The following is a 106,800-nucleotide window of genomic DNA, read 5'->3' as shown; positions in this document are numbered from 1 at the left end:
GCTGCTCGGTAGTTTGTGCCACCCGGCGCCGGAGAGCGCGCTGTTTCTTGGGCTCGGTGCCGGTAACCTGACCCAGGCTTGCCTCAAATTTCTGCCGCTGGAGGATGTCGAAACCATTGAGCTGCGCCCCGAGGTGCCACGTCTGGCCATGCAGTACCTCGGCCTGGACGATGACCCGCGCCTGACCATCCGTATCGGCGATGCCCTCGATCTGCTGAAAACTGCAGAAAGCGCCGATCTGATCTTCGTCGACCTCTATACCGACCACGGTCCCGGCGTTGGTCACCTGGCCTGGAATTTTCTGGAGGACTGCCAGAAACAGTTGAATCCGGGCGGCTGGCTGATCATCAACCAGTGGGCCGGCAATGACGGTAAGCCGCTGGGTGCGCCGCTGCTGCGCGGCCTCTACCATCGGCATTATTGGGAATGCCCGGTAAAGGAGGGCAATGTCATCCTGCTGGTGCCCGCCGACCTTGAGCAGCAGCTCGATCTGGACGACCTGAAGATCAAGGCTGCAGCTCTGGGGCCGCAGCTGGGCTACTCCCTGCAGCCGTTGATCGAGGCGCTGCGTCCGGCCAGTTGACTGTACTCAGCGGCCCTTGAAGTCGCCGGGACGACGTTCGAGCATGGCGCGCACGCCTTCCTGGGCATCTTCGCTGGCCATCAGGCGGATCACGGTTGGATGCAGATTGGCCGCCGCCGCGGCTTCGCCTTCGCGCACTGCCTGGCGTGCCGAGGCGAGAGTGGCTTGCACGCCAAGCGGTGCCTGGGCGGCAATCCGTGCGGCCAGCTTGAGCGCGTGTGGCAGCAGTTCTTCACTGGCCAGCACTTCCTGCACCAGGCCCAAGCGGTAGGCTTCGTGAGCATCGAACTCATCACCAGTGAGCAGCCAGCGCATGGCATTGCCCCAGCCGGCGTTCTGGTGCATGCGCAGGGTGGCGCCGCCGAACGGGAAAATACCGCGCTGCACTTCCATCTGGGCGAAGCGGGTATTGCTGGCGCACAGGTTGATGTCCGAGGCGAGCATCAGTTCGATGCCGATGGTGTAGCAATAGCCCTGGGCCGCCACTATTACCGGTTTGCTCACCCGTGGGCCGCCAAACACGCCCCAGGGGTCGCAGCCGCCGGCAGGGATCTGCCAGCCAGCAGCAAAGCTGGCGGCGACATTGGCCAGGTCCAGTCCGGCGGTGAAGTGCTCGCCATGAGCGAAGAGCAAGGCTACGCGAGCCTCACCGTCGCGCTCGAACTCGCCATAGGCCAGGCACAGGTCATTGAGCATGTCCAGGTCGACGGCGTTGCGCTTGCTCGTTCGATCCAGGCCGATCAGCATGATCTGGCCGCGTTTCTCACGACTGACGCGACCGTTGGTGCTTTGAGTCATGGCAGAAATCCTTGCGCAGAGAATGTCGTGCAACAGGGTATAGCAGGGCTACTGCAAACCGCACGTGGTGGGTTGCATTGGCAGTTGCTGAATGAGTGTTGATGCGGCGTCGGCACATCAATGGCCTGCATATGGCCCTGTATCCCGAGCATTGAATGACCTGCGTTCAATCCCGCTCAGGGCGACCGTTTGGCGGTGTAGCTGATTTAATTGTGGGAAAACCATCACAACTTCCCGCTTTTCCGGTATAGTGCGCGCCGGTCAATTCATGGCCACGTTCAGGTTACACAACTCGCCCGGAGGTCACCTTCGGCAGTTAGTCTGCGTAGCGGACTATCCTTGACGATTCATTTACAACCACGTTTTCGCAAATCCCCGCCGACACGGCTGCCAGGGTGACTTTAGAGTCTTACACGGCATGCGCAGCTTTGGAGCATGGGTCTTTGCGGATGCACTAGAGGCAGACCCATGACCCAAGTACTCGAAGGCTTCGCCGCACTCGATCTTCACCCTAATATTCTCGCCGCAGTGATCGCGACTGGCTACGAAGAGCCTTCGGCGATTCAGTTGCAGGCCATTCCAGTGATTCTCGCTGGCCACGACATGATCGGTCAGGCGCAGACCGGCACCGGTAAAACCGCTGCCTTTGCCCTGCCAATCCTCAGCCGCATCGATCCGACCAAGCGCCAGCCGCAGGCGCTGATTCTCGCGCCGACCCGTGAGCTGGCCCTGCAGGTCGCGACCGCCTTCGAAACCTACGCCAAGCAAATGCCGGGGCTGAACGTCATCGCCGTATACGGCGGCGCGCCCATGGGCCCGCAACTGAAAGCCATTCGTAATGGCGCACAGGTTGTAGTCGCCACTCCGGGTCGTCTGGTCGATCACCTGCGTCGTGACGAGAAGGTGTTGTCGACCATTCAGCACCTGGTGCTCGATGAAGCGGACGAAATGCTCAAGCTGGGCTTCATGGACGACCTTGAAGTGATCTTCAAGGCCATGCCGGAAACTCGCCAGACCGTCCTGTTCTCGGCCACCTTGCCGCATTCGATTCGCACCATTGCCGAAAAGCACCTGCGTGATCCAAAGCACGTCAGGATCGAAACCAAGACCCAGACCGTGACCGCCATCGAGCAGGCTCACTTGCTGGTCCACGCCGACCAGAAGCACGCCGCCGTACTGCGTCTGCTGGAAGTCGAAGAGTTCGATGCGCTGATCGCCTTCGTGCGTACCAAGCAAGCCACTCTGGATCTGGCTGCCGTGCTTGAGGCGCGTGGCTACAAGGCCGCGGCCTTGAACGGCGACATCGCCCAGAACCAGCGTGAGCGGGTGATCGAGTCGCTTAAAGATGGTCGCCTGGATATCGTCGTCGCCACCGACGTCGCTGCCCGTGGCCTGGACGTGCCGCGCATCACCCACGTGATGAACGTCGACATGCCGTACGACCCGGAATCCTATGTCCACCGTATCGGTCGTACCGGCCGTGCCGGTCGTACCGGTCGCGCGCTGTTGCTGGTCACTCCGCGTGAGCGCCGCATGCTGCAGGTAATCGAGCGTGTCACCGGGCAAAAAGTCACGGAAGTACGCCTGCCCGACGGCCAGCAAGTACTGGACGCGCGGATCAAGAAGCTGACCTCGAGCCTGGCACCCCTGGTGGCCGACGCCGAAGCCAGCCATGGCGAACTGCTCGATCGTCTGACCGCGCAAATCGGTTGCACCCCGCGTGCCCTGGCTGCCGCGCTGCTGCGCAAGGCCACCAACGGTCAGGCCCTGACCCTGGCTGAAGTCGAGCGCGAGCAACCGCTGGTGCCGACCAGTGCGCCGCGTGAGCGCAGCAATGAGCGTTCGGATCGCGGTGACAGCCGTGAGCGTCGTGCGCCAGTGCCATTGGCTGAAGGTCGTGCCCGTTGCCGTACTGCGCTGGGCGCGCGTGACGGTATCGCCGCGAAGAACCTGCTGGGCGCCATCCTCAATGAGGGTGGTCTGATTCGCGAAGCCATCGGTCGCATCCAGGTGCGCGAGAGCTTCAGTCTGGTCGAGCTGCCGGAAGACGGTCTTGAGAGTTTGCTCAGCAAGCTGAAAGACACCCGCGTCGGTGGCAAGCCGTTGAAGCTGCGTCGCTATCGCGAAGATTGATTCGCGTTAAGCGCTAAACAAGAAGCCCCGCATTGTTGAGATGCGGGGCTTTTTTGTATCCGCCCACCCGGCAGGCAAGGCCTACAGCGGCGCTATGGCCGCTTGCTGCCAACTACGAGCATAAGGCCGCCGGCCACTATGGCGGCAATCCCAGCCCACATGGGGACGTTGACCGTTTCCTTCTCTTTCACGGAAAGCTCGAGCGGACCAAGTTTGACCGCGGTGGTGTCCTTGGTATAACTGAAACCACCGTAAATCAGCGCCAGGGTACCGGCGACCACAAGTGCTATGGCTGCAAGCCTGATTGAGTTCATATCGTCCACACCTTCTGCGTGACACCTGAGCCTCGTGGCCGACGGTTCCAAGGGCAGGGTCATGCAGATGATTGAAGCACAAATTGGTAGGGGGCCGTGATCGATACCTTGGCGTCTGAGACGCGCGCAGTTGGCGCATGCCGCAGTTTGGCAGCACCTTGGGTTGATCAGGCAAAGCTATAGATATCCATGCCCAGGGCGCCGAGCGTGAAACCGCTGTGCTCGACCTTGAACTGACCGCCAGCGCCGCGGGCGAAGAACAGGGGCAATAGATGTTCGTCGCTCGGGTGATTGCGTACGGCCGCCGGGGCGCGTTGGCGATAGTCGTGCAGTGCAGCCTCGTCGTCGGCGGCGAGTCGGGTCACTATCCAGTCGCGGAAGTCCTGGGCCCAGGGCTCAACTACCTCGGGGCCGGCGTGCCAGTCGAGTTCACCGAGGTTATGGGTAATGCTGCCGGAGCCGATCAGCAGTACGCCTTGCTCGCGCAGGCCGGCCAAGGCGCGCCCGATACGGGTCTGTACTTCAGGGCTCTGGCGACTGGGCAGCGAGAGCTGCACGAGCGGGATGTCGGCGGCCGGGTACATGAGTGACAGTGGCACCCAGGCGCCGTGATCGAATGGGCGTTCGGGGTCGAGTTGGGCGCGGAGACCGGCGACACCGAGTAATTGCACGATGTCTGCGGCGAGTTGCGGATTGCCGGGCGCCGGGTATTGCAGCTGATACAGCGCTGGAGGGAAGCCGCCAAAGTCATGCCAGGTTTCAGGTTGGGCGGCGCTGGTGACGCGCAGTGCAGAGCTTTCCCAGTGGGCGGACACCAGCAGGATGGCCCGTGGTCTCGGTAGCGCCGCAGCCAGGTGGGTCAAGGCCGGACCGCTGGCGCCGGGTTCCAGGGCGAGCATGGGTGAGCCGTGGGAGATAAATAGCGAAGGCAGCATGGGGTAGGTTCCTGCAGTAGGATATTGCTATCTTCGCGGCTGCTATTATCGAATTCCAGTATAAATACTTGAGCTATTTGATCGAATTTTTAGGGGGTAGAGTGGACGAGGCATTTTGGCAGACACGCTGGGCGCGCGATCAGATCGGTTTCCATCTGGATCAGGTCAATCCCTATCTGCAGCGCCACTGCTCGGCGCTCGAGCTGCAGCCGGGCGCACGGGTGCTGGTGCCGTTGTGCGGCAAGAGTCTGGATCTGGCCTGGCTGGCGGGGCAGGGCTATCGGGTGCTGGGCGTCGAGCTGGCGCAGAAGGCGGTCGAGGATTTCTTCGCGGAACATGACTTGAGCGCCGAGATCAGCCAGGAAGGCGCGTTCCAGGTCTATCGCGCCGGAGCGGTGGAGCTCTGGTGCGGCGATTTCTTCGCCCTGACGGCAGGGCAGCTCGGCGATTGCCAGGCGCTCTACGATCGCGCGGCATTGATCGCCTTGCCGGTCGAGCTGCGGAAACGCTACGTGGCGCATCTGCAGGCCATTTTGCCGGCGGCATGCCGGGGCCTGTTGGTTACCCTGGATTACCAGCAGAGTCAGATGGACGGCCCACCCTTCGCGGTGACGGATGGCGAAGTGCATGAGTTGTTCGGGGCGGGCTGGCAGATCGAGACGCTGGAGCGGCTGGATGTGCTGCAGGGCAACTGGAAGTTCATCAAGCACAATCTGCAAGCGCTGGACGAGGTGGTTTATCGCTTGATCAAGCGCTGATAATGCGGCGCGTCAGCCTGGTTGGTTTGCTGCCGCTCACCGAACGGAGCGTCGCCTGGTCCGGCCTATAGTTGGACTGGCGTGAACAGCATGAAAAAAGGGCGACCCGAGGGCCGCCCTTTTTCATGCTTGCTGGTTAGCGCAGCTGACGCAGGGCTTCGATGCGATCTTCCAGGGGCGGGTGGGTCATCAGCAGGCCGGCCAGGCCATGCTTCAGGCCGCCGTTGATGCCGAAGGCGGTCAGGCTGTCGGGCATGTTCACCGGCACGCCCTGTTCGGCGCGCAGGCGCTGCAGGGCGGCGATCATGGCGCCGGTTCCGGCCAGGCGGGCGCCGGCTTCGTCGGCCTTGAACTCGCGTTTGCGCGAGAACCACATGACGATGATGCTGGCCAGGATGCCCAGTACCAGTTCGGCGAAGATGGTCGCGACGAAGTAACCGATGCCGTGGCTGCCTTCGTTTTTCAGGATGGCCTTGTCGACGAAGTTGCCGAAGATCCGCGCAAAGAACATCACGAAGGTGTTCACCACGCCCTGAATCAGCGCCAGGGTGACCATGTCGCCGTTGGCTACGTGGCCAATTTCGTGGGCCAGCACAGCCTTCACTTCATCAGGCGAGAAACGTTCCAGTAGGCCCTGGCTGACCGCCACCAGGGCATCGTTCTTGTTCCAGCCGGTGGCGAAGGCGTTGGATTCGTAAGCCGGAAAGATTCCCACTTCCGGCATCTTGATGCCGGCTGCGCGGGACAGTTCTTCGACGGTTTGCATCAGCCACTGTTCGTGGCGGGTGCGTGGCTGGGTGATGATCTCGGTACCGGTGCTCATCTTCGCCATCCACTTGGACAGCAGCAGTGAAATCAATGAGCCGGCAAAGCCGAATACCGCGCAGAAGATCAGCAGGCTGCTGTAGTTCTGGCCGGTGAAGCGGTCTACCCCCAGTAGCTTGAGAGTGATACTGGCGATGATCAACACTGCCAGGTTAGTAGCCAGGAACAGCAAAATGCGCGTCATGGTGTGAAACGACTCCTCACGGGAAAGACCTGCTTGATATGCCGGCTATATAAGGGCGCGCCCCCCGTCTCTTCAACCGGGGGACTATTTCAAACTGTGTCGCCTGTAGCGGTCAGGCTGCTTTCGAAGAGCAAGCGGGTGAGGCGGGCGAGGCGTTCGCCATGTTTATGGCTCAGCGCGTCGCGCAGTTGAAAGGCCAGGGTGGCGTGCACTCGGCGCACGCTTGGGGGTAGTGCTTCGCCTTCGCGCAGGGCATGGGGCACGCTGCGACTCAGGCGCAGAAAGCCTTTTTCACTGAGCACCGCCTGATCGAGGGCGTCGTAGGCGATTGTCGAGTCGAAGCGCAGGTAGCCTTCCTCGGCCAGCCACAACAGCGTGCCCAGGCAGCTCTCATGGCGCTTGCTCGGCAGGCCGAATTCATCCGGTTCCTCGCGGCCGATCAGGTCCTCTACGTAGAGCGCCATTTTGCGCGGGAAAACCTGATAGAGCTGCAGCATGGCGGCGGCCGCATCCTTGTAGAAATCGTCGATTTGTAGATCCATCAGAATTTGGCAATCATCGAGGTGGGTAGTAGCGGCAACAGGCGACCGAGAATCGCCCAGGGCCAACCCGGTACGTAGGCACTGCTGTGGCGTTTGTCGATGTGCCGGGCGATCAGCGTGGCGCCGCGTTCTACATCGATCAGAAAGGGTCGTTTGGGCATATCGCTATTGAGGGGCGTATCGATAAAGCCGGGCAGCAGCAGGGTGGTGTCGATGCCCTTGCCCTGCAGTTCGGCGCGGGTGGCCTGCATGTAGCTGATCAAGCCGGCCTTGCTCGCCGAATAGGCCGCGGCATAGGGCAGGCCGCGCTTGCCGGCGACCGAGGCGACGGCGACCAGGTGGCCATGACCTTGCTGACTAAACAACGCGGCTGCTGCATCGAGGCAGGCGATGGCGCCGATCAGGTTGGTTTCCAGGGTCAGCCTGGCGCGCTCGAAGTGACCACCACCGACTTTGCCGGTCAGGGCGATGCCCGCGTTGGCGATGAGACCGTCCAGCCCGCCCAGGGCGTTGGCAGCCATGCCTACGGCATCTTGGCAGGCTGCGTAGTCGGTGACGTCCAGGGGCAGGACGATGGCCTTGCGGCCGAAGCGCGCCTGCAGTTCGGCCGCCAGCAGGTGCAGGCTGTCTTCGCGGCGCGCCGCCAGGGCCAGGTCGTAACCTTTGCTCGCCAGCTCACGGGCGAGTGCGGTGCCGATACCGGAACTGGCGCCTGTCAGCAGATAACGTTTGCCCTGGTTCATGGCGATCTCCGGTTATTGACGGTAGCTCTTGAGGAAGCTGCCGATGCGGCCAATGGCTTGTTCCAGATCATCGACCCGCGGCAGGGTGACCACGCGGAAGTGATCCGGCCACGGCCAGTTGAAGGCCGTGCCCTGGACGATCAACAGCTTCTCGGAGAGCAGCAGGTCGAGGACGAATTTCTCGTCGTTGTGAATCGGGCAGACCTTGGGGTCGATTTTGGGGAAGGCGTAGAGCGCACCCATGGGCTTGACGCAGCTGACCCCGGGAATGTCGTTGAGCAGCTCCCAGGTGCGGTTGCGCTGTTCCAGCAAGCGGCCTTGCGGCAACACCAGGTCGTTGATGCTCTGGTAGCCACCCAGCGCCGTCTGGATCGCGTGCTGGCTCGGCACGTTGGCGCACAGGCGCATGTTGGCCAGGATATCGATGCCTTCGATATAGCTCTGCGCGCGGTGCTTGGGCCCGGAAATCGCTACCCAGCCGGAGCGGAAACCCGCCACCCGGTAGGACTTGGACAGGCCGTTGAAGGTCAGGCAGAGCACATCCGGCGCCAGCGAGGCGGTGCAGATGTGCTGGGCTTCGTCGTAGAGGATCTTGTCGTAGATCTCGTCGGAGAACAGCACCAGGTTGTGCTGACGCGCCAGTTCGACGATGTCCATCAGTACTTCTTTGGAATACACCGCGCCGGTGGGGTTATTCGGGTTGATCAACACCAGTGCCTTGGTGTTGGGCGTGATCTTGGCGCGCATGTCGGCAATGTCGGGAAACCAGCCGGCCTGCTCGTCACATAGGTAATGCACCGGCTTGCCGCCGGACAGGGCTACGGCGGCAGTCCATAGCGGATAGTCGGGGGCCGGGATCAGCACCTCGTCGCCGTTATTGAGCAGCGCCTGCATGGCCATGACAATCAGCTCGGACACGCCGTTGCCCAGGTAGATGTCCTCAATGCCGACACCTTCGACCTGCTTCTGCTGGTAGTACTGCATCACCGCCTTGCGCGCACTGAACAGGCCCTTGGAGTCGCTGTAGCCCTGGGCCATCGGCAAATTGCGGATGACGTCCTGAAGGATTTCTTCCGGGGCTTCGAAACCGAACGACGCCGGGTTGCCGATGTTCAGCTTGAGGATGCGATGGCCTTCCTCTTCCAGGCGTTTGGCGTGCTTGAGCACGGGGCCGCGAATGTCGTAGCAGACATTGGCGAGCTTGTTCGATTTGCTGAACTGCATGTAAGGGATCCCGAGTGGTGAAACGCCGTTGAATTACCGTGTCAAAGTCTCGATCAGGCGAGCCTTGGCAGGTTGTAACGCCGGTGACAGACTGGGGGCGAATGATACGTTGCAGCCTGACCTTGGCAAAGCTACTGGTCGGGCTTTTTTCTGTTGAGGAGACCTGCCTGTGGACAAGCTCGAAAAACCCCTGGAAGACTGGCGCGAAGAACTGTCGGAGACGCAGTTCCATGTCTGCCGGTTGGGTGGCACGGAGCGAGCCTTTTCCGGTGAATACCATGACAGCAAGACGCCGGGCGTTTATCACTGCGCCTGCTGCGGTACTGCATTGTTCGACTCCGACGCCAAGTTCGACTCCGGGAGTGGCTGGCCCAGCTACTTTCAGCCGCTCAGCAAGGATGCGATTACCAGCCTGGATGACTTCAGCCACGGCATGCACCGCATCGAAGTGAAGTGTGGAAAATGCGATGCCCACCTGGGCCACGTCTTCCCCGATGGGCCGGCGCCGACCGGTTTACGCTACTGCATCAATTCGGCCTCGCTGAAGCTCGTGCCTAAAGCCGAAGCGTGAAGCTTGCGCGGCCATGCGCAACGCAGGACGGGGCGGTTCGAGTTACGCGGGCTGACCCGTCCTGCGACTGCGCGGTGGCTCATTGACGGCAGGCCTTATTTTCGCAATTAAATTGCATGCAATTTAATTGCTCGCTATGGTGTTTCCACTTTCTCCCGAGCAAAGGCGCTGCCATCCATGAGCAACGAACTCTTCGATATCCCTGTAACCACCATCAAGGGCGAACAGAAAACCCTCTCCGACTTCGGCGGCAAGGCCGTGTTGGTGGTCAATACTGCAAGCAAGTGCGGTTTCACTCCGCAGTACAAGGGTTTGGAAAGCCTCTGGCAGCAGTACAAAGACAAAGGTCTGGTGGTGTTGGGCTTTCCTTGTAACCAGTTCGGCAAGCAGGAGCCGGGCAATGAAGGGGCCATTTCCGAGTTTTGCGAGCTGAACTTCGGTGTCAGCTTTCCCTTGTTCAAGAAAGTCGATGTCAACGGCAGCGATGCCCATCCCTTGTTCGTCCAACTGAAGAAAAATGCCCCCGGTCTGCTCGGTAGTCAGGGTGTGAAGTGGAACTTCACCAAGTTTCTGATCAGTGCCGACGGCAAGCAGGTCAAGCGTTTCGCGCCGGCCACCAAGCCGGAAGATCTGACTGCCGAGATCGAAGCTCTGCTCAAATGAAGGCAGTGCCATTCGAGCGCGAAGACGCCCTGCAGTTGGACAACCAGCTGTGCTTCAAGCTGTATGCGGCTTCGCGGGCGGTGATTCGTGCCTACAAGCCGATGCTCGATCAATTAAACCTGACCTACCCGCAGTACCTGGCGATGCTGGTGCTCTGGGAGTGGCAGGTTGTCCCGCCGACACAGCCGACGGTCAAGGCCCTGGGCGAGCGCTTGCTGCTCGATTCGGGCACCTTGACCCCGCTGCTCAAGCGCTTGCAGCAATTTGGTTTGCTATTGCGCCAGCGTTCGGCTGTGGATGAGCGCGAGGTGCACCTGGCATTGACTGAAGCGGGTCGTGCCTTGCGCGAGCGGGTGCTGCCGTTGCGCCAGCAGCTGTTGTGCGAGCAGGGTGTCGAGGTGGATGAACTGACTGAGCTGCGTGGCCGCGTTGGTCAGTTGCTCGACCGCTTCATGACGCTGCGCTAGACGCCGGCAGCCAGCGCTCGAGCAGGGCGGCCAGCTCTTCGCGGCGGAAGGGTTTGGACAGGTAATCGCTCATGCCGGCGGCGCGACAACGCTCGCGTTCATCGGGCAGGGCGTTGGCGGTCAGGGCGATGATCGGCAGCTCGGGATGGTGTCCGCCTTGGCGGATTCTGCGGCTGGCCTCATAGCCATCCATGATCGGCATGTTGCAGTCCATCAGCACCAGGTCGATGTCGTGCTGAGCCAGTTGGCTCAGGGCTTCGGCGCCATGGTTGGCCAGCACAACCTCGCAGCCGAGTTTGCCGAGCATGCCTTTTGCCACCAGTTGGTTGACCGGATTGTCCTCCACCAGCAGCACCCGCGCTCGCCGTCCGCTTTGTTGCTCGATGGGGCTTGGCGCCGGTGCGCTTTCCATCTGCTGGCCAAGGCTGCGGCGCAATGCCTGGAGCAGGGTTTGCCGCGACAGCGGCCGGGCGATTTGTTCGAACGGCGCCAGGGTGTGCGTCTGTTCGCTGGGTAGGAAGCTGCCGTAGGCGGTGACCAGCAGGATCGGAATCGTGAACGTAGGCCGCGTGGCCGGGAGGCACTCGGGGCAGTCACTGATCAGCAGGTCGGCTGTGACACCGAGCAGATTTGTATCGGTGTCCAGGCGTTGATACACCAGTCCCCATGCGGGCAGCAGCTTGCCAAGTAGTTCGCTGAGGCCTGAATTGGCCGAGCTGAGGGCAACGACCGTTCCTGTCAGTGCTGGCAAGGTGGGCGCAGGAGTGTGGCTGGGCAATGGCAGTTCGGCGCAGAACTGGCTACCGAAGCCTTCCCTGGACTCCAGTTCGAGCCGACCCTGCATGGCTTCGCACAGGCGGCGGGTGAGCGCCAAGCCCAGGCCGGTGCCGCCGAACTGACGGGTAATGCCGACTCCTGCCTGGGCAAAGGGTTGATAGATGCGCGCGCGTGCCTCTTCGGCAATGCCGATGCCGGTGTCGCGCACCAGGATCCGTATGCCTGTCGGGCCACTGTCGACGTGGATGTCGACGCGGCCAAAGCGGGTGAATTTCAGGGCGTTTGACAGCAGGTTGCTGATGATCTGGCGCACCCGTGTCGGGTCGCCGAGCACTTGCGCGGGCAGTTGCGGGTCGATCAGGCAGGTCAATTCGACACTCGGTAAGGCGTTTTGCGACAGTAGGCTAGCGGTGTCTTCGACCATTGTGCCGAGGTCGAAAGGCATGCTTTCCAGCTCTAACTGACCGGCTTCGAACTTCGACAAGTCGAGGATGTTATTGAGTAGATTGACCAGAACCTTGCCGGAGTCGTGGGCAATCGATAGCTGCTGGCGTTGTTCGTTGCTCAGCTGGCCGTCGAGGGACAAGGCAAGCATGCCGAGCAGACCGTTGAGCGGGGTGCGGATCTCGTGGCTCATGTTGGCGAGAAACGCCGAACGGGCCTGGGCCATGTCCAGCGCGGTGCGTCTTGCCTGTTCCAGCTCCTGATTGGATTCGAGCAGGCGCGCGTTGCTGGCCTTCAATTCGGTCGTGCGCGCAGAGACGATGTTCTCCAGTTCACTCAGGTACTGGGTGAGGCGGTTCTCCGCTTCGCGACGTTGCTCGATCTCCATGGCTATGCTGGACAGTTGTTGGTTGGTGACGTCGACCAGGATGCCGATTTCATCGCGCTCATGTCCGCGCGGGCAGGGCAGTCTGTTGCGGTTCGGGGTGTGCAGGTCGCGACCGCTGAGCGCGCGAATCACCTCGATCAGCGGCTTGGTCAGCATGAAATAGAACAGCACCAGCAGGATCAACGAGAGCAGCAGGCTGCGGGCGAAGCCGGTTAGCAAGGTAAGCATGGCGCGCCGCAGAAAGTGACTGCCGAACGCATAGGTGTCGACTTCCAGGCGCAGCACGCCGAGGGCTTCCTGGGGCGCGTGACTGACGAACAACGGCGTTTCGAACTGGCGCCGTTCGTCGAAGAGGAAATCGCTGAGCAGCCGGTAGCGGCTTGGGTCGGGTGGGCGGGTGACGCTGGCCAGAGTCATATTGCTGTTGTCTATGATCTCGGCGCGAATCACCGCCGGCGAGCGCAGCAGGCCCAGCACCAGTTCCTGGGCCAGCTCAGCGTCGATGTTGTAGGCGATGCGTGCCGCGGGATTGTGGCTGATCTCCATCAGTGCGCTAATCTCGCGGTCGATGGAGGCGTCCTCGCTGGCATAATCGAAGCCCACTTGAATCAAGCTGAGCGCAGTGCCGAGGATAAACGCCACCAGTACGGTCAAACTGGCCTGTTTGAACGACAGGCGTTGGGTGAGCGATATATCCATGGGTGGCAATAATCTCGGGTCCGTTCGCCTGCCAATCATAGACCATCTGTTCTGCCTTTCGGCAGGAGCAGTTGGCAGGCAGGCTGTAACATCAAGGAGCACACCAAGGAGAAAATCGTGGATTCTCGTTTAAATACTTTTCTACAGCGCGCCGAGAGCGTGCTGGCGCGCCTTGAGCCGCTGTTGCCAGCCCAGCGTGGCGATATCGATTGGCAGCACAGTCTGGCCGCGCGCTGGCACCGTGAGGGCCGCAGTGGTTACTTGCAGCCGCTGAGCATCAACCTTGACCTGAATCTGAGTGACCTGATCGGGGTGGACACTCAGCGTGAACAGCTGGCGCGCAATACCCGGCAATTCATTCAGGGCCTGCCGGCCAACCACGCTTTGCTCTGGGGCGCACGGGGCACGGGGAAGTCATCGCTGGTGCGCGCGTTGCTGGCCGAACATGCCGTGGCCGGGCTGCGCCTGATCGAGATCGAGCGTGATCATCTGGCGGATCTGCCGCGCGTGGTCGAGCAGCTGATTCGCTTGCCCCAGCGCTTCGTGCTGTTTTGCGACGACCTGTCCTTCGAGGCGGGTGAGGGTGATTACCGGGTGCTGAAAAGCGTGCTGGATGGCTCGCTGGAGCGCTCGCCAGACAATGTGCTGCTCTACGCCACCTCCAATCGCCGCCATCTGATGCCGGAGAGTCACAGCGACAACGAGGCCTCGCAGATGGTCGACGGCGAACTGCATCCCAGTGAGGCGATTGAGGGCAAGATCGCCTTGTCCGATCGTTTCGGCCTGTGGTTGTCCTTCTACCCATTCACCCAGGATCACTTTCTCGATGTGGTGCGCCATTGGATCGAGGTGCAGGCGTCGCCGGCTGGCTTGAACTGGCAGTGGAACGAGGCGCTGGAAAAAGCGGCGATTCGCTGGGCCCTGGGTCGCGGTAATCGCAATGGTCGCTGTGCCTATCAATTTGCCCGGCACTGGGTCGGGCTGCAACTCCTGGAAAGCCAAGCATGATCGACCTTGCGCACACTGGCCCTGAGTCCGATGACTATTCACTGCTGGCCGCGCAACTGCAGGCACTGTTGGCAGATGAGCGGGATTTCATTGCCAACGCCGCGCAGTTCTGCGCCTTGTTGTTCCAGGAGCTGAGCGAGCTGAATTGGGCGGGTTTCTACTTGGCGCGGGGCGATGAGCTGGTGCTGGGGCCATTCCAGGGGCGGGTGGCGTGTGTGCGCATACCCCTGGGGCGCGGGGTGTGCGGGGTGGCTGCGGCTACCTGGCAGACGCAGCGGGTGGAGGATGTGCACGCCTTTGCCGGGCATATCGCCTGCGACAGTGCCTCGCGCAGCGAGCTGGTGGTGCCGCTGTTGAAGGCTGGGCAGCTGATCGGCGTGCTGGATCTGGATAGTCCGCAGTTGGCCCGCTTTACGGCCGCGGACCAGCTCGGGATCGAGCGGTTGGTCGAGATTTTCTTGCAGCTTAGCGACTGTTGACACCGCCGGGCGAGTTGGGCTTGGCGGCGCTGCGCTTCAGCCCAGCGCTGGATCAAGCTTTGGCGGCCATCTTGGCCAGCATCTTCTGCTCGCCGGGCAATAGGGCTTGCACCGAGGGACGCGCTTTCACCCGCTGATGCAGGGCGGCCAGGCTCGGCCAGCGCTGGGCATCCAGCTGCTCATCGCCATGTTCCATGTTGATTATCTGGCAGGCAAATGCCAGGTCGGCCAGGGTCAGGCTATCGCCGACGAAGTACTCGGCGGTGCCCAGGCTCTGCTCCAGGTAGTCGAAGTGCGCCGGTAGCTTTTCCGTCAGCGTGGTCTGTACTGCTGCCTCATCGCAGGGCTGACCCATGGACGGCTTCAGGGCGCGGTTGCGGAAGACGCTGAAGGTGCACAGTGGTGCCAACTCGTAGTCGCTGTATTTTTCCAGCCAGCGTACGCGGGCGCGCTGCTCGGCGCTCTGGCCCTGCAGGTGGGTGCGCTCGGGGTAGTTGTCTTCCAGGTACTGGCAGATCACGCTGGAGTCGGCCAGGCTGAAATCGCCATCCTTCAAGGCCGGGATGCGACCCAGTGGACTGAGTTGGCGATACCAGGCGGGCTGGCCAAAGGGCAGAACGATTTCCAGTTGATACTCGAGGTCTTTCTCCGCCAGGCACAGGCGTACTTTGCGTACGAAGGGCGAAAGCGGGGCGCCATACACGGTCAGGCTCATCGAATGTCCTTGTCTGCGGTGGATTAAGGCGTGTGGCTGTCGGACTCAGTCGTAAATATTCTTCTTCTTCCAATCTGCATCGCCATCCAGGCTTTTCAGGCCCTCGGTCAGCTCACTGGCGTCGTCGGCTGCAGGCGTGCCCATGTCCACCACCATGGCATTGGCCCGCGCGAGCTGGCTTTCGAATTTTTGCAGTGGAGCCTGGTAGCGCACGGCATCGGCCTGTTTGCGCAAGTACTGCACCCCGCGCTCGAACGCCAGGCGCGCTTGCCCGGGCTGGTTCTGTTGCAGGGCCTGATGGCCGAGGTTGCCGAACAGTTCGATATGCAGTTGCACCAGCATGTGGCGAATTTCATTGACCCAGTGCTTGGCTTCATTGGTCGGCAGGATGCCATCCTGGGCGCAGCGGGTGATTTGTCCGTGCAGGCTTTCCAGTTGAAAACGCGCTTCTTTGGCTTTGACTTCGCTGATGATCTGCTGTGGAGGATTCTGTACCGGGATCGCATCGCCCTGGGCAATCAACTGGCGCAGTGCTTCCAGTTGCGCTTTGCTGTCGGCATTGCCTGGCTGTAATTGCACCAGGCGCTGGGTAAAGTGCATTTGCAGGCGGCTGAGCATGAGCTTCAGCTGGGGCGTCATCAGCTGTCCGGGCAAGGTTTCGGATAGATTGGCGCAGCGGCGGATGCGGTCATTGAGCTCGGTCCGGAGGCGGGCCTTTTCCAGCTTGTTGTTCTCGACCATGTGATTGACGTAGGCAATGGCGATCAATAGAGCGATGCCGCCGACAATCAGCAGGGTAATTACCAGTGGGGACATCGGTACCGCCTCGCGAGTGCTGGTTTTCGTCGGAGTGTAGTGCCTTAGCTCCGGTGCTGATAGAGCCGCCTTATAATCTAGCCTGAAGTCGTTGATTTATAAAAAAAATTACAGAGAGGTTGACGACTCTGCGCAGGATCCATAGAATGCGCGCCACTTCCAGCGCAATGCTTTATTGCAGTGAGCAGGGAGCCGGAAAGTGTATTGCAGGTTCCGGGTTGCGTCCCCTTCGTCTAGTGGCCTAGGACACCGCCCTTTCACGGCGGTAACAGGGGTTCGAGTCCCCTAGGGGACGCCATTATTGTTGTAGATGTCGGTTGTATATGCGGGAATAGCTCAGTTGGTAGAGCACGACCTTGCCAAGGTCGGGGTCGCGAGTTCGAGTCTCGTTTCCCGCTCCAGATTTTCAAGTGGCACTCAACAGGTGCTGCTTGGGTCAGTCGGTGATTAGCCGGGTGATGTAATAAGTTCCAGGTCCCCTTCGTCTAGTGGCCTAGGACACCGCCCTTTCACGGCGGTAACAGGGGTTCGAGTCCCCTAGGGGACGCCATTTTTGTTGTAGATACACCGCGGGAATAGCTCAGTTGGTAGAGCACGACCTTGCCAAGGTCGGGGTCGCGAGTTCGAGTCTCGTTTCCCGCTCCAAATAAACGAAAACGCCGCTCACTGAGCGGCGTTTTTGTATCCGTAGTATGTGTGATGCAAGAAAAAGCCCGCCGGGAATGCCGTGCGGGCTTTTTCGTTTATCAGCTAGCGCTACTAGCAGCCTGTCGGACTTAATCACTGGATTCCAGGATAATCCCGACACCGCCCAGCCGATGCCTCCGCATGAGCCGCTTTCGTCCGATCGACCGCAAGACTGACTACCTGCTCCCGCCATCGATGGATGACTGGCTGCCAGAAGCCCACCTGGCCCGTTTCATTCTCGAAGCCATCGAACGGCTCGACTTGAGTGCGCTCACCCGGCGTTATGGCGGACGCGGCAGCGCCGCCTATCACCCCGAGGTGCTGCTTAGTCTGCTGGTCTATGGCTATGCCACCGGCACCTTTTCCAGCCGTATGATCGAACGCGCCACTTACGACTCGCTCGCCTTTCGCTACCTGGCCTCAGGCAGTCACCCCGATCACGACACCCTGGCCAGCTTCCGCCGCCGCTTCCTCGACGAGTTGGCCGGCATCTTCCTTCAGGTGCTGGAGCTGGCGGGCGAGATGAAGCTGCTCAAGCTCGGCACCATCAGCCTCGACGGCACCAAGCTGCATGCCAACGCCTCACGCCACAGTGCACTGTCCTATGGCCATATCCAGACACTCGAACGCCAGCTCAAGGCCGAAGTGCAGGAGCTCCTGGCGCTGGCTGAACGGGCCGACCAGGCAGAGCTCCCCGTCGGCATCGATCTGCCGGACGAGATCAAACGCCGGCAAGATCGCTTGCTCGCCATGGCCGCGGCGAAGGCCAAGATCGAGGTGCGCGCCCGTGCGCGTTTCGAGCAGGATCAGGCCGCCTACCAAGAGAAGCTTGCCAAGCGTGCGGCGCGCACGGCAGAAACGGGCAAGAAGCCCGGCGGCAAGCCGCCCAAAGCCCCAGTGGAAGGGCCTACCGAACACGACCAAATCAACCTCACCGACGAAGACTCGCGCATCATGCGGGTGGCTGGCGGCGGCTTCGAACAGTGCTACAACGCCCAGGCCGCAGTGGATACCGACACCCTGTTGGTGGTGGCGCCAGGCCTCACTCAGGCGGGCAACGACAAGCAACAAGTCGTCCCCATGCTGGCCGAGCTCAAGGCGCTACCGGAGTCATTGGGTCAGGTGAACGTGGTGCTCGGGGACTGTGGCTACAACAGCGAAAGCAACATCGCCGCCTGCGAGGCGGCGGGAATCGAGCCCTACCTGGCGGTGGCACGCGAAGATCATCACCCGCACTGGAAAGCGCGCTTCGAGGAGCTGGCAGCGCTCGACGCTGATGCCACAGTGCAACAACGCATGGCGCACAAACTCAAGAGCCAGCCGGGGCGCCGCCTCTATGCGCTGCGCAAACAGACGGTGGAACTGGTGTTCGGCATCATCAAGTCGGTCATGGGTTTTCGCCAGTTTCTGCTGCGAGGCAAGGACAAGGTGAGCGGCGAATGGCGCCTGGTATGTCTGGCCTGGAATTTGAAACGCATGGCCGTTTTGCGCCACAAATCCGTCCAGTGTGGGTAGAAATGAACTAAACCCGCTCGTTCTCAGGAAATTCGGGGCAAAAAAGCCTGGAAATACCTCAATAGTGGGGCGAATCGCTTCGCCTCACTATTGATATCCCCGTTCATGAACTCAAGTCCGACAGGCTGCTAGTGCTTGCTGCCTTGCACGGGCATGGTCAGCAGCTGTTTTTCCTGATTCCAGTCGAATGGCTCGTCGTTTTCCAGGGCTTCGAAGCGGTGCTCTTCCAGCGTCTGGTACATCTCGATTTCTTCGTCGGGCATGAAATGCAGGCAGTCGCCACCGAAGAACCACAACAGGTCGCGCGGGACCAGATGAGCGATTTGCGGGTAGCGCTGGAAGATCTGGCTGATCAGATCCTGGCCGAGGTAGAGGCTGGCTTCCGGATCGTTCGGCAGATCGGCCAGCAATTCGTCATAGCGTTCCAGGTACATGGCATGGCTGTCATCGAGAATCTGCTCGGCTTCGCCCAAGGCAACCAGAATGGTGCGCAGATGGGCGAGCAGGGCGAGGTGATGGTCGAGGTGGGCGTTGGCCATGACAAAAATCCTGTAGGTAAAACGGGCGCGCAAGTATAAGGCTCTGCGCGCCCACTGTCCCTGGCCGTGAACAACTACTGCGCTAGGCCGGGGTAGGATCCACCGTGCGCCAGCACCCTTGCTGCGCACGGCACAGTCTGCGGGAGCATGACGCTAAACAGTGACTCTAGCGCACCTTGCCGCGGCCGAGCTTCAGTTCTTCCTTGGCGAAGTCGTCGACGTCGATCACCACGCGTCTCGCTGCTTCGGCCTGGTGCAGGCTCTGTGCTTCTTCTGCGGTGAGGATACCGGCACTGGCTGCGGCGTCGATCAGGCTCTGTCCCGGCACCTCCTGCAGTTGGCCGTCCTTGAGTGCCTGGTGCAGTTTTTTCTGCAGGGGTTGCACGCTTTGCAACAGATCCATCGCCTGCTGCAGGGCGGCCACCGGGTCGTTCTCCGCCTGTGGGCGGTAGCAGCCGGCGAGCAACTCTTCCAGGGCCGGATCGCCGCTGTTGCGTCCGATGATCTCGGCGACCTGGGCATCCTGTGCATCGCTCGGGCCTTTGTGCCGACGGCCGAAGGGGAAGACCAGTACGCGCAAGGCGCAACCGAGCAGTTTGTTGGGGAAGTTGCTGAGCAGTTCATCCAGCGCCTGCTCGGCGTGGCCCAGGCTTTCTTCCATGGCCCAGCACAGCAGTGGGCGTGAATGCGCCGGGTAATCCAGGTCGTGGTAGCGCTTGAGCGCCGCCGAGGCCAGGTACAGGTGGCTGAGTACATCGCCCAGGCGTGCGGAAAGCCGTTCGCGGCGTTTCAGTTCGCCGCCCAATAGCATCATGCTCAAGTCGGCAATCAGGGCGAAGGCTGCCGCCAGGCGATTCAGTGCACGAAAGTAGGGACGGCTGAGGTTGTCGCCCGGCGCCTCGCTGAACCGGCCCAGGCCGAGGCTGAGGAGCAGGCTGCTGGCTGCGTTGCTCACGGCAAAGCCGATGTGTTGCAGCAGCAGTTCGTCGAATTCCAGCAGTGCCTGCTGTTGGTCTTCGCGGTCGGCCAGGGCCATTTCTTTGAGTACGTAGGGGTGGCAGCGAATCGCGCCCTGGCCGAAGATCATCAGATTGCGCGAGAGGATGTTGGCGCCTTCCACGGTGATGAAAATCGGCGCGCCTTGCCAGGAACGGGCCAGGTAGTTGTTAGGGCCCATGATGATGCCCTTGCCACCGTGCACGTCCATGGCGTGGCTGATGCATTCGCGGCCACGTTCGGTCAGGTGGTATTTGAGAATCGCCGAGAGCACCGACGGCTTTTCGCCCAGATCCACTGCGTTGGCGGTGAGTATGCGCGCGCTGTCCATCAGCCAGGCGTTGCCGCCGATGCGTGCCAGGGCCTCCTGAATACCTTCGAAGGCCGCCAGCGGTACATTGAATTGCTCGCGTATCTGGCTGTACTGGCCGGTAACCAGGCTGGTGAACTTGGCTGCTCCGGTACCTACCGCCGGGAGAGAGATGGAACGGCCCACCGACAGGCAGTTCATCAGCATCATCCAGCCTTTGCCGAGCATGTCCTGGCCGCCGATCAGGAAGTCCAGCGGGATGAACACGTCTTTCCCCGAGTTCGGTCCGTTCATGAAGGCGGCGCCGAGTGGCAGATGGCGGCGGCCGATTTCCACCCCAGGCGTGTCGGTGGGCACCAGGGCCAGGCTGATGCCGAGGTCTTCCTGTTCTCCGAGCAAGTGATCGGGGTCGTAGGCTTTGAATGCCAGGCCGAGCAGGGTCGCGACCGGGCCCAGGGTGATGTAACGCTTTTCCCAGGTCAGGCGCAAGCCGAGCACTTCCTCGCCCTGCCACTGACCTTTGCAGATAATCCCCGTGTCGGGCATGGCTCCAGCGTCCGAGCCGGCCAGTGGGCCGGTAAGGGCGAAGCAGGGGATGTCATCGCCACGCGCCAGGCGCGGCAGGTAGTGCTGGCGCTGCTCATCGGTGCCGTAGTGCAGCAGTAACTCCGCCGGCCCGAGTGAGTTGGGCACCATTACGGTGGATGCCAGGTCGCCGCTGCGGGTGGCCAGTTTCATCGCTACCTGGGAATGGGCGTAGGCGGAAAAGCCTTTGCCGCCGTATTCCTTGGGGATGATCAGGGCGAAAAAGCCATGCTGCTTGATGTGTTCCCAGGCCTTGGCCGGTAAGTCCATTTGCTGGCCGATTTCCCAGTCACTGACCATCGCGCAGAGTTGTTCGGTGGGGCCATCGATAAAGGCTTGTTCCTCCTCGCTCAATTGCGCCTTGGGGTAAGCCAGGAGTTTGTCCCAGTCCGGCCGGCCGCTGAAGAGTTCGCCATCCCACCAGACGCTACCGGCTTCGATGGCATCGCGTTCGGTGGCCGACATGGGCGGCAGTACCCGCTGAAACCAGGCGAACATCGGTGCGCTGAACAGTTTTCGCCGTTGTTCCGGCAGCGCCAGCGGTAGTGCCACTACCAGGAGCACGAGCCAGAAAACAGCCAAAAGCCAGGTTGGGGCGTGACTAAATAGGCCCATGAGAACCAGATACCCGGCAACCATGCCGAGAGCGGGCAGCGGTGCGGTGCGGCGGTGGGCCAGGTAGGCCGTAGCAACGACCAGAATGAGCAACCAGACTGCGAGCATGCAAAATCCTCCGTGACGACGAGTTGGAAAGAACCAGTGGTGAGTTTAGCCGCCATCCACACAAAGATGGCAACAAGGGCGGCAAGCTTGGCCGGATTGTCGTGACATGCGCTCGATCGGCGTCGTTAGACTGGGTTTTCCGTCAGGAGGAACAACGATGCATGAATATCTGCAACCCGGCCGCTGCATCGATAGTGACCACCCGGCGCTGATTGAGTTCGCTGAAGCGTCGCGCGGCGGCAGCCGCGATCCGGTTGAGCAGGCAGTCAGGCTGTATTACGCGGTTCGCGATGGCATTCGTTACAACCCCTATGTATTCAGTCGAGACCCGCAAACACTGAAAGGCAGTCATGCGCTACTCAGTGGCGAGAGCTACTGCGTGCCGAAGGCCACGCTGCTGGCAGCCTGTGCGCGGCATTGCGGGATCCCTGCGCGGATCGGTCTGGCCGATGTGCGCAACCACCTGGCCACCCCGCGGTTGCTGGAGTTGCTGCGCAGCGAGGTGTTTGCCATGCACGGCTATACCGAGTTGTATCTGCAGGGGCGTTGGGTCAAGGCTACCCCGGCGTTCAACCTGGAGCTGTGTCGGGTATTCAAGGTGGCGCCGCTGGAGTTCGATGGGCTTGGTGACAGCGTATTCCATCCGTTCAATCAGCAAGGTCAGCGTTACATGGAGTATCTGCTCGACCATGGGCGCTTCGCAGACGTGCCGGAAGAGCTGTTCTTCAGCCATTTGGCAGCGGTCTATCCACATTTGTTCGCCGAGGATGTGCCGCCGCTTATGGGGGATTTTCAGGGCGAAGCCGAGGGCTAGAGCCTGCGAGGGTGCAGGCTCTACGTGGCGGCTGGAGGCGTGCTGGCAACTCGATTGGCGATATCAGGCCGAAGGCTTTGTCTTGCCTGAGGGTAGCCTGATACATCGGCAAGGGCTGGAGGGGGGCGTCCTGAGGCAAAAGTGGCTCGCAGGCCTGGCCTGCAGCCCAAAAAGCATCGCGCCGGGACGGCCCTCCTACCAAAGCAGCTTGCCTGCGTCTGACTGATGAGTGTCGCTAGCCAGGTTTTCTCATGGCATGACGCTGATCAGTTTCTGATCAGGCTGAGAAATTCGCTGCGGGTGGCGGCGTTGTCACGGAATTCACCGAGCATCACCGAGGTGATCATCGAAGAGTTCTGCTTCTCCACCCCGCGCATCATCATGCACATGTGTTGGGCCTCGATCACCACGGCGACGCCAAGGGCGCCGGTAACTTGCTGGATGGCTTCGGCGATCTGTCGGCTGAGATTCTCCTGGATCTGCAAGCGACGCGCGTACATGTCGACGATCCGCGCAACCTTGGACAGGCCGAGCACCTTGCCGTTGGGAATGTAGGCGACGTGGGCCTTGCCGATGAAGGGCAGCAGGTGATGCTCGCACAGCGAATACAGCTCGATGTGCTTGACCAGCACCATTTCACTGTTGTCTGAGCTGAACAGCGCGTTGTTGGTGACTTCTTCCAGGGTTTGCTGATAACCGCGGCAAAGATACTGCATGGCTTTGGCTGCACGCTTGGGGGTATCGACCAGGCCTTCGCGGGATACATCCTCGCCTAATTGACCAAGAATCGCGGTGTAATTCTGTTCCAGGGACATGGATCTTCCTGTGGCATCCGGGGGTAATACGCTAGCGCGCAGGGTAGGGGTGAGGTTCAGGTTCGAGACGTCAGCTATCACTCGTCGCGGCCATCCATCATGGTGCGTTTGAGCATCACATAAACCGCACCAGTACCGCCATGCTTGGCCACACAGGAGGTGAAGCCGAGCACCTGTGGATGCTGGCGCAGCCAGGTGTTGACGTGGCTTTTGATCATCGGCTTACGGCCATCCATGCGCACGGCCTTGCCGTGGGTGATGCGCACGCAGCGCACTTCCAATTTGGTGGCTTCGGCGAGAAACTCCCACAGGGTGTCGCGGGCTTTTTCCACGGTCATGCCGTGCAGATCAAGGCTGCCATCGAAGCTGATCTGGCCGAGTTTGAGCTTGCGCATCTGGCCTTCCTGCACGCCATTGGCGGCCCAGTACAGCGGGTCTTCGGCGCCGACGTCGATGACGAACTGGTCGGACAGGCCATCGACTTTGACCGTATCCACGCGCACGGTCGCCGCCTGGCGTAGGCTGGCCAACTGTTTGCGGTCAGGCTTGGCTTTGCCGGTATCGGCGCGGTCGTGCTTGATCGGCTTGACGCCGCGCAACTCGGCTTTGAACAGGGCGCTGTCGTTGTCTTCTCTGGTGTTGTCTTGCATCTGGGCCTCCGCGAAGGCCGCTAGTGTAACCAAGGCTGAGAGCTTGTGAAAAAAACTCTCGCCTACTGCGACCGCCCCCAGGCGGCCGCAGCTGGCGTTGCGCTATGCCGCGAACACCTGGAGACGCTCTCGCTACGGCGCTCGATATTTTCACACGCTCTGAGCGCTTTCGTGCTGCCTCGATCGAAGCAAGGGTCAGTCGCGTTTCTTCAGCAGATGCGGGGCCATGCTCAAATCGCTGGGACGGCGCAGGCGGCGTCGGCACAGGCGCCACATCGCGATGCCGGCCCACAGCAGGAACAGGCCGACCACCAGCAAGACGGCCGCCGCACCGGTCGAATCGTTCAGTGCGCCAAGTGTCGGCGCCCGGCCGAGCAGGCTGGCTGCGCCGGCCATCGCCAACAGTACGCCAAAGGCGGCAAGCAATGCTGCCAGTATGGCGGCGAAGCGCATGCGCCAGCTGCTTGGCCCGCGTGGGCGCAGGCGGCGAGCATCGAAACCATCGGATAACTTCATTCCGATTTCCTTAGTGGGTATCGGCGGTATGACCGGCAGGTGGAGTGGTGGTTCCGGCGGCATGCCAGGCATGGCCGCAGGATGTGAGCTGGTCTGGGTTTGCTCGTCGTTCGCTTCAGATCAGGGAACTGGCTTGCGCTACCACCGCCGCGAAGTTGTCAGCCAGGGCAATGATCTCTGCGCGGTGCATATCGGCGGCGCTGATGACCTTGCCATCCAGTGTCGGTAGGTCGCGGGTGGCGCAGGCGGCATCGACCACCGTGCAGCGATAGCCATAGTCCTTGGCCGCGCGCACCGTGGTGCTGATGCTCGAGTGGGTCATGAAGCCGCAGACGATCAGGTCGAGGTGGCCAAGCGCTTGCAGCTGGTCATGTAACTCGGTCCCGGAGAAGGCGTTGGGCATGCGTTTCTCCACCACGATCTCACCAGGCAGCGGTGCCACCTCAGGCAGGTGGTGGCCGCGTGGGCCGCGTGGGTCGAGCAGGCCGTCGGGAATCCCCAGGTGCTTGACGTGGATGATAGAGGCGCCGCTGTTACGCGCGGCGGTCAGCAGTTTGGCGATCTCTGCGAGTGCCGGATCGAGCCCTGGCAGTTGCAGCACGCCGCTGCGGTACTCCTCTTGGGCGTCGATGATCAGCAGGGTCGCATTGCCCAAGGTGGCGGGGGCATGGCTGCGCCCTGTGAGCTGAAACAGTGATTGCGGATGAGACATGACCTAACTCCTCGCTGGCGCGGACGACAGTCTCCATTGTCCGCCTGTGCGAGGCTGCTGTGAACCTCTTCGGTGCGCAGCCCTGCGCGCTCACGCGGGGACGAACAGCATCGAACCAATCCAGAGGGTCTGGAGTCGTACGCAAAAGGAGTTGCTTATGGCTTTGTGGTCACTGTTTTCCGCACATTTCTGGTTGTTGTTCGCCTTGGCGGTTTCCATCGCGGTATTTCGTGAACTCAGGCGCGAGCCGAATGAGCCATCCTTGCGCGCGCCGCGGCGCAAGAAAACTGAGCGTTTGTGAAAAAACTCTCGCCTACTGCGACCGCCCCCTGGCGTCCGTTGCTGGTGTTGCGTTACGCGAACACCAGCAGACGTTCTCGCTACGGCGCTCGATATTTTCACAACCTCCGAGTGAGCGCCCGGCAGGTCACCGGGCACGGATCGGTCAATAGAGGCCGAATACCTGGAACTGCAGGTACCAGACGCCCAGTGAAGCGAAGAAATTGACCAGAATGGCCGGCAGGAACTTCAGGTGCACGCCAAAGCTGTAGCTCTTGTCCAGCGACATGGCCATGACCCCGGCGGCCGAGCCGACCACGGTCAACGAGCCGCCAATCCCGACCATCAAGGCGTTCAGTGCCCACTGATCGAGCCCCAGTTGCGGGTTGGACATCAGCGCTGCGGCTTCGACCGGCACGTTATCCATGACCCCCGAGGCGATGCCGAGAATCACGTTGACCCCGGTTGGGCTCATTACCTCGAACAGTTGCGAGATATAGGTCAGCCAGCCGACGTGGTTGAGGCAGGCAACCGAGGTGATGATGCCGATAAAGAACAGCAGGGCGTTCCATTCGACCTTCTGCAGTTGATCCTGCCAGGGCAGCTCGATGCCTCGGCGCATCAGTAGCCAAGCGTAGAGCGCGACCAGGCCCAGGCCGATACCGATGGCGAATTCGATGCTGACCTTGAACAGGATGTTGCACAGCACCGCGCCGACCACGGCGAAGAAACCAACGATGGCCAGCCCCGCGCCTCCGGGCTTGAGGCCGGTTTCCGACGGGTCGGCCAGGTGGATCAGGGCCTGGCCATCCAGCTTGCGCAAATAGAAGAAATGCAAGGTGGCGGCGAACAGCAGCCAACCGATCAGTGCCGAGGGAATCAACAGCAACAGCCCGGCGATGCTGATCTTGCCCGCCAACACCACCATCAGGCTGGTCGAGGTGCCGAGAAACCACACGCCACTATTGGACGCCACGACGATATTGCACAGCGCCACATGGGTGTAACGCTGGTTGGTGGAGATGCTTTTCACCGTCTTGCCAAAGATCATCGCAGTGGTGATGTTGTTGAGAAACGGCGAAAGCATCGCCGACAGTGCGCCGGTGGCCCAGAACATGCCTTTGGCTCCCAGGCCTTTGCGCATCAGGTAGCCGTTTAGGGCGGTGAACACGTTTCGCTCATTGAGTAATTCCACAATCATCCACATGAACGCCATGAAGGCGATCAGGCCGAACAGTTCTTCCTTGGCCTCGCTTTGCGCGTGGAGGAAGTACTGGAAGCCGTTGGGGTCATTGATGGCGTAGTGGGCACCGATTACGATCAAGCCGGACATCATGAACATGGCAGGCTTGAATTTATCCATCTCCAATTGAGCTTCAAAAACGATAAGCGTCATGCCAAACAGGAATATCGCCAGCACGAGCAAGCCCGTGAGCGAGAAGGGTTCTATGACCATTTGAGGTGGAACTCGGAAGGAAGAGGGAAGGGTTGAGAAATCGTTACAAATTATATCGGAGCCCCTGGTGCGCGGGCAGTGGCCAGGGCTCGACTTAGCCGATTTATTTTCGTCCCTGCGTGCAGGGCGAGTGGTTCGGCTAAACTGCCCGACTTTTGCCAGGAGAGACTCTTGTGACTGCTACTCGTTTACGTACCCTGCGTGACTACATCCGCTGGGCTGTCAGCTGTTTCAATCGCGAAGAGCTGTTCTTCGGTCATGGCAGCGACAATGCTTGGGACGAGGCCCGCCAGTTGGTGCTGGGTGCAGTGCATCTGCCTTGGGAGATCGCCGACAGCTACCTCGACTGCCGCCTGGAGGATGACGAGCATGCGCATCTGCAAGCCTTGCTCAAGCGTCGCATCGAGGAGCGCGTACCGACCGCCTACCTGTTGGGCGAGGCCTGGTTCTGTGGCCTGCCATTCATCGTCGATGAGCGCGTGCTGATTCCCCGCTCACCGATTGCCGAGCTGATCGAGCAACATTTCCAGCCCTGGCTGACCCAGGAACCTGCACGGATTCTCGATCTGTGCAGTGGCTCCGGCTGCATTGGTATTGCTTGCGCCTACGAATTTCCCGAGGCCGAGGTGGTATTGGCTGACCTGTCGTATGAGGCGTTGGAGGTGGCCAACCAGAATATCGAGCGCCACCAGCTGGATGAACGCGTCTACACCGTGCAGAGCGATGGCTTTGACGGTTTGCCGGGGCAGCGCTTCGATTTGATCGTGTCCAACCCGCCCTACGTCGATGCCGAAGATTTCGCCGACATGCCGGTCGAATACCAGCACGAGCCGGCCCTGGGCCTAGCGTGCGGTGAGGATGGTCTGAATCTGGTACGGCGCATGCTGGCCGAAGCGGCCGATCATTTGCATGACAAGGGCTTGCTGATCGTCGAAGTTGGCAACAGCCAGGTGCATGTCAGCGCCCTGTACCCGGAAGTGGACTTCACCTGGCTGGAGTTCGAGCGCGGTGGCCATGGTGTGTTCCTGCTGGCGGCTCAGCAATGCCGTGAGCATCAGGCGTTGTTTCGCCAGCGTCTTGCCGGCTGATGACGCAGCCTCGGCGCTAGCGTGGCTGACACCTGCAGCTTTGCTGGGGTTGCGCGGCGGTATTGACGGTGTGCCGCAGCCGCGCCTAAGTGCGTCGCTACACGCTTGGCAATCAGCGGCTCAGCAACGAAGCCGCGCCAGCACCGCCAAACAGGGCTGCGCTAACCCGGTTGAACCACACCTGACCTTTGCCCGAGCGCAGATAGCGCGCCGCGCCACGGGCGCTGAGGCCATAGAACAGCTTGCAGCTCAGATCGAGTACTGCCCAAGATGCAATCAACACCAGCAACTGGCTCAGCATCGGCCTTTCGCCGCTCATGAACTGCGGGAGGAAGGCGGCGAAGAACAGAATGTCCTTGGGGTTGCTCGCGCCCAGGCCGAAGGCCTTCCAGAACATGCTCTGAAAGCTCGGGTTGATCGCTTGCTCCTCGGTGCTTACCGGCTGGGCCGCTTGGCGCGAGGCCTGCCAGCTCTGCCAGGCGAGGTAGAACAGGTAGAGCGCGCCGACGATCTTCAGGGCGCTGAACAACTGCTCTGAGGCCAATAGCAAGGCGCCAAGGCCAAGCGCCGAGGCGCTGAGCAGGCAGATCGAGGCCGATACCCCGCCGAGAAACGCTGGCAGCGAGCGGCGCAGGCCATAATTCAGGCTGTTGCTGACCATCAGCAACGACAGCGGCCCGGGGATCAGAATCACGATCAGTGCGGCGCTGCTGAACAGCAGCCAGGTTTCCAGACTCATTGAGTACTCTCCAGATGCGCAGAAGCCCCGACGTTAGTGTCAGGGCTTTGGCTTTTCTTGAGTTCATGTCCCGTTGTTTTGAAAGCGTAGCGAGCGATGGCTAGGTAAGGCGAAGTCAGGCGCAAAAGCGGAGTGTACTTTTGTACATGAGCATTTTAAGCCTGACTTCAACGCAGCATAGGCGAGCGCAGTAGCTTTCAGTTACAGGAAGGCGAACTTGGCGATAAATATGATGCACAGCACATAGAGGCTGACGGAAACCTTGTCACGTTGACCAGTCAGCAGCTTCAGCGAGGCATAAGTCAGAAAGCCCAGGGCAATGCCGTTGGCGATGGAGAAGGTCAGCGGCATCATTACCACGGTAACGATCGCCGGAATGGTGTCGGTCTGATCTTTCCAGTCGATATGCGCCAGGCCGCTCATCATCAACATGGCGACATAGATCAGTGCGCCAGCAGTGGCATAGGCGGGAATCATACCGGCCAGTGGGGCGAAGAACATCGCAGCCAGGAACAAGACACCTACGGTTACCGCAGTCAGGCCGGTACGGCCGCCTGCGGCCACGCCAGAGGCGCTTTCTACGTAGCTGGTCACGGGCGGGCAACCGACCAGAGAGCCAATCACGCTGGAGGTGCTGTCAGCTTTCAGGGCTTGCGAGAGGTTCTGGATCTTGCCGTCTTCATCGACCAGGTTGGCACGATGGGCAACGCCCATCAGGGTGCCTGCGGTGTCGAACATGTTGACGAAGAGGAACGACAAAATCACGCTGATCATCGAGATCTGGAAGGCGCCGGCGATATCCATCGCCAGGAAGGTCGGCGCCAGGCTTGGTGGCATCGACACCACACCGTTGTACTCGACCAGGCCCATGGCCATGCCAATGCCCGTTACCGCAAGCATGCTGAACAGGATGGCGCCAAACACGTTGCGATGACTGAGCACGGCGATTAGCAAGAAGCAGATGGCGGCCAGCAGCGCGTTGGGATTGGCGAAGCTGCCCATAGTCAGCAGGGTAGCCGGACTGTCGACCACAATGCCGGCGGTTTTCAGGCCGATCAGGCCGAGAAACAGGCCGACACCGGCGCCCATGGCAAAGCGCAGGCTCATGGGGATGCTATTGAGCAGCCATTCGCGAATGCGTGACAGGCTCATGATCATGAACAGGATGCCCGAGAGGAATACCGCACCCAGTGCGATTTCCCATGTATAGCCCATGTCGCCGACTACGGTAAAAGTGAAAAAGGCGTTCAAGCCCATGCCGGGCGCAAGGCCGACTGGCCAGTTGGCATACAGGCCCATGAGGAAGCAACCCAGGGCCGCGCCCACACAGGTGGCGACAAAGGCTGCGCCCTGATCTACGCCTGCCATTGCCATGATGTTGGGGTTGACGAAGATGATGTAGACCATGGTGAAGAAGGTGGTGATGCCTGCAATCAGTTCGGTTTTGATGTTGGTGCGGTGTTCGGTCAGTTTGAAAAAGCGATCGAGCAGGCCAGGTTTGACCGACCCTAGGGCGTGAGTTGCATGTTGTTCTTGTTTAGCGCTTTCCACAGTGGGTACTCCTCATCTCTCTTGTTGTGTACCACCCAGAGTCGTTATTGCGCACGCTGCGGCTCTCTGAGGTAGGTGGTGTGTTTGGGTGTGCTAACTGGCCATTTGTTGACCATAAGGTCAGAAAACTACACTGGTGCGATTATGATGTTGTATACAAAAAAAGCAAATAATGTTTTATGTTTTCGAGCGGATGCGAGATCAATGTCATGCGAGTGTGCTGCACTGCTTTCAGCGCGAAAATTACCTCCATTTCGTATTAAAAAAACTATTAAAAACAGTTAGATAAAAATAATTATCAGAATTTTTACAGTGCTTGCGGCGAGCGTTTTTGCGTGACTATCAGTACGACCAATGGTGCCTTTAGCTGATTTTTTTGGCAGAAAAACCGTTTCTTATAAGAAATCAATTTAGTGGTATCCAGCTGCGCTGGAAGCCAGGCAACGGCCGAGAGGGCTGAGTAGCCATTGCGTGGTATCACGAGGGTTGTGCATATCGTGTACGAATTGATCGAATTGTGTACAATGCGGCGGTATTTTTTCTGTTTTTCGCCACGTACTGCTTGCCAGTCACTGGGTGAATAGCAGTAGAGTCTCGGAACAGGCCGAACCTCTTTAACGCGAGCCAGAATGAACGAGCAATTGCAGCCTCTCAAGAAACTGCCGGGTACCGGCAAAAGCAGCCATAGCGGGACTCAGGACGATATTGTCTACGCGCATATCTTCGACGCTATCCTCGAACAGCGTCTGGCGCCGGGCACCAAGCTGAGCGAAGAGGCTTTGGGCGAAATCTTCGGCGTCAGTCGCACCATCATCCGCCGCGCCTTGTCGCGCCTGGGCCACGAAAGCGTCGTGCTGCTACGACCCAATCGTGGTGCGGTGGTAGCCAGTCCTAGCGTGAATGAGGCCCGGCAGATTTTTTATGCACGGCGCATGGTCGAGCGCGCAATTACCGAATTGGCAGTCGTGCATGCCACGGCCGAGCAACTGGCCGAATTGCGCCAGATGGTCAAGGACGAGCAAACCTGTTTCTCCCGTGGTGATCGTGGTGCGGGTATCCGTCTGTCTGGCGAGTTCCACCTGAAGTTGGCCGTGGCGGCGAAGAACGCGCCGCTGGTCAGTTTCCAGCGCAGCCTGGTGTCGCAGACCTCCCTGATCATCGCCCAGTATGAAAGCGGTAACCGCTCGCACTGCTCCTACGACGAGCACAACCAGCTGATCGATGCCATCGAGGCCCGCGATGCGACCAAGGCAGTGAGCCTGATGATGCATCACATGGATCATATCGACAGCAAGCTCAACCTCGACGAGGAGAGCGCCTCGGATGACCTGCACGCGGTGTTCTCGCACCTGTTGCAGACCGCCAAGAAAAAGCCTGGACGCGGTACCGCCAACCGTTGATTGCAGTGGCAACAAAAAAGCCCCGATGCGTGAGCCTCGGGGCTTTTTTGTTGCCTATGGACGGCGATCCGTTCGGCGGTAGGGTAGCTTCGTGGGTTGGGCGTTGCGGTGCAGGGTTAGGCTCAGGGTCTCAGGCACCGCGTAACCCAACCGCGATGTATCTAACCCCGCGTCATGCCATGCAATCGCGGTCGGCAACGCAGCGCTCGAATACTCGGCCGGATTCAGCCGTTTTAGTCATGCGCCGCTAACCCACCCTTGAGATTGCGGCCCCTCAATCCCGACGATGCACCGACTGGCCGGCGGCGAAGGTTTCCTTGATTGCGCGGTCGTCGCCGAGCATGGTCAGGGCGAACAGCTTCTCGGCCAGGCTCGTGGCCTGCTGCATGCGATAGCTGATCAACGGTGTGGCGTTGTAGTCCAGCACCACGAAGTCGGCGTCTTTGCCGCTGGCGAAGTTGCCGATCTTGTCGTCCAGATACAGCGCGTTGGCACCGCCCAGGGTGGCTAGGTACAGCGATTTGAACGGGTCGAGCTTTTTGCCCTGCAACTGCATGACTTTGTACGCCTCGTTCAGCGACTGCAGCTGGCTGAAGCTGGTGCCAGCACCGACGTCGGTGCCCAAGCCGACGCGCACGCCGTGCTGTTCCAGCTTGGGCAAATCGAACAGGCCGCTGCCGAGGAACAGGTTGGAAGTGGGGCAGAAGGCTACCGCCGAACCGGTTTCGGCCAGGCGCTGGCATTCCGCATCGCACAGGTGCACGCCGTGGGCGAACACCGAACGCGCGCCGATCAGCTTGAAGTGGTCGTAGACGTCCAGGTAGCCGCTACGCTCGGGAAACAGCTCCTTGACCCATTCGATCTCCTGACGGTTCTCGGACAGGTGGGTGTGCATATACAGGTCGGGATATTCCTGGAAAAGCCTGCCGGCCAGCGTCAGTTGTTCCGGTGTGCTGGTCGGGGCGAAGCGCGGGGTCACGGCATAGTGCAGGCGGCCCTTGCCGTGCCAGCGCTCGATCAGTTCCTTGCTGTCGGCGTAGCCGGACTCAGCGGTGTCGGTCAGGTAGTCCGGGGCGTTGCGGTCCATCAGCACCTTGCCGGCGATCATCCGCAGGTTCAGCGCCTCGGCGGCCTCGAAGAAGGCGTCCACCGATTGCTTGTGCACGCTGCCGAACACCAGGGCGGTGGTGGTGCCGTTGCGCAGCAGTTCCTTGAGGAAAATGCCGGCCACATCAGCGGCGTGGGCTTTGTCTTCGAACTGGCGCTCGGTGGGGAAGGTGTAGGTATTGAGCCAGTCCAGCAACTGCTCGCCGTAGGAGGCGATCATCCCGGTCTGTGGATAATGGATATGGGTATCGATAAAGCCGGGGGTGATCAGCGCGTCCGGGTACTCGGTGATTTCAACGCCCTTGAGCGTGGGCAGCAGATCGGCTGCGTGGCCGACCTGGGCAATTTGACCGTCCTCGACCAGCAGCAGGCCGTCCTCGAAATACTCGTAGGACTGCTCGACGCCGACCACGGCTGGGTCGGCAAGGCTGTGCAGGATGGCGGCGCGGTAGGCTTTCATATTGCTGGTCATCTATTACGTCTCGATGTTGGGGCTGGCGCTGCGTCGGGTGCGCCATGCACACCACGGGCAATGCGGGGTTATTAGTGCGCGCGGCGCAGCCTAAGGTTGGGCGCGACGGGAGTGGGGCAGCAGCTTGGCGACGGAAGTCTCACCTTTTTTTACGTCCTGGCCGAAAGCCGCGTTGTAGGTGGCGATCACCTCACCGGCGATGGATACGGCGATTTCGATCGGCAACTTGCCTTTGACCTCGGGCAAACCCAGCGGGCAGCGCATACGCTGCACCACCTCCGGTTGGAAGCCGCGGTCGCGCAGGCGGTGTTCGAACTTGGCGCGTTTACTCTTCGAGCCAATCAGCCCGTAGTAGGCGAAATCGTTGCGCTTGAGGATGGCCGCGGTCAGCTCCAGGTCGAGCTGATGGTTGTGGGTCATGACGATAAAGTAACTGCCAGCCGGCATGGACTCGACCTCGTCGACCACTTCGTCATTGACCACTTTCTCCACGCCGCTGGGAATCTGCTCGGGAAACTCGTTTTCCCGCGAGTCGATCCAGCGCACCTTGCACGGCAGGCTGGCAAGCAGCGGCACCAGGGCGCGGCCGACATGGCCGGCGCCGAAGACGGCGATCTGCGCCTGCGGTTGGCCCATGGGTTCGAACAGCAGCACGGTGGCGCCGCCGCAGCACTGGCCGAGGCTGGCGCCGAGATTGAAGCGTTCCAGGCGGGTGTTCTGGCTGCGTGTGGTGAGCATCTCGCGGGCCAGCTCCATCGCCTTGTATTCCAGGTGACCGCCTCCGATGGTTTCGAAGATGCGGTCAGTGGTGACCACCATTTTCGAGCCGGCATTGCGCGGCGTCGAGCCGCGTTCTTCGATGATGGTCACCAGCACGCAAGGTTGACCTTGCTGCTGCAGGTCGGCGAGGGCACTGATCCAGCTCATTTGCTCAGCCTCCAGGTAGGTGGCAGTTGTCCGGGGCGCGGTAGGCGCCAGTTGCTCGGCGACGGATCCAAGATTGGAACCGGCGCTGGCGGTGTCGGTTGGGTTTTCGCGTCGGTGTGTTTTGTCATTGTTTTACACCTGTTGGATTCAGGCTCTAGCCCGGATGTACGCCGGGCTCGAGGATTGCGTTACGCCGGCTCAACCGCTGCTGCGTGAGCAGGCTTGGCGGTTTGCTGCAGTTTCTTCATCTGCTCCACACCCCAGAGCACACGCTCCGGCGTGGCGGGGGCGTCGATGTTCGGCTGCACGCGGTAGTCAGCCAGGCTGGCCACCGCATCCTTGATCGCACACCAGACTGCGATGCCGAGCATGAACGGTGGCTCGCCGACGGCCTTGGAGTGGAACACCGTGTCTTCCGGGTTCTTGCGGTTCTCCACCAGCTTGACCCGCAGATCCAGCGGCATGTCGGCAATCGCCGGGATCTTGTAGCTGGCCGGGCCGCTGGTCATCAGCTTGCCTTTGCCGTTCCACACCAGTTCTTCCATGGTCAGCCAGCCCATGCCCTGGACGAACGCGCCTTCCACCTGGCCGATATCGATAGCCGGGTTTAGCGAGGCGCCGACGTCATGCAGGATGTCGGTGCGCAGCATCTTGTACTCGCCGGTCAGGGTGTCGACGATCACTTCGGCGCAGGCGGCGCCATAGGCGAAGTAATAGAACGGCCGGCCGGCGGCTTTTTCACGGTCGTAGAAGATCTTCGGCGTGCGGTAGAAACCGGTGCTGGAGAGCGAGACCTGGGCGAAGTAGGCCTTCTGGATCAGTTCCTCGAAAGACAAGAACTGCCCGCGCACGCGCACCTGGCCGTTGCGGAACTCGACGTCTTCCGGGGTCACCTTGTACTCGCGTACGAGGAAGTCGACCAGGCGCTGCTTGATGGTTTCGGCGGCGTTCTGCGCGGCCTTGCCATTCAGGTCGGTGCCGCTGGAGGCGGCGGTCGGCGAGGTGTTCGGTACCTTGTCGGTGTTGGTCGCGGTGATCTGGATGCGCGAGGTTTCGACCTGGAACACTTCGGCGACTATCTGCGCCACCTTGGTATTGAGGCCCTGGCCCATCTCGGTGCCGCCGTGGTTGAGGTGGATGCTGCCGTCGGTGTAGATGTGGATCAGCGCGCCGGCCTGGTTGAGGAAGGTGGCGGTGAAGCTGATGCCGAACTTGACCGGGGTCAGCGCCAGGCCTTTCTTCAGCACCGGGCTTTTTTTGTTGAATTCAATAATTTCACGGCGGCGCTGGGCGTATTCGCTGCTGGCCTCCAGATCGGCGGTCATCTCGGCGAGCATGTTGTGCTCGACCGTCTGGTGGTAGTGGGTGACGTTGCGCTCGGTCTTGCCGTAGTAGTTGAGCTTGCGCACCTCAAGCGGGTCCTTGCCCAGACTGCGCGCGACCGCATCCATGACCTCCTCGATGGCGACCATACCCTGCGGGCCGCCGAAGCCGCGGTAGGCGGTGTTCGAGGCGGTGTTGGTCTTGCAACGGTGGCCATTGATGGTGGCGTTGCCGAGGAAGTAGGCGTTGTCCGAGTGGAACATCGCGCGGTCGACGATGGAACCGGACAGGTCCGGCGAATAGCCGCAGTTACCGGCCAGTTCCAGCTGGATGCCGTGCAGCAGACCGTTGTCGTCGAAGCCGACGTCATATTCCACATAGAACGGGTGGCGTTTGCCGGTGATGCTCATGTCCTCCATGCGCGGCAGGCGCATCTTGGTCGGCTGGCCGGTGAGGTGGGCGATCACCGCACACAGGCACGCTGGACCGGCGGCCTGGGTCTCCTTGCCGCCGAAGCCACCGCCCATGCGGCGCATGTCGATGACGATCTTGTGCATCGGTACGCCAAGCACTTCGGCGACCAGCTTCTGCACTTCGGTGGCGTTCTGGGTCGAGGTGTAAACGATCATGCCGCCGTCTTCGGTGGGCATCACCGAGGAGATCTGGGTCTCCAGGTAGAAGTGCTCCTGGCCGCCGATATGCAGCTTGCCTTGCAGGCGACGCGGGGCGCTGGCCAGCGCGGAGGCAGAATCGCCGATCTTGTGCTGGTGGCTGTCGAGGACGAAATGCTTCTTGCGCAGGGCATCCTCTACGTCCAGTACCGGCTCAAGGTCTTCGTATTCGATGATTGCCGCCATGGCGCCTTTGCGGGCGTTTTCCAGGCTGTCGGCGGCCACGGCGATGACCACCTGGCCGACGTATTCGACCTTGCCATCGGCCAGCAACGGATCGCCGGCGACCACCGGGCCGATATCCAGCTGGCCTGGCACGTCCTTGCTGGTGATGGCGATGGCCACCCCCGCAATTGCATAGCAGGGCGCGGTATCGATGCTGAGGATGCGGGCATGGGCGCGATCGCTCATGCGCGCATAGACGTGTAATTGGTTAGGGAATTCCAGGCGGTCGTCGACATACACGGCTTCGCCGGACACATGCTTGTCCGCGCTGTCATGCTTGACGCTGCGGCCGACGCCGGTGGTGATCTCGGCGCGGAACAACTCGGCCAGCTCTTCTTGAGTCTTGCTGGTTTTGTGATGGCTAGACATAGGCGGTCACCCGGGTTTCGACTTCAGGAGCTTGCAGCTCGAGAAAGAATTTACGCAGCAGGTTCTGCGCGATAAGCAGGCGGTATTCCTTGCTGGCACGGAAGTCGCTGAGCGGCGTGAAGTCTTCGGCCAGCGCCGTACAGGCGCGCTCGATTGCTTCTGAGCCGCAAGCGGCCCCCGTCAGCGCAGCCTCGCAGGCGGCGGCGCGCTTGGGCGTCGCGGCCATGCCGCCGAAGGCGATGCGCGCTTCTCGTACCACGCCGTCTTCGATACGCAGATTGAACGCGGCGCACACCGCGGAGATGTCATCGTCCAGGCGCTTGGAGACCTTATAGGCGCGAAACGCCTGGGTGCTCTGCGCGCGCGGCACCAGGATCTTCTCGATAAATTCGGCTTCCTGGCGGGCGGTCACCTTGTAATCGAGAAAGTAGTCTTCGATCGGCAGGCTGCGGCTGTCGCTGCCTTTGCGCAAAACGATCTGCGCACCGAGGGCGATCAGCAGCGGCGGGGCGTCGCCAATCGGTGAGGCGTTGCCAATGTTGCCCCCCAGGGTGCCCTGGTTGCGGATTTGCAGGGACGCGAAGCGGTGCAGCAGTTCGCCGAAGTCCGGGTAATCCTTGGCCAGCACGGCGTAGCAGTCGGACAGTGAAGTAGCGGCGCCGATCTCGATGCTCTCGGCCGTCACATCCACGCGCTTCATCGATTCGATATGGCCGACGTAGATCATCACCGGCAGTTCGCGATGGAACTGGGTGACTTCCAGGGCCAGGTCGGTGCCGCCGGCGAGCAGGCGTGCTTGCGGGTTGGCGGCATAGAGATCGGCCAGGTCGGCGACGGTCAGCGGCAGCAGGCAGCGTTTGTCGCCGCTGTTGAGCTCGGCGGTTTCGCGCGGGGCGATGGCCTTCAGCTGGGCGACAGTCTCGGCTTCGGCAGCGTCGAACTGGTCCGGCTGCTTCTGGCAGCAGGCCTGTGCGGCGGCGTCGATGATCGGCCGGTAGCCGGTGCAGCGACACAGATTGCCGGCTAGGGCTTCCAGAGTGTCGGCCTTGTCGAAGCCGTTACTGTTCTTTTGCAGGGCGAACAACGACATCACAAAGCCCGGCGTGCAGAAGCCGCACTGAGAGCCATGGCAGTCGACCATGGCCTGTTGCACGCTGTGCAGCTGGCCTTGATGCTTGAGGTCTTCGACGCTGATCAGTTGCTTGCCGTGCAGGCTGGAGACGAAGGTCAGGCAGGAGTTGAGGGTGCGATAACGCACGCGCTCGCCATCCAGTTCGCCGACCACCACGGTGCAGGCGCCGCAATCGCCTGAGGCGCAGCCTTCTTTGGTACCGGGTTTGCCGACATGCTCACGCAAGTACTGGAGCACGGTGACGTTAGGGTCGAGGGCATGCTCAGTACGCAGCTCCCGGTAGAGTAAAAACTGGATCAAGGGCGACCTCCAGGCACTTTATTGTTGTCGTATCAGACCTACTAGAACACCAGCGCAGCAGCGTGCGGCGTTTAGACACGGCTCGGCATGGGGCAAATCTAGAGTTTTCTGACTCTTGGGTCAACAAATATTTGGCTCTTTGGTCAAGCAGTTGTCATGCGATTCAGTTATGAGTGCGAAAAACCTGGCTGTTCGCTTAAGCACTAACCGCTTTTGTGCCAGCCCTGCATGCACTGCAAAGGCTAAAGCGCAGGCAGTAAAAAACACCAAGGGTGTGGCCTTGGTGTTTTTGCTGTGCAGCAGAGATTAGGTCAGTTGATGCTCTTCGCCGGCATAGTCGGCGCGTATCCGTGGGTTCATCACCGCACGCCATAGCGGCGGGAACAGTGCCAGAACAATCATCCTTGGCTGTTCAATGACCAGTAATCGCTCAGGGGGATGCCCAGTACGGGGATCAACCAGAACCAATAGCCGATGCTTTTGATGGTAAGCATCCAGTTGGAGGGCAGGCGTTCGAACATGGGGGCTCCGACTTGTATTGTTGAATCAGGCGGCTGGTAGGATTGTAGGACAACTATTGGTTGTGCTATCCCTTGGCAGCCCACCTTTTGCTTTGAAAGCCTGACTCAGTCAGCCTTGGCCCGGTAACACCCTGTGTTACACTCGCGCCCTGCGCTTAGCCGCCCATCGCCATGCTTGGCGGGGGCAGGCAGCTACGCCGCTTGCCCTAAATAGGTCAGATAGAGCCTAGGATTTCCATGACGTTCAAGGCACCGGATAGCCTCGCCGAACAGATCGCTCATCACCTCGCTGAACGCATCATTCGTGGTGAATTGAAGGCGCGTGAGCGTATTCAGGAACAGAAAGTTACCCAGTCGCTCAACGTCAGCCGTGGTTCGGTGCGTGAGGCGCTGCTGATCCTCGAGCGTCGCCACCTGATCGTCATTCTGCCGCGCCGCGGCGCTCAGGTCAGCGAGCTGACCCCGCACAACGTCAAGAGCCTCTACGACCTAGTCATCGAGCTGTACATCCTGCTGGCCCGAGCGGTGGCAGATGGTTGGCAGGTCGAGGCCGATCTAGCACCGTTTCGGGTTATCCAGCAGCGTCTGCTCGGCAGTCTGCAGCGCGAAGACATCAATGCTTTCGTCGAGGACAGTTTCAACATCATGCGCGCGGCGTATCCGTTCTCGAATAACCCCTATCTGCAGGAAACCGTGGAGAACCTGTTGCCGGCGATCAGTCGTACCTATTATCTGGCGTTGGAACGGCGCAAAAGCGAAATGGGGCAGTTCCTCAACACCTTCGGCGAGTTGCTCCAGGCGATCATCGCCCGCGATCACTCGCGCGCCCGTGAAGTGCTGCTGGCTTATGGCGAGCACAACTGCAAACTGGTCCTGGCAACCCTGGACGAGCGCCAAGGATGACTGCACATGCGGCTTAAATGCATCAAGCTGGCTGGCTTCAAGTCCTTCGTCGACCCGACCACGGTGAGCTTTCCGAGCAACATGGCGGCGGTGGTCGGGCCTAACGGTTGCGGCAAATCCAACATCATCGACGCCGTCCGCTGGGTAATGGGCGAGAGCTCGGCGAAGAACCTCCGCGGCGAGTCGATGACCGATGTCATCTTCAACGGCTCCAACACGCGCAAGCCGGTGACCCAGGCGTCCATCGAGCTGATTTTCGACAACTCCGACGGCACCCTGACCGGCGAGTACGCCAGCTATAACGAAATCTCCATCCGCCGCCGGGTGACCCGCGACAGCCAGAACACCTATTTTCTCAACGGCACCAAATGCCGCCGGCGCGACATCACCGACATCTTCCTCGGCACCGGCCTGGGCCCACGCAGCTACTCGATCATCGAGCAGGGCATGATCTCCAAGCTGATCGAGGCCAAGCCCGAAGATTTGCGCAATTTCATCGAGGAAGCCGCCGGTATCTCCAAGTACAAGGAGCGTCGCCGCGAGACCGAGAACCGTATCCGCCGCACCTACGAGAACCTGGCACGTCTGAGCGACCTGCGTGAAGAATTGGAGCGCCAGCTCGAGCGTCTGCACCGCCAGGCCCAGGCGGCGGAGAAGTACCAGGAATACAAGGCCGAAGAACGCCAGCTGAAAGCTCAGCTGACGGCCTTGCGCTGGCAGGAACTGAATGAACAGGTCGGTCAGCGTGAAGCAGTGATCGGCAATCAGGAAGTCGGCTTCGAGGCGCTGGTCGCCGAACAGCGCAACGCCGATGCCAGCATCGAGCGCCTGCGCGATGGCCATCATGAACTGAGCGAGCGCTTCAATCTGGTACAGGGGCGCTTCTATTCGGTCGGTGGCGATATCGCCCGGGTCGAACAGAGCATCCAGCATGGCCAGCAGCGTTTGCGCCAATTGCAGGACGATCTGCGCGAGTCAGAGCGCGCGCGACTGGAAACCGAATCGCACCTGGGCCACGACCGCACCCTGCTGGCCACCTTGGGCGAAGAACAGAGCATGCTCGAACCCGAGCAGGAGCTGACCGCCGCCGCTGCCGAAGAGGCCGCAGTCGTGCTGGAACAATGCGAAACCACCATGCAGGGTTGGCAGGAGCAGTGGGACGGCTTCAACCAGCGCAGTGCCGAACCGCGCCGCCAGGCCGAGGTGGAGCAATCACGTATCCAGCAGCTGGAACTCAGTCTGGAGCGTCTGGCCGAGCGTCAACGCCGCCTCGCGGATGAGCTGCAGCAATTGGCCGCCGACCCGGAAGACGCGGCCATTGTCGAGCTGAGCGAGCAGATTGCCGTTAGCGAACTGAGCCTGGAAGACCTGCAGCTTGCCGAAGAACAGCAAGCCGAGCGCCTGCAACACCTGCGCACCGAGCTGCAGCAAGCCGGCCAGGCCCAGCAACAGGCGCAAGGCGAACTACAGCGCCTAAATGGCCGGCTGGCTTCGTTGGAAGCCCTGCAGCAGGCGGCGCTCGATCCAGGCAAGGGCGCGGGCGACTGGTTGCGTGAACAGCACTTGAGCGAGCGCCCGCGCCTGGCCGAAGGGCTGCGCGTCGAGGCTGGTTGGGAGCTGGCGGTGGAAACCGTGCTTGGCGCCGACCTGCAAGCGGTGCTGCTGGACGATTTCAATGGCCTGGATTTCAGCAGCCTGGCCCTGGGCGACCTACGCCTGGCCAGCCCGAATCGCGGCGGCGTGCCGGTCGCCGGCAGTCTGCTGGACAAGGTCGAAGCCAGTATCGATCTGGCGCCCTGGCTGGCCAAAGTCAAACCAGTGCAAACCCTGGACGATGCCTTGGCCGCTCGCGGCAGCCTGGGCGAAGGCGAAAGCCTGATCAGTCGCGACGGTTACTGGGTCGGCCGGCATTTTCTGCGGGTACGCCGCGCCAGCGAAGCGGAAAGCGGCGTGCTGGCGCGTGGTCAGGAAATCGAACGCCTGGGTTTGCAACGCGAAGAGCGCGAGGCGGCGCTGGCGCTGCTCGATGAGCGCTTGCTGCACTTGCGTGAAAGCCAAGGGCAGCAGGAGGAACTGCGTGAGCAGCAGCGTCGTCAATTGCAGGATCAGGCCCGCCGTCTCGGTGAGCTGAAGGCGCAGCTGTCCGCCGGGCAGGCCAAGGTCGAGCAATTGACCCTGCGCCGTCGCCGCCTCGACAGCGAGCTGCTCGAACTGGCCGAGCAACGCGAAATCGAGCAGGAGCAGTTGAGCGAATCACGTCTGCAACTGCAAGATGCCCTCGACGCCATGGCCACCGACCATGAACAGCGCGAAAGCCTGCTGGCCAGCCGCGATGCCCTGCGCGAACGGCTCGACCGGGTGCGCCAGGAGGCTAGAGCGCACAAGGACCACGCCCATCAGTTGGCCGTACGCCTGGGCTCGCTAAAGGCCCAGCATGATTCCACCCGCCAGGCGCTGGAGCGTCTCGAATCGCAGGCCGAGCGCCTGCACGAGAAGCGCGAACAGCTCAGCCTCAACCTGGAAGAGGGCGAGGCACCCCTGGAAGAGCTGCGTCTGAAGCTCGAAGAGTTGCTCGATAAGCGCATGGCAGTGGAAGACGAACTCAAACTGGCCCGCTTGGCGTTGGAAGACGCCGACCTCCAGTTGCGTGATGCGGAGAAGCGTCGCACCCAGGCCGAGCAGCAATCCCAGCTGTTACGCGGTCAGCTGGAGCAGCAGCGCATGGAGTGGCAAGCACTGACCGTACGGCGCAAGGCCCTGCAGGATCAGTTGCTGGAAGACAATTACGACCTGCACGGCGTGCTCGCGACGTTACCCGGCGAGGCCAGTGAAAAGGCCTGGGAAGATGAGCTGGAGCGCCTGGCCGCGCGGATTCAGCGTCTCGGCCCGATCAACCTGGCGGCCATCGACGAATACCAGCAGCAATCCGAGCGCAAACGCTACCTGGATGCACAGAATGCCGACCTGGTCGAGGCGCTGGATACTTTGGAAAACGTCATCCGCAAGATCGACAAGGAAACCCGCAACCGCTTCAAGGAAACCTTCGATCAGATCAACGGCGGTTTGCAGGCCCTGTTTCCCAAAGTTTTCGGCGGCGGCAACGCTTATTTGGAACTCACCGGCGAAGATCTACTCGATACAGGGGTGACAATCATGGCGCGCCCACCGGGCAAGAAAAACAGCACCATCCATCTGCTCTCGGGTGGCGAGAAAGCGCTGACGGCATTGGCCCTGGTATTCGCCATCTTTCAGCTCAATCCAGCGCCGTTCTGCATGCTCGACGAGGTGGATGCGCCGCTGGACGACGCCAACGTCGGGCGTTATGCCCGGTTGGTCAAGGAAATGTCGGAAAAAGTGCAGTTCATCTATATCACCCACAACAAGATCGCCATGGAAATGGCCGATCAACTGATGGGCGTAACCATGCATGAACCGGGTTGTTCGCGTTTGGTCGCCGTGGATGTGGAAGAGGCCTTGGCTATGGTGGAGGCATGAGGCGCCTGAGCTGGAGTGTTTGCCCACCCCTGTAGGCGCAGCTTTAGCCGCGAAGCTTTTGCTGCGTCTCGAAGCGTTCGCGGCTAAAGCGCAACGCCGCCGGACCACTCCTTTTAGCCGCTGCTAAGTGGAGACATAGCGTGTTAACGGCCTGTTGGCTGTGTAAAGTTATCTTTTGTCGTGCTAGCTTATCGTCCACTTTTGTTACACGTGAGAAACACCCGTCAGAACATGGGGTTGGCACCACGGTTTAGAGTTGACGCAGTCGGGGCAGGACGCCTTTTTTCATAAAATTTTCAATCAGGGGTCAAGGTATTTCATGGAATTCGGTCTGCGCGAATGGCTGATAGTCATCGGCATTATTGTGATAGCCGGCATCTTGTTCGATGGTTGGCGGCGCATGCGCGGTGGCAAGGGAAAATTGAAGTTCAAACTCGACCGCAGTTTTGCCGATCTGCCGGAAGCCGATAGCGATCCAGGTTTGCTCAGCACGCCACGGGTTATCGATCGTCATCAGGAACCGTCGCTGGACGAACACGATCTGCCCTCGATGAGCGCCCGCGAGCTGAGTCGCCGCCGCAGCGGTGGCGAGCCGCAACAGGGTGACCTCAATCTGGGCCAAGACGAGCCGGTGCCGACGCTGCTCAATCCAGTGGATGAGGGTGCGAGCGAGTCGCGCAAGGACAAGGCGTCCAACGCTAGCAAAGAGCTGCCGCCGGTCGAAGAAGTGCTGGTGATTAATGTGGTCGCCCGCGACGACGATGGCTTCAAGGGTCCGGCGCTGCTGCAAAATATTCTGGAAAGTGGCCTGCGATTCGGCGAGATGGACATTTTCCATCGTCACGAGAGCATGGCCGGTAAAGGCGAAGTACTGTTCTCCATGGCCAACGCCCTCAAACCGGGCACTTTCGACCTCGATGATATAGAAGGCTTCAACACCCGCGCCGTGAGTTTTTTCCTCGGCCTGCCGGGGCCACGTCATCCCAAGCAGGCGTTTGACGTGATGGTCGCTGCCGCGCGCAAGCTGGCCCACGAACTCAACGGCGAACTCAAGGACGACCAGCGCAGCGTGATGACCGCGCAAACCATCGAGCATTACCGTCAGCGCATCGTCGAATATGAGCGCAAGCAGTTGACCAACAAACGCTAAACCTGCTGCAAACGATAAGCCCCAAGCTACAAGCCGCGCGCTTGGCTTGAGGCTTTGTTTTTCTGATTCCGCAGGCTCCCCACAAACTTGTAGAAGGAGGGCCGCCCCGGCGCGATGCTTTGGCTTTTTAGCGGCCCTGCGGCCCCTATCGCCGCGAGGTCGCGCCTCCTGCAGGGTTTGGTGGTGTCCGCTGCTCTTGTGGGAGGGCCGACCCCGGCGCGATGCTTTTGGCTTTTTGGCTCCTGCTACCAACCACGTTCAGCGGCAGAAGCCTCGCGGCCACATAGCCCAGGCAAGCCCGCCTGCAAACGGCTAGAATCCTGCGCCTGAATATCAACCAAAGGTTGAACTGGACGCCAGGGCCGGAAATACCCGGCAGCCGCCTCCAGCTTCACGCCTGCAGCTACGGCTTGTGAATTATGTCCGCCACCCAAACCGCCGCCGAACGCATCGCCCAGCTGCGTAGTGAGCTCGATGCACACAACTACCGCTATTACGTGCTCGACGAGCCGAGCGTGCCAGACGCCGAGTACGACCGCCTGTTCAACGAGCTCAAGGCGCTGGAGGCCGAGCATCCGCAGTTGGTGACGGCTGACTCGCCGACCCAGCGCGTCGGCGGTAGCGCCTTGAGCGCCTTTGGCGAGGTCAAGCATGAAGTGCCGATGCTCAGTCTCGGCAACGCCTTCGAGGAGGCCGATCTGCTGGACTTCGACCGCCGCGTGCGCGAGGGCCTGGATCTGCCGTCCGGCGACCTGTTCGGTGGTGGCGCCGAGGTGGCATACAGCTGCGAGCCCAAGCTCGATGGCTTGGCCGTCAGCCTGCTGTATCGCGATGGCCTGCTGGTACGCGGCGCCACCCGTGGCGACGGCAGTACCGGCGAGGACATCAGCATCAATGTGCGCACCATCCGCAATATTCCGCTCAAGCTGCAAGGCAGCGGCTGGCCGCCGGTGCTGGAAGTGCGCGGCGAAGTGTTCATGTCCCGGGCCGGCTTCGAGGCATTGAATGCCCGGCAACTGGAAAATGCGGGCAAACCTTTCGCCAACCCACGCAACGCCGCGGCTGGCAGCCTGCGCCAGCTCGATCCGAAGATCACCGCCAGTCGCCCGTTGCAACTATGCAGCTATGGCATCGGTCAGGTGCAGGGTGAGTTACCGGACAGCCATATTGGCATCCTTAAAGCGCTCAAAGGCTGGGGGCTGCCGATCAGCAACGAGCTGAAACTGGCCAAAGGCGCAGAGGAGTGCCTGGCCTATTACCGCGCCATCGGCGACAAACGCGACGCGCTGCCGTATGAAATCGACGGCGTGGTGTTCAAGGTCAACGGTCTGGCCTACCAGCGTGAACTCGGCTTTCGTGCCCGCGAGCCGCGCTGGGCCATCGCCCACAAGTTCCCGGCGCTGGAGGAGCTGACCGAGTTGCTGGATGTCGAGTTCCAGGTCGGTCGTACTGGCGCCGTCACCCCGGTGGCGCGCTTGAAGCCGGTCAAGGTGGCGGGTGTCACGGTATCCAATGCGACCCTGCACAACATGGACGAAGTGGCCCGGCTGGGGGTGATGATCGGCGATACGGTGATCATCCGTCGCGCCGGCGACGTGATTCCACAGGTCGTGCAGGTGGTGGCCGAGCGGCGCCCGGCCGATGCGCGCGCGGTACAGATCCCCGAGAGCTGCCCGGTATGCGGCTCCCACGTCGAGCGCACCCAGCTGGTCAAACGTAGCAAGGGCAAGGAGTCGTTCAGTGCAGGCTCGATCTACCGCTGCGTCGGCCGCCTGGCCTGCGCAGCCCAGCTCAAGCAGGCGATCATCCATTTCGTCTCGCGTCGCGCCATGGACATCGAAGGGCTGGGCGAAAAAAGCGTCGAGCAACTGGTCGACGAAGATCTGGTCAGTTCACCGGCCGACCTGTACACCCTGAAGTTCGAGCAGGTCGTCGGTCTGGAGGGGTTTGCCGAACTGTCGAGCAACAACCTGCTGGCAGCCATCGCCGCCAGCCGCCAGCCGAGCCTGGCGCGCTTCATCTACGCCCTGGGGATTCCCGATGTCGGCGTGGAAACCGCCAAGGTGCTGGCCCGCGCGCTGGCTTCGCTGCAACGCATCGAGCAGGCGCTGCCGGAAGTGCTGACCTACCTGCCGGATGTCGGCCTGGAAGTCGCCTATGAAATTCATCGATTTTTCCGCGACGCGCACAACTGCAAGGTGATCGCCCAGTTACTCGAACGTGGCCTCGAGTTGCAGGAGGAGGGTGGGGTACCCCCGGAGTTCGCCGGCTGCGCGACGCTGGCGGGCTTGCTCGACAAACTGAATATTGCCGGCATCGCCGTCACCGGGGCGAAGAACCTGGCGGACAAGGCCGGCAGCCTCGAACGGGTAATCGAGCTCAGCCAGGACTGGCTGGAATTGAGCGTGATGAAGGGCCTCAACGAGAAGGGCAAGCAGGCGTTGCGCGAGTTTTTCGCCAAGCCCGCCAATGTCGAGCATGCACGCGCCATCGAGGCGCAGTTGCGTGAGTTCGGCATGCATTGGCACAGCGAGAAGAAAGCCATCGAAGGCCTGCCCCTAGATGGACAGACCTGGGTGCTGACGGGCAGCCTGGAAGTCATGAGCCGCGATCTGGCCAAAGACAAACTGGAAAGCCTGGGCGCCAAGGTGGCCGGCTCGGTATCGGCCAAGACCAGCTGCGTGGTCGCCGGGCCGGGCGCCGGCTCCAAGTTGGCCAAGGCCAGCGAGCTGGGCGTGCGGGTGATTGACGAGGCAGAGTTCGTCGCGCTGATGGTGGATTACGGCGTTGTCTGAGACCGAAAATCGTTGAGCCAGCTTAATCCGTAGCTCTTGGCGATTTTCCCGGATTGCATCCGGGCTACGGGACTGTTTTTGTGGGAGGGTCCGGGCGGCGTTCCGTGACCTCGGCGCGATGCTACGAGGTCGCAGATATTGCATATGAACAGCGGTAGCCCGGTCGGCTGCAATGGTGGGTTACGGCGCCATGCAAAGTGGAACGCAATGGTCGACCGAGACAGGCGCCTAACCCACCCTACGCAGCTCAACACATTTCTTCGGTGAGAGGGTTGCTCGATGATCGCAAGGTCGCGACAGTCTGTTCAGGGTTTGGCTCAATACTACGATAGTCACTGGGGCTGCAGCCGAAATGCAGCTTGAAGATTCGCGCAAAATAGGAGGGGTCCAGGAACCCTACGGCATAGGCGATGCTGGTGATTGACATTTTGCTGTTGCTCAGCAGTGCCTCGGCTTTTTCCATGCGCTTGAGCTGGATGAATTCGATAAAGCCTACCCCGTAAGTCTGTTTGAACAGTCGGCTAAAGCGAAAAGGCGTCATGCCGTAGCGCTTGGCCAGTTGCTTTTGTTCGATTTGCTCTTTGAAGTGCAGGTCGATGTATTGGATGGCATCTTGCAGGGGGCGTTGCTTCTGGTGATCGGCGGTGAGCCGCACGCTTTCTGGCAAGTCATTGCTGCGCGTCAGCAATTTTTTCTGTCTCGGTAATTCGCTGTTGCGCAGTAGGCTGCAAAGCTCTCGCAGCGTCTTGAGGTAGCGATTGCGCTCTGCTTGTACCAGCGGTAACGCCAGATAATCCCAGACTCCAGATCGGAATGCCCAGACAGCCAGCTCCTCCGAATGGTGCATGGTCAGCATGGTGATCGGGATAGAGGGCACCGCACGCTTGACCTCGATCAGCAGGTTGAGACTCATGGTGTCCGGTCGATCGTAATGCATGCAGATCATGTCCGGGCGTTGCTGTGCGTTTATCCCTGCAGCACTCAGGTCCCGCGCCAAATTGATTTGGCACACGCTGGTGAAAGCAGCCATGCAGTCCGAGGCCGATTTATCGTGCGTCAGATCGAACCACAGCAGCCGTGGAGCGATTTCAGTCTGTGTGTTCATATGCACCCTAAACAGTTTTGTTGCCGATGATTCTTATCTTCTTTACAGGTGAGCAAGAAGTGCATCGGTCGCCTTACAGTTAGGGTCAGAAAGCTATAGGTGATATGATCAATTGGCTATAAGCAAATGAATCTATATGTTTTATATGTGATTTCCTGTTCGACAAAATGCCTAGATTTGCTCGGGTGATTTGCAGATAAATTCTTGGAAAGGCGCGAATTGCTGGGATTTCCTGGATATAAGTCACTCTGCGAGAAGGGTGGGTTTTGCTGCCTCACCGCAGCCGCTGCGCGAAGCGCATTGAAATACTCTTGCTGATTGCCGCCCTGGCTAACTACCTGGTTTTTTTGCTTGGCTTAAAGGCCCGGCTGGCAGGCTATGAGCAGCGCTTTCAAAGCAACAGCATTGCGCATAAACGCGCGTTATCTCTCTGGCGCTTAGGCATGGAATAGTTGTATCGCTATGGATCGGAAGACACGCCGGCGAGCTTCATCGAGGTAGAGCTGGCTCTGCGCCAAGAGGTACATCAACAGGCTCAGGGCCTTGGGTAGATTTGAGGGGAAACCTCAGGGCCGGATCGCCTTGTAGGCGGTCACTAAAATATATACGGAATGAGTCGATAGCGAACGTCGTGCATGTACTCTCGATATTTGGGGTCAAGAGCAAGGTGCGCTTCTTCGCGAAATATCCGTGCGCAAAGAAATCCAATAGAGATCGCGTAGACAGCAATGTTCGCAGTCGATGTGTTGGTCAGCACATAACCTGTGAAGGTCAGGCAATAACTGGCATAGATCGGGTGGCGCACAATGCGGTACATCCAGGTTGTCTTGATTTCCCGCTTTGCAGCAACAAGTGCGAAACTGCGATTGAGAGAGGCAACGCCTAATATCTGAATGGTTGCCCCCAGAATGATCACAATGCTTGCCCAAGGGAGTACTCCCCAGGTTGTCGGGCGAAATAACAGTGGAGCGAAGGTTCCAATAATCGCTATCAGCCAATCGAACGGAACGATTGACAAAGTCTTTGGGTCGCTTCGAAAAATATACATGGCTGCTGTCAGTGTTTCGGCGAAACAAAACAAAAGAAGCGCCAATTCGTGCGTCATCTGAAACTTCAAAATGTGTGCATAAGCAAAAAATCCCCAGATCGTTGCGAGGACAACTCCGCTGTAAAAATTGGCTCGGCTCGATCGCAGTATTGCGGATAATGAATTCATGTCGGTATGCCCTCTAATAGGTGGATTTTTTAAATTCGCCAGCTCCTCCGAGTGCTGCCTTGTCAGCATGTTTGTCGAAGTTTACGACGCCTAATCTTTGCTCGCCACTAGAGCAGGTTTAAGTAGAATTTGTGGATGATGGTAGTGCATGCGGATCATTTCTGAGCGCTGCTGTTGATTCATTCCGGCAGCACTCGAACCATGCATCAGATTGACTTGGAATGTGTTCGAAAATGCAAGGATGCATTTCGATATGTGCTGACTCTGGGCAGTGTCGAGCTGCAGCAGCTGTGGCGTGATTCCAGCGTGTGTATTCACATGCAGTCGCCTCTTTTGACTTGCTTCGCTTTGCCACTCCTAGGCACTGGTGGATGCCTTTATAGATAGAAGCTCAGGGCGCAATCAGTGCAAATATCAAAACCTCATAATCGATAGAGCGAAATGTTTTGAATATTTTTCTTGAGGATGGCCTCTCATAGTTCCTGCCAATACTTCGTTCTGCAAACAGGCAAGGGGAGAGTTGAATCGTCGCGAGGTCAAGTCAATCTCAGGTCAGATTTGAGCCGGCGAGTATGAATCAGCGAACCCGTCAAGCAGCCGATTCGGTCCAAGCCTGTAAAAAATTACCAGTGATGTGCAAAAAACTCCTAACCGATTTTTCGACCGGAAACTAGGGTTGAAGCAGGCGGAGCAAAACGCAACGCCTTCGCAAAGAGATAATCACTCGAGTGAGGTGGACAAAATGACTATTCAAGCAATCAAGACTGCGGTGATGAAGTTCGTTGAAGACGAAGACGGCTTGACCGTTGTGGAGTATGCCGTGGCAGGCGGGTTGATTGCTGCAGTTACGGTTGCGGCGTTCCGAACTCTCGGCGTTACGGTGACAGGCGTTATTAACGGTATTAATACCGCGCTTGGGGGCTAAAATTGTCGTGATTGGTGGAAAGTTAGCGCTTGGCTAAAAATGGTGATGATGGAGAAAAGAAAGGAGTTTTACTTTGGAAGCGCTTCTGGCAGTTCCACTATTTTCCATGCTAGTGGGAGCGGTGTGTACCGATATCCGGTCGCACCGCATCCCCAACCTTTTCCTCCTGTTGGGAGTGGCGGCTTCAGCAGCAGGGCAGATGGGACTCAATGGTCTAGATGGCATGATTACTTGGGCTGGTGGCTTGGTGGTTGGGTTTCTGTGTTTTTGGCCGCTCTATATTTTTGCGGGCATGGCGGCTGGGGATGTAAAGTTGATCGCTGTGGTGGGAAGTTATCTGGGCGCCACCGACGCATTCTGGGCCGCTATGCTCAGTTTAATTGCGGGCGGAGTCTTGGGTGTTTTGATTCTGCTCTATAAGAAACAGCTATTCCGTTTTGTGCGTAGGTATTGGGTTATGGCAAGTTTGGGAACTTATATTCAGCCAGGCGCTGATGACGCTGCCCGGCAGCGCTTCCCTTATGCGCTAGCGATCCTGCTCGGCACTGTTGCCAGCCTGTATTGGCAGCCGATCAGTCTATAACCAAGGAGGTTGTTATGTACGCCATAAACGACAACGCTAACTGCCCAAGCGAGTGGGAAACGGTTCAACGCCTGGCGCCGCAGCCGCGCAGCGTGGCTGAAACCGGTCTGGCAGACAACTTTCTTGGCGATCTGATATGCAAGCATTTGCACGACGCCGGGGTACTGGATATGGCCCAGTTGGTTGAGCGTCTGGCGCTGACCGGCTCGGTGCTGGAGGAAGTGCTCGGCTATCAACGCAAGGACGGCCGTATCGAGGTGCTCGGCCAGACCGGCGGGCAGGGCCTGCGCTATGGCTTGACCGAACGTGGCAGAAGCGCGGCCAAGGATGCCCTGGCGCGCAGCGGCTATATCGGCCCGGCGCCTTACCCGGTGGAGCGCTACCGGCAACTACTGGCGGCGCAAACGGTGCACAACAGCCGGATCGACGCCCAGGCCATGCGCGAAGCGTTCGCCGGTGTAGTGCTGCAGGACGCGTTACTCGATCAGCTCGGCCCGGCGATGAACTCCGGCCGGGCGATCATGATTTACGGGCCGGCCGGTACCGGCAAGACCTATATCAGCCAACGGCTGATCCGCCTTTTTCAAGAGGCCGTCTGGATACCACGCGCCATCGCTATCGGCGAGGCGGTGGTGGAGATTTTCGACCCTCAGGTGCACAAACCGCTGCCTGTCGAGGTCAAGCAACGCAGCTTGCGTATTGACCAGGGCATCGACCGCCGTCTGCTGCAGTGCCAGCGGCCGATCATCATCACCGGCGGCGAACTGACCCTGGACATGCTGGATATTCGCTTCGACCCTTACACCCGTCTGTACCAGGCGCCGCTGCAGCTCAAGGCCAGTAACGGCATCTTCATCATCGACGACCTCGGTCGCCAACGGGTGGCGCCGGTTGACCTGTTCAACCGCTGGATCGTGCCGATGGAGGAGAAGAAGGACTACCTCAATTTGGGTGGTGGCCGCCACTGCGAGATCCCCTTCGATTTGGTGCTGGTGTTCTCCACCAACCTCAATCCCCTGGAATTGGCCGACGAGGCCTTCCTCCGGCGGATTGGCTACAAGCTGCATTTCGACCACCTGCACGCCGATGAGTACCAGCGCATCTGGCAGCAGGAGTGCGCAAAGCTGGGTATCCCCTATGACCCAGAACTGGTTGCCTATGCCATCGAACAGCTGCATCGCGTGGAGGCTCGGCCGTTACTGCCCTGCCATCCACGGGACCTGCTGGGCATGGCGCTGGATCGCCAGCGCTACCAGGGCGTGGATGACGCGCAAGCCCTGACACCCAAGACGCTGACCTGGGCCTGGCGCAACTACTTCGTCAGCCTCGCCGCCAGTTGAAAAACAGTACGACGCCAGTCGAATTAAGGAGACACCGTCATGAACTCACGCACGCCTGTATTGATCGGTCTTTCGCTCGTCCTCGGCCTGGGCGCGGCCTTTATGGCCAACAACTGGCTGAGTGCCCGGCTCAACGAAGAGCCTGACGACAACATGAAAAATGTGGTGGTGGCCACGGCGGAAATTCCCTTCGGCCAGATGGTCGAGGCCCAGCAGGTGACCCTGGTGCGTATGCCCACGGGCACGGTGCCGGACGATGCATTCGACGCCACTGAAAAAGTAGTGGGCCAGATCGCCACCTTTACCATGTTGCGTGGCGACATAGTGCGCGGCGCTCGCTTGGCCGAGCATCTCGGCGGCAGCACCCTGGCCTCGTTGATCGACAAGGACAAGCGCGCCATCTCGGTGCGGGTGGACGATGTGGTCGGTGTCGGCGGCTTCCTGTTGCCGGGTAACCGGGTCGATGTGCTGGCGACCAAGAAGGTCGATGGCAGCAATAACACTGCCAAATCGGAAACCATACTCGAGGACCTGCGGGTGCTTGCCGTGGATCAGACTGCCAGTACCGACAAGACTCAACCGGTGGTGGTGCGTGCGGTGACCCTGGAAATGACCCCGGAAGAGACGGAGATCCTGGTCAAGGCGCAAACCGAAGGCACGCTACAGCTGGCTCTGCGCAACCCGCTGGATAACCAGAAAAAGCCGCTGCCGCCAGTGGCGGAAGCGGTGGCAATGGTCGCCCCAGCGCCGGTACCTCAAGCACCCAAGCGAGTGATCCGCCGCCGCAGCAGCAGTGGCAGCAGTGCTGGGGTCACCATTATTCGCGGCATCGATGTGCAGGCGACAAAGGTTCAGCTCTGAGCAGGGATGAGGTAGCAGGAGTGAGGCCAAGCGAAGCGATGCATAAAGATGTAGAGCATAGGCAACGGCAGTTGGCAGCGAAGATTAAGTGGCTCATCCCTGATTCTCCATTTCCAGGGATGAGGCATAGGCAACGGTATTCGCATCGGCAAGTCCGGTGCTCCTGATAAGCAGGTAAAGCGCAAAACCACGAAAGGAGTAGGGCATGGATATCATCCGGAGAATCGGGACATTCGCGTTGTACGTTCTCTTCTTCACTGGCGGGGGCGCAGGGCTGCTGTCGAGCGCCGTGCTGCAGGCAGCCGAACCGGTGCCTGGGGTCAGCGCCATGCCGGCGGCCAACGTCACCAACATTCAGGTGCCGATCTATAAATCACGGGTATTGACCACCCGCGCGCCGGTAAAAAAGGTTTCAGTCGGTAACCCGGAAATCGCCGATATCCTGGTCACCAGCCCGACCCAGCTATACCTGCTCGGGCGTGCCTTGGGCAGTACCAACGTATTGTTGTGGGACAGCCGCAACCGGCTGATCGACAGCCTCGACCTCGAGGTGGTGCATGACCTCGGCGGGCTGAAGAGCAAGCTGCATGAGCTGTTGCCCAACGAGCAGATCTCGGTTTATAGCGCCCAGGGTGCCTTGGTGCTGCGCGGCCAGGTGAGCAGTGCAGCGGCGATGGATAGTGCAGTCAAACTGGCCAAGACCTATACCGCGCAAACCTCCAGCATTGTCCAGGGTGAGGGCGAGGCCGCAGTAGCAGCGCCGACCCAATCGCTGGATGTGATCAACCTGATGACCGTCGGCGGCAGCCAGCAAGTGATGCTGGAGGTCAAGGTGGCGGAGATGAAGCGTGATCTGGTCAAGCGTCTCGGCGTGCGTTTTCTGGCCATCGGCTCTGGCGGAAATTGGGAGTTTGGCGGGTTCAATAACAGCAGCTCATTGGTTGAAAACTTGCTCAGTCCCAGTACGGGCTTTCTGGCTAAGTTCGCTTCCGAGAGCTTTCTCTTCGACGCCATACTGGAAGCGTCCAAGGACAATGGTTCGGCCAAGATACTGGCAGAGCCAACCCTCACTACCCTGACCGGGCAGCAGGCGGAATTCATTTCCGGCGGCGAATTCCCTATCCCGGTTTCCGACGAAAATGGCATCACCATCGAGTTCAAGGAATTCGGCGTGGGAGTGAAATTCCTTCCAACCGTATTGGACTCGGGGCGGATCAATCTCAATCTCAATGTATCGGTTAGCGAGCTGGTGGCTGCTAATAGCCTGGTAGTGGAAGCAGAATCCACAAGAGGTTCGTCTTCATTGCTGGTGCCGGCGCTGACCAAGCGCAGTGCCCAGTCCACCGTCGAGTTGGGTAGTGGCCAGACCATCGCCATCGCCGGATTGATCAGCGAAAGCACTCGTGACTCTGTCAGCCGCTTCCCTGGGCTGGGCGATATCCCGGTGATCGGTCATCTGTTCCGTAGCCAGGAGTTTATTAGTGGTGAGACCGAACTGGTGATCCTGGTTACGCCGCACCTGGCCAAACCGGTGGATGCCCGCACCGTGCGCCTGCCGACCGAGAAAATCGTCGCGCCGAACGATGTGGATTTCTACCTGCTCGGCAGAACCAAGGGTCGTGGCGAGGGCCGTCAGGTGCCGGTTAGCCTTGGGACTAGTGAGGGTAATTTTGGCCACGATTTGAATTAGCGGGAAGGAAGGCGTTAGAGGTTGGAAGGTTGGAGGTTGGACGAAGGAGCGACTGGCAACACCGTAGGGTGGAATCCCCGCAGGGGCTTCCGCCGTTTACCGCGAAATGCCGCGGAAAACGACGGATTACGCTTCGCTAATCCATCCTACGGTTTAGCTGCAGAGTCGAATTTGCAAGGGTAGCTCGCCGCGGCGGGCCACACAGGATCAACCAGTGGAGGCAACCACCATGAAACGTACGATCGTTCTGACGCTACTGTTGCTGGGGCCAAGCGGTTGCATGACCTACGACGAAGCTCGGGTCGGGCCATTAGGTTACAGCGTGTACCAGACCCACTACCAGCAGATCGCCGACAAGCAGTTGGCCGCCAACCCGGGCACGGACGTATCGCCCACCGGCAGCGACGGCCCAGTGATAGAGAAAGTCATGGACGGCTACCGCGGTGTTACCGGTGATGCGGCCCAGGTCGCGCAGCCAATCCAGATCAACATAGGTAATTGAGGGTTAAGGCTATGAAACCCCGTATGCAAAGGCCGTTCACCGCGACGCCAGCGCACCAGCGCGGGGCGGTGATGGTGCTGATCGTGATTGCCTTGGCCTCCATACTGTTGATGGCCGCCCTGGCCCTGGACGGCGGCCACATGCTGCTGAACAAGACGCGCCTGCAGAATGCCGTGGATGCTGCGGCCCTGAGCGGAGCCAAGACCTTGCAGCAAGTGTTCGGCAACGGCAATGCCTCCACTCTAACGCGGGATGCGGCGCTCAATACCCTGCTACTCAACGCCAATGCCGTTGGCAATCGCGAGTTGAGCACTGGCATCGGCGGCGGCGGGGTGGGCGCCTTCGCGGTGGTGGAGCTGGCCAACAGTGTGTACGGCCCGTTCTCCTTCCCCGGCCCAACCGATGCCGCCTATGTGCGAGTATCGGTGCCGGACTACCCGCTGGCCGGGTTCTTCTGGCGTTTCGCTCAGTCTCTTTCGGCCGGTAACCTTGGTGCCAAGGCCGTGGCGGCCATTGCCACTGCGGGACCAAGTCCCTCTGCCTCGCCCTGCAAGATCGAGCCCCTCCTGGTCTGCGGCGATCCCACCAAGAATCCTGCAAACAATGGCGGGACTTCCTACTGGGGTTATGGCTTTGGCGATCTGCAAGTGCTCAAGAGCGCAGCCGGCAATGACCCGACAATCAGCCCGGGCAACTTCCAGCTGTTGCGCCTGGACGGCTCAAGCGGGGCTAACGACCTGCGCACCGCTCTGGCCGGCGGCATCGAGAAGTGCAATGTGGTCGGCGACAAGGTGCCTACCGAGCCCGGCAACACCGTAGGGCCGGTGGCCCAAGGCCTGAATACCCGCTTCGGCGAGTACAACGGCCCGGGCATGACCGCCGCCAACTACCCGCCGGACTGGGTCACTCAGTTCAGCAACCCGAAGATGACTTACAACGACAGCGTCTCGCCGCCCCGTGTGGAGCATCAGGGGGTGGCGGTCACCTCTTCGGGGGGGAATCTGACCGCTGGCGCAACAGCGCTGTACGACTTGAATGACTGGCTGGCGGCGAGCGCGGCCTGTGCCGTTTCCGGCACCTGCACCGGCGTTCATGAGCGGCGCATGCTCAATATCGTGATCGGCAACTGCAGTGGGGTGTCTGGCGGCCAGGTTGATGTGCCGGTGCTGGACTTCGGTTGTTTTTTCATGCTGCAGACGGTCGCCCAGCAAGGCAACCAGGCCCAGGTGTTCGGCCAGTTCATCAAGGAATGCGAGGGCGATGGCGTGGCCGGGCCGAAGCCAGTCGACGATGTCGGGCCGGTCATCATCCAGTTGTACAAGACCTATATCGACAATAACCGCACGCCGAGTCCCGACTCCTAAGCGGTTTTACCATGTGATGGGAGGTGGATATGCACACCGTTCCATCGCACCAATGGTAACCCGGATGCAATTCGGGGAGGCGGTAGCCATATGCAACTGCATTCGCAGGTTGCGTCCGGGCTACCAGGCTCTATGGATATTCAGGCATCGAGCTGCGACTCGTAGGAGCGCGTTATGGAACGTTGTGATTTCAAACACCCGCAGGCGCAACAAGGCGTGGCCATGGTCGAATTCGCCATCGCCCTGCCGCTACTACTGTTGCTGTTGCTGGGTGTCGCCGAGTTCGGTCGTATGCTTCACCAGTACAACAGCCTGCTGCAAGCTAACCGCGATGCGGTGCGCTACCTGGCCGGACAAGCCTGGAACGCCAACCTCGGCAAAGTCGAGATCAATTCGGTGTTGCTGGCCAGAACCAGAAATATCGCCGTCTATGGCGTGCCAGCGCCCCAACCCGGCAAAGAGGTAGTGCCGGGTTTGACCACTGCCAATGTGACGGTCGGTACGGTGGGCGCCGAGCATGTCCAGGTCAGCATCAGTTATGTGTTTCGGCCGGTGATTGGCAGCGGCCTGCCAGCGCTGATCGGCAATGCCATCCCACTGAATTTCCCGTTGGTGGCCACCACCGTGATGAGGGGGTTGTGATGAACAGGCAACGCATGCGCGGGGTGTACGTGGTGGAGTTCGCCATCATCGGCCTGCTGTTGTTCACCCTGCTGTTTGGTGTGGTGGAAATGGGCCGCTTGTTTTTCACGGTCAATGGCCTGGATGAGGTGGTGCGCCGCGGAGCGCGCCTGGCGGCGGTGTGCGATATCCGCGATACGCGGATCCTGCGCAGGGCCATCTTCAACGATATCGGTAACGGCGGTGCCAGTTCGTTGATCGCCAACCTGGGCACCGCCAACCTGACCCTGGTCTATCTGGACGAGAACGGCGCCACGGTGGCCAACCCTGCGGACCTTACCGGTGTCAGCGGCTTCAGTGCCATCCGCTATGTGCAACTGCGGGTGGATAACTTTACCTTCGATCTACTTATTCCTGGGTTTCGTGGGGTGTTCACTCTGCCGGCATTCAGGTCGACCATTCCCCGTGAAAGCCTCGGTCGCCATGCCGAGACGGGAGTCGTTCCGGAGATCACGCCATGTTGAAGCCCAGAGAAGCCCCCGCGCCATCCAGTTCGCCCGGCAAGCAGGGTTTTCACCTGCTGATCAGTAGCCGCGACGCGGATGCCTTGCAGCATCTCAATAGTATCTGTCGGCGTGTGCCCGGCATGCAGGTTAACACCCGCCTGGTCAGTAATGGGCATACCGACCCTCTCTTTGGGCTGCAGCAGACGCCGGATTTTCTCTTGCTGCGGGTCAGCCATCTGTGGCGCGAGGAATTGGCGGCGTTGATGCAGCACCCGATCCAGGATCGCCCGCCATTACTGGTGTGTGGTCCGCTGGAGGAGCGTGAGGGCATACGCCTGGCGATGCAGGCCGGCGCTCGCGACTTCTTGCCAGAGCCGGTGGCCGCCGAGGAGTTGCTTGCAGCGCTGGGGCGTATGGTCGCCGAGACTCATTCCAGCAGCGGCGCGACCGGCAAGCTGGTGGCGGTGATGAATGCCAAGGGTGGTTCCGGCGCGACGCTGCTGGCCTGCAACCTGGCCCATCAACTCAGTGCCAAGGGTAGCCGCGTTCTGCTGCTGGATCTCGACCTGCAATTCGGCAGCGTCGCCCATTATCTGGATGTGCAGCCCAACCACAGCCATGTCGAGGTGCTGCAACAGATCGGCGAGTTGGACAGCATGGCGCTGCGCGGTTTCTGTAGCCATTTCAGCCCGAGCCTGCATGTACTGGGCGGCCGTGAGCACGAGTTGTGTCTGCCGCAGGATGTGCATATCGAGCAGCTCGAGGCGTTGCTTGAGTTGGCGCGCAGCAGCTATGACTGGGTGGTGGTGGACCTGCCGCGGCAGATCGATCACCTCACTGGCATCACCCTGGAACAGGCCGACCGTGTCTACATAGTGGTGCAGCAGAGCCTCAGCCACCTCAAGGATGCCAGTCGTCTGGCGCGCATTCTGCGCGATGAGTTGGGGGTGCGCGGTGAGAGTCTGCAGGTGGTGGTCAACCGCTACAACAAGTCCGACCCCATCACCTTGCGCGATATCGCCACGGCATTGCGTTGCAGCGAGTTGCAAAAGCTACCCAACGATTTCGCCGTGGTCAGTCAGAGCCAGAACACCGGCGTGCCGCTGGATCTGCACGCGCCGCGCGCACCGATCACCCTGGCGTTGCATGAGCTGAGCAAGGAGTTGCTTGGCAAGCAGGCTGGCGTCGAACAGGGCGTGTTCAAGCGCGCCTTCAGCCGTCTTTTCGGGGGAGAGAGCCATGCTCAGTGAATTTCGTAATCGCTTGCGCCAGCAGCCGGTCAAGGCAGTTGCAACGCCATCAGCCGAGTGCAACACACAGGGCGAGCCTGACAAGGTAATGATGGCCTGGGAGCACATCACCCCAGACGAACTCTACGAAACAAAAAGCCATCTCAGTCCGGTGGAGACCGAGTGGCGGGAGAAGATCTACCAGCAGTTGCTCAAGGTCATGGATCTGTCGCTGCTCGATTCGCTGGAGCAGGCCGATGCGGTGCGACAGATTCGCGAGATCTGTCAGCGCCTGCTGGATGACCATAACGCACCGGTAAGCGCGACCACCCGCCAGTTGATCATCAAGCAGATATCCGACGAGGTTCTCGGCTTGGGGCCGTTGGAACCGTTGCTGGCCGACAGCAGTGTGTCCGACATCCTGGTCAACGGGCATGACTCGGTATACGTCGAGCGCTTTGGCAAGCTGCAGCGCACCGATGTGCGTTTTCGCGACGATCAGCACCTGATGAATATCATCGACCGCATCGTTTCCAACCTCGGGCGGCGCATCGACGAGTCCTCGCCGCTGGTCGATGCACGCCTCAAGGACGGCTCGCGGGTCAATGCGATCATCCCGCCGCTGGCCATCGACGGGCCGAGTGTATCGATCCGCCGCTTCGCCGTGGATTTGCTCAATACCGAGAGCCTGGTGCAGATGGGCACCTTGACCCCGGCCATCGCCCTGATGCTCAAGGCCATCGTTCGTGGCCGCCTGAACGTGTTGATCTCCGGTGGTACCGGCAGCGGCAAGACCACCATGCTCAATGTGCTGTCCAGTTTCATTCCGCATAACGAGCGCATCGTCACCATCGAGGACTCGGCCGAGCTGCAACTGCAGCAACCGCATGTGGTGCGCCTGGAAACCCGCCCGTCGAACATCGAGGGGCGTGGCGAGGTGGGCCAGCGTGAGCTGGTGCGTAACAGCTTGCGCATGCGCCCGGATCGCATCGTCATTGGTGAGGTGCGTGGCGCCGAGGCGCTGGACATGCTCACGGCAATGAATACCGGCCACGACGGTTCGCTGACCACCATTCACGCTAATACCGCGCGCGATGCCCTGGGCCGGATCGAAAACATGGTGTCGATGACCGGCGCGACCTTTCCGATCAAGGCGATGCGTCAGCAGATCGCTTCGGCCATCGATGTAGTGATCCAGCTCGAGCGTCAGGAGGATGGCAAGCGGCGCTTGGTCAGCGTGCAGGAGATCAATGGCATGGAGGGTGAAATCATCACCATGACCGAGATTTTCTCGTTCGTTCGCCGCGGCATGGGCGAGCACGGCGAGGTGCTTGGCGACTACCGACCAACCGGCATGGTGCCGGCGTTCCGTGAGGTGATGGGCAAGCGCGGTATCGAGCTGCCTCTCGAGATGTTCCGGCCGGAGTGGATGGAGGGGCAGTCATGAACCAGATTCCCGGCGAATTTATCCTGGCGTTCCTCGGCATGGTGTTCACCGCAGTATTCCTGCTCAGTCAGGGGCTGGTGGTGCCAGTGTTTGGCGAGGCGGGCAAGGTGCGCAAGCGCATCCGTAGTCGCCTGCATGTACTGGAGCGGGCCAGCAACCTGCCGAACATGCAGACGGTGCTACGGCAGAAGTACCTCAGGCGTCTGACGCCGCTGGAGGCCATGCTCGAGCAGTTGCCGGGCATGGAGGCCTTGTCGCAGATGATCGAACAGTCCGGGCATGACTACCGTGCGTATCGGGTGGTGGTGCTCGGTCTGATTCTCGGTGTGGTGACCGGTATCGCACTGTGGCTATTCACCCAGGTCTGGTGGCTGGCGCTGCCAGTGGCCTTGGCGGTGTGCTGGTTGCCGGTGCTGAAGGTAGCCAGCGACCGGAGCAAGCGCTTCGCTCAGTTCGAGCAAGACTTGCCGGACGCCCTTGATGCGATGTGCCGCGCTCTGCGCGCTGGCCATCCGTTCAACGAGACCCTGCAACTGGTGGCCGAGGAGCACAAGGGGGCGGTGGCTCATGAATTCGGCCTGACTTTTGCCGATATCAACTACGGCAACGATGTGCGCCGCGCCATGCTCGGCCTGCTCGAGCGGATGCCGAGCATGACGGTGATGATGCTGGTGACCTCGGTGCTGATCCACCGCGACACCGGTGGCAACCTGACCGAGGTGTTGGAGCGCTTGAGCAGTCTGATCCGTGGTCGCTTCCGCTTTCAGCGCAAGGTCGTGACCTTGTCGGCAGAGGGGCGAATGTCGGCCTGGGTGCTGGTTTCTGTTCCTTTCGTATTGGCTGCGGCGATTGTGCTGACCACTCCAGAATACATGCCGGTGCTACTCAAGGATCCCATTGGACAGAAGATGGTGATGGCAGCCTTTGTCGCCATGTTGCTGGGGATTTTCTGGGTCCGTAAAATCATCCGCATCCAGGTTTAAGCGCTGGCAGAGGAGGTATATGTCATGGATTATCTGCTGAGTTTGCTCAATCGAGCGGTGGGCAACGAGGAGTTGGCGCGCCTGCTGTTCGTCGGCGCCATTGGCCTGAGCGCGGTGCTTGCGGTAGTGACGCTGGCCATGCTGGTGATGGGGCTGCGCGACCCGGTGCAGCGGCGCCTGATTCTGATCAAGCGCGGGCACGGTGGCACTGCGGTCGGCCAGGAGCCACCGAGCAATCTGCAACTGATGCTGGAGCAGGTGGGCCAGCGCTTTGTCTCCGGGGAAGAGGGGCAAGAGTCGGCCACCCGCACCCTGCTCACGCACGCCGGTTATCGTTCGCCGGCGGCGGTGCAGATGTACTGGGCGGTTCGCCTGCTGGCGCCGCTGGTACTGGTTGGCCTTAGCCTGCTGGCAATGCCGCTGATCCCCAAGCTGTCGCTGCCTATTGGCGCTCTGTTGGTGGTCGGTGCGCTAGGCGTCGGTTGGCTGGTGCCGGCCATCTATGTCGACAAGCGCAAGCAAGCGCGCATGCGGCGGCTACTGGTCGCCTTCCCCGATGCCCTGGACCTGATGGTGGTCTGTGTCGAGTCGGGGCTGGCTTTGCCCCAGGCGATTGAGCGGGTGGCCGACGAGATGGCGGTCAGCCAGCCGGAGCTGGCGCTTGAGCTGGCCTTGGTCAATGCGGAAATTCGTGCCGGTATCTCCAGCACCGTGGCGCTCAAGCATCTGGCCGAGCGCACTGGCCTGGAGGACATTCGCGGCCTGGTTAGTCTCTTGTCGCAAAGCATTCGCTTTGGTACCAGCGTGGCCGACACCCTGCGCATCTATGCCGAAGAGTTCCGCGACCGGCGTACTCAGGCGGCCGAGGAGAAGGCGGCGAAAATAGGCACCAAGCTGATATTCCCACTAGTCTTGTGTCTGTGGCCGAGCTTTTTCCTGGTGGCCATCGGTCCCGCATTGGTTGGGGTGCTAAAAGTCTTCGGGAAGCTATGAGATGAAAAGGATCAGTCTGCTGTTGGCCATGACGGTCGTGTTGTCAGGATGTCAGACCATGGGGCCGGAGCCAGAGCTAAATACCCGCTCGGTTTATAGCGGCGACAATTCGTTGTTGTACAAGGTACGCAAACAGGCCAGTTCGGCCGATCAGGCCATGCAGATGGCCGAGATGGCCTACCAGGCCGGCGACCTGGATCAGTCGCTGTATCAGTATCTGCGCGCCATCGAGCTGGAGCCGAAACGCTACGAGGCCCTGGTCGGGGTCGGGCGCATCCACCGCGAGCGCGGTAATACTCAGCTCGCCGAGATGGCCTTCGGTGAGGTACTGGCGAACCAACCGGACAACCTCGACGCCTTGGCCGAGATGGGCATGCTGCATTTGGCCAAGCGTGACCACAAGGGCGCGCAGGCGCTGCTGTTCAAGGCGGTGGAGCTAGATCAGCGACGCCAGGGTAGCGAAAAGAGCAGCCTGCACGACGTGGCTGCACTCAAGGTGGATAGCAAGTCACCGCTGAAGGTCTACAACGCCCTTGGCGTACTCGCCGACTTGAACAACGACTTCCCGTTGTCCGAGGCTTATTACCGCCTGGCCATGCTGATCGAACCGCGTTCCGTGCTGGTGCAGAACAGTCTGGGCTATTCCTACTACATGGCCGGTCAATGGCCAGAAGCTGAGCGAACCTATCAGCGCGGCATCAGCTACGATGCCAGTTACAAGCCGCTATGGCGTAATTATGGCTTGCTGCTGGCGCGTATGGAACGCTACGAGGAAGCGCTTTCGGCCTTCGAACAGATTGGCGGCCGTGCCCAGGCCAGTAACGATGTTGGTTATGTCTGCCTGGTGGAAGGCAAGCTGGATGTCGCCGAGCAGTTCTTTCGCAGCGCGATCGAACAATCTCCTGCGCATTACGACACGGCCTGGGAAAACCTCAACCGGGTCCAGCAGGTCAGACGGATTCGCCAGATGGGCGGCAACCCTGGCTCGGTAGCCGCTATCCCCCCGAGCGCGCCGCTGGTGCAGTAAGCGGCTGACGTTGGGCGTGACATAGCGGCCGCCGCGTACGGCCTCGGAGCGCAGCGACAGCCCGCCATTGGATGCCGCCGCCGCGAGTTGGCCTACTGCTGCGCGAGTACGGTTCGCGGTGATGGATATGATTGTGTAGGAGCCAGCTTTGCATGGCTGCAAAGCCTGTAGGCTCGCTCAGGTAAGGTTTCCGCTGTCGGCCAATGGTCTGGCAGCGCAGCGGACACCGTTTTCCAGCTTGCTTCTTGTGTTGCTCAGTTGATCGCGTCGGTCAGGGCTTTGGCCGGTACGTACTTGACGACTTTCTTCGCTGCGATTTCGATTGCCTTGCCGGTTTGCGGGTTGCGTCCGGTGCGGGCTGGGCGATCGCTGACTTTCAACTTGCCGATGCCGGGCAGGGTGATTTCGCTGTCGTTTTCCAGGGCATCGCTGACGATTTCGCTGAGTTGCTCGAGTGCCGCACGCACGGTGGTCTTGGGGGCGTCGATGGCTTCGGCGATATCACTGATCAGTTGGTCTTTAGTCATGGCCATGTTGTTGCTCCTTGGAATGAGAGGGTGGCGCTGATAATGCCTCGCGCAGAGTACTGCGATTTCGTCTCGTAGACATTGATTCCGGGCAGATTCTGCAAACGCCGGACCTGTTTTCTGACTCGCGACCGTGCCGGAAATTCCGCGCATGTGTCGGTTTGTAATGCAGCGCCGTATTTTTGAGCGGAAAATGTAGGCCTAAATCGGTCTGCTCGATGTTTTAGTGCATGACTGAATCCATCGCCGAAATTATCTGTTGTGTATTGTTTTTACGGAGTGCATCGGGGTCTTTAGCGAGTCGGCTGTTGCGAAGCGCTGAAGCCCATAGTTGCTAGCAGGCATGCTTTTGTTGCTGAGCCTAGGCGCTTGATGAAGATGCTGCAGACCACCTCGAGCAATTACATGCAGCCCATGCGAAAACACGAATGGGCTGGCGCAGTTGGTTGGGTATTCCGGGTTTTATTCATGCCTGGGTAAAGCCGCAAAAATAGGGCTAAGTGTTTGAAGCAGTTGTAAGTTCAAGACAAGCCGGTACAATGGCCCGGCTCGCTGCAAGGCGAGTAGCGTTATGGTGGCCCTGCCGGTCCCCCCGCAACGATCAACCGTGAACCCGGTCAGGCCTGGAAGGGAGCAGCCGCAGCGGTTACATTGTGTGCCGGGGTGTGGCTGGTGGGGTCGCCTCCATCTTTAAACCCGTTCGGGTTGTCTGTTAATTTCTATCTGCTTACCTGAAGCCTTTAGCGGGCCGCTGAAAAAACTCAGCAGTAACCGCCTCACGCCGACAGGTGCGACTTTTTTCAAGGTTATGCCCCCGTTGCGTCTTGCATGGCGTATCTGTCTCCCTGTGGGGGCGGTTTTATCCGCGAATTTTGTGGCTGAAACAGAATGCTGCCTGGCCGCTCCTACGAGGAGCCCCCTGCGCCTGCAGTGCTCGCAACAGCTAATACGTACCTAACCTTGCATGCCGGCTCGCATCGTGATGAGCGTGGACTGTCGCGATGGTAGCCGCGTCGGGGTTATCGTTGCATACGTTCAACGCGTTCAAGGTAGGGGGAACCATGCTCCTGCGTCTGGCCGCAGATGCCGTGTTGCTCCTGCATCTGCTGTTCATTGTTTTCGCGCTACTCGGTGGTTTGCTGGTGTTGCGCTGGCGCTGGCGCTGGCTTGCCTGGCTGCATCTGCCCGCAGTGCTCTGGGCGGTGACGGTCGAGGCACTGCAACTGCTGTGCCCGCTGACCTCTCTGGAAAACGACCTGCGTCACGCCGCGGGGCAAGCGGGCTACAGCGCTGGTTTTATCGAGCACTATCTGCTGCCGATAATCTATCCGACCGGGCTCACGCCCTCTATCCAGCTGTGGCTGGCAGCTTTCGTGCTGTTGCCGAATCTGTTGGTGTATGGCTTTTTGCTCTGGCGTTGGCGGCATGGGCGCTGACCGGCTGCGAAGCCGCTGTCTGGTCTGCCTGTGGCGGGTGGCAGTGGCGGCAGTTTGCCTTGGACATTCAGCTGCATGATGGTGCGTGGGGCTGACTATTTCCTTGGATACACTGGGCCTTGTCTTCTCTTTCATCGCACAACACAAGGCGACTTCCATATGCAAAATCGGATGATGATTACCGGCGCAGGTTCGGGGTTGGGTCGTGAAATCGCCCTGCGCTGGGCGCGCGAGGGCTGGCGTCTGGCGCTCGCCGATGTCAACGAGGCGGGTCTCGCCGAAACGCTGGAATTGATCCGCGCAGCCGGTGGTGATGGTTTCACCCAGCGTTGCGACGTGCGCGACTACAGTCAGCTGACCGCTCTGGCGCAGTCCTGCGAGGAGAAGTTCGGTGGCATCGATGTGATCGTCAATAACGCCGGTGTGGCCTCGGGCGGTTTCTTCGACGAGCTATCGCTGGAGGATTGGGATTGGCAGATCGCGATCAACCTGATGGGCGTGGTCAAGGGCTGCAAGGCGTTCCTGCCCTTGCTCGAGCGCAGCAAGGGCAAGATTGTCAACATCGCGTCGATGGCGGCCCTGATGCAAGGCCCGGCGATGAGCAACTACAACGTGGCCAAGGCCGGCGTAGTGGCGCTGTCGGAAAGCCTGCTGATCGAATTGAAACAACAGGAAGTCGGGGTGCATGTGGTCTGCCCGTCGTTCTTCCAGACCAACCTGCTCGACTCCTTCCGTGGCCCGACTCCGGCGATGAAGGCCCAGGTCGGCAAGCTGCTGGAAAGCTCGCCGATCAGCGCCGCGGATATCGCCGACTACATCTATGCCGAGATGGCCAAGGGCGAGTTCATGATCCTGCCCCATGAGCAGGGGCGCCTGGCCTGGGCGTTGAAGCAGAAGAACCCGCAATTGCTGTATGACGAGATGATCAGCATGGCCGACAGGATGCGCGCCAAGGGTAAACCGGCCTAATCCAGTTCGAGCTGCGGCCAGACTGGCGAGGGTTCCCTCCTTATGCCAGCTGGGCCAGTCGGCTCCTCAGCGCGCCATGCGTGCCGAGAAGAAAATCGCCAGGATAATCAGGCTGCCGCCGAGCAGCATGCGCAGCGTCGGTATCTCGTTGAACAACCACCAGGCGAAGGCGATGCCGTAGACCGGCTCCAGGGCGAAGATCACCGCGGCGCTGCGCGCCTTGATTACGCGCAGGCTGGCGACGAACAGGCTGTGCGCCAAGCCGGTACAGAACACCCCGAGCATGGCCAGCCAGAACCAGTCGAGCAGCGCCAGGTCGGGCAGCAGCGGCCAGGCGAACGGCAGGAAGCACAGCAGCACCGTGAGGTTCTGACACAGCGCCGCCTGCACCGGATCCAGGCCGCGGGTACTGGCGCGGTTGAGCAGTGACAACAGGGCGAACAGCAAGCCCGACAGCACTGCCCAGAGCAGCCCGACGGTAGCCTGGCTGCCGAGGTCGAAATTCGGCGTGACCAGGATCAATCCCAGGCAGACCACGGCGACCATGGCGAATTCGCTGGGCCGCGTGCGTTCGCGAAACAGCAGACCTTCGAGCAGTACGGTAAACGCCGGAAAACTGGCGAAACCAAGGGTGGCGATGGCCACGCTGGAAACCGTCACCGCCTCGAAGAAGGTCAGCCAATGGCTGCCCAGCAATAAGCCGCCGAGTACCAGCATTGCCAGCTGCCGCGCATTTGGCCGTTGGCTATTGTCCTGGCTGAGGAGGCGGGCGAACAGGGCCAGCGCGATGACGGCGAAGATCGCCCGACCGCCGACGATGGCTATGGGTACGGTATTGGCCAGTTTGCCGAAGATCCCCGAGAGGCCAAACAGCAGGGCGCCCAGGTGAATCGCCAACAGTGCCTTGCGCTCGGTCATGCCAGGCGCGACCCATTAGGCAGCGGTTTGTCGAAGCTGGCCAGTACCACCTTGTTGTCCGCGTCATAGACGCCGGTCACCAGTACCTCGGAACGGATCCCGGCGATGCGCTTGGGTGCGAAATTACACACGCAGAGCACCTGGCGGCCAATCAGTTCGGCGCATGGGTAGTGCTCGGTGAGTTGCGTGCTGGAGGTTTTCACCCCGAGTTCGCCGAGGTCGACCCGCAGTACGTAGGCCGGCTTGCGAGCCTTGTCGTTCAGCTCGGCGGACAGCACCGTGCCCACGCGCAATTCAATCCGTTGAAAGTCTGCCCATTCGATCTGCTGCATAACGCCTCCCTATCCAGTGCAGGCAAGTCTAGGGGGCGTAGCTCGCCCTGTCTGTCGCGGAAGTCGCGGGTTTTGTCGCGTTACTCGTGTCGCTGGCGCAACGCGCGCGGGGTGCAGCCGAACTGCCGCAATAGCGCCGCGGTAAAGGCACTTTGCGAACTGTAGCCGACGCGGGCAGCGATCTCGCTGACGGCCAGTTGGCTAGTGCACAACAACTGTCGGCCCTGGTGCAGGCGCCGGCTGCGCACATAGGCCATGGGCGTCTGTCCCGTTTCGTCGAGAAAGCGCGCATGAAAACGCGCCACCGACAAACCGGCCAACCGCGCCAGGTCGCCAACCTGCAGCGGGTAGGCGGCATGCCGGTCGATATGCGCGTCCAGGGCCGCCAGCGGCAAGCCTGGCACGCCTAGCCGCTCGATGTGTTCGCTCGCCAAGCTGGCGAGCAACAGCGCTGCGCCTTGCTGGGCGATCACCGGGTCATTGATCGGGCTGGCCGCAAGCCAACTGACCAGCTGGCTTTGCGCCGGGTTGAGACTCCGGGCGCCGGGACAGTCGAGCAGGCGGCGGCTGGCATCGGCATGCAGGCCCAAGTGCTGTTGCAGCCAGTGCTCCGAGGGCACGTCGAGCACCAGGCACTGGCTGCCGCTGCTGCTGCCACAGGCGTGTTGCGCAGCCGCCGGCACCACGGCGAGGGTCTGGCGGATCACCAGACTGCCCAGCCCGGCCACTTCGAAGTCCAGCTGGCCGCTCAGGCCGAAGACCAGCTGCGCATGGTCATGGCTGTGGTTGAGCAGTTCATGGCTGTAGTGACGCAAAGAGAGCAGCGACGGCATGGCAGGATCCTCGTGACAGGCGGCCAGTTTAGCAGGCCGTTGCGCATGGTCGTGGCGGGGCGCTGTCATTGAACTGCCATGGCGCTGTCACAGTCGTTTCACCGTCCGCGCGCAAGCTCGGCAAAACCCAGCCGGAGGCCGCCCATGACCAGCGCCCAGCTCGCCAAGCCGAGTCGTAAGCAACGAGTCCGTACCCTGTGGATTTCCGATGTCCACCTGGGTACCCGGGATTGTCAGGCCGAGCATCTGGCGGCGTTCCTCAAGCGTTATCAAACCGAGCGGATTTACCTGGTGGGCGACATCATCGACGGCTGGAGGCTGCGCAGCGGCATCTACTGGCCGCAGGCGCACAGCAACGTGATCCGCCGCCTGCTGACCATGAGCAAGCGCGGCACCGAGGTGATCTATGTCACCGGCAACCACGACGAGTTCCTGCGCCGTTATTCGTCGCTGATGCTGGGCAATATCCAGTTGGTCGACGAGGCCGAGCACATCACCGCCGATGGCCGGCGTTTGCTGGTGATCCATGGTGATCAGTTCGATGTGATCACCCGCTATCACCGTTGGCTGGCCTTTCTTGGCGACTCGGCCTACGAGGTCACCCTGACCCTCAATCGTTGGCTCAATCATTGGCGCAGTCGTTACGGTTATGGCTATTGGTCGCTGTCGGCCTACCTTAAGCACAAGGTCAAGGGGGCGGTGAACTTCATCAGCGACTTCGAGCAGGCGATCGTCCACGAATGCGTCAAGCGGGGCTTCAATGGCGTGGTCTGCGGGCATATCCACCACGCCGAGATCCGGCCGATGGGCGAGGTGCAATACATGAACTGCGGCGACTGGGTCGAGTCCTGCACGGCCTTGATCGAGCACCTGGATGGACGCATCGAGATGTATCGGCTGGCCGACGACCAGGCACGAGGGGCTCAGGCGCAGGTCGAACAGGTGGCTGCAGTCGAGCCAGCTGCATGAGGATATTGATCGTCTCGGATGCCTGGCTGCCGCAGGTCAACGGTGTGGTCACCAGCTTGCAGGCCCTGGTCGGCGATCTGCGCAGTCTGGGCCATCAGGTCAAGCTGCTGTCGCCGCAGGATTTTCGTTACTTGCCGTGCCCGACCTACCCGGAGATTCCGCTGACCTGGAACCTCTGGCGGGTCGGCCCGGCGATCCGCGAATTTCAGCCCGACTGCGTCCATCTGGCCACCGAAGGACCGCTTGGTTGGGCCGCCAGACGCTGGCTGTGCAAGCGCGGCCAGGCGTTCTCCAGTGCCATCCATACGCGCTTTCCCGAGTATATCCATGGCCGTTGGCCGTGGTTGCCGCTGCGCTGGGGCTATGCCTACCTGCGCACCTTCCACCGCCCGAGCGAGGCGGTATTGGTGACCACCGAGCGGCTGCGTGGGGAATTCTCCGGCTGGGGCCTGCAGCGTCTGGCGTTGTGGCGCAAGGGCGTCGATACGCGGTTGTTTCGACCGCAGGTGCCGCTGTCCGCAGTGCACAAACCAGTATTTCTGTATGTCGGGCGCATCGCCACGGAAAAGAACCTGCAGGCCTTTCTCGAGCTCGACCTGCCTGGCGAGATGCATGTGGTCGGCGACGGTCCGCAGCGTGAGGCCTTACAGGCGCATTATCCGGCGGTGAAATTTCTCGGCTATCGGCATGGCGAAGAACTGGCCGCAGCCTATCGTCAGGCCAGTGTGCTGGTGTTTCCCTCGCGCACCGATACCTATGGCCTGGTGATGCTCGAGGCGCTGGCCTGCGGCACGCCCGTGGCGGCCTTCCCGGTGCCCGGCCCGCTGGATGTGCTGGAGGCGGGCGTGACGGGGGTGATGAGCGAGGATTTGCGTGCGGCTTGCTTGGCGGCGCTTGAACTCGACAGGACGCGCTGCGCCGAGTTGGCGGCAGGGCAATCCTGGCGCGTATCGGCGCTGGAATTCCTGGCCCGCCAGCCCATGCTCGACGGCGAGCCGTGCGCCGCTCGGGCTTTGGCGGTAAGCCAGAATTAAGTGGAGGTGGCTATCGGGGCAGGGAGGCGCCGTGCGCACCCTGCCTGGCAACGCGAAGCTGGCGGGCTACATGATCACCTTGTCGTGCAATTTCTCGGCGGCCTGCTGCAGCGCCTGGATCACCCGTTGCTTGTCGAAGTTCTGGATGCCGTTGGTGTCCAGGTACATGGAGAAGCCGGGCAACTCATGCTCGACATAGCTGGAGGTGGCGCCCAGGTCGCGACGGAAGTCCACCACCTGGTAGATCTGCACCGGGCGGGTAAAACCCTTGACGTTGATCTGGCCCTTATCGCGGCACATGATCAGGTCCTTGACCAGCGAGTAGGTCTCGTGGGAGATGAGGATCTCGCCGGCTTCTGCAGCGCTTTCCAGGCGGCTGGCGAGGTTCACGTCACGGCCGATGATGGTGTAGTCCATGCGCGTGTCGGCGCCGAAGTTGCCTACCGTGCAGTAGCCGGTGTTCAGGCCCATGCGGATTTCCAGCGGCTTGGTAATGCCCTGGGCGCGCCACTGCTGGCGCATTACTTTCATGTGTTTGCGCATGGCCACGGCCATCGATACTGCGGCCATGGCGTCATGCTTGGCACCCTTGCTGGCCGGGTCGCCGAAGAACACCATGACACTGTCGCCGATGAACTTGTCGATGGTGCCGCCGTATTTCAGGCAGATCTTCGACATCTCGTTGAGGTAGCTGTTGAGCAGGTCGGTCAGGGCCTCGGCTTCGAGTTCCTCGGACAGTTCGGTGAAGCCCTTGATGTCGGAGAAGAACACCGTGAGTTTCTTGCGCTGGGTCTCCAGGCGCACGCTCTTCTTGCCGGTGAAGATCGATTCCCATACCTGCGGTGACAGGTACTTGGCCAGGTTGCGGGCCAGGCGGGCGGCTTTTTCCTGCTCGCGTTTGATTTCGCTGCGCACCTGGACCAGGCGCATACCTTGTTGGTGCACGAAATAAGCGCTGATGCAGATGTACAGGGTGCTGAAGGCGATACTCACCAGGGCGACCAGGGCTGGGGTGTCGGGGTTGAATTTCAGGTCGATCAGCGCCGCATTGAGCAGCGTGCTGCTGACCGCGACCAGCATGGCCAGACTCAGGTAACGCAGGCCACCGACTATCATCGAGCTGAAGGCCAGGATCAACAGGCACATCAGGCTGGGTACGACCGAGAAGCTGAGCAGGGCGAGTGCCGCGCCACAGTGCAGGGCGTCGATGAACAGCAGCGTCAGGGTGGCGGTTTGCGGATGATCACGCTTGAAGCGTTGGCCCAAGTGGTAGGCCAGATGCGGATAGAGCAGGGCATACGGCACCATCCACAAAATGTCGTAACCAAAATGCTGGGTGTAGGTGCCGGCAGCGATGCTCGCTGCCACGGCGATATAGGCCAGTACGCGCGAGTAATATTCGCGCAGTGGTGGCGCCGGCAGTGGGTGGAGCCGGTTCTGGGTAGTGGCATTCATACTGTGAAAACGATCCCTGCTGATTATCCGACGCCTCTGCTGGACGTCTAAGTAGCGCTGCTAGCGCTGAACCAGGATTGCGACAGAGCGGGGATCATAACCAAGCGAGGATGCGCGAGCCAAGCACCACTGCTCAACGGTGTGAAGATGCCGGCCAGTGGGCGGCTTCGGCGCAGCCGGAACACTGGCGGATCAGAATTTGATGCGTCCGGTAAAGGCATCCTTGAGCATGACCCAGTCACCCATGAAGCTGTACAACGGGTATTGAAAGGTGGCCGGGCGGTTCTTTTCGAAGATGAAGTGACCAACCCAGGCAAAGCCATACCCGGCGACTGGCATGGCCAGCAGCCACAGCCACTGTTGCGTGCCCAGGGCGTAGGCGAGAATGCCCAGCACCAGCAGGCTGCCGACATAGTGCAGGCGGCGGCAGATCGGGTTGCTGTGTTCTTGCAGGTAATAGGGGTAGAACTCGGCGAAGCTGGTGTAACGATCGCTGGTTTGCGTAGCCATGACGTGCCTCCTGGTCGTGATCTGGCCGCACCGGGGGTTCAGCGGCTGCGGGGTGTTGGCAGTCTAGGCGTGCTGTCCTGTTGGGCCAGTGACATTAAGTGCCAGTTTAGTATCCTTGCGCGCCGCCAGTAGAATCGCGGCCTCTGGCTCGGATGTTGGCATAATGCTGTCATTACCTCCGAAAAGCTGCTCGGCTCGGGCTCCCGCACCTGCGTCTGCCGACGGCATCCATCGGCCATAGATCCTGGCGATCATCGCCCAGTCGCGGTGCCCCATCTGATGCGCCACCCACATGGGATGCTCGCCGGCCGACAGCATCATGGACGCGTAGGTGTGCCGGGTCTGGTAGGGGCGGCGGTAGCGCACACCGGATTTCTTCAGCGCGTGCACCCACAACACTTTGCGGATCTCATCGGAGTGCTCCCAGGGCTTGCCGGTGAGCGGATGGCAGAACACTCGCCCGCCCGCCATGAAGGTCTGCGCCTTCTGCTTGAGCAGCGCGTCACGCGCTGGCCCCAAGAGCTTGATGGTGCGCCGACCGCTGGCGGTCTTTGGCGCCTCCGGACTGCTGGCCGCCCGGGTCTTGGCGCGCACGATGCGCACCTCGCCAGCCAGCCAGTCCACATCACCCCATTCCAGTGCGATCAACTCGCTCGGGCGCAGCCCTGTCCAGAATGCAAACTGTACCTGCGGGCGCCGCTCAGGCGGGATCGCGGCCAGGATTGCCGCCTGCTCGGCCGCAGTGAACGGGTCCACGTCGTCGTCTTCCTTCTGGGTTTCTCGGTTGCGGTAGTTCCATCCTGCCAAGGGGCTGGCCTCAATGACCTCGTCATCGACTGCGTCATTCAGCGCCGACCGCAGGCAGCTCTGCAGGTTGGTCAGGGTCTTGTTGCTGACTGTTCGCTGAGACATACCGTCGCGCACATGCTTGCGGGTCAGTTCGCCCAAGGGTAGCGCGCCGAACATGGGGATCAGCTGGCCGGTGATCAGCTGCCGGTAATGTTCGGCAGTGCTCGACTTGAGCTGCTTGCGCTTGCGCTCCAGCCACTCGCCCAGGTACATGGCGATTGTCATAACTGCAGTGTTGCGCCTGAACTGGCTGGCGCGCTTTGAGCTTGGGAAGGTGGCGGCATAGTCGAAGGTGCCGGCGGCGATCGCGTGATCAATGGCGGCCTTGTGCAGCTCGGCCTTCCTCAGATTAGTGGCGCTGGGCTTGAGCGGGACGCGCTCCCGGCAGCGGACACCCTGGTACTGGAAGGTGATTTCGATACTACTGTCAGACGCCGCCCGGACGCCTCGCCCGTCTCTACCCATGAGTAGTAGCCCTCTACGTCAATCAAAATGCGACCATCCGGCGCCTTGCGCCAAACCATGTGTTTCGGCCATTTGCCGTCTCTGATCTTGGTTCGGATGGCATCAGGTGTATAGCCCGACTCGCGGGCGAACTGCTCGACGGTTTTATATCGAACCATAGTTGATCCTCTCCACCCGGCGCATGGCCGGGGAGTGTGGGTTAGGCGGCAACTGCATCTTCGAACTTGATCAGCAGGCGGCGGCTTCCGCTGGCGGCGTCATCCTGGCCGTCCGGCTTCACTTCGAAGTAGGCGGGCTGATACTGGTAGATTCCGGCGATACTGCCGACAATGCCGGAGCGGCACTGGAGCTTGGCGCCAACAGGAAAAGGGGGCTGAATATCATGCTCGGCGAACCACTGCTTCTCAGCGGCAGCGAGAGCCGAGCGAACCAGGCTTTCCACCTCGTCGAGCGCCTCCATGTCCTCGCGCGCGGTATCCCAGCCGGCCCACTTATCTAGAGCCTTGGCAAGCTCAAAGCCGTCCGTGGGGTGCTCGTAATACTCTGCAATAGTTGCGGCGTCGGCGTCGATCTTGGCGGCCACAACTTCGGCGGCGGCCAGGATCATTGCTTCGGTGACGGTTGGGCGTGCTGGAATTTGAGACATGCGAATACCTCTCCACCGACTCACGCCGGCAGTTGGTTGATGGGGTAGGGGTTATTGCTGGTGCTGGGCCAGTCGCTTCAGCTGGCGAAACAACTCTGGAAGGGTTTCTGGCTGGATGAGGATGTCGCGCCCTTCCTGGGCAAGGATCAGCAGGCCGCAGGCGTCGACCTGCACCAGAATGGCAGGGTGGCAGGATGCCGAATCTTCAACGTATGGCTGCCAGATGACTGCCTGATTAGCATTGGTCATTGTGGTTGATACCGTTGGCTTACCCATGCTGACCTCCCTTCTGCTGGGCGTAGGCGGCGAGGGCGTCGGCGGCAATCTTGCGCATTCTGAAGATGCACTGTTTTCTGCCGTTAGATATTTCATCACCGCTAGCCGGATGCGGTACTTGCGGGTCTGAGTCGTATATCGCCTCCAGCGCCTCAACCAGTGCGCTAACGTCCTGCGCGGGTGTTGGGGCCTTATAGCCGCTGTGCTTGTCGGCGTCGTAGTCGCAAATGCAGGGATCTTCGGCAAGTTCTCCAATCAAGTAACGCACCCGGTCGGCCTCGTACCGCACGCGAGCTGGATACTCGGACCGATCAAGCGTTATACCCTCAGAAATGCACGATCCTTTGCGGTGGAGTATCGCCGTGTAATTGCTCTTGCCGTTTGATTCCGGCATTGCCCCGCACCAGACAGTAAGCACCGGCCGCGCCTCAAGCTCGGCCACTCTGGCGGACATGGCGTCTACCTCACGACCAATCGCGATCAAATCATCAATATGCGCATGGCCGATCCAGACCTTCGCTATGCGCTCGGAAATCGACTGGTTATTCATCGCCTTGTTCCTTTGGTGGCTGCTGGGGTTGCGGTGCGGCGTCGACCATGGATCGGTAAAGCGCTCCTGCTAAGTCGGGGTGCATCCAGACGGCGTTCCGCTGTTCGCGTGTCGCCTCAATCGGAACCAGCCGATACCCCTCCGGCACCGCGCTCGGCTGTGCGTGGGCGGGGTGGGTGTAGAGCGGGACATAGTCGCAGACATGTCCACTGCCCTTGTGCGAAACGGGATGCCAGCGCTCACCTGTATCGCGATCAACCGGAATCCACGCCGCCGGATCAGCTTCCGGCGCGGCCTTGGCTTGCTCGATCAGGTATTCCAATTGTTCAGCTGCCAGCGGGCTGGTTATGCTGACCTGACGCTTAACCAGCTCCAGCCCCTTCAAGCAATCTCGCGTCACATCACTCATAACTTTTCCCCTTCTGATTATCTCGATACCCGGCGAGCCAGGCGCAACGCTTGCCGATATCGCTGCCGTGGTACGGGCACTCTGCGTCTTCTTTTGCTGCCGCGCCCTCCTGCTGCTCGGCCATGTAGTCGCGGTCAGGTGCGGCTTTTTTGTAGCGGGTCATGGCTCACTCCTTTGGCGGCTTTATTTGTTGCTCGTGACGTGCCGCCGTGACTACTTCGGCAGCTCGGTCAGTCGAGCCAGGCCGTTGTCGGTCATCTGGTCGGCGTTATGGATCAGTCGGGTGATCAGATCCTGCGGCTCGTCGATTCCGGCGCGATCCATGCAGCGGATCAGCGCCGCGTCGGTGCGCTTGAATAGGTCGAGCTTTATGGTGCGTGACAAGAGCCGTGACAGGCGCTCTTCCTCGGTCAGCTTTTTGCGCTCGCGCTCTTCGCGCTTACGCTCCGCGTCAGACTTGGCCATTACGCCTCCTGGTTGATTTGTTCGAGCAGGCGCCGGCCGATCCAGCGCACAACCGGAACGGCTTTGGAATTTCCGATCGCTTTGTAGCGCGGACCGTCCGGGCAGTCGGTGGCGGGCTTGTTGCGCCAAGGGATCAGCGTGTAGTCGTCGGGAAATCCTTGGCACCGCTCCCATTCGACGCAGGTTGTGCGCCGAACCCCTCGGGGCTCCAGTACATACGCCTCTCGGTCATCGAGAGCGCCTCCCCCTTGAGCCGTGAGAGTAGGATGAAGTGACGGCTCCGTCGGCCGTCCCGGCGCGCAATCCCGGCGCATGCCTTCGCGCTCAAAAAGTACCGCGGCGGGATCGAACCCTGCTCGAGCACTTGCGACAACGAACACACGGCGGCGGCGTTGGGCCAGGCCGAAATATTGGGCGTCAAGAATCCTCCACGCGATTGCTCTTTTGGATCCATACACACAACCAGCGTCCGCCCACCTTTTCCCTGGAGGGAGCAGCTCGCTGTCTTCCCCAGCAAGTGCGCCAAGAAAGCAGCCGAAGGCGTTGCCTCGGTCGCTGAGTACGCCGGGGACGTTTTCCCATACGACAACGGCTGGGGGTTGTCCGTTGATAGCTCGAACATGGTCAACTGCATCGGCCAGCTCCACATATTTGATGGTCAAGGCGCCGCGCGGATCGAGTAGGCCGGAACGCATGCCCGCCACGCTGAACGCCTGGCAAGGGGTGCCGCCGACCAGAATGTCCGGCGCCGCTATCGCTCTCGACAGCACCTTGCCGGCGAGCAGGGTCATGTCGCCGAGGTTGGGGGTGTCGGGGTAATGGTGGGCCAGCACGGCCGATGGGAAGGCTTCGATTTCGGCCAGCCATTGCGCCCGCATTCCGAGCGGATGCCAGGCGACTGTCGCGGCCTCGATGCCACTGCACACTGAGCCGTAGGTAATCATTGCCGCTTCCTCCGTTTGCCGTGAGTGGTCGCCGTCCATCCGGCGCTCATAACGCCTCAGCCATGAGCCGGAAGCGCTCGCTATCACTGACACTCGATCCCTTCACCTTGATCACTCGCGGCTTGCGCTTGAGGCGTGTCGCGGGATCTATCCAGACTGGACGGGGAGGGGCGGGCTTGATGCAGGTGAAGCCAGGCGCGCGAGTGACGGTCGCGATAGATTCGGCCAGCAGCTCAGAGAGCCAGGCAGCATCAAGCGCGCGGCCGGCGGGGGTGCGTTTGCAGAGGGCCATAAGGGGTATTCCAGGCAAAGGAAAGGGCGCACGCAGCGCCCAGGGATTGCAGGGGAGGGGTCAAGCTCCAGTCAGGTAGTGAGCCGGCGCGAACGGGATGTCGTCGTCGAGGCTATCCGGCGGCGCTGCCTGCTGACTCTGCGGCTGTCGCGCTGGCTGCTGGCGGCCCGCCTGCTGTGGATCGGCGGGCCGCTGCTGTTGTTGCGAGCGCTGCTGCGGCGCACGATCACCACCTTCTGGCTTGCCCCCGAGCAGCTGCAGCGTGCCCTGCATATCCACCACAATCTCCGTGGTGTAGCGCTTGATGCCGTCCTTCTCCCATTCTCGGGTTTGCAGCTTGCCCTCGATGTAGCACTGCGAGCCTTTGCGCAGGTACTCGCCGGCAATCTCGGCGACCTTGCCGAACAGCGAGACGCGGTGCCATTCGGTTTTCTCGACCTTCTGGCCGGTCTGCTTATCCGTCCACTGCTCACTGGTGGCCAGCGACAGGTTGGTGACCGCATTGCCGTTGGGCAGGTAGCGGGTTTCGGGGTCTTGGCCGCAAGAGCCGACGATGATTACTTTGTTTACGCCGCGGGCCATTTATGCGCGCTCCTGTGCTGGGGTGAGTTCTGCTTTTCGTTTGTCCTTCGCCGCCACCACGGACGCGATCAGCGCATCGTCGCCGCGAGCAATGGTGTAGGCCGCGCTGTATGCGTCCTGTAGGGCGTCCATGGTTGCCGCTTTCGCGATGTCCGGCATCAGGTCGAGCAACTGGTCCCTGACTGAGGTTCCGCCATTCAGCCAGTCGAGCAGCTTCTTGCCGGTCTTCTCGCTGACCACCTCGTACCCACTGAAAAGCTTGGTTCGGTCCTTGCTGGCACTGGCTTCATGGCTGTCGTGACTCACGTCCAGCACAACCGTAAATTCATAATCTGTGCCATCGCGCTGCTCGCTTTTCATGCCGAGCTTGATGATCTTCTTGCCCTCGCCCTGCACTGTCTCGGTCTTGCTGCGCATGGTGCAGATGATGTGCATCGTGCTGCCGAGGATCTTGTTGGTCAGCTTGCGGTGGCGGGGCGTTGTCTCGTTCCAGGCGGCCCAGGTGTTCCCCTTGAACTTGGAGTGTGCAAGCTGCTCGTTGGCCTCCAGGCAGCCGCCTGAGCCCGTCCACTCATGCGAGTAGCTGTCGATGATCAGCGTGTCATAGCCGGCCTTCTCGGCCGCTGCGATCACCTCGATGTAGCGCTCCGGGGTGAATGGCGCCGCCAAGTCGACCGCATCAAAGTCGACCAGATCGGAATACAGTGAGGCGCTGCCGGTTTCAGTGTCGAGCACGGCGATCTTGCCGCCGAGCCCTTTGGCGATCAGCAGGGCTGAATAGGTTTTGCCTGATCCGCTTGGGCCTGCAATTGCCAGCCGTAGCTTGGCCTGCTTGCGCTCTGCCTTCTTGAACATGGCTGTCACTCCGGTTGGTTGTCCCATTGCCGCTCGATGCGGCGCTGTGCTTCTTCGTACTGCCGGCGCTGCTCGCCCTGGAAGCGCTCGGGGTTGAATTCCCCGAGCTGCATCCAGTCGAATTGCGCAGCCAGGGCCGGGGAGGCCGGCGCTTGATTGGCTTGCATGGCTCACCTCAATAAGTGATGGAGACGCCTGGCACTTCGCCGCGCCGGATCAAGTTGATGACAGCGCGCGCCTGCTCTTCGCTGATGCCCGCTTGCATGAATACCTCCTTGATCGAAGTCAGCACAGCGGTCTTGTGCGCCGTGTCGGCCTCGCGTGCAGCTGCCTGGCGGCCGGCCTCTGCCTTCTCGGTGACTTGGCGCTGGCGCTCGGCTGCTGCGGCGCGCTCAACCGCTTCGGCTTGGCGCTGCTCAGCGTCGATCTTGTCCTGGGCGGCCTGTTGCTCGGCGGCGATGCGGTTACGTTCGGCCTGCTCAGCCTTGGCCGCGGCATTGCGCTCCGCCTGGTCGGCGCGCTGCTGGGCTTCCAGTTTCTCGCGCTCGGCACGCTCGGCTTGCAGCTGCAGATCGGTTTCGCGCTGCTTGGCTGCTGCCGCGGCTTCCGCTTCACGCTTGACTGCCGCGTCACGATCGGCCTGGGCGCGCTGCTCGGCTTCGCGGGTGGCGCGCTCGGCGGCTTCGCGGGCGATGCGGTCCTGTTCATCCTGCTTGGCGCGGGCGTCCTGCTCCTGTTTGAACCGCTCAATCTCGGCCAGCTCCGCTTCGTGTTGCTGGCGGGCGGCTAGTTTCTCGCGCAGTGCGACCAGCGCTTTATCTTTGGCGCGAGCGGTGTCGACCTGGAACTCATCCAGCGCCTGGTTGATTTCCAGCACTTCGACTTCGGTGATCAGCGCCTGGATGTCGGCGGCCGGCTGCAGGTCTGACAGGGTCAGGAAGCTTTCCAGCCAGGCCAGGGTCGCTTTATGCCCGGCGACCCGCTCAGCCTCGGCCGCCTCCCATTCGTCCAGCGGCCTGCGCACTTCCTTTTGCCAGCCTTCCAGCAAGTCCCACACCCGCTTTCGCTCGGCATCGATCTTCCTGGGCACTTCTTTCTGCTCGGCGGATAACGTTTTGCCAACGGCGTCCAGGGCTGTTTTCGATTTGGCGATCTTGTGCGCCATGGATGCGTAGAGCGCACGGCTCTTTACGGTGGACATATCCGGCAGGTTGGTCAGGAACTCATCGACCTCGATTCGGACTTTATCCACCCATGGATCAAGCCCGCCGACGACCTGGAACACTTGCAGGGCGGTTTCTTTCGGCGGCACAACGGCCAGTTCGGTTGCTGCATTCATGCTGCTCTCCCTGCGCCTCAGCGCTGGCTTGAAATGGGTTGCTCTGCGGTGATCATTCCGCCGATAGCCGGCAGGATCATGATCACGGTAGTGAGGATGGCGAAGGCGATGGCAGTGATTGCGATGGCGCGGCGATGGGCGCGTTGTTGGCGGGTCATGGCGCCACCAGCTCGGCAAAGGCCGACGCAAACACCCAAATCGAGGCCAGAAAAAAGCCCGCGTAGATGATGCTGGCGGGCTTGGGTAGCTTGATGGTCAGGGTCATGCCATGCGCTCCTGTAGTTCAGCGTGGCGCTGCCGGAGCAGCTCGGCGCGGCGCTCGATGACGGTGTTGTCTATCGTCTGCCGCCAGTAGCCCAGGCCCGCGTCGCTGATCAGGCCGATCGCGTAGTAGGCCTCAACAGCGCCATGCGCCAGGCCGCCGTCGGGGTAGGCTGACTGGGCGATTACCTCCACCTGGAAGCGCAGGAACTTCTCGGCCTTTGCTTTCTCCCAGTCGCTCATGCTGACCTCCGCAGCTCTACGTTCAGCTCGGCGCGGCACTGCGCCTCATGCTCGACTTGACCCATGCGCTTGAGTGCCAGCGCCCCGGTGAATGCTGCGCGGCTGCGGTCGACATGATGCTCGATCACCTCTACCGCCCTCGCCAGCGCAGCAAGGTCTTGCCGGATGACCGCCAGGCACAGCACCTCGCCCAGCTCATTCAGGCGTTCGGCTGCGTACTCGGCGTACAGCTCCAGGGTGTCGCGGTCGCCGGCTTCGATGGCGTCGTGGATGTGCTGCTCAAGTTCGTTGAGATTCATGATTGCCCTCATATCAAACCGCATTAGCCAGGCCCTGGCGCGGGTGACCAAACCCAGCCGTGAGACTGGCCAGGGCCTGCTGATGCGGTCGGAATAGAAAAGCCCGGTGAGTGCCGGGCTTTTGGTGTGCTTGCTGAATAGCCGCCTATGTCAGCGTTTTCGTTCGGCTTTACTTATCCATGGGAGCCTCCGTTGGTTGGTGCGGACAATCCGCATCGGTAAGGACTGGCCGGAGCTGATCCCGGCATGGAATTGTTTAGGGGCTTGCGCGAGCTAGGGGGATGGTTACCCTTGTTCAGACCCGCCAATTTCCGGCCCTTGCTGCGCATCAGCCTGCGCATTCAGTCCTTACCGATGCAGACTCTTGCGAGCTGATCGGGTCGCTTTGTCGCCAGCGGCGCGACTACCGCCAATATGGGAATGCCGACATTCATCGGCCACCTGGCTTCAGGCTTACTCAAACAGTTGCGCGCCTGATCGGCGTTCGACCACCGATCGGTCTAGGAGGTAGGCCTCGACAGCTGACACAACTGCATACCGAACCTGCACGGCACTACGTTGATTTGTTGGCCCGGCAGGGCAATGTCGCTAGGCGTCGTGTATTTCGTCCATTTGGCGGAAATACGAATCAAGGACCGCGCCCTTGGTCAGCTCCAGCATCCCCACGATCAGCTCGACCGTTACGCCGGCTTCCTGGGCGCGATCCAGCGCGTCGTTCAATTCCTTGTGCAGCTTTGATGTTGCGTTATGCGTTGAGGCTGTCAGCCCCTTTTTGCCTAGCTCTGAAATATTCATCACTCGCCTCTCTGAGTTAGTTGACCGAACCGCCCAGGTGGTCAGCCTGCATAGCGCCGCGCTTCACTCCTGTGTCACGCGGGTGGCGCCCCGGATTTGTCGGACGGGGATTCTTTAGGCTGCTTAAGCCGAGTCATTTGCGGGGTATTTCTCGCCGCAAAGCATGCAATAGTTGCCGGTCAGGTTCATGGTTTGCTTCTTGGTCTTCATGTCGCCCTTCTTGTTAGGCGCCTGGTATTCGATGTTGATCGGCATGACGTTCTTCATTTTGATTCCGTCAGGCCCGCCAACGATGAAGGCGTAGCCGCCCAACTCAACACTCAGGCCGACCGCGCCGGCCGGGATCTGCTCCTTAATCTTGGCCATAAGACGTTTTTCGGTGTTGCTGCGGCAGTCGCACATATCACTCACCTCTCTTAGGATTTGTCGGGCGGGGTTTCGGTAGCCGGCGCCAGTAGCGCCAGAAGCTCTTCGTCGCTGGCGTCGGTCATGTCGTGCCAGTCGGCGTGGTGCCGACTTTCTGCCGGGGGTACCCAGCGTGAGACGGTTTTGTCGGGGCTGACGCAGAAGCGGTATCCCTTGTCTTTAAGGTGCATGTCGATTACCTCCCGGTTTGATTCCAAAACACCCGGTCGCCCAGGTGCTTCAGTAATTCGTCGGTACTGCTAAAGAACTTTGGTTCCAGTCGGTCACCGGTTAGGTGGCTGGGGTCAGGTTTCGCCCTGTCCGTGCTAGCCGGCGAGTCTCCGGCTTGTGTGTTGCGGGTTGCGCGGTGTGTTGCGCTTCCATGGGTGCAAATATGAACCATAAGTACAAATCCAGTCAAGAACCAAAAGTACATATTTTTCATGCGGGCGTAAAAAAGCCCCGCACGATGGCGAGGCTTTGCATGGAGTCAGTCTCTTTTGGCTGGTATCGTTCAGCTCAACAATTCAAACGGAGGTGATGCAATGCGGGCAATGCTGATGGCTGTCTTGTTCGCTCCCCTTATGGCGAGCGCGCAAATCTATAAATGCACAGGGTCGGACGGGAAGATCAATTTCACCGACTCCCCGTGCGGCGCAGAAACAAAAGCAGAGCAGCTCGAAAGCGCCCCTCCCCAAGGACTTGACAAGCTGTACATCGAAATTAAGGAGAAGCGAAAGGCTCACGCCAAGTGGTCAGCTGAGCACGATGCCCGGGAGGCGCAGCTAGCCGGGAGGGCGCGAGCTAAATATACGAGCCGCCGCATGCGTGAAGGCCTGCGCATCGGCATGACCGAGGGCGAAGTTGAGGCGATTCCCCATTGGCGCGGAGCTGAATCCAGGAACGTCACCGAGACAGTCTTCGGCGTGCGCGAGCAGCGCGTGTTCCGCGTTAGCGATGACAATGAGTACGAGCAGATGTACCTGTACTTCGATAACGGAGTGCTGACGACTATTCAGGACTAGGGCTAGGCAAGGGGTCGGGCGGGAGCCCGCGCTCCAGCGAGGCTCAGTCAGTAGGGGTCAGCGTCAGCGGTCAGGGCGGCCAGGAGCGGACGCCCATCTAGAAGATTGAGGCCGGCAATTTGGCGTCGATAACCAGCCCAACCATGGCCACCCCCTCATCGATCGGAATCACCGGGAAGGCCTGATTGAGAGGCTGCAAGTAGCCCATGCCGCCGTCGCGCAGGTACTGCTTAAAGGTCGTCTCGCCGGTATCCAGCAACTTAGCCACGTAGTACTTGCCGCTGACCAAGTCGAAGCCCTCCGGTCTGACCAGGATGCGCATGCCTGGGGTGAAGGTCGGCAGCATCGACGGCCCCTTGATCTCCAGCCAATAGCCGTGCGGCCCGGCGTTGTGGTCGGACATCAGCCACTCGTCCGCATCGCCCGGATTGAAGTTGTCGCATGACTCCTGCCATGCCCCGGCCGCCACCCAGCTTATCAATGGGTACTCCTTGACCTCTCTATGGGGCTGCTGCATCTCCACGACGTTGGCGTGGGAGATGCGCGCACCCATGTCGGCAGTGGTCTGGCCCTTCAGCATCTGCCCCCAGCCATATTCAAGCCACTCGCTGCGCACGCTCAGCGCCTCAGCGATAGCCAGCATGTTTGCTCGACCAGGCATCGCCTCCGCGTTGAGCCATTTGCTCGCCGCCTTAGCCGTTTTCCCGGTGATCTCCGATAGCCGCGCCCCCGCACCTCTATCGGGTATGCCGGAGGCTGCAAGGGCTTTTTTGAGGCGGACAACGAAGTCCGTGCGTATTTCTTCTGATTGAACCATCTGTTCATGGTTGCATGACCTTGCGTGTACTTTCAGTTCCGGCATAATATGTACCGTAAGTTCATGCAAACCAGGAGAGCAGCACCATGGGCGCGCTCAAAGAAGCAATCGAGAAGATCGGCGGCGTAACCGCAGCGGCGACAGTTTGCGGCGTAAGTCAGCGAGCCATTTACAAGTGGCTCACCACCAAATCCCTGCCTCGCACCGAATACACGGGCGAAACCAAATACGCGGAAAAGCTGGCGGAAGCATCAGGCGGCAAATTCACCGCTGAATGGCTGCTGCAAGAGTCCTCACCAGGAAAGATAGCTCAGGAGGCGGACGACACCCCAAAGGCAGCAGCGTAGCCGGGGAGACTGCGCCAGGTGGGCGGGAGAGGTTGAGCGATCTAGAGGCAATGGCCGAGCACATCAAGCTGCTGACCGAAGACCTGAGACGACTCATAGAGAAGGAAAAGAAGGACTGAATTTCAAGCACAAAAAAGCCGGTGGCTAGACCGGCTTCTTCACAACAAGGAACGGTACGGATGATAAACCAGCAGCCCGAAACGAGCAACACGCTACCCGCGCCACGCTTTGCGCTGAGCGAAAACGTAGCGCCGATTCACGCAGACACCCAGCTTGCCGCCATCCGCCACTGGCTGGAAGCAGGCAAATCAATCACCGCAGGGGAGGCCCTTAGCGCCTTCTCCTGCTTTCGCCTGGCCGCCCGTATCAATGAGCTGCGCAATCGCGGCCTGTCAGTCAGCAGCCGCCTGGTGCCGGTCGTGAATGCCGAGGGCAAGACTGTCCGCGTGGCTGAGTACAGCCTGGGGGGCGGCGAGTGAATTTTTATCCATTCCACCCGGGCGACTACATGCTCAGGACGGCGCACCTCGACCCGCTTGAAGACGTGGCCTATCGCCGCCTGATCGACCTGTACTACATCAACGAGCAGCGACTGGAGGGCACGCCAGAGCAGCTGGCGCGGGTTATTCGCATGAAGGCTCACGTCGAGGAAGTGGCGGCCGTCCTTGCTGAGTTTTTCGTCGCGTCCGACAACAGCTGGATGCACGGCCACTGCGAAGAGGTGATCGAGCAGTACCAGGTAAAAGCCAAGCTGGCGTCGGATAACGGCAAGCGAGGCGGGCGGCCGAAGAAGGCCGGCGCTAACCCAGAAACAACCCAACCCTTTGCAGAAAATAACCCAACCCTTAACCCACCCTTTCAATCCGCTAACCCAGAAAAAAGCGGACGTGAAGCTAACCAAGAACCAATAACCAATAACCAAATAGATCAAAAACCCTTGTCGCCAACTTCGTCGGCAACGGGGACTTCGAAGCCGCCCAAGTTCAACCCGCTCACCGCCAAGCCAGCCAACGTGTCTGCTGATGCGTGGGCTGACTGGTGCGCCCATCGCAAGAAATCCGGGATGACAGAAAAAGCCTGCGAGCTGATCGCCAAAAAGCTAGCCGGCCATCACGACCCTGACGCAGTCCTGCATCACTCGATTGAGAACGGCTGGACTCGATTACTCCCGGAGCACATCACGCATGAAAACGGCACACCAGCTCGCGCAACAGGTCGTCTCTCCGCAGTCGATCAAGTCAAGCAAGCCATTGCAGAACGAGAAGCCCGCTCAATCCGAGAAGTTGCCACAAACCCTAATCGACAAGCTCTGGCTGAAAATGACAGAGATGTACGGGCACCGCTGGACGGCGAGTTTCGGCATGTCGGCTGATCACTCTCACGCCTGGGCGTCGGTGCTTGGCGGGATCACTGGCCAGCAGATCGCTGTAGGGCTGAATGCGCTAGTGATCAGTGCCGAGAAGTGGCCGCCGACTGCGCCGGAGTTCCGCGGGCTGTGCATCGCCGCGCCAACCGCCGAAAGCCTCGGCCTGCCCACCGAAGACCAGGCCTACGCCGAAGCCTGCCGCAAGTCGCACCCATCCGCAGCGGGCGCCAAGTGGTCGCATGAGGCGGTGTATCACGCGGCCACCGAAACCGGCTTTTTCAACCTGACCGCCCTGCCGATGGACGCCAGCCGGAAGCTGTTCTGCCGCAACTACGCCATCACCGTGCGGCTGCTGATCGAAGGCAAGCCGCTGAAGGCGATGCCGCTGGCCCTGCCGGAGAAGGTCGACGGTCGAGTCACTGAAGAGGGCGCGAAAGCCGGATTGAGCGCGCTGCGCAAAGCCCTTGCCAAGCCATCAACCGCCGAGCTTCCACCCCACCTCGCCCATCTGCAGAAGGACAGCAGTCATGCATAACCAATCCGACAACCTCGACGTCGCAACCGAATACACCCAGGCCGTGACTGACGCGATAGTCGCCAAGCATGCCCAGGCGATGCGTGAGGCCGAATCTCGCCCCAGCCTGACCGAGTGCCAGGAGTGTGACGAATCAATCCCGGAGGCACGCCAGCGGGCCGTTAAAGGGGTGCAGCTGTGCGTGCCGTGCGCAGAGTTGGCAGCGTTACGCCTGAGCGGGGTGCCGCGCCGTGGATAACTCGAAGCTGAAGGCGTTGCTTGAGAACGAAATCAAGCTCTACGAAGACGACGGCATCAATGGGTGGGCCGAGGCAGACCGGGAGCTGTGCGAGTACCTGGGCGACGAAGGCTTCAGCAAGACCATCCTGGCCCTGATCGCCGAGAACGAGCGGCTTGGGCGGTTTGAGAATGCCTACACCGAGTGGAGTGACAAAACCGAATGGGTGCAGGCGTCGGCAGAGCCTCGCGACCTCGGAAAGCACCGAGCTGACGTGCTTAAGGCGCGAATTGACCAACTCCGCGCCCAGCGCGACCTGCTGCTTGAGGCTGCCGTACTGGATGCAGAAAGCATCGACACGATCAGGGCCGAGTGCGAGGCGCTGCGCAAGGACGGTCCAAGACTGGCGTTCCTGATGCAGGACATTGATGGGTTCATGTCAGGGTCGCTAGATCGCTACGACCACACCGCGAGCGTGATGGCTGAGCGTGAAAACATGGCAGAGCCAACGCCCGCCGATGAACTGGAAGGGTTCCGTCGCTGTATTGACGGCGCCATGACCAAGGAGGGCCAGGCCAATGGCTGAGCGCAAACCCAAGCCGATGCCGGTCTACCTGGTGCTTCGCCGCCTGATCGACCCCGCGACCGGCAAAGAGGTGGCCGCCTTCGTCGCCGCCTCGGATGCCGATCGATCACTGCTCCGTGAGCGCGATTACAAGCTCAACGCGAAGATCCGCGCCGAACTGAAGCAACCGCGCAACCCGCGCTTCAACGGCCTGGTGCATGGCCTGGGCCGGGTGCTGACGCAGAACATCGACCGATTCAGCGGCAAGCAGTCGCATGAGGCGATCAAGGCGCTGCAACTGGAGTCGGGCGTGTACTGCGATCAGGAGGCGTTCGATATTCCAGGGCTGGGCAAGCTGACCCGCCAGACCCCGAAAAGCCTCAGCTATGACTCGATGGGTGAGGAGGTCTTTCAAGACTTCTGGCGGCAGTGCTGCGCGTACCTGGTGGCGACCGACTGGCCGTCACTGACCGAAGAGCGATTGACCGAAATGGCCGAATTTGAAGCGTTTAAGGAGGCGGCATGAAGCGATTTTTCAACGGCCTGATCTGCCTGTTGCGCGGCTGCCGCCTGGAGCCAGTGACCAAAACCCGCGTGCGCCTGGGCGACGAATGCCTGGCCCTGCATGTCTGCGCCCGCTGCGGTGTCAGCCACTACACAAGCGAGGCCGCACAATGATCTGGCAGCAGATGAGCCAGTACCGCATCGAGTCGCCCGAGGGCTACATCATCAGTAAATCCAAGTACGCCGAAGAGCACATCTACGTGGCCCGGGCGCCGAAAGCCGTCGGCTATCTGTACTCAGGCAAGGACGGCAAGGCGGCAAAGGCGGCATGTGACAAGCATCTGCAGGGGGTGGCGGCATGAGCCTCCCCACCAAGCAACCCAAGCCAAAGACCTGCAAAAACCCAGCCTGCGCCGGCAAGTTCATCCCGCAACGCCTCGGCCAGGCGGTATGCGGTCCGCGGTGCGCCATAGTCGAGGCCAAGCAGCCGGCAAACCAGAAGAAGGCGCGCGTTGCCATCGAGCAGCGCGAGCGGCGTGAAGTCAAGGCGCGCAAGGAGGCACTGAAAACCCACGGCGATTATGTGGGGGAGGCTACCAGCGCAGTGCAGGCATATCGCAGGGTTTACGAGCTATCAATCGGCAGTGGGTGCATGAGCTGCGGCAAGACCCAGGCCCAGGTGCAAGCAGATCAGGGATGGAAAACGGGCGGCGCCTGGGATGGCGGCCACTTCCTCGGCAAGGGCGCACGGCCCGAGCTGCGCCTGGTCGAGCAAAACATCTGGCTGCAATGCAAGGGCTGCAACGGCGGTTCAGCCAAGTACGCGCGCAAGGGTGAGTCAGTGGCCAACGGCTTCCGCGCAGGTCTGATCGAGCGAATCGGCCTGGAGGCTGTCGAGGCGCTGGAAGCTGACCACATGCCGCGCAAGCCCGCCACCGAAGAGCTGAAGACCATTACGGCCGAGTACCGCGCCAAGCTGCGCGAGCTGAAGAAGGTGACGGCATGACGCCAGAACTGCAGGCCGTAATGGTCTTCGTTTCCGCATTTGCTCAGGTATTCCTGTTGGGACTGAACAGCAAGCTACTGCGCGACGACAAGATCGCACCGGGCTTCGTGGTCAGCTGGATGATCACCTTGGCGCAGTTCGCCTACATATGGGCCGTGGCCCACGCGAGCATCGATACCGCGCCGTTCCTGGTCATTTCCGGCCTTGGCGGGTCACTTGGGATCACCGCTGCGCAGTATTTCTACCGCTGGTACGACCGCAAATTTCATCGAAAAGGGGAACAGGCATGACCGATACGAAGCCATCCAACCCGAAGGATCTCGTAGGCAGCGGAAAATTGCCCATCCACCTCTGGCCAGCGACCGCGACCGCGCTGGGCAGCCTGGGCCTGCTCGACGGCATGATGAAATACGGGCGGTCGAACTTCAGGGCAGTCGGGGTGCGTGCCTCTATCTACTTCGACGCCGCGAATCGCCACCTGAATGCCTGGTTCGAGGGGGAGAACGCCGACCCGGATAGCGGCCTGCCGCACCTGGCTCATGCTCTGGCCTGCCTGGCCATCATTGTCGACGCCGAGGCGGCCGGCAAGCTCACCGACGACCGCATGCACCCCGGCGGATACCGCAAGCTGCTCACCGAGCTGACGCCGCACGTGGCACGCCTGAAGGACATGCACGCCGGCAAGTCGCCCAAGCATTACACCATCGACACGAAAGCAGAGGGGAACGCCTGATGGTTGCGCGCAAACACGATGACGAAGCGATAAAGCAGGCCCTTATTGGGCGCACGGTGACCGAGGCGGCCGAAATGCTCGGCCTGCACGAGCGCAACCTGTATGTGCACAAGGCGCGACTGGCCCGCCAGGGCTGGAGCCCTGAGCACGATATGTCGCATGCGGTACCGGACGGCTTCCACCTCAAGGGTACGTCGACGCTGTACAAGGACGGCGCCCCGGTCATGCAGTGGGTCAAGTCGAGCATTGACCACGAACGCCAGCGCGAGTTGTTCCAGCAGGCCGCCTGGGCGATGGCCGCGGCCCTGCCGCAAGTTGGCCCGGCAGCCGGCCCGGACATCACCCTGCCGCACCTCATGGCGGTCTACCCGATCGGTGACGCCCACATCGGCATGCGCGCATGGGGCGAAGAAACCCAGGGCGAGAGCTGGGACATGACCGAGGCGGTGCGCGTGCAGTGCGGGGCGATGGCGGCATTGGTCGAACTGGCTCCTGCTGCCGACCAGGCGGTGATCATCAACCTCGGCGACTGGCTGCACGCCGACAACATGGAAGGCATGACCAGTCGCTCGGGTCACGTCATGGACCTGGATGGCCGTTACGCCAAGATGATCGACGTCGGCATGATGGTGATGCGCCAGTGCATCACCTCGGCGCTGCGCAAGCACAAGACCGTGCGGGTGATCAACGTAGTCGGCAATCACGACGACACCGGGGCGCTATGGATGAGTGTGGCCCTGCGGCACACCTACGAAAACGAGCCGCGCGTACTGATCGACAAGTCGCCGGCCGCCTTCCACTACATCGAGCACGGCAAGGTGCTGATCGGCACGCACCACGGGCACACCTGCAAGGCTGAGCGCCTGCCTGGCGTAATGGCGGCCGACCAAGCGCAGGCGTGGGGGCGCACCGAGCACCGCTACTGGTATCTCGGCCACGTGCATCACCAGAGCGTCAAGGAATACGCTGGGGTCACGGTGGAGAGCTTCAACACCCTGACCGCCAAAGACGCCTATGCAGCGTTCGGCGGCTATCGGGCGCGGCAGAACATGAAATGCATTGTCCTGCATGGCGAGCACGGGGAAGTCGCACGGCACACCGTCAGTCCGAACATGCTGAGCAGCATCTGAATCACCTGGGGAGGGAAGGCCATGCAACAGCTCGACACTGAGTACATGCTGCAAGAGTGGGGTATTTGGCTGCGCGTACAGGCTGGCGTGCCGGGGTACGTCTCGCCAACTAGAGCACTGATGCGCGACAACGTGCAGGTCGAAAGAAGTCCAGACCCATGCATTACCGACGAACTGGCACTGCTGATCGATGGCAAGGTGTGTCGCCTTTACACTAGATATGAGGACGCGGGCATAGCGCTGTGGAACTACTACCGCCACCAGGGCATGAGTTACCGCCGCCTCGGCCTGCTAATGACCAAGGAGCTCGGCAAGACGATCACCCATGTACGGGCTCAGGAGCTGGTAATGATCGGGTCGGCATGGATCGACGCCGCGGTGTGCCATTACGAGGAAGCGGCGTAACTGTTCAAATATCCACGCTGGATATATTGACAGTGGATTACACGCGCTGTACCTTTATCCCCATCTTGCGGTTTTACCGCTTCAAAGCCCCAGCCTAACCGCCGGGGCTTTTTCGTTTCTACTCCGCCGCCTCCCTGGCTGCTCCTTGGCCGCTCACACCGGCCTTTTTTATTCCTGAATATCGGCACCCGCGCCCACCTCTTTGCTCCGAGCGGATGGTGGTGCAGTGCGGTGCCGGTTCTAACTGCTGGAGATGCGCATGAGTCAGGCCGCCCACGATACGCTGGTCGAAGCCGCCAAGGCTGCCCCAGCCGTGGGCGTTGCGCTCACTGGTGCGACTGGCGCGATCGACTGGTCGACCGTCTCCTACATGATCGTGTCGCTGTACACCGTGCTGCAGATCGTTCTGCTGCTGCCTAAGTACCGGGGCTGGCTGCAGTCATGGCGCAAGACGCCGTGAAGATGATCCCCGAGGCCAGGCAGTGGTATCGGCTCTGGTCGGTGCGCCTGGCTGTGCTGAGTGCTGCGCTGTCTGCATGCGAGGCACTGATTCCGATCTGGCAACCGCATATGCCGGGCGGTGTGTTCGCTGCCCTGGCTACCGTGGTCGGTGTTGCGGCAGCGGTGGCACGCACCGTCAAGCAAGAGAGCCTGCGAGGTGAGGTATGAGCTGGCTAATCCCCTGCACCCTGTTCGCCCTGGCCTATCTGGCCTGGCGCTGGTCGTGGACTGCTGACCTGTGGATGCATGCAGTCGGCCGATTCGTGCTGGCCTGCTCATTGCTGAGCTGGGCGGTGGTGGCTGCGGTAGTGGCGCTGGTGGCGGGGTGACCTCACGGTCAAGCCCATACGGCCAGCGCTGGAAGAATGCGCGCGTGCAGTTCCTCACGGTCAACTACCGCTGCGTGATGTGCCTGGCCAGTGGGGTGAGCACATGGCTCAGCCCTGATAGCCCCAACGCCATCGTTGACCACAAGACCCCGCACAAGCTCAAGGCCGCGATTGATAGTGGCGACCCTGTGCGTATCACTGAAGCGCAGCGCCTGTTCTGGGATCGGAAGAACTGGCAGGCGCTCTGTAAGCGCTGTCACGACTCGACCAAGCAGAGGCTGGAGAAGTCCGGCGAGTTCGGGTGCGACGCATCAGGAGTACCACTCAGCGGCGCCCACCATTGGCGCTGACAGGGGGAGGGGGAGGGCAAAAGTCCAGGAAATCCACTTCTCGAACGACGGGGGGTGCCAATCTTTCACTAATCGCAACAATTTAGGTAAACGCCATGGCCGAGCGCGGACGCAGATCTGTCGCCTCGCTGGCCGTTGCTACGCCTGTCGGAATCGACTCCAGGCTGTCGCCGCCATCGACATTGACGGCGGCACAAAAGGCCGAATGGGTCTGTGTCGTTAACTCCAGGCCCGCCGAATGGTTCGGCCCCGAGAACGCCGCGATGCTGGTTCAGTATTGCCGGCACAAGATCCAGGCCGACCTGATCGCCCAGCAGCTTGAGGCTTTTGACCCTGGCTGGCTGGCTGATGATGACGGGCTGAAAAGATTCGACAAGCTCGGCGCCATGCTTGAGCGCGAGACGCGAACCATCAACGCGCTGATGCGCTCCATGCGACTGACGCAGCAAAGTCTATACAACGCCAAGAGCGCTAGCACAGCGAGCCAGGGCGGTAAGGGGCGTAAACCATGGCAGCTCGAAAACGAGTAAGCCGAGGCGAGCGCAACACCCGATGGATCGAGCACCACTGCTGCATACCCGAAGGCAAGATGGTCGGCCAGCGCGTCAAGCTGACCAAGCACCAGCGGCGCTGGATCAAGCGGATCTACGACAGCCCTACCCGCACGTTCATCCTGTCGATGGCACGCAAGAACGCCAAGACCGCACTGAGCGCCTTTATCGTGCTGCTTCACTTGTGTGGCCCCGAGGCGCGACCCAACTCGCAGCTGTACAGCGCGGCGCAGTCACGCGACCAGGCGGCCATCCTGTTCGAGCTGGCCGCCAAGGTGGTGCGGATGAGCCCCGACCTGTCGCAGTATGTGAACATCCGCGACACGGCAAAAGAGCTGCTCTGCGGTGAGCTGGGCACCTTCTTTAAGGCGCTCAGCGCTGACGCCGCCACCAAGTTCGGCCTGTCGCCGGCCCTGGTGATCCACGACGAATTAGGCCAAGTCATTGGTCCGCGCTCGCAGTTGTTTGAGGCGCTTGAGACGGCCAGCGCTGCACAGGAAAACCCGCTCTCGATCATCATCAGCACCCAGGCGCCGACTGACGCTGACCTGCTGAGCTTGCTGATTGACGACGCGCTGACCGGAGCAGATCCACGCAACAAGGTCGAGCTGTGCAGCGCGCCGCTCGACCTTGACCCGTTCAGCCTAAAGGCCATCAAAGCTGCAAACCCGCACTTTGAAGACTTCATGAACAAAGAGGAAGTGCTGCGCCAGGCCTCAGACGCTAAGCGCCTGCCGAGCCGGGAGCCGGCATTTCGCAACTTGATTTTGAACCAGCGCGTCGAGGCCCGCAGCCCGTTTATCAGTCGCTCGATCTGGCAGGAAAACGGCGCAGCGCCTGACGCGCTGGAAGGCAAAGCCCTGTACGGCGGCCTCGACCTGTCGGCGGTCAGCGACTTGACCGCGCTGGTGATGGTCAGCGAGGACGGCGACGTCGACTCGACTTTCTGGCTGCCCGAGGAAGGGCTGGCCGAGAAGTCGCGCAACGACCGGGTGCCGTATGACCAGTGGGCGCGCGATGGCTACCTGCAGGCCTGCCCCGGCCGCGCCATTGAATACGAGTTTGTCGCCGCTCACTTGCGCGAACTGTTCGACCGTTACGACGTGCGCTTGCTTAACTTCGACCGCTACAACATGCGCTTCCTCAAGCCGTGGCTAGAGCGCGCTGGCTTCAGCCCGGAAGAGCTGGAGCGGTTCAAGGAGTTCGGCCAGGGATTTGTCAGTATGTCGCCGGCGCTGCGTGAACTGGAAACCCGGCTACTTGGCAACAAGCTGCGCCACGGCATGCACCCGGTTCTGACCATGTGCGCGGCTAACGCGGTCGCGGTCAATGACCCGGCGGGCGGGCGCAAATTTACCAAGGCGAAAACCACCGGCCGCATCGACGGCATGGTGGCGCTTGCGATGGCCGTATCTGCCGCCAGTGGCGAGCAGGTCGAGCCAACCAATAACGACATATTTATGGTGCTCTGATGCTAGGTTTTGGAAAATCCAAAAAGCTGGAGCAAGACCTCGCCGCGCTCCGTGAAGAGCTGGCGGCGGTAAAAAGCCAGAGCATGACCGGCGACCAGCTATCGGACTTTTTCGGCGCCTCACGGCCATCTGCCGGCGTAGCGGTGACCACGGAAACCGCCAAACGTAGCGCGGCTGTATATGCCTGCTGTCGCCTGATTGCCGGCGCCGTGTCACTGCTGCCGCTGCCGATCTATGAGCGCACCGCTACGGGTGGGCGCAAGAAGGCCGATCATGACCTGTGGTGGCTGCTCAACGAGTCGCCCCATCAAACGCTGACCGCCTGCTCGTTTTGGGAATGGATGGTCTCGTCCATGCTGATGCGCGGCGACGGCCTGGCGCAGATCATTCGCGACCGCAACGGCCGGCCGCTTGGCTTGATGCCGCTGCCGCGCGAGTGCGTGCAGATTGAGAGCCGTGACGGCCAGCTGGTTTACTATGTCAGCGATGCAAAAAGCCAGTACGGCCTGTTTGCCGATGACGTGCTGCACTTCGCCGGCTACGGCTTCAACGGCGTACAAGGCGAGTCAGTGATCCGCTACGCCGCGCGCCAGGCTGTCAGTACCGCCCTGGCCGCCGACGAGTTCAGTGGCGAGTTCTTCGCCAACGGCGCAACGCCCTCGGTAGTCATTACCTACCCGGAAGGCGTGGCCCCGACTGCCGACCAGCAAGACCACCTGCGCAGCCAGTTCGACGAGAAGCACACCGGCAGCGGCAAGCGGCACAAACCCCTGCTGCTGGTCAACGGCGGCAAGGTCGAGCCGGTCAGCCTGACCGCGGGTGATGCCCAGCTGCTGGAGACCCGCAAGTTCCAGGTGATTGAGATCGCCCGCGCCTTCGGGGTGCCGCCGCACATGGTTGGCGAGACTTCGGCCTCTACCAGCTGGGGCAGCGGCATCGAGCAAATGTCCATTGGCTTCGTGCGCTACACCCTCGGGCCACACCTGCGCCGCATAGAGCAGGAGCTTAACCGCAAGTTATGGCCGCGATCGATGCGCTACTTCGTCGAGTTCAACCGTGACGGCCTGCTGGCTGGCGACTCCAAGACCGAAGCCGAAGTGCTCGGCAAGTCGCTGGGCGGTCCAGGCACGCAGGGCTGGATGACCGTTAACGAAGTGCGCCGACTCAAGAACCTGCCCCCTGTTGAGGGCGGCGACTCCATCCAATTCACTAGCGAGGCGCCGGCAGATGAAACTGTTGCAGCTGATCCAGAGCAACCTGCAGAGCAAGCGTGAAACCCGCATCGAGCAATCGGGGCGTGAGGCCACGGTGTACCTCTACGACATTATCGGCGAAGACTGGTTCGGCGGTGTTGCCGCCAAGGACTTCGTGCCGACCCTGAACGCCATGGACGTGGACACCATCCACCTGCGCATCAATAGCCCGGGCGGTGACGTGTTCGATGGTCGCGCCATGGCCAACGCCCTGCGCAATCACAAGGCCCGCGTGGTCGCCCACATCGACGGCCAGGCCGCCAGTGCCGCGACCTATGTCGCCCTGGCGGCGGATGAAGTGGAAATCGCCGAGGGCGGTTTCTTCATGATCCACAACGCCTGGACCATGGCCATGGGCAACGCTGACGACTTCGACAAGTCGTCAGCGTTGCTGCGCAAGATCGACGCCAGCATTGTGGCCGACTACCAACGCAAGACCGGCAAGGACGCCGAGCAGATCGCCCAGTGGATGCAGGACACCACCTGGTTTACCGCCGAGGACGCCCTGGCCAATGGCTTCGTTGACCGCATCAGCCAAGGTCAGAAGGCCGCCAGGAACCACTGGAACCTGGCCGCCTACGACAACGCCCCGGCCGCACTGACCGCTGCCGCAGAACCCGAGCCCGAGATTGACCGCGCCGCCCTGGAGCGCCGGTTATCTCTGCTGGAACGAATCGCGCCATAGGCCTCGCGCCTCGCGACCCACAACCCGCATTTAGCGGGTTTTTTTATGCATGAGGAAAAAGACCCATGAGTATTCAAGCACTGCGCGAGCGCCGCAATGGTATGGCCATCGAGGCGCGCAAGCTGCTGGACGACACCAAGGACAAGGCCTGGAGCACCGAGAACCAGACCCAGTACGACAGCCTGACCGGCCAGATCAACGACCTCGACGCCCGCGTTGATCGCGAGCAGAAGCTGATTGACCTGGCGGCCGAAGAGCGCCATCAGAACCGCGATCCGGTCGGCGGCAAGCGTCAGACCGAAGACCTGCTGGCTGACATCGGCATCTTTGACACCTGGATGCGTCGCGGTGACCGCGGCTTCAATGCCGAGCAGGCGCAGAAGTTCCACAACACCATGAGCACCACCACTGGCGCCGAGGGTGGTTTCAGTGTGCCGGCTGAAGTCTCCAGCCGCCTGATCGCCTCGCTGAAAGCCTTCGGCGGCATGCGTGCAGTGGCCGAGCTGCTGACTACTGCCAATGGCGTGGCGCTGAGCTTCCCATCCAGCGACGGCACCACTGAGGTCGGCGAGATTCTGGCCGAGAACGCCCAGGCAACCGGCAGCGATCCGACCTTCGGCACCGTTGGCTTGAACGTGTTCAAGTACAGCTCCAAGATCATCACCGTGCCGATTGAGTTGCTGCAAGACAGCACCATCGATATCGAGGCCTTCGTCCGCGCGCGCATCATCGAGCGCATCGGCCGCATCACCAACCAACACTTCACCACTGGCACCGGCTCCGGCCAGCCGTTCGGCATCGTCACCCGCTCGGCGGCGGGCAAGGTCGGCACCACTGGCCAGACTACCAGCGTCATCTTTGACGACCTGGTCGACCTGCTGGAGTCGGTGGATGACGCCTATCAGGCCGGCAATTGCCGCTTCATGTTCCCGCAGTCGGTGCGCAAGGTCATGCGCAAGCTGAAGGACACTGCCGGCCGTCCAATCTGGACGCCTGGATATGAGGCTGGCATCACTGCGGGCGCCCCGGATCTGCTGCTGGGCAAGTCGGTGGTGATCAACAACGACATGCCGGCGCCGGCCGCCAACGCCAAGTCGATCGTCTACGGCGACCTGTCCAAGTACATCATCCGCGATGCTATGGCGGTGAACCTGATGCGCTTCGATGACTCGGTCTACGCCTCCAAGGGCCAGGTCGGCTTCCTCGCGTTCATGCGCTCGGGCGGCAACCTGGTGGACACTGCTGCGGTCAAGCACTACCAGCACTCCGCGACCTAAGTCAGACGGGCGGGCTCCGGCCCGCCCTTTCTCAAGGAGGCCTTATGGCTGCCAAGAAAGACCGCACGCAGGTCCGGGTACTGGCTGATGCGCTGATCGATGGCGTGAGCTATCGCAGCAATCAGCGGGTGACGTTTCCCGCCGACCTCGCGCAACAACTCAAGGACGCCGGCCTGGTGGATGACCACAAGGACGCACTGGCCTACTGCGCCACGCTCGGCGCTGCTGCTATCGATCACACGGGGGCTTGAGCATGGGGCTGCAATTGATCACTGGGCCGGCGACTTTGCCGGTGGATATCGTGCTGGCGCGGGATCACCTGCGCATCGATGGCGAAGAGCAGGACGCCGCCATCACCCAGCTGATCAAGGTGGCCACCGCTCACGCCCAGCAACTGACCGGCCGCGCCCTGATCACTCAGCGCTGGCGCCTGGTTCTCGATGGTTTTCCCCGTCACGCGCTGCGCCTACCGCTGCCGCCCCTGCAAAGCGTGGAAAGCATCACCTATTTAGACGTGGACGGCGCCGAGCAGACGCTTGATCCGGCCGTCTACAGCGTCAACCCGACCGGCCTGGTGGGGCAGATTACCCCGGCCTATGGCCAGGCGTGGCCCGCTACCCGCGCCGAAGCCATGGCCGTGGCGGTGGAGTTCACCTGCGGCTATACCGCCGTGCCGGATGATATTCAGGCGGCAATGCTGTTGCTGATCGGCAGCCTCGACCAGTACCACGAAGATGTGATCACCGGCACCATCGCCACTCAGTTACCTTATGGTGCGCGCGTGCTGCTGTCGCCCTACGTTATCCCGAGCCAGCCATGAGGCTCGGCAACCTCAACCAGCGCGCCGAGATCCTGAGCCAGGCCGCCGACCTGTCGGTGGTCGAGCACGGTGCGCGCTGGGTCGGCATTCGCGCCAAGGAAGCCGGCGACGTGCCTGCCGCTGCTGGCCTGCGCACTCGCGCAATGATCGAGGTGCGCGCCCGCTTCAGCGATCTACTGACGGCTGGCCGCTACCTACGCAATGGCTCACGCCTGCTGCACATCACCAGCGCCCGCGACCCGATGGGCGACCGCGCCGAGCTGGTGTTGAGTTGTGACGAGCTGGTCGGTGAGGTTGCCGAGTACCGCCCCGACGGCGGCGCGCCTGTTGCCTGCCGCGTACACCTGACCCAGCAGGCGCCCTACCTGGACGACCTGGGCCAGGTCACTGACTACCGCACCAAGGCCGAAGCGGCCTTGATCGAAGTCGGCCGCCCGCAGGTCGATGATCAGCTGATGGTCGGCGCGCAGCTGTACAGCGTCACCGCCTACGCCGACGAGTCGGATGATGGCGTGGTGCGCGGCCTGTGGCTGGCGGCGATCTGATGCAAGTCAATGTGCAGTTCAAGGGCCTGGAGCTGGCCAAGGCGCGACTGGCTGAGCTTGGCCGCACGGTCGAGCCGGTATTGCGTGGCGCCCTGAACACCACGGCAACCAAGGCGCGCAGCGACCGTTACATTAAACCGTTACGTGGAACGATCAAGGGCGCCAGGGTGCGCCGGGCAATGAAGGTCAAGCGGGCCGGCAAGCGCCGCAGCGATGCACGGGTGATCCCGTCCAGCTCGGGCATCCCGGTACTGGAGTACGCCGGCTGGGGCTTCGATCCCATCGACGCAACCCGCGCGCGGGTATGGGTGCGCTCGCCCAGCGGCAAGAAGATCGCCGCGGGCTTCGTCAACCCGTCGTCAGCCAAGAAGCAGCCGCTCTCTACCCGCAGCAGCAAGACCGCCGCCAGAGGCAAAACCTACACCTACAAGCGCGCGCTCGGCGCCGCCAGCGGCCCAAGCGCCGCCTACTGGTTCAAGCAGCTAAGCGGCAACGACACCATCCGCTGGGTGAATGTTTTCCTCCGGCAAGAATTTGAAAAGCGCATGCGCAAAGAGGTCGCCAAGGGCATCCGATGACCAGAGCAACCGAGCTGTCTGCCGCCATCAGGGCGCGCCTGGAGCAGATAAGTCCAGAGAACGGCTACCACACTGACCTAAAGGCAGTGCTGGAGTTCCGCCCCGCTAAGGACTCCCAGCCTGCCCCGTTCGCGCTGCTGCGCTGGGTGGAGGACCGTACCGATAGCCGCCGCCTGCGCGATGCCTTGCGCTCGCGAGACTACATCGTTCGCGGCGTATTCAGCCGCACCGCGACCCTTGCCGACCTGGAGCGCTTCCATTACGACGTGCTGCGCTCTCTAGGGTGGGGTGGTGGTGTGTTTGACCGGCCGTTGCCGGGCGATGTCCTTAGCGACAGCGCGGAGATTGAAGAGGCAGAGGATGGCAGCGGCCATCGCGTAATCACCATCACCCTTGAAGCCCGGTACGCCGAGCCATACGCATAACCTGGGCGCAGCCCATAGGAGACACCATGAGCGACCTTTACACCCAGTTGAACTATGGCCAAGTTTACATCGTGCCGTATGGCTCAAGCCTGTCGGCGTACCCGTTAGGGCCGATGGATAACGTGAGTATGAGCTCAGAGCTTGACGAGATCACTCGGAAAGACCCGCGCACCCTCAGTAACTCGGAACTGGACGGCGTCAGTCGTCCGTCTGGCGGCACGCTGACCGGCGACCTGCTGGAGCTGCCGCCCGAGACGCTTACCGCGCTGCTGGCTGGCACGCGAACCGAGGTGCCAACCGGCACCAATACCGACGAAGTGCGTACGGCGATGCCGGGCCGAACGTCCATGACTGCCCGCCTGCCGCTGGCGATCACCTCGATCAAGAGCAGCGACGACCTCACCACCTACGTGGCTGGTACCGACTACGTGAAGATGGCGGGCGGGGTGCGCTGGCTGGCTGGCGGCCAACTGGCTACCGATGTCGCCGCCGCGACCGCTGACGCGGATGGGCACAAGAGCGTGCCGGTAAAAATCACCTACACCTTCCCTAAGTCCAGCTTGATTGAGGCGTTCAAGAAAGGCCGCCAGTTCTACAAGGTGTTCGTCAACACCGTGAACGAGGCTGGCCAACTCAATGGCCGCCGCGTTACTTTCCACCGCGCGCGGATGGCGCTGACTGGTGACTTGCCGCTGATCAACCGTGACAGCTTCGCCGAGATCGGCGTCACCTTCACTCTATCCGAAGACCCTGACCGCTTCGGCATGGATGAGTCGGCGCTGATGACGTGGGAAGAAGAGATCATCGAATAACCCGGTGATACACTCCCTCCTTATCACTAGGGAGGGAGTCCACATGCGGAAATTAATCATGGTTCTGGCTGCTGCTGTACTGGCCAGCCAGGCGCACGCGGCGTCGGTTATGAAGTGCGTGGACGCGGCCGGCAAGGTCACGTTCGTGCAAAACGCTAACTGTCCGCGCGGCAATACACTGAGCGACATGGTAAGCGCGCACAACGCCGCGCCATCCGGCAGTTCCGCATCGTCCCGGATGGCAGCCCCAAGCAAGCCAAGGGCGCAGAGATCCAAGGGTCAGTCGTTTGTTGTGGTCGGTGAGCAGCCTGCGCCTGTAGCGGCGGCCCCAGCGCCTGTTGCTGACACTGCGCCTCGCGGCGTTGCGCCAAGGCCGAACAATCAGCCGTGCATCAAGATTGTCGAGCGAATTGTGACTAGCTCGCAAAAGCGCAAGGATGGCGGCTTTTCAAGTCGCGCGAGGATGGTAAAAATCCCCGTCGCCTGCTGAAACAGCTGCCCGCACACAAGCCCGCTTCGGCGGGTTTTTTATTACCTGGAGATTGGCATGTCCGAATTGCAGATCCTGTTCCCTGAGCCGGTGACGGTCGGGGTAATGGGCCGTGCCGTGCAGATTCTGCCGGTCAAGCTGCGCCACTTTGAGCGCTACGGCAAAGCCGCCAGCGCCCTGGTGGAGCTGTTCGCCACGGCCAGCGTGCAACAGATCAACCGCTACGCCGCAACGCACAGCAAAGAGCTGCGCGGCCTGCTGCGCGTGACCACCAGCCTTAACCGCTGGCAGCTGTGGCGCCTGCCGTCGACGGTGGCCGTGCAACTGCTCGCCGAGGTGGTGCGAGTGAACTCTGGTTTTTTCGGCGAAGCCCTGCCGGCAATGGTAAGGGCGCTGAGTGGGGAACTGTCGTCCAGCGACTGATTGGCGCCGGGCACTCTGTGGGGGCTGTGCGCGACTACAGCCTGGCGCAGATCGAAACCTATCTGTCCGCCATTGACCAAGAAGACCGCGCCCGCAACCGTCTTGCAATGATCGTCGCCCGTGCCGCCCAGGCCGAAGGCAAGCAATTCAGCAAAATATTGAAGGAGTTCAGCTAATGGCCAGCAAAGTCACCACACAGCTGGTCATCGACGGCAAGAACAACTCGAAGGCTGCGTTCAACGAGGTCAACAAGCAGCTCGACAGCATGAACACCAAGATCGAGTCGGCAGGGGTCGCGCTGAAAGGCTTGATCAGTGTCGCGGTGCTGCAGCGCGCGGCGGCCGAGTACGCCAACCTGGCCGACCAGGGCAAGCTGATCGAAACTCGACTCAAGCTGGCGACAAAATCACAGGAAGAGTTCAACAGGGCTGCTACCGAGGTTCGCCGGATCGCCAACGAGAACGGCGCCGCATTAACCCCCGTTGTTCAGCTGTATTCCCGCCTGGCGCCAGTCATGCGCGAGGCTGGACGCAGCCAGGAGGACATTCTCAAGGTGACCGAGGCGGTTTCAAAATCCCTGCGTATCTCCGGGGCGTCAACCGCAGAAGCCACCAGTACGCTGATTCAGTTCTCGCAGGCTATGGGCTCCGGCGTGTTGCGTGGTGAAGAGTTCAACGCCTTGGCCGAGAACTCGCCGCGACTACTGCAGGCGCTGGCGGACAGCCTGGGCGTGCCAACTGGCGCGCTGCGCGACATGGCCAAAGCGGGCGAGCTCACCTCGGACGTGCTGGCCAATGCGCTGATTGAGCAGCTGCCCAAGCTGGCCAAGGAGGCCGAGGCGTTCGGCGACACCTTCGGCACGGCCAGCCAGCGCCTACAGAATGCTGCGCTGGATCTGGTCGGCGCATTCGACAAGCTGACCGGCACGTCGGAGCGAGCAACCAAGGCAATGGTGAGCGCCGCCGAGGCCATCAGCGGCTTGGCGGCGAACGACAAGCCGCTGCAGAACACGCTGAAATTGCTAGAGGAAGTCGCCGCGCTCACCCCTCTCGTCGGCCTGTATAAGGTCATCACTGACCCGCTCAAAGAGTCGCTAAAGCAAGGTAGGGAGGGCGCAGAGCAGGAGAAGTCCCAGCACGAATACCGCGAGGGTTTATTCGCCCTGCACGCAAAAGAAATGCAAGTGCTTCGCGCCAGGGATGTTGCCGACCTGAAGTCGTCCCAGGAGGAAATGGCCAAGGCCGCAAAGAAAGGAACTGCCGCCCTAGTCTCTGCCGAGAAAAAAGCCAACAGCGAACTCAAGAAGATCCGCGACGAGCGGCTGGACATCGATAAACGCTACCAAGAGGCGCTGGCCGGGCTGAATGGCGACGGCGAGGCGTCGTATGGCGGCGCTCAGGCGCTAAAGGTCGGCGCTCGCCAGGCGCTGCAAAATGGTGACATCGCGGGGGCGCAGGCGCAGGCGCAGGCCGCGCTGAAGATGCTGCAGGATCTAGCTGCGGCCGGCGAGAACACCTACGGCTTCGGCGGCTTTATCAAGGAACTGCAAGCCATTGAGCTGGCCGCCAACGATATCGAGCAGACCAACGCCGAGGACAAGCTGAAGGCAATCAAGGCGGAAATGCTCGACGTACAGACCAAGGCTGCCGCACTGAAAGACATGCAAGTCAGCCTAAAGATGGACGACACGGCACTCGCCGCAGTCAAGAAGGCCATCGACGACCTGGCCAGCACCAAGGTAATGATCGAAGTCGGCGCGCAATACGATTTCAGCACGCCCTATACCATGGTCGACCCTGGCCCGGAGCCGCAAGGCTTCGCCACGGGCGGCCACGTCCGCGGCCCCGGCAGCGGCACCAGCGACAGCATCATGGCGCGCCTGAGTAACGGCGAGTACGTCATGCGCGCCGCCGCGGTTAAGCAGTACGGCACCACCATGCTCGACAAGATGAACGGCCTGCACATGCCGCGCTTTGCCGACGGCGGGCTGGTCAGTGCCGCCATGAGCGCGCCCGGCGCACAGCCCGGCCGCGACCTCGGTCGCGTCGACCTGAATATCGGCGGCGAGAAGATCGGCCTGCTGGCCGATGGTGACCAGTTCGACCGCATCCTCAAACGTACCGCCGTCAAATTCGGCCGCACCCGCTAATCGGAGCCACCCATGTCGCAACCCCAACTCATGCTCGGCGGCGTGCCGATCGTACTGCATGCCGGTGCGCCGGTATTGAGTGACGACCCGATAGGCGCTGAACACCTGCACCGTATGAGTGATGGCGCCGGCATCAAAGCGACCTTATGGGAGCGGGCGGCCGGGTCTATCAGTGCCCAGGGCTGGATGCCGCCAGGCCTTGGCGCGCTGGACTACAGCCAGCCGCTGGAATTTCGCTCAACCCAGGTCGACAACATGATCAGCGCCGACCTGGTGTTCACCCTGCCCAGCACGCCGCGCCCGGACCAAGCGCCCTGGGCCTTTGCCTTGGTTGGTGACGAGTGGCTGCCGGCGGCCTGCAGTACCGTCGACGGCGAGGTCACCGTAACGGCCGTGACCGGCGCGAGCCTGTATCAAGTGGCCTGGATGCCGGTCTATAGCGTGTTCGCCTCGCGTCCAGCCAGGGGCTACGACTCCGGCGCTGGCGCTCATAGCTGGTCGATGGCCTGGGAAGAAGCCTGATGGCGCTCAATAGCTCGGCGCTGAATGGCGTCACGCTCAACGGCTCCAGTGCGCGCGCTTTCCGTGCGCCGGACTACGTGCTGCGCGGCATTGGCTACCGCTGGCGCCTGCGCCTCACCGTGGGCGGCGTAGACCTGACGGCGCAGCTAACCGGCAGTGTCGACGTGGATCGGGAGGAAGGCGCCGCGGGCGTCGGCGGCTTTACCCTGTACTTGCCGCCCGGGCCAGTGGTGCCGACCGACTGGATCGGCAAAGCCGTCAGCCTCGATTACATCAGCACCACGGCCGGCATCACCACCGAGGCCCGTCGCTATACCGGCGTGATCATCAGCCCGACCTGGAACCCGACCACCCGCCTCTTGTCGTGCGAATGCAGCGACCAACTGCAGCAGCGGGTCGAGGCCAAGACCATTGCCGATATCGATACGCTGGCTGGCGGCTACTGGTCGGCGGACGTGTTCGAGCTGACCGATGGCCGCAGTCATTGGGACTATGCGATCGAGCGCCTGAGCACCATCCCGGTCAGCCTGGATTGCTCGCCGGCTGGTGATCTGCGCGTGACCAGCTGGTATGCCGCCGCGCCGCACTTCGTCTTCGGCCCCGGCACCACGCTCGATCAAAGCCTGGGCCTGGATCTGGCGCCACTGAGCAACATGACCAGCCGGGTCGAGATTGAATTCAGCTACCGTTATTCGCGACTGTGGCAGCGCAACCAGCGCTACACCTGGCAGCACCCGGAGACGGGAACCAGCACCGGCAACAGCGGGTTCTGCGCATGGCGCGGCTTCCCCAGCGAGCTACCGACCGTCGAAATGGTGGAAGATGCGGCCGCCGGCAAAGGTCAGGCGATCATCAATCCGATCTACTACCGCCTGCCACTGACTGCGGTCGACCCCTGCGGCGACGGAACGGCGTGGATCAACAATTTCCCTGATCTATTGCTGGGCGCGGCATGGACCGGCGTTCGGCGCTATGCGCAGGCCGTCACCGAGACCTACAGCCTGGTGCTGGCTACGGCCGCCGGGGAAAGCGCAGACGGGCGTATTGTGCAGCGTGCCAGCTATTCCTTTGAAGTCGAGGACGATGCCGCTGAGGCCTGGGAAGCCGACCCAATCACTGACGGCGAGAGCGGCGCCGTCGACCTGGTAGACGAAGCCCGCCGATCCGCCGCGATCAACGTCGCACTGCGCATCGGTCAGACTGAAATCATCGCCGCCCACCGCGAGACCCTGATCAGCTGGGCCGTGCCGACCAGTATGGCCATGGGCGTGGACCTGATCCACACCCTGGAGATCACCAGTCAGGGCGTCACCGCGCGCGGCAAGTGTCGGCGCATCACTGACAGCTTCGACCTGGCCAGCGGCAGCGCCATCACCACCTTGACCATCGCCGTGATGCGCGGTGGCGGTGCCAGTGATCCGCTGACCCTGCCGGCCATGCTCGGCACTGGCGTGGTCGGCGCCGAGGACTCGGGCGACGGGCTGATTATGCCGACCCAGCTGTCCGGCTGGCTGCTGCCGCCCTACGACGAAAACATCCTGGGCTTCAGCGGCAACAACGACGCAGGCGGCGGCACGGAAACCTTCCCGCGAGATTTGAACATTCCGCTGGACGAGATCCCGGCCGATGAGCGCGACGAAAACAAACTCACCGCCGAAACGCTGTACCGCGTCGGCATCCCTAACGACCCACTGGAGCTGTAGCCATGGCCACTCTGCAGGAGCAACGCCAAGCCATCGCCAGCGGCATGGCCGCCCGCCGCGCCCCGACTGGCGAGGCTGAGCGCAAGGCCACGGGCCAGCGCATCATCGAAGAGCGCACCGGTAAATCGGTAGTCGATGACCTCAACAAGCTGACCCAGCCGGTCAGGCAGCGCCGTCCACTCAAGACGATTCAGTCGGTCGGTGCCATCCCGGCCACCACTAGCCGCAGCAGCTACAAGGAGCCAGCCGCTACCACTGGCGGCATCGCCAGTCCGCTGACGGAAAAGACCAAGGTAGCCGCCGGCAAGACCGTGCCCGACAACGAGCTATGGCCCGCCGGCTACCCCAGCAGCGACGGCCTGTTTGTGCTGCCAGCATTTAAAACCCAGCGTTTCACCGATGCCAATGGCGCCGAGGTGGTGCTGGAGTTTGCCAACCCTGCATGGGTTGCAGTGTGAGTGCGCCGGTATGGGGCGTGCCTTGGCATGGCAAAGTGCAGGGCGGCGTGCTGACCTTGCCGAATGCCGCGACCATGCCATGGTGGCAGCCGCCCGCTGATCCGGCGCACGCCGACATTAGCGGCTACACCTTTGCCCAGCGGCTGCCTGGCGCGCCTGAGGTGCTGCGCAGCGAGACCGAGCTAGCCGCCGATACGCTGGCGGGACGTGAGTGGCGCGACCAGTTCATCGTGGGCGGCACCTACGCCAACGCCGCTATCCACGGGACAAAAGCTGGTGGCTGGATCTACCCTGCAGACGACGGCACGCGCTGGCTGTGCACGGCCCTGCGCGACCATATATTCCTCCAAGGCGCCTCGCTGAGCATGAGCTTCCAGTTGCGCCGCTTTGGTGATTTTGCCGCCGCGCCAGTCACGGTGCCGGTGAGCGTTGCCATCACCGCCAGCGCTATGGGGCAGCTCACGCCGGGCCTGAGCGGCGTGAGCTCCTACCACGCGACAGTCGAGGACATTGCCGCAGATGGTCGCTCGGCCATTGTCATGCTGTATGCCGACGGCGTTAAGGCCTGGCCTGTGGGTTTTTTGTTGCTGACCTTGACCGGCAGCCCAGGCACCACGCTTGCCGTGACCCTGACCCGCTTGCGCTCGCGCAGCGAGACCCTTGGCGTGGCGACCGGCACGAATGGAGTAGCCGCGCACAGCAAGCAAGAGACAGCCGGCCGGTCGGCATCCGTGCTGGAGGATCACACCGGCAGCGCGCCGGCCTGTGGCTATATCGATGACGTCAAAGAGTCGATTATTTACTACAGCGGCTTTGCGCAGGGCCGGCTCGGCACGGACGACCGCGGGGTGTCGGCGCGGATTGTCGCCATGCTGTTTCATGCCGGCACACCTACCCCGGTGACGCTGGACGTAAGCGGCAGTTAC

At 61.2% G+C, this 106,800-nt stretch carries 125 protein-coding genes, 4 tRNA genes, 1 other RNA gene and 1 pseudogene (2 of these 131 only partly in view); 79 read left to right on the top strand and 52 right to left on the bottom strand.

Annotated elements, in window-relative coordinates; genetic code table 11:
- Window positions 1-583 carry the 3' portion of a spermidine synthase gene (locus VCJ09_RS15790; protein WP_324731091.1) on the top strand. The gene continues 191 nt to the left of window position 1, outside the view, so only the last 583 of its 774 coding nucleotides appear in the window; its start codon lies beyond the left edge, outside the window; it ends in the stop codon at window positions 581-583.
- A gap of 6 nt (window positions 584-589) precedes the next feature.
- Here the strand turns inward: VCJ09_RS15790 and VCJ09_RS15785 are convergent, their stop codons facing one another.
- Window positions 590-1,381, bottom strand: coding sequence for a crotonase/enoyl-CoA hydratase family protein (locus VCJ09_RS15785; protein WP_324731090.1), 792 nt, complete (start codon window positions 1,379-1,381; stop codon window positions 590-592).
- A 435-nt stretch (window positions 1,382-1,816) separates the two neighbouring features.
- On the opposite strand from VCJ09_RS15785, the gene VCJ09_RS15780 reads away from it, so the two are divergent.
- Window positions 1,817-3,514, top strand: a complete 1,698-nt coding sequence (locus VCJ09_RS15780) for a DEAD/DEAH box helicase (protein WP_177345208.1) — start codon at window positions 1,817-1,819, stop codon at window positions 3,512-3,514.
- Window positions 3,515-3,606: 92 nt separating this feature from the next.
- Here the strand turns inward: VCJ09_RS15780 and VCJ09_RS15775 are convergent, their stop codons facing one another.
- A complete protein-coding gene (locus tag VCJ09_RS15775) occupies window positions 3,607-3,828 on the bottom strand; it encodes a hypothetical protein (protein ID WP_324731089.1) in 222 nt (73 codons plus the stop codon).
- Window positions 3,829-3,995: 167 nt separating this feature from the next.
- The gene (locus VCJ09_RS15770; RefSeq protein WP_324731088.1) at window positions 3,996-4,763 is read right to left on the bottom strand and encodes a DODA-type extradiol aromatic ring-opening family dioxygenase; all 768 of its coding nucleotides are present in this window, start codon (window positions 4,761-4,763) and stop codon (window positions 3,996-3,998) included.
- Between the two features lie 101 nt (window positions 4,764-4,864).
- On the opposite strand from VCJ09_RS15770, the gene VCJ09_RS15765 reads away from it, so the two are divergent.
- Window positions 4,865-5,521 carry a thiopurine S-methyltransferase gene (locus tag VCJ09_RS15765; protein WP_324731087.1) on the top strand — a complete coding sequence of 219 codons (657 nt, stop codon included), beginning with the start codon at window positions 4,865-4,867 and terminating at the stop codon, window positions 5,519-5,521.
- A 136-nt stretch (window positions 5,522-5,657) separates the two neighbouring features.
- On the opposite strand, the gene htpX is transcribed toward VCJ09_RS15765, so the two are convergent.
- The 4 genes from htpX to VCJ09_RS15745 form a co-directional block, all read right to left on the bottom strand.
- Window positions 5,658-6,530, bottom strand: coding sequence for a protease HtpX (gene htpX / locus VCJ09_RS15760; RefSeq protein ID WP_324731086.1), 873 nt, complete (start codon window positions 6,528-6,530; stop codon window positions 5,658-5,660).
- Between the two features lie 89 nt (window positions 6,531-6,619).
- Window positions 6,620-7,072 carry a hypothetical protein gene (locus VCJ09_RS15755; protein WP_324731085.1) on the bottom strand — a complete coding sequence of 151 codons (453 nt, stop codon included), beginning with the start codon at window positions 7,070-7,072 and terminating at the stop codon, window positions 6,620-6,622.
- Complete coding sequence (locus VCJ09_RS15750; protein ID WP_324731084.1) at window positions 7,072-7,815, bottom strand: SDR family NAD(P)-dependent oxidoreductase; 744 nt, start codon at window positions 7,813-7,815, stop codon at window positions 7,072-7,074. Before VCJ09_RS15750 ends, VCJ09_RS15755 begins: the two co-directional genes overlap by 1 nt.
- Window positions 7,816-7,827: 12 nt before the next feature.
- Window positions 7,828-9,039, bottom strand: coding sequence for a pyridoxal phosphate-dependent aminotransferase (locus VCJ09_RS15745; protein ID WP_324731083.1), 1,212 nt, complete (start codon window positions 9,037-9,039; stop codon window positions 7,828-7,830).
- Window positions 9,040-9,208: 169 nt separating this feature from the next.
- Here VCJ09_RS15745 and msrB point away from each other — a divergent pair, with 169 nt between their 5' ends.
- From msrB to VCJ09_RS15730, 3 genes are all read left to right on the top strand, one after another.
- On the top strand, window positions 9,209-9,610 hold the full coding sequence (gene msrB, locus VCJ09_RS15740; protein ID WP_324731082.1) for a peptide-methionine (R)-S-oxide reductase MsrB: 402 nt from the start codon (window positions 9,209-9,211) through the stop codon (window positions 9,608-9,610).
- A gap of 177 nt (window positions 9,611-9,787) precedes the next feature.
- Window positions 9,788-10,273, top strand: coding sequence for a glutathione peroxidase (locus VCJ09_RS15735; RefSeq protein ID WP_324731081.1), 486 nt, complete (start codon window positions 9,788-9,790; stop codon window positions 10,271-10,273).
- Window positions 10,270-10,740 carry a MarR family winged helix-turn-helix transcriptional regulator gene (locus VCJ09_RS15730; RefSeq protein WP_324731080.1) on the top strand — a complete coding sequence of 157 codons (471 nt, stop codon included), beginning with the start codon at window positions 10,270-10,272 and terminating at the stop codon, window positions 10,738-10,740. Before VCJ09_RS15735 ends, VCJ09_RS15730 begins: the two co-directional genes overlap by 4 nt.
- Here VCJ09_RS15730 and VCJ09_RS15725 read toward each other — a convergent pair.
- Window positions 10,724-13,048 carry a hybrid sensor histidine kinase/response regulator gene (locus tag VCJ09_RS15725; RefSeq protein WP_324731079.1) on the bottom strand — a complete coding sequence of 775 codons (2,325 nt, stop codon included), beginning with the start codon at window positions 13,046-13,048 and terminating at the stop codon, window positions 10,724-10,726. The two genes, VCJ09_RS15730 and VCJ09_RS15725, sit on opposite strands and share 17 nt — an antisense overlap.
- Before the next feature lie 117 nt (window positions 13,049-13,165).
- Here VCJ09_RS15725 and VCJ09_RS15720 point away from each other — a divergent pair, with 117 nt between their 5' ends.
- Together VCJ09_RS15720 and VCJ09_RS15715 are read left to right on the top strand one after the other, a co-directional pair.
- Window positions 13,166-14,056: an ATP-binding protein gene (locus tag VCJ09_RS15720; RefSeq protein ID WP_324731078.1), complete on the top strand. Its 891-nt coding sequence runs from the start codon at window positions 13,166-13,168 to the stop codon at window positions 14,054-14,056.
- Window positions 14,053-14,535: a GAF domain-containing protein gene (locus VCJ09_RS15715; RefSeq protein WP_324731077.1), complete on the top strand. Its 483-nt coding sequence runs from the start codon at window positions 14,053-14,055 to the stop codon at window positions 14,533-14,535. Before VCJ09_RS15720 ends, VCJ09_RS15715 begins: the two co-directional genes overlap by 4 nt.
- A gap of 52 nt (window positions 14,536-14,587) precedes the next feature.
- On the opposite strand, the gene VCJ09_RS15710 is transcribed toward VCJ09_RS15715, so the two are convergent.
- A complete protein-coding gene (locus VCJ09_RS15710) occupies window positions 14,588-15,250 on the bottom strand; it encodes a glutathione S-transferase family protein (protein ID WP_324731076.1) in 663 nt (220 codons plus the stop codon).
- Window positions 15,251-15,295: 45 nt separating this feature from the next.
- Window positions 15,296-16,066, bottom strand: coding sequence for a hypothetical protein (locus tag VCJ09_RS15705; RefSeq protein ID WP_324731075.1), 771 nt, complete (start codon window positions 16,064-16,066; stop codon window positions 15,296-15,298).
- Window positions 16,067-16,288: 222 nt separating this feature from the next.
- Between VCJ09_RS15705 and VCJ09_RS15700 the strand changes: the two genes are divergently transcribed.
- From VCJ09_RS15700 to VCJ09_RS15680, 5 genes are all read left to right on the top strand, one after another.
- Window positions 16,289-16,364: transfer RNA gene (locus VCJ09_RS15700), tRNA-Glu, on the top strand.
- Window positions 16,365-16,391: 27 nt separating this feature from the next.
- A tRNA-Gly gene (locus tag VCJ09_RS15695) sits at window positions 16,392-16,467 on the top strand.
- 73 nt (window positions 16,468-16,540) lie between these two features.
- Window positions 16,541-16,616 (top strand) — tRNA-Glu (locus tag VCJ09_RS15690).
- Between the two features lie 19 nt (window positions 16,617-16,635).
- Window positions 16,636-16,711: transfer RNA gene (locus VCJ09_RS15685), tRNA-Gly, on the top strand.
- 183 nt (window positions 16,712-16,894) lie between these two features.
- Window positions 16,895-18,268, top strand: a complete 1,374-nt coding sequence (locus VCJ09_RS15680) for an IS1182 family transposase (protein WP_324731074.1) — start codon at window positions 16,895-16,897, stop codon at window positions 18,266-18,268.
- Between the two features lie 128 nt (window positions 18,269-18,396).
- Here the strand turns inward: VCJ09_RS15680 and VCJ09_RS15675 are convergent, their stop codons facing one another.
- Window positions 18,397-18,807, bottom strand: coding sequence for a PA2817 family protein (locus VCJ09_RS15675; protein WP_324731073.1), 411 nt, complete (start codon window positions 18,805-18,807; stop codon window positions 18,397-18,399).
- A 166-nt stretch (window positions 18,808-18,973) separates the two neighbouring features.
- Entirely contained in the window at window positions 18,974-21,421 is a 2,448-nt protein-coding gene (locus VCJ09_RS15670; protein WP_324731072.1) for an acyl-CoA dehydrogenase, read from the bottom strand.
- A 157-nt stretch (window positions 21,422-21,578) separates the two neighbouring features.
- Here VCJ09_RS15670 and VCJ09_RS15665 point away from each other — a divergent pair, with 157 nt between their 5' ends.
- Window positions 21,579-22,235, top strand: a complete 657-nt coding sequence (locus VCJ09_RS15665; protein WP_324731071.1) for a transglutaminase-like domain-containing protein — start codon at window positions 21,579-21,581, stop codon at window positions 22,233-22,235.
- 266 nt (window positions 22,236-22,501) lie between these two features.
- Here the strand turns inward: VCJ09_RS15665 and folE are convergent, their stop codons facing one another.
- The 4 genes from folE to VCJ09_RS15645 form a co-directional block, all read right to left on the bottom strand.
- Window positions 22,502-23,050: a GTP cyclohydrolase I FolE gene (folE, locus tag VCJ09_RS15660; RefSeq protein WP_324731070.1), complete on the bottom strand. Its 549-nt coding sequence runs from the start codon at window positions 23,048-23,050 to the stop codon at window positions 22,502-22,504.
- Window positions 23,051-23,127: 77 nt separating this feature from the next.
- Complete coding sequence (locus tag VCJ09_RS15655; RefSeq protein ID WP_079202529.1) at window positions 23,128-23,700, bottom strand: Smr/MutS family protein; 573 nt, start codon at window positions 23,698-23,700, stop codon at window positions 23,128-23,130.
- 195 nt (window positions 23,701-23,895) lie between these two features.
- Window positions 23,896-24,216: a hypothetical protein gene (locus VCJ09_RS15650; protein ID WP_324731069.1), complete on the bottom strand. Its 321-nt coding sequence runs from the start codon at window positions 24,214-24,216 to the stop codon at window positions 23,896-23,898.
- 115 nt (window positions 24,217-24,331) lie between these two features.
- On the bottom strand, window positions 24,332-24,928 hold the full coding sequence (locus VCJ09_RS15645; protein WP_324731068.1) for a cysteine hydrolase family protein: 597 nt from the start codon (window positions 24,926-24,928) through the stop codon (window positions 24,332-24,334).
- Window positions 24,929-25,085: 157 nt separating this feature from the next.
- Here VCJ09_RS15645 and VCJ09_RS15640 point away from each other — a divergent pair, with 157 nt between their 5' ends.
- Window positions 25,086-25,229 (top strand): hypothetical protein, encoded by a 144-nt coding sequence (locus VCJ09_RS15640; RefSeq protein ID WP_324731067.1) that lies wholly within the window; start codon window positions 25,086-25,088, stop codon window positions 25,227-25,229.
- A 144-nt stretch (window positions 25,230-25,373) separates the two neighbouring features.
- Here the strand turns inward: VCJ09_RS15640 and nhaD are convergent, their stop codons facing one another.
- Window positions 25,374-26,603: a sodium:proton antiporter NhaD gene (gene nhaD, locus VCJ09_RS15635; RefSeq protein ID WP_324731066.1), complete on the bottom strand. Its 1,230-nt coding sequence runs from the start codon at window positions 26,601-26,603 to the stop codon at window positions 25,374-25,376.
- Window positions 26,604-26,836: 233 nt separating this feature from the next.
- Here nhaD and prmB point away from each other — a divergent pair, with 233 nt between their 5' ends.
- Window positions 26,837-27,751 carry a 50S ribosomal protein L3 N(5)-glutamine methyltransferase gene (prmB, locus tag VCJ09_RS15630; RefSeq protein WP_324731065.1) on the top strand — a complete coding sequence of 305 codons (915 nt, stop codon included), beginning with the start codon at window positions 26,837-26,839 and terminating at the stop codon, window positions 27,749-27,751.
- 112 nt (window positions 27,752-27,863) lie between these two features.
- On the opposite strand, the gene VCJ09_RS15625 is transcribed toward prmB, so the two are convergent.
- Together VCJ09_RS15625 and VCJ09_RS15620 are read right to left on the bottom strand one after the other, a co-directional pair.
- Window positions 27,864-28,490: a LysE family translocator gene (locus VCJ09_RS15625; RefSeq protein ID WP_324731064.1), complete on the bottom strand. Its 627-nt coding sequence runs from the start codon at window positions 28,488-28,490 to the stop codon at window positions 27,864-27,866.
- A gap of 201 nt (window positions 28,491-28,691) precedes the next feature.
- Window positions 28,692-30,041, bottom strand: coding sequence for an NCS2 family permease (locus VCJ09_RS15620; protein ID WP_324731063.1), 1,350 nt, complete (start codon window positions 30,039-30,041; stop codon window positions 28,692-28,694).
- Window positions 30,042-30,670: 629 nt separating this feature from the next.
- On the opposite strand from VCJ09_RS15620, the gene VCJ09_RS15615 reads away from it, so the two are divergent.
- A complete protein-coding gene (locus VCJ09_RS15615; RefSeq protein WP_324731062.1) occupies window positions 30,671-31,441 on the top strand; it encodes a GntR family transcriptional regulator in 771 nt (256 codons plus the stop codon).
- A 274-nt stretch (window positions 31,442-31,715) separates the two neighbouring features.
- Here VCJ09_RS15615 and guaD read toward each other — a convergent pair whose 3' ends face one another.
- The 6 genes and pseudogenes from guaD to VCJ09_RS15585 all read right to left on the bottom strand — a co-directional run bounded on the left by guaD (window position 31,716) and on the right by VCJ09_RS15585 (window position 38,488).
- Window positions 31,716-33,020 carry a guanine deaminase gene (gene guaD / locus VCJ09_RS15610; protein WP_324731061.1) on the bottom strand — a complete coding sequence of 435 codons (1,305 nt, stop codon included), beginning with the start codon at window positions 33,018-33,020 and terminating at the stop codon, window positions 31,716-31,718.
- Between the two features lie 90 nt (window positions 33,021-33,110).
- Window positions 33,111-33,947: a xanthine dehydrogenase accessory protein XdhC gene (xdhC, locus tag VCJ09_RS15605; RefSeq protein WP_324731060.1), complete on the bottom strand. Its 837-nt coding sequence runs from the start codon at window positions 33,945-33,947 to the stop codon at window positions 33,111-33,113.
- Window positions 33,948-34,135: 188 nt separating this feature from the next.
- Complete coding sequence (xdhB, locus tag VCJ09_RS15600) at window positions 34,136-36,535, bottom strand: xanthine dehydrogenase molybdopterin binding subunit (protein ID WP_324731059.1); 2,400 nt, start codon at window positions 36,533-36,535, stop codon at window positions 34,136-34,138.
- Complete coding sequence (gene xdhA, locus VCJ09_RS15595) at window positions 36,528-37,967, bottom strand: xanthine dehydrogenase small subunit (protein WP_324731058.1); 1,440 nt, start codon at window positions 37,965-37,967, stop codon at window positions 36,528-36,530. Before xdhA ends, xdhB begins: the two co-directional genes overlap by 8 nt.
- Before the next feature lie 306 nt (window positions 37,968-38,273).
- A pseudogene (locus tag VCJ09_RS15590) lies at window positions 38,274-38,369 on the bottom strand (hypothetical protein); the annotation flags it as partial.
- Window positions 38,366-38,488 (bottom strand): hypothetical protein, encoded by a 123-nt coding sequence (locus VCJ09_RS15585; protein ID WP_324731057.1) that lies wholly within the window; start codon window positions 38,486-38,488, stop codon window positions 38,366-38,368. The pseudogene VCJ09_RS15590 and the gene VCJ09_RS15585, both read right to left, overlap by 4 nt.
- Before the next feature lie 237 nt (window positions 38,489-38,725).
- On the opposite strand from VCJ09_RS15585, the gene VCJ09_RS15580 reads away from it, so the two are divergent.
- The 4 genes from VCJ09_RS15580 to ligA all read left to right on the top strand — a co-directional run bounded on the left by VCJ09_RS15580 (window position 38,726) and on the right by ligA (window position 46,831).
- Complete coding sequence (locus VCJ09_RS15580; protein ID WP_324731056.1) at window positions 38,726-39,391, top strand: GntR family transcriptional regulator; 666 nt, start codon at window positions 38,726-38,728, stop codon at window positions 39,389-39,391.
- 6 nt (window positions 39,392-39,397) lie between these two features.
- A complete protein-coding gene (smc, locus tag VCJ09_RS15575) occupies window positions 39,398-42,886 on the top strand; it encodes a chromosome segregation protein SMC (RefSeq protein WP_324731055.1) in 3,489 nt (1,162 codons plus the stop codon).
- A gap of 319 nt (window positions 42,887-43,205) precedes the next feature.
- Entirely contained in the window at window positions 43,206-44,036 is an 831-nt protein-coding gene (gene zipA / locus VCJ09_RS15570; RefSeq protein ID WP_324731054.1) for a cell division protein ZipA, read from the top strand.
- 419 nt (window positions 44,037-44,455) lie between these two features.
- A complete protein-coding gene (gene ligA, locus VCJ09_RS15565; RefSeq protein WP_324731053.1) occupies window positions 44,456-46,831 on the top strand; it encodes an NAD-dependent DNA ligase LigA in 2,376 nt (791 codons plus the stop codon).
- Window positions 46,832-47,078: 247 nt separating this feature from the next.
- On the opposite strand, the gene VCJ09_RS15560 is transcribed toward ligA, so the two are convergent.
- A complete protein-coding gene (locus VCJ09_RS15560) occupies window positions 47,079-47,936 on the bottom strand; it encodes a response regulator transcription factor (protein WP_324731052.1) in 858 nt (285 codons plus the stop codon).
- Between the two features lie 266 nt (window positions 47,937-48,202).
- Here VCJ09_RS15560 and VCJ09_RS15555 point away from each other — a divergent pair, with 266 nt between their 5' ends.
- Window positions 48,203-48,388 (top strand): hypothetical protein, encoded by a 186-nt coding sequence (locus VCJ09_RS15555; protein ID WP_324731051.1) that lies wholly within the window; start codon window positions 48,203-48,205, stop codon window positions 48,386-48,388.
- Window positions 48,389-48,531: 143 nt separating this feature from the next.
- Here the strand turns inward: VCJ09_RS15555 and VCJ09_RS15550 are convergent, their stop codons facing one another.
- The gene (locus tag VCJ09_RS15550; RefSeq protein ID WP_324731050.1) at window positions 48,532-49,152 is read right to left on the bottom strand and encodes a methyltransferase family protein; all 621 of its coding nucleotides are present in this window, start codon (window positions 49,150-49,152) and stop codon (window positions 48,532-48,534) included.
- Window positions 49,153-49,894: 742 nt separating this feature from the next.
- Here VCJ09_RS15550 and VCJ09_RS15545 point away from each other — a divergent pair.
- The 14 genes from VCJ09_RS15545 (at window position 49,895) to VCJ09_RS15480 (ending at window position 63,223) form a co-directional block, all read left to right on the top strand.
- Window positions 49,895-50,077, top strand: coding sequence for a Flp family type IVb pilin (locus tag VCJ09_RS15545; protein ID WP_324731049.1), 183 nt, complete (start codon window positions 49,895-49,897; stop codon window positions 50,075-50,077).
- Between the two features lie 73 nt (window positions 50,078-50,150).
- Window positions 50,151-50,660, top strand: coding sequence for an A24 family peptidase (locus VCJ09_RS15540; protein ID WP_324731047.1), 510 nt, complete (start codon window positions 50,151-50,153; stop codon window positions 50,658-50,660).
- Window positions 50,661-50,674: 14 nt separating this feature from the next.
- Window positions 50,675-52,000 (top strand): AAA family ATPase, encoded by a 1,326-nt coding sequence (locus VCJ09_RS15535; RefSeq protein WP_324731046.1) that lies wholly within the window; start codon window positions 50,675-50,677, stop codon window positions 51,998-52,000.
- Between the two features lie 39 nt (window positions 52,001-52,039).
- Window positions 52,040-52,861, top strand: a complete 822-nt coding sequence (gene cpaB / locus VCJ09_RS15530) for a Flp pilus assembly protein CpaB (protein WP_324731045.1) — start codon at window positions 52,040-52,042, stop codon at window positions 52,859-52,861.
- A gap of 205 nt (window positions 52,862-53,066) precedes the next feature.
- The gene (locus VCJ09_RS15525; RefSeq protein ID WP_324731044.1) at window positions 53,067-54,551 is read left to right on the top strand and encodes a type II and III secretion system protein family protein; all 1,485 of its coding nucleotides are present in this window, start codon (window positions 53,067-53,069) and stop codon (window positions 54,549-54,551) included.
- A 229-nt stretch (window positions 54,552-54,780) separates the two neighbouring features.
- Window positions 54,781-55,053 (top strand): hypothetical protein, encoded by a 273-nt coding sequence (locus VCJ09_RS15520; protein ID WP_324731043.1) that lies wholly within the window; start codon window positions 54,781-54,783, stop codon window positions 55,051-55,053.
- Between the two features lie 11 nt (window positions 55,054-55,064).
- Complete coding sequence (locus tag VCJ09_RS15515; RefSeq protein WP_324731042.1) at window positions 55,065-56,417, top strand: TadE/TadG family type IV pilus assembly protein; 1,353 nt, start codon at window positions 55,065-55,067, stop codon at window positions 56,415-56,417.
- Window positions 56,418-56,591: 174 nt separating this feature from the next.
- A complete protein-coding gene (locus tag VCJ09_RS15510) occupies window positions 56,592-57,059 on the top strand; it encodes a TadE/TadG family type IV pilus assembly protein (protein WP_324731041.1) in 468 nt (155 codons plus the stop codon).
- Complete coding sequence (locus tag VCJ09_RS15505) at window positions 57,059-57,562, top strand: TadE/TadG family type IV pilus assembly protein (protein ID WP_324731040.1); 504 nt, start codon at window positions 57,059-57,061, stop codon at window positions 57,560-57,562. The genes VCJ09_RS15510 and VCJ09_RS15505 overlap by 1 nt, the downstream gene beginning before the upstream one ends.
- Window positions 57,556-58,794 carry an AAA family ATPase gene (locus VCJ09_RS15500; protein ID WP_324731039.1) on the top strand — a complete coding sequence of 413 codons (1,239 nt, stop codon included), beginning with the start codon at window positions 57,556-57,558 and terminating at the stop codon, window positions 58,792-58,794. The genes VCJ09_RS15505 and VCJ09_RS15500 overlap by 7 nt, the downstream gene beginning before the upstream one ends.
- Window positions 58,784-60,220, top strand: a complete 1,437-nt coding sequence (locus VCJ09_RS15495) for a CpaF family protein (protein WP_324731038.1) — start codon at window positions 58,784-58,786, stop codon at window positions 60,218-60,220. The genes VCJ09_RS15500 and VCJ09_RS15495 overlap by 11 nt, the downstream gene beginning before the upstream one ends.
- Window positions 60,217-61,203 carry a type II secretion system F family protein gene (locus tag VCJ09_RS15490; RefSeq protein WP_324731037.1) on the top strand — a complete coding sequence of 329 codons (987 nt, stop codon included), beginning with the start codon at window positions 60,217-60,219 and terminating at the stop codon, window positions 61,201-61,203. The genes VCJ09_RS15495 and VCJ09_RS15490 overlap by 4 nt, the downstream gene beginning before the upstream one ends.
- 24 nt (window positions 61,204-61,227) lie before the next feature.
- Window positions 61,228-62,196: a type II secretion system F family protein gene (locus tag VCJ09_RS15485; RefSeq protein WP_324731036.1), complete on the top strand. Its 969-nt coding sequence runs from the start codon at window positions 61,228-61,230 to the stop codon at window positions 62,194-62,196.
- Window position 62,197: 1 nt separating this feature from the next.
- Window positions 62,198-63,223 (top strand): tetratricopeptide repeat protein, encoded by a 1,026-nt coding sequence (locus VCJ09_RS15480; protein ID WP_324731035.1) that lies wholly within the window; start codon window positions 62,198-62,200, stop codon window positions 63,221-63,223.
- A 254-nt stretch (window positions 63,224-63,477) separates the two neighbouring features.
- Here VCJ09_RS15480 and VCJ09_RS15475 read toward each other — a convergent pair whose 3' ends face one another.
- Complete coding sequence (locus VCJ09_RS15475; protein ID WP_324731034.1) at window positions 63,478-63,756, bottom strand: HU family DNA-binding protein; 279 nt, start codon at window positions 63,754-63,756, stop codon at window positions 63,478-63,480.
- A 575-nt stretch (window positions 63,757-64,331) separates the two neighbouring features.
- Between VCJ09_RS15475 and ffs the strand changes: the two genes are divergently transcribed.
- From ffs to VCJ09_RS15460, 3 genes are all read left to right on the top strand, one after another.
- Window positions 64,332-64,428, top strand: an RNA gene (gene ffs / locus VCJ09_RS15470) — signal recognition particle sRNA small type.
- Window positions 64,429-64,811: 383 nt separating this feature from the next.
- Window positions 64,812-65,186 (top strand): DUF2784 domain-containing protein, encoded by a 375-nt coding sequence (locus VCJ09_RS15465; RefSeq protein ID WP_324731033.1) that lies wholly within the window; start codon window positions 64,812-64,814, stop codon window positions 65,184-65,186.
- Between the two features lie 159 nt (window positions 65,187-65,345).
- Window positions 65,346-66,155, top strand: a complete 810-nt coding sequence (locus tag VCJ09_RS15460) for an SDR family oxidoreductase (RefSeq protein ID WP_324731032.1) — start codon at window positions 65,346-65,348, stop codon at window positions 66,153-66,155.
- A gap of 66 nt (window positions 66,156-66,221) precedes the next feature.
- On the opposite strand, the gene VCJ09_RS15455 is transcribed toward VCJ09_RS15460, so the two are convergent.
- The 3 genes from VCJ09_RS15455 to VCJ09_RS15445 form a co-directional block, all read right to left on the bottom strand.
- Window positions 66,222-67,073: a DMT family transporter gene (locus VCJ09_RS15455; RefSeq protein ID WP_324731031.1), complete on the bottom strand. Its 852-nt coding sequence runs from the start codon at window positions 67,071-67,073 to the stop codon at window positions 66,222-66,224.
- Window positions 67,070-67,405 carry a tRNA-binding protein gene (locus tag VCJ09_RS15450; RefSeq protein WP_324731030.1) on the bottom strand — a complete coding sequence of 112 codons (336 nt, stop codon included), beginning with the start codon at window positions 67,403-67,405 and terminating at the stop codon, window positions 67,070-67,072. Before VCJ09_RS15450 ends, VCJ09_RS15455 begins: the two co-directional genes overlap by 4 nt.
- Before the next feature lie 80 nt (window positions 67,406-67,485).
- Window positions 67,486-68,238 carry an AraC family transcriptional regulator gene (locus tag VCJ09_RS15445; protein WP_324731029.1) on the bottom strand — a complete coding sequence of 251 codons (753 nt, stop codon included), beginning with the start codon at window positions 68,236-68,238 and terminating at the stop codon, window positions 67,486-67,488.
- 144 nt (window positions 68,239-68,382) lie between these two features.
- Between VCJ09_RS15445 and VCJ09_RS15440 the strand changes: the two genes are divergently transcribed.
- Window positions 68,383-69,207, top strand: a complete 825-nt coding sequence (locus VCJ09_RS15440) for a UDP-2,3-diacylglucosamine diphosphatase (protein WP_324731028.1) — start codon at window positions 68,383-68,385, stop codon at window positions 69,205-69,207.
- A complete protein-coding gene (locus VCJ09_RS15435) occupies window positions 69,204-70,241 on the top strand; it encodes a glycosyltransferase family 4 protein (protein ID WP_324731027.1) in 1,038 nt (345 codons plus the stop codon). The genes VCJ09_RS15440 and VCJ09_RS15435 overlap by 4 nt, the downstream gene beginning before the upstream one ends.
- A 66-nt stretch (window positions 70,242-70,307) precedes the next feature.
- Here the strand turns inward: VCJ09_RS15435 and VCJ09_RS15430 are convergent, their stop codons facing one another.
- The 20 genes from VCJ09_RS15430 to VCJ09_RS15335 form a co-directional block, all read right to left on the bottom strand.
- Window positions 70,308-71,696, bottom strand: a complete 1,389-nt coding sequence (locus VCJ09_RS15430) for an adenylate/guanylate cyclase domain-containing protein (RefSeq protein ID WP_324731026.1) — start codon at window positions 71,694-71,696, stop codon at window positions 70,308-70,310.
- A gap of 192 nt (window positions 71,697-71,888) precedes the next feature.
- Complete coding sequence (locus VCJ09_RS15425) at window positions 71,889-72,206, bottom strand: Mpo1-like protein (RefSeq protein ID WP_324731025.1); 318 nt, start codon at window positions 72,204-72,206, stop codon at window positions 71,889-71,891.
- 63 nt (window positions 72,207-72,269) lie between these two features.
- Window positions 72,270-73,520 carry an Arm DNA-binding domain-containing protein gene (locus VCJ09_RS15420; RefSeq protein WP_324731024.1) on the bottom strand — a complete coding sequence of 417 codons (1,251 nt, stop codon included), beginning with the start codon at window positions 73,518-73,520 and terminating at the stop codon, window positions 72,270-72,272.
- A gap of 199 nt (window positions 73,521-73,719) precedes the next feature.
- Window positions 73,720-74,166, bottom strand: a complete 447-nt coding sequence (locus VCJ09_RS15415) for a hypothetical protein (RefSeq protein WP_324731023.1) — start codon at window positions 74,164-74,166, stop codon at window positions 73,720-73,722.
- Window positions 74,167-74,217: 51 nt separating this feature from the next.
- Window positions 74,218-74,442 carry a hypothetical protein gene (locus VCJ09_RS15410; RefSeq protein WP_324731022.1) on the bottom strand — a complete coding sequence of 75 codons (225 nt, stop codon included), beginning with the start codon at window positions 74,440-74,442 and terminating at the stop codon, window positions 74,218-74,220.
- Window positions 74,435-74,992 (bottom strand): hypothetical protein, encoded by a 558-nt coding sequence (locus tag VCJ09_RS15405; protein WP_324731021.1) that lies wholly within the window; start codon window positions 74,990-74,992, stop codon window positions 74,435-74,437. The genes VCJ09_RS15410 and VCJ09_RS15405 overlap by 8 nt, the downstream gene beginning before the upstream one ends.
- Window positions 74,985-75,401, bottom strand: coding sequence for a hypothetical protein (locus tag VCJ09_RS15400; RefSeq protein WP_324731020.1), 417 nt, complete (start codon window positions 75,399-75,401; stop codon window positions 74,985-74,987). Before VCJ09_RS15400 ends, VCJ09_RS15405 begins: the two co-directional genes overlap by 8 nt.
- Window positions 75,394-75,564 (bottom strand): ribosome modulation factor, encoded by a 171-nt coding sequence (locus VCJ09_RS15395; protein ID WP_324731019.1) that lies wholly within the window; start codon window positions 75,562-75,564, stop codon window positions 75,394-75,396. Before VCJ09_RS15395 ends, VCJ09_RS15400 begins: the two co-directional genes overlap by 8 nt.
- A gap of 50 nt (window positions 75,565-75,614) precedes the next feature.
- Window positions 75,615-75,866, bottom strand: coding sequence for a hypothetical protein (locus VCJ09_RS15390; RefSeq protein WP_324731018.1), 252 nt, complete (start codon window positions 75,864-75,866; stop codon window positions 75,615-75,617).
- Complete coding sequence (locus VCJ09_RS15385) at window positions 75,866-76,810, bottom strand: DNA cytosine methyltransferase (protein WP_324731017.1); 945 nt, start codon at window positions 76,808-76,810, stop codon at window positions 75,866-75,868. The genes VCJ09_RS15390 and VCJ09_RS15385 overlap by 1 nt, the downstream gene beginning before the upstream one ends.
- Window positions 76,811-77,162: 352 nt before the next feature.
- On the bottom strand, window positions 77,163-77,684 hold the full coding sequence (locus tag VCJ09_RS15380; protein ID WP_324731016.1) for a single-stranded DNA-binding protein: 522 nt from the start codon (window positions 77,682-77,684) through the stop codon (window positions 77,163-77,165).
- A complete protein-coding gene (locus VCJ09_RS15375) occupies window positions 77,685-78,539 on the bottom strand; it encodes an ATP-binding protein (RefSeq protein WP_324731015.1) in 855 nt (284 codons plus the stop codon). It lies immediately after the preceding gene.
- A gap of 5 nt (window positions 78,540-78,544) precedes the next feature.
- Complete coding sequence (locus VCJ09_RS15370; RefSeq protein WP_324731014.1) at window positions 78,545-78,706, bottom strand: hypothetical protein; 162 nt, start codon at window positions 78,704-78,706, stop codon at window positions 78,545-78,547.
- A gap of 8 nt (window positions 78,707-78,714) precedes the next feature.
- A complete protein-coding gene (locus tag VCJ09_RS15365) occupies window positions 78,715-79,878 on the bottom strand; it encodes a coiled-coil domain-containing protein (protein ID WP_324731013.1) in 1,164 nt (387 codons plus the stop codon).
- 17 nt (window positions 79,879-79,895) lie between these two features.
- Entirely contained in the window at window positions 79,896-80,036 is a 141-nt protein-coding gene (locus VCJ09_RS15360) for a hypothetical protein (RefSeq protein ID WP_324731012.1), read from the bottom strand.
- A 103-nt stretch (window positions 80,037-80,139) separates the two neighbouring features.
- Window positions 80,140-80,382: a hypothetical protein gene (locus VCJ09_RS15355; RefSeq protein ID WP_324731011.1), complete on the bottom strand. Its 243-nt coding sequence runs from the start codon at window positions 80,380-80,382 to the stop codon at window positions 80,140-80,142.
- Window positions 80,379-80,681: a hypothetical protein gene (locus VCJ09_RS15350; RefSeq protein ID WP_324731010.1), complete on the bottom strand. Its 303-nt coding sequence runs from the start codon at window positions 80,679-80,681 to the stop codon at window positions 80,379-80,381. The genes VCJ09_RS15355 and VCJ09_RS15350 overlap by 4 nt, the downstream gene beginning before the upstream one ends.
- A 588-nt stretch (window positions 80,682-81,269) precedes the next feature.
- Window positions 81,270-81,476, bottom strand: coding sequence for a hypothetical protein (locus VCJ09_RS15345; RefSeq protein ID WP_324731009.1), 207 nt, complete (start codon window positions 81,474-81,476; stop codon window positions 81,270-81,272).
- A gap of 123 nt (window positions 81,477-81,599) precedes the next feature.
- Window positions 81,600-81,842, bottom strand: coding sequence for a hypothetical protein (locus tag VCJ09_RS15340; protein WP_324731008.1), 243 nt, complete (start codon window positions 81,840-81,842; stop codon window positions 81,600-81,602).
- A gap of 50 nt (window positions 81,843-81,892) precedes the next feature.
- On the bottom strand, window positions 81,893-82,072 hold the full coding sequence (locus VCJ09_RS15335) for a hypothetical protein (protein WP_324731007.1): 180 nt from the start codon (window positions 82,070-82,072) through the stop codon (window positions 81,893-81,895).
- Between the two features lie 309 nt (window positions 82,073-82,381).
- Between VCJ09_RS15335 and VCJ09_RS15330 the strand changes: the two genes are divergently transcribed.
- Window positions 82,382-82,906, top strand: coding sequence for a DUF4124 domain-containing protein (locus VCJ09_RS15330; RefSeq protein ID WP_324731006.1), 525 nt, complete (start codon window positions 82,382-82,384; stop codon window positions 82,904-82,906).
- Window positions 82,907-83,003: 97 nt separating this feature from the next.
- On the opposite strand, the gene VCJ09_RS15325 is transcribed toward VCJ09_RS15330, so the two are convergent.
- Window positions 83,004-83,768, bottom strand: a complete 765-nt coding sequence (locus VCJ09_RS15325) for a S24 family peptidase (RefSeq protein WP_324731005.1) — start codon at window positions 83,766-83,768, stop codon at window positions 83,004-83,006.
- A gap of 41 nt (window positions 83,769-83,809) precedes the next feature.
- On the opposite strand from VCJ09_RS15325, the gene VCJ09_RS15320 reads away from it, so the two are divergent.
- From VCJ09_RS15320 to VCJ09_RS15140, 37 genes are all read left to right on the top strand, one after another.
- Complete coding sequence (locus VCJ09_RS15320) at window positions 83,810-84,070, top strand: YdaS family helix-turn-helix protein (RefSeq protein WP_324731004.1); 261 nt, start codon at window positions 83,810-83,812, stop codon at window positions 84,068-84,070.
- A 179-nt stretch (window positions 84,071-84,249) separates the two neighbouring features.
- Complete coding sequence (locus VCJ09_RS15315) at window positions 84,250-84,549, top strand: helix-turn-helix domain-containing protein (protein WP_324731003.1); 300 nt, start codon at window positions 84,250-84,252, stop codon at window positions 84,547-84,549.
- Complete coding sequence (locus VCJ09_RS15310; protein ID WP_324731002.1) at window positions 84,546-85,442, top strand: YdaU family protein; 897 nt, start codon at window positions 84,546-84,548, stop codon at window positions 85,440-85,442. Before VCJ09_RS15315 ends, VCJ09_RS15310 begins: the two co-directional genes overlap by 4 nt.
- Complete coding sequence (locus tag VCJ09_RS15305) at window positions 85,432-85,971, top strand: replication protein P (RefSeq protein WP_324731001.1); 540 nt, start codon at window positions 85,432-85,434, stop codon at window positions 85,969-85,971. Before VCJ09_RS15310 ends, VCJ09_RS15305 begins: the two co-directional genes overlap by 11 nt.
- Complete coding sequence (locus tag VCJ09_RS15300) at window positions 85,964-86,209, top strand: TraR/DksA C4-type zinc finger protein (RefSeq protein WP_324731000.1); 246 nt, start codon at window positions 85,964-85,966, stop codon at window positions 86,207-86,209. The genes VCJ09_RS15305 and VCJ09_RS15300 overlap by 8 nt, the downstream gene beginning before the upstream one ends.
- Window positions 86,202-86,774, top strand: a complete 573-nt coding sequence (locus VCJ09_RS15295) for a hypothetical protein (RefSeq protein ID WP_324730999.1) — start codon at window positions 86,202-86,204, stop codon at window positions 86,772-86,774. The genes VCJ09_RS15300 and VCJ09_RS15295 overlap by 8 nt, the downstream gene beginning before the upstream one ends.
- The gene (locus VCJ09_RS15290) at window positions 86,767-87,279 is read left to right on the top strand and encodes a hypothetical protein (RefSeq protein WP_324730998.1); all 513 of its coding nucleotides are present in this window, start codon (window positions 86,767-86,769) and stop codon (window positions 87,277-87,279) included. Before VCJ09_RS15295 ends, VCJ09_RS15290 begins: the two co-directional genes overlap by 8 nt.
- On the top strand, window positions 87,276-87,431 hold the full coding sequence (locus tag VCJ09_RS15285) for a hypothetical protein (protein WP_324730997.1): 156 nt from the start codon (window positions 87,276-87,278) through the stop codon (window positions 87,429-87,431). The genes VCJ09_RS15290 and VCJ09_RS15285 overlap by 4 nt, the downstream gene beginning before the upstream one ends.
- The gene (locus tag VCJ09_RS15280) at window positions 87,428-87,619 is read left to right on the top strand and encodes a hypothetical protein (protein ID WP_324730996.1); all 192 of its coding nucleotides are present in this window, start codon (window positions 87,428-87,430) and stop codon (window positions 87,617-87,619) included. Before VCJ09_RS15285 ends, VCJ09_RS15280 begins: the two co-directional genes overlap by 4 nt.
- Complete coding sequence (locus tag VCJ09_RS15275) at window positions 87,616-88,263, top strand: recombination protein NinG (protein ID WP_324730995.1); 648 nt, start codon at window positions 87,616-87,618, stop codon at window positions 88,261-88,263. Before VCJ09_RS15280 ends, VCJ09_RS15275 begins: the two co-directional genes overlap by 4 nt.
- Window positions 88,260-88,553, top strand: a complete 294-nt coding sequence (locus tag VCJ09_RS15270; protein WP_324730994.1) for a hypothetical protein — start codon at window positions 88,260-88,262, stop codon at window positions 88,551-88,553. The genes VCJ09_RS15275 and VCJ09_RS15270 overlap by 4 nt, the downstream gene beginning before the upstream one ends.
- Window positions 88,550-88,996 carry a dATP/dGTP diphosphohydrolase domain-containing protein gene (locus VCJ09_RS15265; protein ID WP_324730993.1) on the top strand — a complete coding sequence of 149 codons (447 nt, stop codon included), beginning with the start codon at window positions 88,550-88,552 and terminating at the stop codon, window positions 88,994-88,996. The genes VCJ09_RS15270 and VCJ09_RS15265 overlap by 4 nt, the downstream gene beginning before the upstream one ends.
- Window positions 88,996-90,126, top strand: a complete 1,131-nt coding sequence (locus VCJ09_RS15260) for a helix-turn-helix domain-containing protein (RefSeq protein WP_324730992.1) — start codon at window positions 88,996-88,998, stop codon at window positions 90,124-90,126. The genes VCJ09_RS15265 and VCJ09_RS15260 overlap by 1 nt, the downstream gene beginning before the upstream one ends.
- 21 nt (window positions 90,127-90,147) lie before the next feature.
- Window positions 90,148-90,531, top strand: a complete 384-nt coding sequence (locus VCJ09_RS15255; RefSeq protein WP_324730991.1) for a hypothetical protein — start codon at window positions 90,148-90,150, stop codon at window positions 90,529-90,531.
- Between the two features lie 253 nt (window positions 90,532-90,784).
- The gene (locus tag VCJ09_RS15250; protein ID WP_324730990.1) at window positions 90,785-90,991 is read left to right on the top strand and encodes a hypothetical protein; all 207 of its coding nucleotides are present in this window, start codon (window positions 90,785-90,787) and stop codon (window positions 90,989-90,991) included.
- Window positions 90,973-91,200, top strand: a complete 228-nt coding sequence (locus tag VCJ09_RS15245; protein WP_324730989.1) for a DUF7940 domain-containing protein — start codon at window positions 90,973-90,975, stop codon at window positions 91,198-91,200. The genes VCJ09_RS15250 and VCJ09_RS15245 overlap by 19 nt, the downstream gene beginning before the upstream one ends.
- Window positions 91,197-91,361, top strand: a complete 165-nt coding sequence (locus VCJ09_RS15240; RefSeq protein WP_324730988.1) for a hypothetical protein — start codon at window positions 91,197-91,199, stop codon at window positions 91,359-91,361. Before VCJ09_RS15245 ends, VCJ09_RS15240 begins: the two co-directional genes overlap by 4 nt.
- Window positions 91,358-91,711 (top strand): HNH endonuclease signature motif containing protein, encoded by a 354-nt coding sequence (locus tag VCJ09_RS15235; RefSeq protein WP_324730987.1) that lies wholly within the window; start codon window positions 91,358-91,360, stop codon window positions 91,709-91,711. Before VCJ09_RS15240 ends, VCJ09_RS15235 begins: the two co-directional genes overlap by 4 nt.
- A 95-nt stretch (window positions 91,712-91,806) precedes the next feature.
- On the top strand, window positions 91,807-92,241 hold the full coding sequence (locus VCJ09_RS15230; protein WP_324730986.1) for a hypothetical protein: 435 nt from the start codon (window positions 91,807-91,809) through the stop codon (window positions 92,239-92,241).
- On the top strand, window positions 92,220-93,734 hold the full coding sequence (locus VCJ09_RS15225) for a terminase large subunit (protein WP_324730985.1): 1,515 nt from the start codon (window positions 92,220-92,222) through the stop codon (window positions 93,732-93,734). Before VCJ09_RS15230 ends, VCJ09_RS15225 begins: the two co-directional genes overlap by 22 nt.
- Entirely contained in the window at window positions 93,734-95,008 is a 1,275-nt protein-coding gene (locus VCJ09_RS15220) for a phage portal protein (protein WP_324730984.1), read from the top strand. Before VCJ09_RS15225 ends, VCJ09_RS15220 begins: the two co-directional genes overlap by 1 nt.
- Complete coding sequence (locus VCJ09_RS15215) at window positions 94,962-95,672, top strand: head maturation protease, ClpP-related (protein WP_324730983.1); 711 nt, start codon at window positions 94,962-94,964, stop codon at window positions 95,670-95,672. Before VCJ09_RS15220 ends, VCJ09_RS15215 begins: the two co-directional genes overlap by 47 nt.
- A 65-nt stretch (window positions 95,673-95,737) precedes the next feature.
- The gene (locus VCJ09_RS15210) at window positions 95,738-96,949 is read left to right on the top strand and encodes a phage major capsid protein (protein WP_324730982.1); all 1,212 of its coding nucleotides are present in this window, start codon (window positions 95,738-95,740) and stop codon (window positions 96,947-96,949) included.
- Between the two features lie 44 nt (window positions 96,950-96,993).
- Window positions 96,994-97,200, top strand: a complete 207-nt coding sequence (locus VCJ09_RS15205; RefSeq protein WP_324730981.1) for a hypothetical protein — start codon at window positions 96,994-96,996, stop codon at window positions 97,198-97,200.
- Between the two features lie 2 nt (window positions 97,201-97,202).
- Window positions 97,203-97,769 carry a head-tail connector protein gene (locus VCJ09_RS15200; protein ID WP_324730980.1) on the top strand — a complete coding sequence of 189 codons (567 nt, stop codon included), beginning with the start codon at window positions 97,203-97,205 and terminating at the stop codon, window positions 97,767-97,769.
- A complete protein-coding gene (locus VCJ09_RS15195) occupies window positions 97,766-98,314 on the top strand; it encodes a head-tail adaptor protein (protein ID WP_324730979.1) in 549 nt (182 codons plus the stop codon). The genes VCJ09_RS15200 and VCJ09_RS15195 overlap by 4 nt, the downstream gene beginning before the upstream one ends.
- Window positions 98,314-98,892 (top strand): hypothetical protein, encoded by a 579-nt coding sequence (locus tag VCJ09_RS15190; RefSeq protein WP_324730978.1) that lies wholly within the window; start codon window positions 98,314-98,316, stop codon window positions 98,890-98,892. Before VCJ09_RS15195 ends, VCJ09_RS15190 begins: the two co-directional genes overlap by 1 nt.
- Window positions 98,889-99,317 carry a hypothetical protein gene (locus VCJ09_RS15185; protein WP_324730977.1) on the top strand — a complete coding sequence of 143 codons (429 nt, stop codon included), beginning with the start codon at window positions 98,889-98,891 and terminating at the stop codon, window positions 99,315-99,317. The genes VCJ09_RS15190 and VCJ09_RS15185 overlap by 4 nt, the downstream gene beginning before the upstream one ends.
- A gap of 26 nt (window positions 99,318-99,343) precedes the next feature.
- A complete protein-coding gene (locus VCJ09_RS15180) occupies window positions 99,344-100,129 on the top strand; it encodes a phage tail tube protein (protein ID WP_324730976.1) in 786 nt (261 codons plus the stop codon).
- A 43-nt stretch (window positions 100,130-100,172) separates the two neighbouring features.
- Window positions 100,173-100,619: a hypothetical protein gene (locus tag VCJ09_RS15175; RefSeq protein WP_324730974.1), complete on the top strand. Its 447-nt coding sequence runs from the start codon at window positions 100,173-100,175 to the stop codon at window positions 100,617-100,619.
- A 57-nt stretch (window positions 100,620-100,676) separates the two neighbouring features.
- Window positions 100,677-101,042 (top strand): hypothetical protein, encoded by a 366-nt coding sequence (locus VCJ09_RS15170; protein ID WP_324730973.1) that lies wholly within the window; start codon window positions 100,677-100,679, stop codon window positions 101,040-101,042.
- A 26-nt stretch (window positions 101,043-101,068) separates the two neighbouring features.
- A complete protein-coding gene (locus VCJ09_RS15165) occupies window positions 101,069-101,218 on the top strand; it encodes a hypothetical protein (RefSeq protein WP_324730972.1) in 150 nt (49 codons plus the stop codon).
- Window positions 101,218-103,191: a tape measure protein gene (locus VCJ09_RS15160; protein WP_324730971.1), complete on the top strand. Its 1,974-nt coding sequence runs from the start codon at window positions 101,218-101,220 to the stop codon at window positions 103,189-103,191. Before VCJ09_RS15165 ends, VCJ09_RS15160 begins: the two co-directional genes overlap by 1 nt.
- Before the next feature lie 12 nt (window positions 103,192-103,203).
- Window positions 103,204-103,713 carry a hypothetical protein gene (locus VCJ09_RS15155; RefSeq protein WP_324730970.1) on the top strand — a complete coding sequence of 170 codons (510 nt, stop codon included), beginning with the start codon at window positions 103,204-103,206 and terminating at the stop codon, window positions 103,711-103,713.
- On the top strand, window positions 103,713-105,416 hold the full coding sequence (locus VCJ09_RS15150; protein WP_324730969.1) for a hypothetical protein: 1,704 nt from the start codon (window positions 103,713-103,715) through the stop codon (window positions 105,414-105,416). The genes VCJ09_RS15155 and VCJ09_RS15150 overlap by 1 nt, the downstream gene beginning before the upstream one ends.
- Before the next feature lie 2 nt (window positions 105,417-105,418).
- On the top strand, window positions 105,419-105,874 hold the full coding sequence (locus VCJ09_RS15145; RefSeq protein WP_324730968.1) for a hypothetical protein: 456 nt from the start codon (window positions 105,419-105,421) through the stop codon (window positions 105,872-105,874).
- Window positions 105,871-106,800, top strand: the 5' portion of a protein-coding gene (locus VCJ09_RS15140) for a hypothetical protein (RefSeq protein ID WP_324730967.1). 654 nt of this gene lie beyond the right edge of the window; 930 of the gene's 1,584 nt are visible here — the first part of the coding sequence; its start codon is at window positions 105,871-105,873; the stop codon falls past the right edge of the window. The genes VCJ09_RS15145 and VCJ09_RS15140 overlap by 4 nt, the downstream gene beginning before the upstream one ends.

It is taken from the genome of Pseudomonas paeninsulae (genome assembly GCF_035621475.1).
Classification (GTDB): Bacteria; Pseudomonadota; Gammaproteobacteria; order Pseudomonadales; family Pseudomonadaceae; genus Aquipseudomonas; species Aquipseudomonas paeninsulae.
The sequence above is the reverse complement of the archived record's forward strand: the minus strand, read 5'-3'. Positions and strand labels throughout refer to the sequence as shown.

What these genes read in the sequence shown, in the direction of transcription:
- VCJ09_RS15150 (WP_324730969.1), top strand. Translation starts at nt 103,713, where the DNA reads ATGGCGCTCAATAGCTCGGCGCTGAATGGCGTCACGCTCAACGGCTCC.
- VCJ09_RS15335 (WP_324731007.1), bottom strand. Translation starts at nt 82,072, where the DNA reads ATGCACCTTAAAGACAAGGGATACCGCTTCTGCGTCAGCCCCGACAAA.
- VCJ09_RS15680 (WP_324731074.1), top strand. Translation starts at nt 16,895, where the DNA reads ATGAGCCGCTTTCGTCCGATCGACCGCAAGACTGACTACCTGCTCCCG.
- xdhC (WP_324731060.1), bottom strand. Translation starts at nt 33,947, where the DNA reads ATGAGCTGGATCAGTGCCCTCGCCGACCTGCAGCAGCAAGGTCAACCT.
- VCJ09_RS15250 (WP_324730990.1), top strand. Translation starts at nt 90,785, where the DNA reads ATGCGCATGAGTCAGGCCGCCCACGATACGCTGGTCGAAGCCGCCAAG.
- VCJ09_RS15280 (WP_324730996.1), top strand. Translation starts at nt 87,428, where the DNA reads ATGATCTGGCAGCAGATGAGCCAGTACCGCATCGAGTCGCCCGAGGGC.
- VCJ09_RS15495 (WP_324731038.1), top strand. Translation starts at nt 58,784, where the DNA reads ATGCTCAGTGAATTTCGTAATCGCTTGCGCCAGCAGCCGGTCAAGGCA.
- VCJ09_RS15405 (WP_324731021.1), bottom strand. Translation starts at nt 74,992, where the DNA reads ATGAATAACCAGTCGATTTCCGAGCGCATAGCGAAGGTCTGGATCGGC.
- folE (WP_324731070.1), bottom strand. Translation starts at nt 23,050, where the DNA reads ATGTCCCTGGAACAGAATTACACCGCGATTCTTGGTCAATTAGGCGAG.
- VCJ09_RS15240 (WP_324730988.1), top strand. Translation starts at nt 91,197, where the DNA reads ATGAGCTGGCTAATCCCCTGCACCCTGTTCGCCCTGGCCTATCTGGCC.
- VCJ09_RS15245 (WP_324730989.1), top strand. Translation starts at nt 90,973, where the DNA reads ATGGCGCAAGACGCCGTGAAGATGATCCCCGAGGCCAGGCAGTGGTAT.
- VCJ09_RS15625 (WP_324731064.1), bottom strand. Translation starts at nt 28,490, where the DNA reads ATGAGTCTGGAAACCTGGCTGCTGTTCAGCAGCGCCGCACTGATCGTG.
- VCJ09_RS15775 (WP_324731089.1), bottom strand. Translation starts at nt 3,828, where the DNA reads ATGAACTCAATCAGGCTTGCAGCCATAGCACTTGTGGTCGCCGGTACC.
- VCJ09_RS15180 (WP_324730976.1), top strand. Translation starts at nt 99,344, where the DNA reads ATGAGCGACCTTTACACCCAGTTGAACTATGGCCAAGTTTACATCGTG.
- VCJ09_RS15480 (WP_324731035.1), top strand. Translation starts at nt 62,198, where the DNA reads ATGAAAAGGATCAGTCTGCTGTTGGCCATGACGGTCGTGTTGTCAGGA.
- VCJ09_RS15170 (WP_324730973.1), top strand. Translation starts at nt 100,677, where the DNA reads ATGTCCGAATTGCAGATCCTGTTCCCTGAGCCGGTGACGGTCGGGGTA.
- VCJ09_RS15305 (WP_324731001.1), top strand. Translation starts at nt 85,432, where the DNA reads ATGTCGGCTGATCACTCTCACGCCTGGGCGTCGGTGCTTGGCGGGATC.
- VCJ09_RS15210 (WP_324730982.1), top strand. Translation starts at nt 95,738, where the DNA reads ATGAGTATTCAAGCACTGCGCGAGCGCCGCAATGGTATGGCCATCGAG.
- VCJ09_RS15220 (WP_324730984.1), top strand. Translation starts at nt 93,734, where the DNA reads ATGCTAGGTTTTGGAAAATCCAAAAAGCTGGAGCAAGACCTCGCCGCG.
- VCJ09_RS15785 (WP_324731090.1), bottom strand. Translation starts at nt 1,381, where the DNA reads ATGACTCAAAGCACCAACGGTCGCGTCAGTCGTGAGAAACGCGGCCAG.
- VCJ09_RS15460 (WP_324731032.1), top strand. Translation starts at nt 65,346, where the DNA reads ATGCAAAATCGGATGATGATTACCGGCGCAGGTTCGGGGTTGGGTCGT.
- VCJ09_RS15340 (WP_324731008.1), bottom strand. Translation starts at nt 81,842, where the DNA reads ATGGCCAAGATTAAGGAGCAGATCCCGGCCGGCGCGGTCGGCCTGAGT.
- VCJ09_RS15375 (WP_324731015.1), bottom strand. Translation starts at nt 78,539, where the DNA reads ATGTTCAAGAAGGCAGAGCGCAAGCAGGCCAAGCTACGGCTGGCAATT.
- VCJ09_RS15725 (WP_324731079.1), bottom strand. Translation starts at nt 13,048, where the DNA reads ATGGATATATCGCTCACCCAACGCCTGTCGTTCAAACAGGCCAGTTTG.
- VCJ09_RS15490 (WP_324731037.1), top strand. Translation starts at nt 60,217, where the DNA reads ATGAACCAGATTCCCGGCGAATTTATCCTGGCGTTCCTCGGCATGGTG.
- VCJ09_RS15325 (WP_324731005.1), bottom strand. Translation starts at nt 83,768, where the DNA reads ATGCCGGAACTGAAAGTACACGCAAGGTCATGCAACCATGAACAGATG.
- VCJ09_RS15450 (WP_324731030.1), bottom strand. Translation starts at nt 67,405, where the DNA reads ATGCAGCAGATCGAATGGGCAGACTTTCAACGGATTGAATTGCGCGTG.
- VCJ09_RS15650 (WP_324731069.1), bottom strand. Translation starts at nt 24,216, where the DNA reads ATGAAGTTATCCGATGGTTTCGATGCTCGCCGCCTGCGCCCACGCGGG.
- VCJ09_RS15560 (WP_324731052.1), bottom strand. Translation starts at nt 47,936, where the DNA reads ATGAACACACAGACTGAAATCGCTCCACGGCTGCTGTGGTTCGATCTG.
- VCJ09_RS15455 (WP_324731031.1), bottom strand. Translation starts at nt 67,073, where the DNA reads ATGACCGAGCGCAAGGCACTGTTGGCGATTCACCTGGGCGCCCTGCTG.
- VCJ09_RS15275 (WP_324730995.1), top strand. Translation starts at nt 87,616, where the DNA reads ATGAGCCTCCCCACCAAGCAACCCAAGCCAAAGACCTGCAAAAACCCA.
- VCJ09_RS15290 (WP_324730998.1), top strand. Translation starts at nt 86,767, where the DNA reads ATGGCTGAGCGCAAACCCAAGCCGATGCCGGTCTACCTGGTGCTTCGC.
- VCJ09_RS15185 (WP_324730977.1), top strand. Translation starts at nt 98,889, where the DNA reads ATGACCAGAGCAACCGAGCTGTCTGCCGCCATCAGGGCGCGCCTGGAG.
- VCJ09_RS15160 (WP_324730971.1), top strand. Translation starts at nt 101,218, where the DNA reads ATGGCCAGCAAAGTCACCACACAGCTGGTCATCGACGGCAAGAACAAC.
- VCJ09_RS15745 (WP_324731083.1), bottom strand. Translation starts at nt 9,039, where the DNA reads ATGCAGTTCAGCAAATCGAACAAGCTCGCCAATGTCTGCTACGACATT.
- VCJ09_RS15155 (WP_324730970.1), top strand. Translation starts at nt 103,204, where the DNA reads ATGTCGCAACCCCAACTCATGCTCGGCGGCGTGCCGATCGTACTGCAT.
- VCJ09_RS15580 (WP_324731056.1), top strand. Translation starts at nt 38,726, where the DNA reads ATGACGTTCAAGGCACCGGATAGCCTCGCCGAACAGATCGCTCATCAC.
- VCJ09_RS15515 (WP_324731042.1), top strand. Translation starts at nt 55,065, where the DNA reads ATGAAACCCCGTATGCAAAGGCCGTTCACCGCGACGCCAGCGCACCAG.
- VCJ09_RS15360 (WP_324731012.1), bottom strand. Translation starts at nt 80,036, where the DNA reads ATGACCCGCCAACAACGCGCCCATCGCCGCGCCATCGCAATCACTGCC.
- VCJ09_RS15655 (WP_079202529.1), bottom strand. Translation starts at nt 23,700, where the DNA reads ATGCAAGACAACACCAGAGAAGACAACGACAGCGCCCTGTTCAAAGCC.
- VCJ09_RS15205 (WP_324730981.1), top strand. Translation starts at nt 96,994, where the DNA reads ATGGCTGCCAAGAAAGACCGCACGCAGGTCCGGGTACTGGCTGATGCG.
- VCJ09_RS15545 (WP_324731049.1), top strand. Translation starts at nt 49,895, where the DNA reads ATGACTATTCAAGCAATCAAGACTGCGGTGATGAAGTTCGTTGAAGAC.
- VCJ09_RS15300 (WP_324731000.1), top strand. Translation starts at nt 85,964, where the DNA reads ATGCATAACCAATCCGACAACCTCGACGTCGCAACCGAATACACCCAG.
- VCJ09_RS15315 (WP_324731003.1), top strand. Translation starts at nt 84,250, where the DNA reads ATGATAAACCAGCAGCCCGAAACGAGCAACACGCTACCCGCGCCACGC.
- VCJ09_RS15550 (WP_324731050.1), bottom strand. Translation starts at nt 49,152, where the DNA reads ATGAATTCATTATCCGCAATACTGCGATCGAGCCGAGCCAATTTTTAC.
- VCJ09_RS15710 (WP_324731076.1), bottom strand. Translation starts at nt 15,250, where the DNA reads ATGAGCCTGACCGTGTATGGCGCCCCGCTTTCGCCCTTCGTACGCAAA.
- zipA (WP_324731054.1), top strand. Translation starts at nt 43,206, where the DNA reads ATGGAATTCGGTCTGCGCGAATGGCTGATAGTCATCGGCATTATTGTG.
- VCJ09_RS15675 (WP_324731073.1), bottom strand. Translation starts at nt 18,807, where the DNA reads ATGGCCAACGCCCACCTCGACCATCACCTCGCCCTGCTCGCCCATCTG.
- VCJ09_RS15350 (WP_324731010.1), bottom strand. Translation starts at nt 80,681, where the DNA reads ATGAATCTCAACGAACTTGAGCAGCACATCCACGACGCCATCGAAGCC.
- VCJ09_RS15285 (WP_324730997.1), top strand. Translation starts at nt 87,276, where the DNA reads ATGAAGCGATTTTTCAACGGCCTGATCTGCCTGTTGCGCGGCTGCCGC.
- VCJ09_RS15355 (WP_324731011.1), bottom strand. Translation starts at nt 80,382, where the DNA reads ATGAGCGACTGGGAGAAAGCAAAGGCCGAGAAGTTCCTGCGCTTCCAG.
- VCJ09_RS15535 (WP_324731046.1), top strand. Translation starts at nt 50,675, where the DNA reads ATGTACGCCATAAACGACAACGCTAACTGCCCAAGCGAGTGGGAAACG.
- VCJ09_RS15430 (WP_324731026.1), bottom strand. Translation starts at nt 71,696, where the DNA reads ATGAATGCCACTACCCAGAACCGGCTCCACCCACTGCCGGCGCCACCA.
- VCJ09_RS15400 (WP_324731020.1), bottom strand. Translation starts at nt 75,401, where the DNA reads ATGAGTGATGTGACGCGAGATTGCTTGAAGGGGCTGGAGCTGGTTAAG.
- VCJ09_RS15670 (WP_324731072.1), bottom strand. Translation starts at nt 21,421, where the DNA reads ATGCTCGCAGTCTGGTTGCTCATTCTGGTCGTTGCTACGGCCTACCTG.
- VCJ09_RS15445 (WP_324731029.1), bottom strand. Translation starts at nt 68,238, where the DNA reads ATGCCGTCGCTGCTCTCTTTGCGTCACTACAGCCATGAACTGCTCAAC.
- VCJ09_RS15640 (WP_324731067.1), top strand. Translation starts at nt 25,086, where the DNA reads ATGGCTTTGTGGTCACTGTTTTCCGCACATTTCTGGTTGTTGTTCGCC.
- VCJ09_RS15190 (WP_324730978.1), top strand. Translation starts at nt 98,314, where the DNA reads ATGCAAGTCAATGTGCAGTTCAAGGGCCTGGAGCTGGCCAAGGCGCGA.
- VCJ09_RS15585 (WP_324731057.1), bottom strand. Translation starts at nt 38,488, where the DNA reads ATGTTCGAACGCCTGCCCTCCAACTGGATGCTTACCATCAAAAGCATC.
- VCJ09_RS15370 (WP_324731014.1), bottom strand. Translation starts at nt 78,706, where the DNA reads ATGCAAGCCAATCAAGCGCCGGCCTCCCCGGCCCTGGCTGCGCAATTC.
- VCJ09_RS15440 (WP_324731028.1), top strand. Translation starts at nt 68,383, where the DNA reads ATGACCAGCGCCCAGCTCGCCAAGCCGAGTCGTAAGCAACGAGTCCGT.
- VCJ09_RS15705 (WP_324731075.1), bottom strand. Translation starts at nt 16,066, where the DNA reads ATGTCCCCACTGGTAATTACCCTGCTGATTGTCGGCGGCATCGCTCTA.
- nhaD (WP_324731066.1), bottom strand. Translation starts at nt 26,603, where the DNA reads ATGACGCTTATCGTTTTTGAAGCTCAATTGGAGATGGATAAATTCAAG.
- VCJ09_RS15645 (WP_324731068.1), bottom strand. Translation starts at nt 24,928, where the DNA reads ATGTCTCATCCGCAATCACTGTTTCAGCTCACAGGGCGCAGCCATGCC.
- VCJ09_RS15145 (WP_324730968.1), top strand. Translation starts at nt 105,419, where the DNA reads ATGGCCACTCTGCAGGAGCAACGCCAAGCCATCGCCAGCGGCATGGCC.
- VCJ09_RS15425 (WP_324731025.1), bottom strand. Translation starts at nt 72,206, where the DNA reads ATGGCTACGCAAACCAGCGATCGTTACACCAGCTTCGCCGAGTTCTAC.
- VCJ09_RS15615 (WP_324731062.1), top strand. Translation starts at nt 30,671, where the DNA reads ATGAACGAGCAATTGCAGCCTCTCAAGAAACTGCCGGGTACCGGCAAA.
- VCJ09_RS15755 (WP_324731085.1), bottom strand. Translation starts at nt 7,072, where the DNA reads ATGGATCTACAAATCGACGATTTCTACAAGGATGCGGCCGCCGCCATG.
- VCJ09_RS15225 (WP_324730985.1), top strand. Translation starts at nt 92,220, where the DNA reads ATGGCAGCTCGAAAACGAGTAAGCCGAGGCGAGCGCAACACCCGATGG.
- VCJ09_RS15395 (WP_324731019.1), bottom strand. Translation starts at nt 75,564, where the DNA reads ATGACCCGCTACAAAAAAGCCGCACCTGACCGCGACTACATGGCCGAG.
- VCJ09_RS15485 (WP_324731036.1), top strand. Translation starts at nt 61,228, where the DNA reads ATGGATTATCTGCTGAGTTTGCTCAATCGAGCGGTGGGCAACGAGGAG.
- VCJ09_RS15665 (WP_324731071.1), top strand. Translation starts at nt 21,579, where the DNA reads ATGCATGAATATCTGCAACCCGGCCGCTGCATCGATAGTGACCACCCG.
- VCJ09_RS15730 (WP_324731080.1), top strand. Translation starts at nt 10,270, where the DNA reads ATGAAGGCAGTGCCATTCGAGCGCGAAGACGCCCTGCAGTTGGACAAC.
- VCJ09_RS15770 (WP_324731088.1), bottom strand. Translation starts at nt 4,763, where the DNA reads ATGCTGCCTTCGCTATTTATCTCCCACGGCTCACCCATGCTCGCCCTG.
- VCJ09_RS15505 (WP_324731040.1), top strand. Translation starts at nt 57,059, where the DNA reads ATGAACAGGCAACGCATGCGCGGGGTGTACGTGGTGGAGTTCGCCATC.
- VCJ09_RS15780 (WP_177345208.1), top strand. Translation starts at nt 1,817, where the DNA reads ATGGGTCTTTGCGGATGCACTAGAGGCAGACCCATGACCCAAGTACTC.
- VCJ09_RS15415 (WP_324731023.1), bottom strand. Translation starts at nt 74,166, where the DNA reads ATGTCTCAAATTCCAGCACGCCCAACCGTCACCGAAGCAATGATCCTG.
- guaD (WP_324731061.1), bottom strand. Translation starts at nt 33,020, where the DNA reads ATGACCAGCAATATGAAAGCCTACCGCGCCGCCATCCTGCACAGCCTT.
- VCJ09_RS15195 (WP_324730979.1), top strand. Translation starts at nt 97,766, where the DNA reads ATGAGGCTCGGCAACCTCAACCAGCGCGCCGAGATCCTGAGCCAGGCC.
- cpaB (WP_324731045.1), top strand. Translation starts at nt 52,040, where the DNA reads ATGAACTCACGCACGCCTGTATTGATCGGTCTTTCGCTCGTCCTCGGC.
- VCJ09_RS15385 (WP_324731017.1), bottom strand. Translation starts at nt 76,810, where the DNA reads ATGATTACCTACGGCTCAGTGTGCAGTGGCATCGAGGCCGCGACAGTC.
- smc (WP_324731055.1), top strand. Translation starts at nt 39,398, where the DNA reads ATGCGGCTTAAATGCATCAAGCTGGCTGGCTTCAAGTCCTTCGTCGAC.
- VCJ09_RS15200 (WP_324730980.1), top strand. Translation starts at nt 97,203, where the DNA reads ATGGGGCTGCAATTGATCACTGGGCCGGCGACTTTGCCGGTGGATATC.
- VCJ09_RS15475 (WP_324731034.1), bottom strand. Translation starts at nt 63,756, where the DNA reads ATGGCCATGACTAAAGACCAACTGATCAGTGATATCGCCGAAGCCATC.
- VCJ09_RS15735 (WP_324731081.1), top strand. Translation starts at nt 9,788, where the DNA reads ATGAGCAACGAACTCTTCGATATCCCTGTAACCACCATCAAGGGCGAA.
- VCJ09_RS15365 (WP_324731013.1), bottom strand. Translation starts at nt 79,878, where the DNA reads ATGAATGCAGCAACCGAACTGGCCGTTGTGCCGCCGAAAGAAACCGCC.
- VCJ09_RS15520 (WP_324731043.1), top strand. Translation starts at nt 54,781, where the DNA reads ATGAAACGTACGATCGTTCTGACGCTACTGTTGCTGGGGCCAAGCGGT.
- VCJ09_RS15435 (WP_324731027.1), top strand. Translation starts at nt 69,204, where the DNA reads ATGAGGATATTGATCGTCTCGGATGCCTGGCTGCCGCAGGTCAACGGT.
- VCJ09_RS15270 (WP_324730994.1), top strand. Translation starts at nt 88,260, where the DNA reads ATGACGCCAGAACTGCAGGCCGTAATGGTCTTCGTTTCCGCATTTGCT.
- VCJ09_RS15420 (WP_324731024.1), bottom strand. Translation starts at nt 73,520, where the DNA reads ATGGGTAGAGACGGGCGAGGCGTCCGGGCGGCGTCTGACAGTAGTATC.
- htpX (WP_324731086.1), bottom strand. Translation starts at nt 6,530, where the DNA reads ATGACGCGCATTTTGCTGTTCCTGGCTACTAACCTGGCAGTGTTGATC.
- VCJ09_RS15510 (WP_324731041.1), top strand. Translation starts at nt 56,592, where the DNA reads ATGGAACGTTGTGATTTCAAACACCCGCAGGCGCAACAAGGCGTGGCC.
- VCJ09_RS15750 (WP_324731084.1), bottom strand. Translation starts at nt 7,815, where the DNA reads ATGAACCAGGGCAAACGTTATCTGCTGACAGGCGCCAGTTCCGGTATC.
- VCJ09_RS15465 (WP_324731033.1), top strand. Translation starts at nt 64,812, where the DNA reads ATGCTCCTGCGTCTGGCCGCAGATGCCGTGTTGCTCCTGCATCTGCTG.
- VCJ09_RS15255 (WP_324730991.1), top strand. Translation starts at nt 90,148, where the DNA reads ATGCAACAGCTCGACACTGAGTACATGCTGCAAGAGTGGGGTATTTGG.
- VCJ09_RS15260 (WP_324730992.1), top strand. Translation starts at nt 88,996, where the DNA reads ATGGTTGCGCGCAAACACGATGACGAAGCGATAAAGCAGGCCCTTATT.
- VCJ09_RS15345 (WP_324731009.1), bottom strand. Translation starts at nt 81,476, where the DNA reads ATGAATATTTCAGAGCTAGGCAAAAAGGGGCTGACAGCCTCAACGCAT.
- VCJ09_RS15175 (WP_324730974.1), top strand. Translation starts at nt 100,173, where the DNA reads ATGCGGAAATTAATCATGGTTCTGGCTGCTGCTGTACTGGCCAGCCAG.
- xdhB (WP_324731059.1), bottom strand. Translation starts at nt 36,535, where the DNA reads ATGTCTAGCCATCACAAAACCAGCAAGACTCAAGAAGAGCTGGCCGAG.
- VCJ09_RS15390 (WP_324731018.1), bottom strand. Translation starts at nt 75,866, where the DNA reads ATGGCCAAGTCTGACGCGGAGCGTAAGCGCGAAGAGCGCGAGCGCAAA.
- VCJ09_RS15320 (WP_324731004.1), top strand. Translation starts at nt 83,810, where the DNA reads ATGGGCGCGCTCAAAGAAGCAATCGAGAAGATCGGCGGCGTAACCGCA.
- VCJ09_RS15715 (WP_324731077.1), top strand. Translation starts at nt 14,053, where the DNA reads ATGATCGACCTTGCGCACACTGGCCCTGAGTCCGATGACTATTCACTG.
- VCJ09_RS15410 (WP_324731022.1), bottom strand. Translation starts at nt 74,442, where the DNA reads ATGGGTAAGCCAACGGTATCAACCACAATGACCAATGCTAATCAGGCA.
- VCJ09_RS15525 (WP_324731044.1), top strand. Translation starts at nt 53,067, where the DNA reads ATGGATATCATCCGGAGAATCGGGACATTCGCGTTGTACGTTCTCTTC.
- VCJ09_RS15230 (WP_324730986.1), top strand. Translation starts at nt 91,807, where the DNA reads ATGGCCGAGCGCGGACGCAGATCTGTCGCCTCGCTGGCCGTTGCTACG.
- VCJ09_RS15500 (WP_324731039.1), top strand. Translation starts at nt 57,556, where the DNA reads ATGTTGAAGCCCAGAGAAGCCCCCGCGCCATCCAGTTCGCCCGGCAAG.
- VCJ09_RS15215 (WP_324730983.1), top strand. Translation starts at nt 94,962, where the DNA reads ATGAAACTGTTGCAGCTGATCCAGAGCAACCTGCAGAGCAAGCGTGAA.
- ligA (WP_324731053.1), top strand. Translation starts at nt 44,456, where the DNA reads ATGTCCGCCACCCAAACCGCCGCCGAACGCATCGCCCAGCTGCGTAGT.
- VCJ09_RS15265 (WP_324730993.1), top strand. Translation starts at nt 88,550, where the DNA reads ATGACCGATACGAAGCCATCCAACCCGAAGGATCTCGTAGGCAGCGGA.
- VCJ09_RS15380 (WP_324731016.1), bottom strand. Translation starts at nt 77,684, where the DNA reads ATGGCCCGCGGCGTAAACAAAGTAATCATCGTCGGCTCTTGCGGCCAA.